We start from the raw sequence: 112,408 nt of genomic DNA on the forward strand, positions 1-112,408 counted from the left end.
GGACACACAAGGGCGTCACGCTCGCCAAGGGAGGCAATGTCTCCCTCTCCAAGGTCGCACCCAACCTCACGCAGGTGCTGGTCGGGCTCGGCTGGGACGCACGCTCCACCACCGGAGCCGATTTCGACCTCGACGCCAGCGCCCTGCTGTGCCAGTCGGGCCGGGTGCTCGGTGACGAGTGGTTCGTCTTCTACAACAACCTCACCAGCCCCGACGGCTCCGTCGAGCACACCGGTGACAACCTGACGGGTGAGGGCGACGGCGACGACGAGTCGGTCATCGTCCGGCTCGACCAGGTCCCCGCCCACTGCGACAAGATCGTCTTTCCGGTCTCCATCCATGAGGCGGAGAACCGGGGCCAGGCGTTCGGGCAGGTCAGCAACGCCTTCATCCGCGTGGTCAACCAGGCCGACGGCCAGGAGCTGGCGCGGTACGACCTCAGTGAGGACGCCTCGACGGAGACCGCGATGATCTTCGGAGAGCTCTACCGCTATCAGGGTGAGTGGAAATTCCGTGCAGTCGGTCAGGGGTACGCGTCGGGCCTGCGCGGCATCGCTCTAGACTTCGGCGTCAACGTTTCGTAACGCCGCGCACGGCGCGGGGGAGCCCCGTACACACCGGGGGAGACCCTTACATAACACGATGGGGTACCAGTGGTTCTGAAAACCTTCGGCTGGTCGTTCGCGGTTACCGCGCTCGGCCTGGTCGCAGCCTTCTTCTACGGGGGGTGGCACGCCTTCGGTATCGTCGCGATCCTGACGATCCTGGAGATCTCGCTGTCCTTCGACAACGCGGTGATCAACGCCGGAATCCTGAAGAAGATGAATGCCTTCTGGCAGAAGATCTTCCTCACCATCGGCATCCTCATCGCCGTGTTCGGTATGCGGCTGGTCTTCCCCGTCGTGATCGTGGCCGTCAGTGCCCAGCTCGGGCCCATCGAGGCCATCGACCTCTCCTTCAACGACCCCGAGAGGTACAAGGAACTGGTCACGGACGCCCATCCGTCGATCGCCGCCTTCGGTGGCATGTTCCTGTTGATGATCTTCCTCGACTTCATCTTCGAGGAGCGTGACATCCAGTGGCTCCGCTGGATCGAGCGCCCGCTCGCCAAGCTCGGCAAGGTCGACATGCTGTCGGTCTGCGTCGCGCTGATCGTGCTGATGATCACCGCCATGACCTTCGCGACCCAGGCCCACCAGCACGGTGGCGGGCACGTGGACAAGGCGTCGACCGTCATGCTCTCGGGTATCGCGGGTCTGATCACCTACCTCGTCGTCGGCGGGCTCTCCGGATTCTTCGAGGACAAGCTCGAAGAGGAGGAGGAGCGCGAGCACGAGGCCGAGGAAGAGGCCAAGAAGAAGGGCAAGCCCGTCACGGGGGTCGCCCTCGCCGGGAAGGCCGCGTTCTTCCTCTTCCTCTACCTGGAAGTCCTGGACGCCTCCTTCTCGTTCGACGGTGTCATCGGCGCCTTCGCCATCACCAACGAGATCGTGCTGATGGCCCTCGGTCTCGGTATCGGCGCCATGTACGTCCGTTCCCTCACCGTCTACCTGGTCCGCCAGGGCACGCTGGACGACTACGTCTTCCTGGAGCACGGCGCGCACTACGCGATCGGCGCGCTCGCAGGCATTCTGCTGATCACCATCCGGTACGAGATCAACGAGATCATCACCGGCCTGATCGGCGTCGTCCTCATCGGCCTCTCCTTCTGGTCCTCGATCCGCCGCAACAAGTCCATCGCCGCGTTGGGCGGAGGCGGCGGGGACACCGGAGGAAGTCCGGATTCCAAGGCCGAAGTCCGCTCCGGGGTGTGACCCGGTAAGGATTGAGGAACGCTCTCTGCGGGGCGGCCCACACGGCGACGGCTCTCCGGGAACTCCCGGACCCGGCCCGGTGGCCGCCCCGCAGCGGTGTGCGGAGCACGCGACGACAGGCGACAGGCCGACAGGCCGACAGGGTGGGGGTTGGGATGGGTTTCTTCGACGGCCTGTGGCCGGCGCGCGCGGCACAGTTCGACTCGGGCAACGGCACATCGAGCGCCATCCAGCTCTCGAAACGCAATGCCACGGTCTCGCTCAGCAAACAGGGCGCCCTCTCGGGCAACCTGCGGGTCAACCTGTCCTGGCGGATGCGCACCTCGGACATCGAGGGCCGCTCACGCCAGAGCGGCCGGCTCCGGCGCCCCCTCCAGCTCTTCCAGCCCGAGGTGGTCCAGGCGCACACCCAGGGCGTCGTCAACGTCGACCTGGACCTCGGCTGCATGTACGAGCTGAAGGACGGCACCAAGGGGGTCGTACAGCCACTGGGCAACCTGATAGGCGATCTGAACAGCCCGCCCTACATCCGGCTCAGCGGGGACGACCGCTTCGGCGCCCCCTCCGGGGAGACGGTCTACGTCAACCTCGACCAGCGCGACCAGTTCAAGCGGCTGCTGTTCTTCGTCTACATCTACGACCGGACGCCCGCGTTCGACCGTACGCACGCCAAGATCACGCTCTACCCGGGCAACGGCCCCCGGATCGAGATCGAACTGGACGAGCGCGCGCCGCAGGCCCGGTCCTGCGCGGTCTTCACCGTGGAGAACGTCAACGACGAGCTGATCGTGCGGCGCGAGGTGAAGTTCGTCTACGGGTTCCAGTCCGAGCTGGACCGGCTCTACGGCTACGGCATGCAGTGGGGGCGGGGCTACAAGTCCCGGACCTGAGCGGCGCCCCGGCCGTACGGCTGCGCCCCGAGCCGGGGCGTTACCTCAGGACCGGATGAACTGCGGCCCTTGCGGCGGCAGGACGAAGTGCGGGTCGGGCGCGTGCGCGGCGGCCGCCGCCGGCTGCGGATAGCCGTACGCGGGCGGCGCACCGGCCCCCTGCGGGTAGCCGTACGCGGGCTGGGCGACGCCCGCGACAGGCTGCGGCGCGGGCACGGGCGGCATGGCCGGGGGCGCGACGGGCTGCGGATAGCCGTAGGCGGGCTGCCGGTGCAGGACCGTGGCCTGGGAGTCCGGGTCCGGCGCGGAGGCCGCGTGCGCGGGGGCGGCGGGATCGGCGGTGGCGTGCGCGGGAGCGGCGGCCGGCTGCGCGGGCGCCTGGGCGGCCCCGGCCGGCTCCTGCGCCCCGCCCTCGCCCGCGGCCTCCGAATCGTCGACCGAGATCCCGAAGGCGGTGGCAAGACCGATCAGCCCGGTCGGATAGCCCTGGCCGACCGCCCGGAACTTCCACCCCTCGCCGCGCCGGTAGAGCTCCCCGCAGATGATCGCGGTCTCCTCCCCGGTCTCCGGCCGCACATCGAAGACGGCCAGCGGATCCCCGTCGGCGAACGCGGCATCGAAGAGGAGTATCCGCAGGTCCGGCACCTGCTCGAAGGCGGCACCGTCGGACGAGGCGGCAATGACCACCTGGTCCACCGACGCGTCGAGCGCGCCGAGATCCGCCTCGATCGTGTCCGTGAGCCCCTCGGAGACACTGCGCTTCGGCAGCCGCCGGACCAGCCCGGAGGGGTGGCGCGGCTGGTTGTAGAAGACGAAGTCCTCGTCGGACCGCACACGACCCGATGCGCCGAGCAGCAGGGCGGAGGCGTCCACATCGGGCACGTCGGCCCCCGGCGTCCAGCGCAGCACGGCCCGTACGGCCACGGCGTCGACCGGGACGTTCGAGCCCTTCAGCATCGTGTGCGTCATGGGCGTCATCCTGCCTGCTGGCGGCACGTGCGGACAACGCGGGGGCGGCAAAGACCGTGCCCTGTCGCGCCGGCACCGGGCTCGGGAGCGCGAAGAAGGGGGCCGGACGGTACCGCGCGGAGAGGCCGGGCGGAGGGTGGATAACCGGCTGTTCATGTACATCGGGAACTGTCGGCACTCGTCCGCACGTACTATTACCGGCCATACGTTGTCAGGCCGGTCAGGCAGTTCGGGGGAAACTCATGCGTCACTTCGGGTATATGTCGCCCGCTGCCCGGGAGGGCCTGTTCTTCCGGGAGCCGTGCGAGTTCGACGCGGCCTCGCCCGCGAGCCTGCTCTCCGTCGCCCTGGGCGCCACGCTCTACTCCCCGGCCACCCGGCCCGCGCTGGCCGACGATGTGATGAAGCAGGCCGGGCGTGGCGTCGTCTCCATGGTGCTGTGCCTGGAGGACTCGATCGACGACGCCGAGGTGGTCGGCGCCGAGGCCAACCTGGTCAGGCAGTTCGCGGACCTCGCCGAACGGGACACCACCGGCGCCGGGCTGCCGCTCCTCTTCGTCCGGGTCCGCGAACCGGGCCAGATCACCGACCTGGTGAACCGGCTCGGCCCCTCGGTCCGGACGTTGTCCGGTTTTGTACTTCCCAAATTCACCGAGGAGCGCGGAACCCTCTTCCTGGAGGCCCTGACGGAAGCCGAAGCGGCCTGCGGGCAGCGGCTGTTCGCCATGCCCGTCCTCGAATCGCCCGAGCTGCTCCACCTGGAGACGCGCGGCGAGGTCCTCCAGGGAATCGCGCGCTCCGTCGACAAGTACCGGGACCGGGTGCTCGCCCTGCGGCTCGGCGTCACCGACTTCTGCTCGGCCTACGGACTGCGCCGCGCGCCCGACATGACGGCGTACGACGTCCAGATCGTCGGCTCCGTGATCGCCGACGTGGTCAACGTGCTGGGCCGGGCCGACGGCACCGGCTTCACGATCACCGGCCCGGTCTGGGAGTACTTCCGCCGCCAGGAGCGCATGTTCAAGCCCCAGCTGCGTCGCAGCCCCTTCCTCGAGGGCAGCGCCGAGGAGCTGCGTACGGCCCTCATCGAGCACGACCTCGACGGCCTGCTGCGGGAGATCGAGCTCGACCGCGCCAACGGGCTGCTCGGCAAGACCTGCATCCACCCGTCGCACGTGGCACCCGTCCACGCGCTCTCCGTGGTCAGCCACGAGGAGTTCACCGACGCGCAGGACATCCTGCGGCCCGAGCGCGGGGGCGGCGGGGTGCTGCGCTCCGCGTACACGAACAAGATGAACGAAGTGAAGCCCCACCGGGCCTGGGCCGAGCGCACCCTCCTGCGGGCCGAGGTCTTCGGGGTGGCGGGCGAGGACGTCGGCTTCGTGGACCTGCTGGCCGCCGGCCTGGCGAAGTGAGCGCGCACCGATGAGCGGGCGCGCGAGGAGAGAAGAGACGGTGGACGTGGTGTGGTCGGGTAACTGGGTGGCCGAGCGGCTGGGCGTGGCCCTGGAGGGCGACGGGGAGCTCCAGGAGCTGCTGGGCCTCGCCCTGCGCCGCAACCCCAAGCGGGCCCACCTGCTCGTCTCCAACGTGCTGGGCAAGCATGTGCCCCAGCACCCCTCCGTCGTGTACGGAGCCGGGTACGGGCTCGGCGAGCGCGTACGGGCCCTCCTCGGCGAGCGGGACGCCCGCCGCGCGGTCGTCCTCGGGTACGCGGAGACGGCCACTGGCCTCGGCCACGCCGTCGCGGACGGCCTGCGGGAGGCCCCGTACCTCCACTCCACCCGGCGGCCGGTCGCGGGCGTTGCGCAGGCGGGCGGCTTCGAGGAGGCCCACTCGCACGCCACCTCGCACCTGCTGCTGCCGGAGGACCCCCAGCTGCTGGCGGGGGGCGCCGACGCCTCGGTGCTGGTGCTGGTCGACGACGAGTTCTCCACCGGCAACACCGTGCTCAACACCATCCGCGCGCTGCACGAGGCGCACCCGCGCGAGCGGTACGTCATCGTCGCGCTGGTCGACATGCGCTCGGCGGGGGACCGGGACCGGCTGACCGCCTTCGCCGCCGAGATCGGCGCCCGCGTCGACCTGGTGACCCGCTCCACGGGCACGGTCACGCTCCCCGAAGGCGTACTGGAACGGGGCCAGGCCCTGGTCGCGGAGCAGGAGGCGGAGCAGGCACAGGAGGCGGCGCAGGCGGGGCCGGCCGAGCAGGCGGGGCCGGGCGGGGAGGCCGTCGCAGGTGCTGCCCCCGCCCCGGCCACCCGGGTCGACGTGGGCTGGCCCGCAGGCGTCCCGGACGGCGGCCGGCACGGCTTCACCCCGGCCCACCGGGCGGCGCTCGAAGCGGCGCTCCCGGGCATGGCGGAGCGGATCGCCGCCGCGCTGGGCGACGAGGCCCGCCGGGGCCGCGTACTCGTCCTCGGCTTCGAGGAGCTGATGTACGCGCCGCTGCGCCTGGGTACCGCGCTGGAGGCCGCGCTCGGGGCCGACGCCGAGGTCCGCTACTCCACCACCACCCGCTCCCCGGTCCTCGCCGTCGACGACCCCGGCTACGCGATACGCACCCGCCTGGTCTTCCCGGCCCACGACGACCCGGCGGACGGCCCCGGCGACCGGTACGCCTACAACGTGGCGGGAGCGGGCTTCGACGCGGTGGTCGCCGTCGTCGACTCCACCGCCGACACCCCCGAACTGCACGCCCCCGACGGCCTGCTGGCCCGCCTGGCGGCCCACACCGGCCACGTCCTCCTCGCCGTCGTCCCCTCGTACGCCCCCGCACCCGCCCCCCACCACGAGCAGGAGCCCGCCGTGCTGCCCGAGCCCCTGAGAGGCCCCGACTTCTCCAGTTACGCGCCCGAGGACGTCGGCTGGCTGCTCCAGGACCTCTCGCACACCGCGCTGGAGGCGCCCACCGAGGAGCGCGAGGAGGCGATCCAGAGCGGTGGCGCGCACTACGCCGAGTCGCTGCCCGTCGAGTACCAGCCGAGCGCCGAGTACCAGGCCCTGTTCACGGCCGCCCTGGACGCCTCCGCCGCGCGCATCGCCCGTGCGGTGGGCACCGTCACCGAGACGGTCCTCGCCGAACGGGGCCCGCGCCCGGTCCTCGTCTCGCTCGCCCGCGCCGGAACGCCGGTCGGGGTGCTGATGCGCCACTGGGCCCGCCACCGGCACGGCCTGGACCTGCCGCACTACGCCATCTCCATCGTCCGGGGCCGGGGCATCGACGCCACCGCCCTGCGCTGGCTGGCCGCCCACCACGACCCGGCCGACGTGGTCTTCGTCGACGGCTGGACCGGCAAGGGCGCGATCACCCGCGAACTGGCGGCGGCCATCGAGGAGTTCGAGGCATCCGGCGGACCCGGCGGCTCGAAGGGGGCGGCCGGCTTCGACCCGGAGATCGCGGTGCTCGCCGACCCGGGCGGCTGCGTGCGGACGTACGGCACCCGCGAGGACTTCCTGATCCCCTCGGCCTGCCTCAACTCCACGGTCTCCGGCCTCATCTCCCGTACGGTGCTCCGCGCCGACCTGGTCGGTCCCGACGACTTCCACGGCGCGAAGTTCTACCGCGAGCTGGCCGAGTCCGACGTCTCCGGCGCCTTCCTGGCGGCGGTGGCCGCGCGGTTCGAGGAGGTGGCGGGGGAAGTCGACGCGGAGACCAAGGAGTTGCTCGCCGCCGACCGGGCCCCGACCTGGGAGGGCTGGGCCGCCGTGGAGCGGATCAGCGAGGAGTACGGCATCGGCGACGTCAACCTGGTCAAGCCGGGCGTCGGCGAGACCACCCGGGTCCTGCTGCGCCGGGTCCCCTGGAAGATCCTCGCCAAGCGCGGCGCGGGCGCGGACCTGACCCACATCCGGCTGCTGGCCGAGCAGCGCGGCGTCCCGGTCGAGGAGGTCGACGACCTCCCGTACAGCTGTGTCGGTCTGATCCACCCCCGGTTCACCCGGGGCGCGACGGGCGCGGACGGCAAGGCGGTGACGGGCGCATGAGCACGACCCCCGCACCGGACGGCGCCGTCACGCTGGTGGCGAGCGACCTGGACCGCACCCTCATCTACTCGGCGGCGGCGCTCGACCTGTCGATGCCGGACGCGGAGGCCCCCCGGCTCCTCTGCGTCGAGGTGTACGGCCACAAGCCCCTCTCGTACATGACGGAGACGGCCGCCGCCCTCCTCACCGACGTGGCCGGCTCCACGGTCTTCGTCCCCACCACCACCCGCACCCGCGAGCAGTACCACCGCATCCACCTCCCCGGCCCCGCCCCCCGGTACGCGATCTGCGCCAACGGCGGGCACATCCTCGTCGACGGGGTCTCCGACCGGGACTGGCAGGCCCAGGTGGAGGCCCGTATCGCCGACGAGTGCGCACCCCTCACCGAGATCCGCGCCCACCTCGCGACCACCGCCGACCCGGCCTGGCTGCTCAAGGAACGGGTGGCCGAGAACCTCTTCGCCTACCTGGTCGTCGAGCGCTCCCTGCTGCCCGAGCAGTGGGTGAAGGAGCTGGCGGTGTGGGCGCGGGAGCGCGGCTGGACGGTCTCCCTCCAGGGCCGCAAGATCTACGCGGTCCCGGTGCCGCTCACCAAGAGCGCCGCCATGAACGAGGTCGCCCGCCGCACCGGCGCCACCCGCACGCTGGCCGCCGGCGACTCCCTCCTCGACGCCGACCTGCTGCTCGCCGCCGACCTGGGCTGGCGCCCCGGCCACGGCGAACTGGCCGAGAGCGACTGGCGCGCGCCGCACGTCGTGGCGTTGCGGGAGCGGGGCGGGGCGGCGGGGGAGGAGATCCTGCGCCGGTTCCTGGCGGCCTCGGCCGCGTGAGTTCCGCTGCCGGCGGGCGCGCGGTGCGCGAAGCTGGGGGCAGAGCGCGGCGGACGGACGCGGCGCCACTTCACGACCACGAGGGAAGCGCACCCGCATGACCAAGGGCAACGAGACCACGATCACCGACGAGCTGTACGCGTACATGCTGGCCCACAACCCGCCGCTGGACCCGGTCCAGCGGGAGCTGGTGGAGACCACGTACACCCGCTTCCCCGACCACGCGGGCATGGTGTCGGCCGAGGAGCAGGCCCCGCTGCTCGCCTTCCTCGTCCGGCTGGTGGGTGCGCGGCATGTGGTGGAGGTCGGCACGTTCACCGGGTTCAGCGCCCTGGCGATGGCCCAGGCGCTGCCCGCCGACGGCACGCTGATCGCCTGCGACGTCTCGGAGGAGTGGACGGCGTACGGCCGTGAGGCCTGGGAGAAGGCGGGCGTCGCGGACCGGATCGACCTGCGCATCGCCCCGGCCCTGGACACCCTGCGCGCGATGCCCGCCGAGCCCCACATCGACTTCGCCTACCTGGACGCGGACAAGGGCGGCTACATCGCGTACTGGGAGGAGCTGGTGCCCCGGATGCGGCAGGGCGGTGTCATCGCCGTGGACAACGTGCTCTTCCACGGCGGTGTCACCGACCCGCAGGCGACCGGGTCGACGGCGGCGATCAAGGAGTTCAACGACCATGTGACCGCCGACGCCCGGATGGACAGCGTGCTGCTGGCGGTCTCGGACGGCCTGACGCTCTCCCGCAAGAGGTAACGCGAGCGCTCGCTCACATGGCTTCGTTCACATGGTTTCGTTCACGTGGCTTGGCTTACGTGGCTTCGCGTGCGTGGCTTCGTTCACGTGGCCGGGCTCAGCCGCAGCAACCGCCGCCGCAGCAGCCTCCGCCGCCACCGCCGCCACCGGACGGTGCGGGTGCGGAGGCGGCGGTGCCGCCCACGGCCACGGTGGAGAGCAGCTTGACGGTGTCGTCGTGGCCTGCGGGGCAGGAGGCCGGGTCCGAGGACCGGGCCATGGGGCGGCTGAGTTCGAACGTGTCGCCGCAGGTGCGGCAGCGGAATTCATAGCGAGGCATGGCCCCAGGCTAGAGCCATCGGGGGCCGACGGCTACGGGCCTGGGGCCGTACGGGATCAGGCCCCGGCGCCGCGTTCGTCGCGGATGTCGGAGACGACCCGGGCGGCGGTCTGCCGCACGGCCTCGGTCTCGGTCAGGAAGTGCCAGTAGTCGGGGTGGCGGCCCTCCAGACCGGCGATGGCCCGGTCCAGCCGGGCCACGGAGTCGTCCAGCGGCCGGGCGTGCCGGGGATCGGGCGTGTGCCGGCCGGCCATGGCGAGGCGCTGCGCGTCCCGTACGGCGAACCGCGTCCGCTCGATCTCCTGCTGTGGGTCCTTCGCCACGGCGTCCAGCCGCTGCAACCGGTCCCCGGCGGCGGAGACCGCCTCGTCGACCGCGTTGAGCAGGGCGCGGACCGTGGACAGCCGGGACGTGGCATCCGCCCAGTGCTGCTCGGCGCGGGCCTTCGCCGCCTCCGCGAGCTTCTCCTCGGCCTGCGCCACGTTGACGGCGGCCTGCTCCGGCACCGACTGGAGGTCCTGCCAGCAGGCGGCCGAGAAGCGCCGCCGCAGCTCGCTGAGGACCGGCTCCACCGAACTCGTCCGGGTCGTCAGGGCCTGGGCGCGGGTCCGCAGCGACACCAGCCGCCGGTCGATCTCGGCGGCCCGCTCCGGCAGCCGCTCCGCCTCGGCCCGCAGGGCCTCCGCGTCCCGCAGCACCACATCGGCCCGCTGGAGCGTCTCGGCGACACCGTGCTTGCCCGCGCCCTGGTTCAGCTTGGTCAGCTCCGGGGCGAGGGCGGCGAGCCGAGCCGCGAGCTCATCGGCGCGCAGCCCCGCCGCCCGTACGGCATCGAGCGCGTTGCTCGCGCCGAGCAGCGCCTGCCGAGCCCGCTCCACGGCGGGGGCGAGCCGGGCGAGCTGGGTCTCGGCACTGCCCAGCAGCGTCCCGAGCCCCTGCCCGAACCGGTCCAGCTCGCCCTTGACCTGGACGAGATCGTCCTTGGCGCGGGTCAGCTCGGCGCGGGCGCGGGAGGCGACGGAGGGCTCCAGGTCGTCCCGGTCCAGGTCGTGGGCGTCGACGGCGGTGATGTAGGCGTGGCTGACGTCGTCGATCCGCCGCCCCAGGGCGGCGAAGTCCTCCGCCGCCTTGCGTCCACGGGGGGAGTTGTCGACGGCGTTGATCGTCTCGATGGAGATCTGGAGATCACGCTGGGCGGTGTCCAGCTCGTAGAAGGCCTCGGCGGCCGCGTCCCTGGCCGCCTGGGCCTCGGCGCGCTGGCTCTCCCCACGCCCGCCGAACCACCGCCGCGTACCGCCCCCGGCGAAGGCGGCGGGCAGCGTGGCGACGAGCAGAGGCACGGGCAGCAGCACGAGGGCCAGAACATCCCGGACCCCCTGACCTGCCGGCTTTTGCTGATTGCGCTGAGCGGCCCCGCCCCGGCTCTCCCGGTCGGGCTGCGCACCCTCGTCCAGGCTCCCTGCGGCTCGCTGCGCGCGCCCGCCCCGGCTTCCCTGATCTCGCCGCACGCCCCCGCCCCGGCTCTCCCGGTCGGGCTGCGCGCTGACGTCCCGGCTCTCCGGGGCTCGCCGCGCGCGGCGTTCATCCCGGGCGCCGGAAACGCTCTCGACGGCGGAACTCCCACCCGCTCCTGCCTCTGGCCGCGTGTGCGTCGCCGTCACATCCCTCTCCCGTATGGTTCCGCCCCTGCCCGATACATTCTCCCATCAGGTAAGGACGAACACACGGGCCCGTTAGTTCGCGGTTCGCACCTTCACTTCCCCGTTGTCGCTGCGGGCCTTCACGACATGGGCGCTGCTGTCGCTGCGCGGCACTCCGATGTTGACCTCGCCGTTGTCAGCGCTCGCGTTCACCGCGTACTTCTCTCCGCCCTGCGGCAGATCGATGACGATGCTCCCGTTGTCGCTCACGGTGTCCACCAGATCGGGCACGCTGCTGAACCCCAGCCGGATCTCCCCGTTGTCCGCACGGGCGACCACGGACTTGGTGCCTATCCGCTCGGCGATGACGGAACCGTTGTCGCTCTTGAGGTCGAGCGGCCCGCCGGAGTCGCGTACGACGATGTCGCCGTTGTCGGCGGAGAGCCGCAGCGGGGTGTCGAACCCGACCGCGGTGACCCGGCCGTTGTCCGCGTCGGCCGCCACGGTCACCCCGCGGGGCACCTTCACCTCGTGGCGCGCGGCACAGTTGTTGATCATGGCGTCGCACTTCACCCGGAGCGTCAGGGTGTCGTCCTTCATGCTCCAGACGGGATCGGGCCCACTGCCCAGGAAGACCCATCCGTCGACCTGCCGCTCCACCTCGACCTCCTTCACATCGGCCGGCACGAGCGTGACGGTCGAGTCCTCGGCGTCGATGGTCAGCGTCTTCCCCGCCAACGCGAACGACTTGCGCTCCACAGGGGCGTCATCGACGTCGGCGCTCCCGCACCCGGTGAGGGCCAGCGCGAACAGCGCGGCCCCGCTCCCCACGGCGATGACCCGGCCGGGGAACCTGCTGCGCTTGCGGGTCGGTGCGCTGGTACGGATGTTCACGGTGATCGGTCCCCCAGGAGGTACAGCCGGACGGTGTCACCGGTCCTCGCTGCCGGTGTACTGCAAACCGTATGCACCGGGGCCCCTGCGGGGGCATCCGGGCGGCTACCGTCTCGGGGGTGGGGTTATCCCCCCCACCCCCGGATCGGTTTATGAGCAGGGGGCCCGGTCCATGTACGCTGTTGCCTCATCCACGGGTGCGTAGCTCAGGGGTAGAGCGCTGCTCTTACAAAGCAGATGTCGGCGGTTCGAAACCGTCCGCGCCCACCAGCACAAAGACCCCCAGCCGATCATGGCTGGGGGTCTTTGACATCCACCTCTGACATCAACGGGCGCGGTCACCCACGGTCGGGCCGCTGCCGCTTCAACATCCGGTCGAGGTGACTCACGGCCTCGCGCTGCGTGTCCTGCACGACGTGGGCATAGATGTTCATCGTGACGGCGATCTGACTGTGCCCGAGGATCTCCATCACGACACGGGGAGCGACCCCGGCGGCGGTGAGCAGGGTCGCGCAGCCGTGGCGGGCATCGTGCAGCCGGATCACACGAAGCCCGGCGGTGCCCGCGACCCGGGTGAACGAGCGGTACAGGTTGCGCGGCTCAATCGGCCGGCCGGAGCGGGTGGTGAACACGTAGCCGGTCTCCTCCCACTGATCACCGGCAGCCTCACGCAGGGCCGCTTGCCTTAGACGTTCCCAGCGGAGCGGGGCCACGCACAGGGCGGGCAGGGGAAGCGTCTGCTTCCTGCGACGCCCCTTGGGATCGTCCTCGTACGCCTCACCGCGGACACGCTGCCGCTGAGTGCGGACCCGGATCTCCCGCTTGTCGAGGTCCACGTTCTCCCACCGAAGGCCCACGATCTCCCCACGACGGAAGCCGAGCGCGATGGCGAGGACGAAAGCCGCGTAGAGCGGGTCCTTCCGGGCGGAGGTGAGGAAGGACAGGGTCTCGTCCAACGACCAGGGGGAAAGATCCCGCGCCACTGCCGAGGGTGGTTCCACGAGGGTCGCCACGTTCCGCATGACAAGTTCCTCCCGGCAAGCCGCCGTCAGCGCCGTACGCAGGACGCGGTGGGACTCCTTGGCGGTCGCCGCGGTGGTCTGCTGCTCCAGCCGTACCAGGAAGCGCCGGACGTCAGCGACGCTCAACGATTCGAGGCGCTTCGAGCCGAGCATGGGCACGAGGTAGAGGCGGATGTGCGTCTCGTACTTCGCGTAGGTCGTGCGCTTGCGGCGCGGCTTGATGATGTTCTCCAGCCAGTAGGGCAGCCACTCGGAGAGCTTGGCCGACCGCGTGGGCACGGGTACTCCCTGGTCCACCTTGGCGAGCAGGTCACGGCGCTTGGCGTCGCATTCGGCCCAGGTCTTGCCGTAGGCGAACTTGCGGGCGCGAGTGCCGTCCGGCTGGAGGACGTAGACCGCTGCTTGATAGCGGCCGTCCTTGCGCTTGGTGATGGTGCCCGCGCCGTTGGGGTTGCGCTTGCGCTGGGGAGGCATCAGGCGGCTTCCTCGATCTCGTTGACGATGAAGTCCCGTACGGCGTCGGCGGGGATACGCCGGGCCCGGCCGATGGTGATGGAGGTCAGTCGGCGGGAGCGGATCAGGTCGTAGACGGTGGAGCGTCCGAGCTTCAGCCGCGCCATGACCTCGGGCACGGTGAGGAGTTCGGCGGTTGCGGTGGTCACGATGCGGCTCCTTCCAGAGCGAGTTGGTCTTGCAGTGCGGCGCGGTGTTCGCGGGCGGTTTCGCGGTTGTGTTGGATGTCGCGGTGGATGTTGGCGGCGAGCCAGGATTCGCCGGGGGTGTGGCCGTTGCCGGCGTAGGCCCAGTGCGCGAGCGTGAGCGTGGTGGCCTCCGGGTGGTCGTCCGGGTCGGGGAGGCCGAGGGCGGCGCGTTGTTCGGCGGCGCGGTAGTCGGCGCGGACCTGTCGGAGGGCGCCGAGGGTGGTGGAGTAGGCGCGGGATTTGGTGGAGAAGTGGCCGCGGAAGCCGAGCATGTGGGCCCAGTCGCGGAGCTTGCGTTCCGGGTAGGCGTGATGCAGGTCCAGGCACGCTTCGATCAGCCGGCGCGGGTGCTCGGGCACGTCGAGGAGAACGAGGGCTTCCTTGTTCCCGACGCGGTGGTCGACGGTCCCGGTGGTCTCGGCGGCTTTGGTGGCGTATTTGGCGACGTAGGAGGCGACGGCCTGTTCGGTGAGGTCTTCGCCGTTGCCGAACGCGCCGATGGGCTGCACGTCGAGTTGCGTGCCCCACCGCAGCGTCCACCCCTTGTGGATTCCGGCTTCCGGGTTGGCCGGCACGTCGACTGCGACGCGGGCGGCGGCGGCGCGGATCGCGTCGTCCAGCAGGTCGAGGGTGGCCCAGGCCGGGGGCGCGGTGTCCGGCCCTTCAGGTCCGTCGAAGCGGATCACAGCATGGAAGTGGACGGCTCCGCGCTTCTGGTACTCCGCGACCTTCCCGAAGGACACCTTGGACTGCTGGCGGGCTTCCTTCTGGGTGAGTCCGGCACGCTTGGCGATTTCGCGGCGGAGGTAGATCGTGAAGTAGCGCCAGAGGTCGGAGGCGTGGTTGTTCCACAGCACCGCTCCCGCGTAGTCGTACGTGCTGGGGTCGAGCGGCGTGCCCAACTCCGGGGCGTTCTCAGCGTGCCGGACACCGCAACGGCAGGACCGGGTGCCGGGCCGGTTGTGGACCGGGCCGAACGAGGGGGCCGTCAGGGTGGCGAAGACCCGGGGGTGATCCCGGATCGTGGTCGGGGTGCCCTTGTCGGGGTCGCCGGTGAGTCCGGCGCGGATGAGGTGGTAGGTGTCGCCGGCGTAGGTCCAGGCGCAGGCGGGGCAGCGGGAGGCGCGGCGGTTGCCGCAGGCGATCCGCAGGCGGCCGCCGGGCTCGGTGTCGGTCGAGTAGTGGTGCAGGACCGTGCCCGTGCTGCGGTCGACGGTTTTGGTGGCTCCGGTGAGGTGGATGGGCTGGGAGCAGCCTCCGGTGCGGCGGAGTTGTTCGGTGAGGCGGTCGAAGCCGGGAGACCCGACCACCCTCAGCAGATCGCCCAGGGTGGCCGGGTCCAGGCCCGCCATGGTGGCGGTGTCACTCACGCGGCCACCTCCAGATCAGCGGTGGCGGTGGTGCCGAGGCCGGTGAGGATGGCGGTGGCCAGGGGCGGGGGTACGGCGTTGCCGATCTGCTCGAACTGCTTGGTCCGCGACCCCTGCCACGGGTAGTCGGCGGGGAAGCCCTGGAGGACGGCCGCTTCTGTTGCGGCGAGCCGGCGGACGGCGGTGCCGTGGTCGTCGTACCAGGAGACGTCGTTGAGGCAGTGGCCGAACAGGAGGGTGGGGGCGGGGCGGTCGAGGGTGCGGCGGGTGGAGCGGGGGCGGTTGCCGACGCGCAGGGTCCAGGAGCGTGCCCTACCGGTGAGAGCCCAGGCGGGGGCGGTGGTGGAGAAGCGGGTACCGCCGGAGGTGTGGTTGCCCCGGGTGATGACGTCTCCCGCGGGGCAGCCGATCGCCTCGCCCATGGACACCCAGGGCAGCCTGCCCGGTCCGAAGAGGGTTTCCGGTTGGGCGGTCTCGGCGTGGGTGGGCTCGGGCGGGGTGGCGGTGCGGGTGCGGGAGGCCATCAGCACGGCACGCCGGCGGGTCTGGGGAACGCCATGGTTGGCGGCGTTGAGGATGCCGACCCACGTTGAGTAGCCACGGGTGCGGAGGATGCGGGCGGTGTGCTCGAAGAGGGGCTGTGCCGCGGGGACTTCTTCCAGGGCGATCCACTCGGGGTGGAGGTCAAGGGCGTAGCGCAGCGGTTCGGCGACCAGGAGGGAGCGGGGGTCGGTGCAGGCGGTGCGCAGGAGGGGGCGGGTGTCGGTGGAGCGGGCGAGGTCGTCCAGGGCCTGGTGGCACAGGTGCATGTCGTCGTGTCCGGCACCGAGGCCGGCGCTGCTGAAGGGCTGGCACGGGGCCGACCCGATCAGCCCGACCACCTTCCCGACCAGGGGCGCGGTGGGGTAGGCGGCGACGTCGGTACGGATCGTGAGGTGACCGGCCGCCCGGCGGGTAGCGCACGCAGCCGTGTCGATCTCCAACCCGATCTCCCGGACACCCAGGGCGCGTAATCCCTGGGACCAGCCACCGGGGCCGGCGAACAGGTCCAGCACACGAGGGGCGTGGGTGGTCATCGACCTGCACCCCCGTCGCGGTGAGCCGCACCGTGGTTCGCGGTGTAGCCCTCGACCAGGGCACGAACCTGGCTGTCCCCGGTGGCGGTTGCGGAGGCTCCGCAGTGGCAGACGGCCGAGCCGGTCGCGGGGGCCTTCGGGGATGGCTTGCTGACGTGGAGACCGGGGCGGTCCGGGGTCGGAGTCAGGTCGGCCACGGCGCTCAGGCCCCGATCCGAGTGTGGGCGCGGGCGGCGGGGGCGGTGGTGTGGCCGGTGCCGCGGCAGGCGGGGCAGTGGGCGGTGATGGTCTGGCGCTGCCCGTCGGGGGTGGTCTGGCCGGTGGTGATGGTGACGGTGGGGAATCCGTCGCAGTGGCCGCAGATCGGCCGGGGCGGGGTGTGCTGGGGCATGATGGGATCTCCCTTTCGGGTCCGTTGGATCTGGAAGTGGTGGGCACCCGGGGCGGCGGAAACTTGGCGGTGGAAGCCGCCCCGGGGGCCGGTTAGCGGTTGTTCGGGCGGTTGAGCAGCGAGCGCAGGACCACGGCGCACACGGCGACCGAGGCGGCGGTGATCGCGGTGGCCAGGAGCATCGAGACCAGGACCGTCCCGACGACCAGGACCACGGCGGTCCCGCCGGCGGCGGCGACGAGCAGCGAGCCCGGGGTGAACCGCACAGCCGGCCGGGCGGGCGCAGCAGCCGGAACCGGTGCCGTGGGTGTGGCGGGGGTGTGGTGGCAGGTGCAGGCCGGGGGGTGCACGAGGCCGGTGAGCGGCGGGACCAGGGACGTGCCGGGGGTGGGCGCGGTGTCCGGGGGCGGGATCTTCGGGGTGAACACGGGTGGGACCTCCTGTCAGGGGTTGCAGCGGTGGGTGCGGGCGGCGAGTTCGGCGGCGGCGCGGCCGTGGTAGTCGGCGGAGAAGTCGCAGCCGGGGGCGGTGCAGGCGGTGACGTGCTTGGTGCGGCCCCGGCCGTCGTAGTGGGTGCCGACCTGAACGGGGCCTATGCGGAGCACGTTCGTGAAGCGGTTCGGACGCGGCATGACGTGAACCTCCTTGTGGGTTAGACGAGTTGGGCGGTGATGGCGTCTGCGAGGGGTGCGGGGACGCCGAGGCGGGCGCGCAGGGTGGCGGCGTCGATCCGGGCACCGGTCGCGGTCTGGTGGGCGTCGGCCAGCTTCCGGGCGTGGTCGAGCAGCGCCGGCGGAACAGCCGCAGGGGCAGGAGCCGGAACAGGCACCGGGGCAGGTTCGGCGGCCGGTGCCGGCGGGAGTTCCGGAGCCGGGTCGGGAGCCCGTTCCACCGTCACGTCCGGGACCGGTTCGGCGGCCGGGGCAGCCGGCGTTGCGGCAGCCGGGACGGGGTCCGGGTCGGCGGGCGCGGTGGTGGGGGCGTGGACGAGGAGGGTTCCGCCGAGGAAGGCGAGGGCGGGCCAGCCGGCGACGAGGATGCGCAGCCAGGCCGGAACGTCGCCCAGGTCGAGGAGTCCGGCGGTGGCAACGTTCGCACCGAGCGATGCGGCCAGGGCGATGACGAACCAGGCCCAAGCGGCGCGGTTGTCGGCGGTCGTGCGCATGCGCCGCCAGGCAGCGACAAGCAGCAGGTCCACGCTGACCGGGTAGGCCCAGGCTTTCCAGCCGTCCTGACCTGCCGCCTCAGCCAGGTCATGCAGGTGAGCGAAGGACAGGGCACCGGCGATCACGGCCTGGACGAGGACCGCGTCGATACGGATGCGGGACACAGGGGTTCACCTCCTTACAGGGGTGGGCCGGTGACGGGCGGGGAACGGGGCCGCCGCCGGGCACCGGAGCGAGGAGGGACGGTCAGGCGTCCGGGGCGAGGCCGGAGCCGAGGCAGTTGAGGCAGAGGCCGTCCTGCTGGCCGACCGGGCGGCGCTTGCGGCCCACGCGGACCGTGGCGGCGACCATCCCGGACCCGTCGCACGGCGAACAGACGACCGGCGCGGGCGGGGTGTTCTTCGGAGGCTTGGTGGTGGTCCGTCGGGTGGCCATGGCAGTGGTGCCTTCCGGTTTCGGGCATGGGCGGGGTAGGGACCTGACGTGAGGCGGTCACGCCGACCGGGCGGAGCAGGGGTTGTTACTCGGTGACCGGGCGCGGCTTCAACAGCGGCATGGCCGGTGCCGGCGCGGCGGGAACGACCGGGCGGAACGGCGCGAGAGCGGCGAGGTGCGGGGTTAGGTGGGCGTACTCCCGGCAGACCGCGACGGCTTGGGCGGGAGTCATGGCGGGGGTGCGGATGCGGGACCAGCCGCCGGAGGAGTCTCCGGCCACGGCGACGCCGGGGCGGTCCGGGGGGATGGTGGTGGCGGCGAAGACGGCTTCGGGGGCGATGTCTCCGAGGGCCATTTCGGCGGTCTGCTTGTCGTTGACTCGGTGTACCACCCGGCCGGTGAGCTGGGCGCGCAGGGCGGTGGCGCCCTTGCCGAGGTCGGAGCCGAAGCGCTGCCCGCACACCTCCAGGAAGATCCCCACCGCGCGGGCCATCTGCGCGAGCCGGATCATGCGCATCACCATCCGGTCCCGCCGTTCCTCGTCCTTCTTCGCGGCGACGAGGAACAGTTCCGCCACCTCATCGACCAGGACCACCAACGGCACCGGCCGCACCGCAGAGGGCAGGTCCCACATGTCCGGGACACCATGAGAGCTGAGGAGGTCGAAGCGCTCTTCCATCTCGCCCACGAGGGCTTCCAGGAGACCGTCAGCCTCATCGGGGGTGATGGCCAGGGCGGAGAGGCGGGGCGCGTAGCCACGCTGTTCGACACCGCGCTTGCAGTCGATCCCGACCAGGCCGACCGGGAGCTTCGCCAGTCCGGAGATGAGGTTGCGCTGATACATCGACTTGCCCGACTGGTTCGCGCCGACCGTCAGGGCGTGCGGGATCTTCTGGTAGTCCCGGACGAACGCGGTGCCGTCCTCCCGCAGAGCGACCGGGACGACCAGCGGGCCGGCGGTGAGCTTGCGGGGCAGGCGGCGGGGCATCTTCACCCGGCGGAGGACGTCATAGCCGGTCATGCGCAGTTCCACGAACCCCGGCTTCACCTCCACCACATGCACCGAGTGGACGCCCCAGGCGTGCCGGAGGCGTTCGCCGGCAGCGGCGACGTCTGCGGGTTCCAGGCCGGCGGGGAGACGTAGGGTCGCCCGCATACCGGTGGACGAGTAGCGGACCCGGCGGACCTGCGGGGGGACCGGCTGGACGTCCTGACGGCGGGCGACGTTGCGGACCATGAATGCCCGCAGGCGGGACGGCTGGACCGTCAGCCCGCACACATCCATCGTCGCCCGATACGTGAGCGTGAACCGGACCCGGGCGACCGGGGCACCGACCAGCGACCAGAAGACCCGAGGAGAGCGGGCCTTCGCGTAACCGAGGCCACCGGCAGCCGATAAAGCCCCCGCAACCTCGATCACCGTGGACACGTCCGACATGATCAGGCCCCCAGCGGGGTCACAGCGACCGCGCGGAAGCTGATCCCGTGCCGGGTCTGGCCGTTGAACGTGTTCTCCCAGTCCCGGGCCTTGAGCCCGACCACCGTGACCGGGGTACCGGGGGCCAGATTCTCCGGGACACCCGTGTTCGGCACGGTCACCTGGTAGAGGTTGCCCTCACCCTCGTCCGCGACCAGCAGACCCACCGTCGCGAGCGGGGCACCGGTCTCCCGGTCGATCGCGATCTCACCGGTCTGCTTGCTCACGAGCTTCGGCGTCGGAGGCGTCGCCACGAACACGACAGCGGTCGAAACATCGATCTTGAAGGACGGCATGGGATTGCTCCTCTGGCAGAGGTGACTGACTTGGCTAGCCTTCTTGGCTGCATGACCAACGTAGGCAACATGGCTAGTCATGTCAACACCTGGCTATCCTGGCTGTCCCAATGTCTGAGCTTCCGCGTACCATCGCTTCATGACTTTCGTCCCCGATCCCCTCGACCCAGACGACGACCGACCGCCCTATGAGCAGGTGGCAAGCAGCCTCGGGGCGGCGATCAGGACACGGAAGATCGCCCCAGGCGAGAAGCTTCCGTCGCAGAAGGAGTTGACGGAGCACTACGGCTTCGCGCGCGCGACTATCCAGCGTGCTCTGCGGGATCTCGAAGACGAGGGGTTGGTGGTCTCCCGCAAGGGCAGCGGAGTCTTCGTCCGCAACCGAACGGAACGGCCGGCGGGGCTCCGTCCCTATGTCGAGCAGGCGTTCGCCGCCGCCGACGTCACCATCGACTTCGCAGGGTTCTCCAGCGAGACCCTGCACGGTGCGCTGCAAGAGCCGTTGGACAAGATCCGTATTGGAAGGCTAACGCCCTCCAGCATCAAGGTCCGCATCCTCGTCCCAGATATGGCGGTTCCCCAAGCTGCCCCGGTCCGCCGCGAGGACTGCGGTGACGACGAACGGCTCCGCTTGCGGATGCACGAGATCATGACCGGCTATGCGCGCAGCATCCGCGACTCAATGGCCGAGCTGAGTCACCTGGGCCTAGTCCCTGACACGAGCGTCGATGTCCGGGTGCACAGCGGCACGCAGTTCTTCAAGCTGTACGTGATCAACGGGGCAGATGCCTTCTTCGGGTATTACCCGATCAAGCCCAACAAGGTCGTGGCCCAGGGTGCGCCCGTCGAAATTTACGACCTCGTCGGGAAGGACACGGTTCTCTTCCATCACTCCGTGAACGACGGTGAATCGTCCAGCGGTACGCAGCAGGTCCAGCAGGCCAGCATGTGGTTCGACAGCGTGTGGAACACCATCGCGAGGGGATTCGATCTTGATGGACACTGAAGACCTGAACGCGGTACTCGCCGGAGCATCGGTGGTGCTGTTCGACTTCGACGGCCCTATCTGCGACGTGTTCGCGGGACGCCCGGCGGACCAGGTTGCAAGGGATCTCGCCAAGCTTGCAGCCGAAGGAAACCCGGAGCTGGAAGAGAAGCTGTCCGGCATCGATGACCCTCTGGAGGTCTTGCGGCTGACGCACGAAGCGGATGATGCCGTTGGACTCGAAATCGAGAGGGCGCTCACTGCAGCCGAGGTGGAGGCCGTAGGGGTGGCCGGCGAACCGGTTTCCGGAGCCGTTGCTTCTCTGGAGGCAGTGCGAGCGTCTGGAAGGGGGGTGGCGGTGGTGAGCAACAACTCTGGCGAGGCCGTCCGGGCATTCCTTGATCGACACGGGTTGTCAGATCAGGTGCTCACGATCGTTGGACGGCCCGAGGGGCATCCGGAGCTGATGAAGCCGAACCCTCACTCGCTGATCGCAGCGGCTGAACATCTGGACGTTGACGTTTCCTTGTGCACCTTGATCGGTGACTCGCTTACGGACATCCAGGCCGCCCATGCGATCGGCAGTGCAGCCGTCGGCTTCGCCAACAAGCCGCATAAGCATCAACTCTTCGTCGAGGCAGGGGCCGAAGCGGTTACCGACTCCATGCACGCCATCGCCCATGTGATCAGCCCCCAGCCGGGCACCTGACTACTGGCGTCGCCTGGAGTTGTTACAGGTTTCTCTACCTCATCAAGGCACCCGGCTGCGCTCCGCTCCGCCGGGCGCGCTTCCCGGCTCTGGCTGCGCCCGCGCTCCTGCCTTCGGCCCGCTCGGCGCTGCCGCCGCCGACGCGCGCCCGCTGTGGATAGGCCCGTGGGGCATGAGTCGAGAACCAAGCCCGCGGCTTCAAGAGGATGCCTCCGGCGGGGGCGCTCAGACTCCGGGATGGACGGGGCACCGTTCGCGAGTGCCGGCCGGAGTAGGGCGAGCGTCGGGGAGCTCCCATCCCGACCACCTTCGACCCAGGCAGAGCCGAGCAGTCGCGGCCCAGGGCGTCAAGGTCGTTCGTACAGTGGCGCGCTCCACCTTGACGCCCTGAACCACGACCGCTCCACGACGTGTGGGTCGAAGGCGGACGGGATGGGAGCTGGTGGGTGGTTGGTGGACAAGGGGCGGCTGACTCACCTTTCTAGCAGGGCGGGGAGATCGCCCAGCTGGCTAACGACCTTTGTTCTGAATTTTTGATCCATCTTTGCAACATGGAAAAGATGGGCCCACTGGCGTTCTGTGACTACAACGTCTGCGTAGGGGATAGAAACTGCCAGCGCGGCCATGTCGACGTGATCGTGCTGCTGCCAACGCCACTGTGAATTTCGGTGCTTAAGGCGACGTGCAGTGTATCTCACAGAAACAGATGGAAGAGATTCGAGCAGTGCCATTGCAGAATTGGGTGCGCCCATTTCAGCGAGGCGTCCATATATGCGCTCGGGGCTTATTCCGATGCCTGAAGCGAAAGAGTGTAGATCTTCGGAAAGGTCTACTAGTTCCTGTGCTGCTATCAATTCATCTAGCTTCGAACGCTTTTGTGGATTCTCCGTGAGGTGCTGAGATAGGGCGCGTTCCTGTTCGGCATAAACGTCACCTATCCTATGCTGTCCTCGCGTATCGAAACCCTCCCGGATCATGGAGTCGTGTCGGTCGCCTGCAAGTGACCACCACTCGTATGCATCATTGGGTAGCGCGCGAACCTGATGCAAAATAGACAGGAGATCGGATGAGGGCTCTACAGTTTCACCCTCCTGTGCATTAGCCGAAGCGACTGAGTCGACTAGCCGAAGCCGACCAGTGGTCGAACCGAAGGCGTGGTTAACGCCGCGCGCCAGAACCCTATCTTTAGGGTTTGGTGTGGGTGGAGCCTTGTGCGAAAGTCCCAAAAAAGGAAGCAGTAAACTTTCTATTTCCCAGCGCTGCACGCATTGTACGGGCGCGAGTGTGGCATAGTTTGAAAGGTCGCGCATGAGGGACGCTAGCCCAAAGCGTGACTCCCATTTCGAGCGATGCCATGTCTCGATGTAATGGCTAGCCGATAGCGGCACTACAGCTTTTCCGTTTGCAACCGCCTCGCGTAAGGAAGTGGCGGCGCGAGTAGCTGGTGTATTTCCTCCGTGCGATTCTGCGCGCAGGATCTCGACCCACTTGTTCTGGTCAAGATAAATAATCTTCGGGGTGCTCATAGGTGTAGTTTGGCAGAATCGAGATGGGTTGGTCGCCTTTTCTGCGAACCTGGACCGACTGCCTGAGTACCAAGCAAGCCGACAGATTGAGTTGCAAGCAATGCGACTCACCCCCCCCGAACCTCTCTGTCGATCAGTACACCCCGGCCTCTGCGATGACCTTGAGGCAGTCAACCCAATGGGAAAATCGGGAAATTCCCGATACCTTTTGCCGGGTGTGGGTGTGAACGTTCAAGACGCCCGGACGGAGGAAGCCCTGCATCTTTCGATATGTAGCGTCGCTCTTGTGAGCGCAGAAGTTGCGCACCGCCCTGATTTCAGAGATCGGATTCTGAACCGACTGGTTGTATGGCAGTGACAGTGTGTGAGATGTCACGGCGGGGAGCAGGGGATGATTGGATGCTACGCCGAGAGTGTGACAAATGTCGTGCAACATCTCCGGGCCTGACCACGTGGGCTCCCCGCCGGAAAGTTTTATTCTATTTGTTTGATAGCGAGATTCGATCGCTAGCTGTCGAATAGCGAGTGTTTCTGTCCGCCTGACTCTCGGAACGTATGAGGTGCCGGAAATTCCCAGCACCTCTCCGCCTGCGCTAGCGATTAAGACTGCCCTGTTGAACCTTCCCCAGGCATCCCACAACGAGGTTATGCATCCCTCGACGGCTGGTATGTAGGGAACTTTATAAGTAGCGATGGGGCTGCAATTGCTGCTCGAATGGAAGGCGGCTTCAATTGCATCCGCTTCTTGAGAGAAATCTACACTGAACGCCTTTAGGGACTGGGGCACCCGGCATCCTTAAAGGTCGTAGAAGGACTTCCCTGCAAGGGCATGGCAGAAGAACTCGAAACGCGGCTGTCGGCTACTCATGCGTTGGCTCGACGAACGAGCCTCAATGAAGGGCAGAGCGCGGGGGTCGAGATCTTCGGCTGGCGTGGCGATAGCAATATTGAGATCTTCAATTGCCTTTATGATCTTGGTTCGATCTTTCAGCATATCCGTGGGTGGCTCGATTTCGCTAAAGTCCAGCCGTCCCGCCGGCAGCTTTCCTTTCGCGTACATGACTGCCGCAGTCAACATCAGGAACTGCGGCCTAGCTACGATTGCTTCTCCCGGGAAATCCTCAAGAAGATCTTCCACCGTAGTCAGAATATCCACGAAGGTCGCCTCGTCGGGGAGTTCTTCGGCGGGAGTAGTCATTTGTTCCTCGTAGAGGCGGGTAATGTTTGAGTCGGCTCCTTCGGTTACGCCATTGATGAGGAAACCAAGCAGCTCTGCAACCGTCGAATGATCTACCATGCGAACGCGGTCCCGTGAAGAGATAGTCCCAAGTCGCCAGACGTGCTGCACTGCATGTGAAAGTTGCTTTACATGAGACGAGAATTCTGTGTCAAACCGCGCATTCCTGAGCTCTGGGCCATTCACCGGGACGGCGTACGAGTTAATTCGGAGGAATACTTCCAGCACGTCATCGTCACTCGCATTGATTAGCTGCTCGCAGGTTAGCTTATATGCGAGAAATGCGTCTTTTTCGTCGTCGCTCAGGTCGGCATATCGGTAGCCCTTGTACTCAGATGCCTTTGAGGTCAAGGCGAACTTTCCCGCCGCAAAATCAATGATTGTCCGCAAGCGCTGCTGTCCATCTACTACATCCCGAATCGTGCGCCTTGTGTCCCTGTCGATGCTCGTTCGGAGGAGGAGTTTAGGGACCGGGTAGCTGCGAATGATTGAATCAATGAGGTAGCTGCGTGCAGGGCTTGCCCAGACGGGTCCCCGTTGAAATATTGGATTTAGATTCAACTCGCCGTCGTCATTCCACTTAAGGAATTCGGCAATCGTGAATGTTTGGGGGGCGCTGCCCTGCACTTTTACTCCTCTGCGTCGTCTCTGGCGTCGGACACCGATGACACCGGTGCAACATTAGCTGTCGCGGCCGTGCGCCGACGAGCTTTCGAGCGGAATCAGGCGGGTGAAGCGGGGTTGGCGCTGACCCACACCGCCGTGCAGAGGCGGATCATCGCAACCAGCGCCGGCCGCACACGTGGTGGCCCCCCGGGGCCCGGCACCGACCTGCATGATCGACCCTTATCGCTGCAGCCAAAGCTGAGAGGCTCCGCACAGCGATCTGTGGGTAGCCAGCAGCGGCTCGGGTCCGTCCCCATGTCTCTTCGCCCCTTCGAAGTTAGCGACCTGAGTACCGTGCCTCCTGAGCTTCGGTCGGCCCCCTTAGCTCAGCGTCGCCCCGTCTGCCCTACCGCTGGCAGTGCGTCAGCCGGGCCAGGCATTGACATCCGTCGCTGACATCAACGGCTGTGGATCGCGGCAGCCGTACACACCTCCACACAGCTCTGGCAGCTCCGAGATTGCGAGCGAGCGAGTCGGTCAGATCGAACTTACAAAGCAGATGTCGGCAGTTCGAAACTGCCCGCGCCCACCAGTGAAACGACGAAGGTCCCGGCCGCTGCGGCCGGGACCTTCGTCGTCCGGCGGCTCCTTCTTCCCGACCGTCCGACCGCCTCTTCTCCTGTCCGCCCGGCTCCGTGGTGAACGGAGCTGCCGGCTGGGGCGCACACTGGGGGTATGGCCCTACCCAGAACGCACCACTGCTCGGCCTGCTCGGACGGCTCCGCAACCGATGTGACCCTGCACGAGGACCTCGTGGTCGGGGCACCGCTGTCCATGGAGGAACTCACCGACGCGCAGCGTCTCGACCGGTTCGCGCTCAAGTACGCCCACGACGGTTGCCAGGTCAGAGAGGTCCGGAAGGTCCCGCACGACACCTTGAGCGGCTACGCCTGGTCCGTCCGCTTCAGTGAGGGTTCGTAGAGGGGTGGAGGGACGGCGGCCCGACGGATCGCGGGTCGGCGGATCCGGGGGCGGCGGATCCGCCGATGGGGGGCGCGGTGGAATGGGCGCTCCCGGTCCGGCGTTGTGGCGTGAGTGACCGAGAACCCACGTGGTGACCCGTCGGCCCTGCCCGAGCACGAAGAGGTACGGCGGCGACTGGTCGCCGAACACGCCGACACGAGCGGGCGGATGGCGGCGCTGAGCCGTGACTTCGAGGCCATCGTCGAGGCGAACGCCCTGGTGGCCGTGGATGACGAGCACGACCCCGAGGGGTCGAGCACCGCGTTCGAGCGGGCGCATGTCGCCGCCCTGCTGGCCCAGGCGCGTGAGCACCTGGCAGAACTGGACCTGGCCGTGGAACGGCTGGAGACCGGCGGCTACGGGCTCTGCGAGGGGTGCGGCGAGCCCATTCCGGCCGCCCGGCTGGAGGTGCGGCCGGCGGCTACGGCCTGTGTCCGCTGTGCCGATGGCCGGGGGGACCGCCGCCGTTGAGCGGGCCGGCCGGGTCCGTGGAGATGTACTCCGGGCCGCTCGGCGTCAGCCCCGTCCCGATCGTTGCACCGCGCCGTGACCTCGACCCCTTGAGTGGTCACCGGCCTTCCCCTCCGTTGTCGGCGGACGCGTCTGCCGTACGCCTTGATCGACCGCCCCGGACCGTGCCGGGGCCCGTACTCCCTGATGGGTGCCGGAAAGAGGCGGGGCGATGGTGGCGGCCCTGCGGGTGCGGGCAGGCAAAGACGGGAACGGAACGGGGAGAGGGACCCCTCCCGGGATGCGCTCGCGCGGCCCCCGGGGCACCGTGGAGACATGGCCGCGCACCCGCCTGTGATCGTCTATCCGCCCTCCGCGACCGGAGGGCGGCGAGTCACGGTGCACGGGCAGATCGTGGGGCTGGCGCACGGGCGGGGCGAGGTGGCCGCGTTGTTGCGGGCCGCGGGGTTCGCGCCGGGGCCGGACGAGATCATCGAGCTGGACCGGCCGGGGCTGATCGAATGGCGCGGCGGCGACCTCGACACCTGGGAGTGATCCCGGACCCTGGGCGCCCAGGGACACGTCGTCCATCAGCGTGCGGTGAGCCTTCACCCGAACGGGTGCGTCCAAGTGGCTGGCCGGACCGGGCCCAGGGAACGTCGAAGCTGACCTGCACGCACCATCAGCGCAGGTCAGGACCGCAGGCGCCTACGCCTGTCCCGGCCGAGGAGTTCCCATGTCCCAACCCGCCACACCGACGCCCGGCACCTCCCGCCCCGCCGCACCCGGCGCCGACTCCGGCAACCCGTGGGCCGGCGGCGGAACGATGTTCGCCGGTTGCCTGCTCCTCGTGGACGGTGTCCTCGGGGTCATCAAGGGCATCGCGGGGATCGCGACGAACGACGTGTACGCGGAGATCAACGACTACGCCTTCAAGTTCAACGTCACCGCCTGGGGCTGGATCCACCTGATCCTCGGCGTGCTCCTGTTCTTCGTCGGCTGGGGCATCCTCAAGGGCGCGGCCTGGGCACGTGCCGTGGGCATCGCCCTGGTCTCCCTGAACCTCATCGCCACGTTCATGTGGCTCCCGTACACGCCGATCTGGGCCGTCATCACCATCGCCATCGACGTCTTCATCATCTGGGCCCTGTGCACCGACCGCTCCGAACCGGCGCTCTGACGTGGCCGACGGCACCGGCACCGGGTGGGCAGCGGTCGCGGCGTGGGCGGGCGCCGGGCCGTTGTCAGTGGCGCGGTCCACACTGGAGTCATGTGCCGCAGCATCAAGACCCTTCGACCGCCGGCCCTCCCCGAAGAGGCCACCGAGGAGGACATGCGGGCCGCCGCCCTCCAGTACGTACGCAAGGTCTCCGGCTTCCGTGCACCCGCCGCGCACAACCGGGAGGTGTTCGACCGGGCCGTCGACGAGATCACCGAGGCCACGATGAAGCTGCTGGACGGCCTGGAGATACGCGGCGCGGCCGCCCGGAGCACCCCCGAGGGCTGAGCCCGCCCGGAGGCCGGCCCGGACGGCGGCCCGGGGAACGGCTCAGGGGGAGACCGGGGCCGGTGACGTGACCGGGGCGGGAGCGTTCGCCTGGCCGGGGATGGCGGCGGGCACGAGGCCCGGGGCGGCCTGGGCGGCGGCGGGGGAGGGGACACCTGCCGGCACCGCGGGCAGGGAGGAGCCCTGGAGCGCCTCCGTGGCGGCTGCCGCCGCGTCCCGCGCGGCGGCCGGGCGCTTCACGACGAACGCGGCCAGCGCGCCCGCCATGAACAGGGCCAGAACCGACACGGCCGTCCCGAACCACGTCGAGCCGAGCCACCGCCCGCCGAAGTAGCCGAGCCCCACGCTGTAGCCCGCCCAGGCCAGGCCCGCCAGCGCGGACCAGGGAAGGAAGTCCCGCTTCCGGCGGTGGGCGGCGCCCGCGCCGAGCGAGACCACGGAGCGGCCCGCGGGGGCGAACCGGGCGATGATCACGAGCGCGCCGCCGCCCCGGCTCAGCGCCGCGCCGAGACGTTCCTGCGCTCGGGTGAGACGGCGTGAGCGGGCGATGGCCCGGTCCAGGCGGTCGCCACCGCGCCAGGCGAGGCGGTACGCGACGAGGTCGCCGAGCACCGACGCGCCGGCGGCGCAGAGGATGAGGGCGACGAGCGAAGGCACCTGACCGGTCCCCTCACCGGAGCCGTTGACACCGGTGGAGCCCGCGGCGGCCGCGGTGGCGGCGGTGATCACGAGGACACCGCTGGGCAGCAGGGGGAGAAAGACGTCCAGGAGCACCGAGACGGCGACCACCACGTAGATCCATGGGCTGCTGGTCAGTGCGCCCACAGTCTCAAGCACCCGTTTACTCCCCGATCGTGTCAACGCCGCGACGTCGCAGGGGAGCGGCATGGGCGGCAGGTTCAGCTGTACAGCGTACGCGTGAGCGTTCCGCGCGGATCGCTCAGGGTCGGGTGATGCTGTGCGGCTTCCTGTACACCTCGCGGGCGGTACGCGCGTTAGGGAGGCGAAGACGACCGACACGAGCGAGGAGCGGCAGTACATGACGGCACAGATGGATCGGGCAGCAGGGCCGGCAGGGGCAGCAGGGGCAGCAGAGGCGGCAGAGGCAGTGGAGGCAGGACAGACGGGGGCAGGAGAGGCGTTCCGGGCGCGGGGGAGGACGGTACGGAGGAGGGTGCTGGTAGGGGCTACCGCCCTGGTGATCCTCGCCGGCGGGGTCTCCCTGGCCCACGGCGCGGCGGACGGCCCGGACGGGACGCCCGTTCCGGACGGAGAAGGGCACGCGGCCCACAGCACCGGCGCCGGTGAGGTGAGCGGCGGCGGAGAGGTGAGCGGCTCCGGGAAGGTGACCGGTTCCGGAGAGGCGAGCGGCACCGGGGCGGCGGCGGGCTCCGGGAAGGCGAGCGGCACCGGAGAGGCGAGCGGCTCCGGGCAGGTGACCGGTTCCGGAGAGGCCGGGCTGGTCGGGGGCGCCTCGCGGAGCGGCGGGTTCTGGATGCGGGCCGACGGGGTGTTCTCCCCGCCCGGCTCCTTCGTCCCGTCCGACGCCCTGACGTACGACACCGGCCTCGTGCCGGCCTCCGCGAGGATCGAGGTCACGCAGTACGCCGATCGGACCACCACCCGTGTCGGCACCCGGCTCCGGGGCCTCGTCCCGAACCGTGCGTACGGGATGCACGTGCACACCTCGCCCTGTGCGGCCGACCCCGCGGCGGCGGGACCGCACTACCAGCACCGCCCCTCGGCCACCGCGGACCCGGTCAACGAGGTGTGGCTGGACTTCCGCACCGACCGGAACGGGGCCGGTGAGGCGGAGGCCCGGCACGACTGGGGGTTCCGGGACGGCGGTGCCCGGTCGGTGATCGTTCACGACGTGCAGGGCGGTGCGGGGGAGCGCGTGGCCTGCTTCACGGTGCCGTTCTCGTCCTAGACGTGCGCGGAGCACGGGAGTAGTACGGTGCCCCGCCCTCGCGACCGTTGCGCGGGGAGCGGGGCACCGTACCGTCCGGAGGCCCGGCCACCGGGTCGGCACCGGTGGGGGTGTGCCGGGGCCCCGGAGTACGGAGTGTCAGACCGAGACGGCGGTGGCGGGCTCGCGCCGGGACTTCTCGGCGGGCGCCCCCGAGGTGCGCGCTGCGAAGAGCCGGTCCAGGGCCACGGCGCCGGGGCCGGTGAAGACCAGCAGCAGGAACGCCCAGCAGAAGAGGGCCGACGTCTCGCCGCCGTTGCCCACCGGGGTGAGCGCGTTGGGCTGGTGGACCACGAAGTACGCGTAGGCCATCGAGCCGGAGGCGAGGAACGCGGCGGCACGGGTGCCGAGGCCGAGGGCGACCAGGCTGCCGCAGACCAGCTGGATCAGGGCGGCGTACCAGCCCGGCCAGGTTCCGAACTCCGGCTCGCGACCGCCGAACAGTCCGAAGAGGCTGGAGGCGCCGTGGATGGCGAAGATCAGGCCGATGACGAAGCGGAAAAGGCCGAGCGCGTAGGGCTGGGCCCCGTTCAGGCGGATGAGCATGGGGGGTGGCTCCTTCGGTCTGGGTGGGGACGTGAACCGACTGAGCGCATCAGGTTAGGGAAACCTCATTAGTGCTTGCAACTTCAACATCCCGACAGGTGTCTGAAAACCGACTACCTTTCACCGGTGAGTGAACGCTCAAGAACACTCACCAACTGGTTCTCGCAGGCAGCGGACTTGGCCTGGACCAATGTAAGCGCAGAGTTCCGGCCATGCAGAGTCAGCGTCATGAGCTGGTTGCCGAACCACGGGCCGCCGGTCCTGCTCCAGGTCACCGGGGAGGGTTCCGTACGCCCGTGCCGGGTCAGCAGCCGGCCGATCCATCGGCCCGCCCTGCTCCAGCCGAGACGGAACCCCAGCCGGACCGGCCGGGGGACCGAGTTGTGCACGGGGGAGCACGTCAGCTGGAAGACGCGGGTCTCCGGGGCGCCGCCGGGGGCGGAGGCGGGCCAGTGCGGCTCGGCGATGTAGGCGTGGTGCACGTCCCCGGACAGCACACATACCGTCGCCGGGGCGTTCGGACCGCTCCCCGCCCGGCGCAGCAACTCCGTGAACGTGTCGAAGGAATCGGGGAACGCGGACCAGTGCTCCAGATCGGCCGCCCGGCGCAGCTTCTCTCCGAAGCGAGCCCAGCGGCCGCCGCGAACTCCCGCGCACAGGGCCGCGTTCCAGGTCTCCACATCGTGGACGAGCGGGGGGAGCAGCAACGGCAGCGAGCTGCCGATCAGGAGATGGTCGTACGCGGCGGGGTCCTCCAGCGCCCTCTCGCGGAGCCAGCGGGCCTCGTCGGCGTCCAGCATCGCCCGGCGTCCCTCGTCCAGGACGCGGGCCGCCCGGGTGTCCACCATCAGCAGTTGTACTCGGCCGAAAATACGCTGGTAGCTCCAGCGGGTCCGGGCCGGATCCGCGTCGGTCTCCGCTGCGAAGCGGCGCAGCGCCTCGGTACCGTCGGGGGACGCCCTGACCGTGGCGTACAGGGGATCGGCCGCCAGTTCGGCGGGGGAGAGGTTCCCCAGGTGCTGGTAGACCCAGTACGACATCAGTCCGCTGACGATCCGCTCGTGCCACCAGGGTGTGGCGCGAATCCGCTCCTGCCAGGCGGCGCTGGTGTTCCAGTCGTCGATGACGTCGTGATCGTCGAAGATCATGCAGCTCGGCACGGTGGAGAGCAGCCAGCGCACCTCGGGGTCGCGCCACGATTCGTCGTAGAGGCAGGTGTACTCGTCGTAGTCCGCGACCTCGGTGCCCGGCGGCTCGCGCAGGTCGCGCCGGGCCGCCAGCCGGCGCCGCGTCGCCCCGGACGTCTCGTCCGCGTACACCTGGTCGCCGAGCAGGAGGAGGACGTCGGGGCGTTCGGCGGCGGGGTCGGCGGCGAGGCGGGCGGCCAGGGTGACCAGCGCGTCCGGGCCCGCCGGGTCGTGCCCGTCGCCGGGGGAGGCCGCCCAGCGGCACGAGCCGAACGAGATCCGGACGCTGCGGCCTTCGCTCGCGGCTGACGCGGCTGACGCGGCTGACCCCGTGTCGGCCGCCGTGTGGGCCCTCGTGCCCGTGTTCGTGACTGTGTTCGTGTCCGCGCTCGCCTCCACCGGAGGTGTGGTGATGGTGCTCGGCGGCAGGCGGAAGTCTGCGGGCGGCCAGACGCGCCGCTCCCCGATCCGTACCTCGTACGCGGTCGTGGTGCCGGGCGTCAGCCCCTCCACGACCACGAGGGCGTAGTGGTGTCCGGCCACCGCGAAGGTCGGGGACGTCCCCGAGGCGCCGTCCGCGCACCGGACCTCCACGGTGCACGGACGGCTCGCCTCGACCCAGACGGTCGCGGTGGAGCCGGACTCCCAGTCGACGTACCGCAGCAGCGGCCCCAGCCGCAGTCCGGCCATGTCGTGCCCTCCTCGTGTCTACGTCACGGATGGGCTCCGTAACGTACAGAACGGCGGGGGAGGGCACAGGGGTTCCGGTGGCCGGTGAGCAGTGGCCCGAGGGTGGCGGCCGGTGGCCGGTGGCCGGTGAGCGGTGGGAGGGCGTCGCTCAGCAGCCGTTCAGTGCCGTTTGCAGTGCGCTCTTCTCGGCCGAGTCCACGTTCAGGCCGTAGTAGTGCTTCACGTGGACCCACGCGCGGGCGTAGGTGCACTTGTACGCCGCGCGCGGCGGCATCCACTTGGCCGGGTCCTTGTCGCCCTTGGACTGGTTGACGTTGTCGGTGACCGCGATGAGCTGGGGGCGGGTCAGGTCGTTGGCGAAGGACTGGCGTCGGGCGTTGGTCCAGCTGCTCGCGCCGGAGCGCCAGGCCTCGGCGAGCGGGATCACGTGGTCGATGTCGACGTCGGAGGCGGCGCTCCAGGTGGCGCCGTCGTACTGCGAGTACCAACTGCCGCTGACCGCCGCGCAGGAGGCGTCCTGCTGGACGTTCGTGCCGTCGCGCTTGAGGACCACCTCGCGGGTGTTGCAGGTCCCCGACTGGGTGATCCAGTGCGGGAACTTGTCGCGGCTGTAACCGCTGGACGAGCCCTCGGCGCTGACGGTGAGCTGGCCGAGGTAGGTGCGTGCGGTCGCCGCGCTGACCGGAGTGGGGAGGGCGGCCTGCGCGGTCGGGGCGGTGAGCAGTATGGAGGTGGCGGCGAGGGTGGCGGTTGCGGCGGCGACGGCTGAGCGACGCGCGTAGATACCGAACATGCGAACTCCCTTGATGTGGGGGGTGCTTGGACGGGCGGCATGTGGAGCCCGGTCAGCGTGGCGGCGCCAGGTTTCCGCGGGGTGGGCACCAGGTAACAGCCTGACGACATGTGCACGTCACATCAAGGGGTGTGACAGGTCGCGTGGGGGCGAACCGACCGCCGGGCGTGCGGGGGGAGTTGTGCGGTCGGCGGGTCCGCCGGGGGCGTGCGGGGGTGAGTCGTGGCGAGTCGGGAGTGTGCCGGGGTGCGTCGGTGTGTGCCGAGAGGTGGCGAGGTGTCAGCCGGGTGGGGGCGGGGTGTCGCACCGTGAGTGACCCGCTCCGATGCCGCGCCGGGAGTGACCCGCTGCGATGCCGCGCCAGGAATGACCCACTCCGAAGTGGGTCAGGGGCTCAGACTCCGAAGTGGGCCAGAGGAGGTCAGGCTCCGAAGTGGGCCAGAGGAGGTCAGGCTCCGAGGTGAGCCGGAGGGGGTCAGGCCGCGCTGATGTGCAGGCGGATCGAGCCGTCCTCGACCGCCTCCACCCGTACCTGCGTCAGGTCCTCGACGTGGGCGTCGGGCGACAGGGCCGCGGCGCGCGGGCCGACGCCCACCACGCGCATCCCGGCCGCCCGGCCTGCCGCGATGCCCGCCTCGGAGTCCTCGAACACGATGCAGTCCGCCGCGGTGAAGCCCAGCTCCACCGCGCCCTTGAGGAAGCCCTCGGGGTCCGGCTTGCTGGCGCCGACGTGTTCGGCGGTGACGCGGACGGCGGGCATCGGCAGTGCGGCCGCGCCCATCCGGGCTGCCGCGAGGGCGCTGTCGGCCGAGGTCACCAGGGCGTGCGGGAGGTCGGCGATGGCGGCCATGAACGCGGCGGCGCCACCGATCGGGATCACGCCGTCGACATCGGCGGTCTCCTCGGCGAGCATCACGCGGTTGTCCGCGTAGTTCTCCTCGACGGGGCGGTCCGGGAGCAGGACGGCCATCGTGGCGTACCCCTGGCGGCCGTGGACCACCTTGAGGGCGGCCTCGGGGTCCAGTCCGTGCTTGAGGGCCCACCGGCGCCAGCAGCGCTCGACGACCGCGTCGGAGTTCACGAGGGTGCCGTCCATGTCCAGCAGGAGGGCGCGTGCGGTGAGGACGGTGGCCGACATGTGCTGGCTCCAGGGCGCGGGGAAGGGTGGTGCGGTACAAGAGCAGCCCCGCCCGCCGGTCAGGGAGTGCGGGCGGGAGCTACTTTGTTCCACGAACATACAAAAACCTGGGCCGGAAAGCCAATCCCGCGGGTCCACCCTCGCGCGCGGGCCCGGCGCGCCAGGTCAGCCACGTCCCTGCCCGGTCGTCTCCGCCTCCAGCGCGCTGCGGGTGTTCGGCCCGTACACACCGGCCGGGTCGCCCTGGATCGCCTTGTACGACTGGTAGACCCGTACGGCGTTCTCCACCCGGTCGTTGAAGTTCGCGTCCGAGGGGCCGTGGTAGAGCCACACCTCCTTGAGCCGGTTCTGGAGAACGGCCACCTGGGGGCCGTGGTCGCCCCGCTGGAGCGAGGAGGGGGCCAGCTCCGCGGGCGGCGCGGCGGACGGCGGGGGCGCGCCGCCGGTCGCCGAGGCGGACGGGGTGCCGGGGGCCGGTGTCGCCGGGGCCGAGGCGGTCGGGCTCGGCGCGGTGCTCTCCGAGGGCGAGGCGGAGGCGGATGCGGACGCGGACGGGGAGGCGGAGGCCGAGGGGGTGGGCGAGGCCGACGCCGTACGGGACGGAGTGGCCGAGGGGGAGGAGGGTGACGGGGCGACGGAGGCGGCCGGTTCGTCCGCGGTGTCCGGGGCGCTCGTGGTCGCCTCCGGCAGCGCCTCGTCCTGGCTCCCGCCCCGGTCGAAGAGCCCCCCGGCGAAGGCCGCCGTGCCGACCACCGCGGCCACGGCCGCCCCCACGGCGAGGGCCGCGAGGGGGCGCCTGCGGCGCGGCTGCACGGGGTCGGAGGTGCCGGGGGCCGCCCCGAAGGCCGGTCCCGCGCCGAAGTCGGGGCCCGCGCCCATGGCCGCGGTACGCCGTCGGCTCTCGTCCGCCGGCGGGGGTGTGCCCGCGCCGGGGCCCGTACCCATGCCCGTACGGAAATCGGCGCCCGCGCCCAGGCCCGTACCGGCTTCCGTGCCCAGGCCCGCGTGGGGGCCCGTGCCCGGCGGCCCCGGAACCGGTCCCGCCCCCGGGGCGCCGCCCAGGTGCAGCGGCATGGTGGTGGCCGCGTCGTCCACCGGGCCCTGCGCCGGCCCACCGACGCCGACCGGCCCACCTGTGCTGGTCGCCCCACCCGCGCCAGCCGGCCCACCGGCACCAGCCGGCCCACCGGCACCAGCCGGCCCACCGGCACCGGTCGTCCCACCGGCACCGGTCGCCCCACCTGCGCCAGCCAGCCCACCGGCACCAGCCGGCTCCGCCGAGTCGCCGTCATCCGCAGAGGTGTTCCCCAGCGTCACGTACGGCCTGATCCGCAGCGGGTCGAAGTCCTCCGCCGCCGCCATCTCCGCCGAGCGGGCGGCGCGCAGCTCGTCCCCCGTGAGCCGCGTCGTGCCCGTATCCGTACCGCACCGGCAGGGCACCCGGTGCTCCGCGCCGGGCTCGCCTGCCGTCCGTCTGCCGCACTCCGGGCATGCGTGTCCGGTCATCGTGGGTCCCCTCCCTTGAGCTGCCTGCGATTATGCAGCCCGCTCCGGCGAAGCCCAATGCCCTCCCCCCGTGCCCCGCCGGAGCCCGGCGGGGGAGGAACGCCGCTCGGCAGGCCATAACGGGGCAGAACGGCCAGGATGGGGGTGTAGTGGATCAACGGATCGAGGAGATGCCCATGGCCCAGCAGCTGAGCCCGCAGCCGATGGCCCCCGGCGAAGGGCAGTCCCGCCGGACCGTCCTGGTGGCGATCGGCGCGCTGCTCCTCGGCATGCTGCTCGCCGCACTCGACCAGACCATCGTCTCCACGGCGCTGCCGACCATCGTCAGCGAACTCGGCGGACTGGACCACCTCTCCTGGGTGGTCACCGCCTACCTGCTGGCGGCGACCGCCGCGACCCCGCTCTGGGGAAAGCTCGGCGACCAGTACGGCCGCAAGAAGCTCTTCCAGACCGCGATCGTCATCTTCCTGATCGGCTCGGCCCTCTGCGGCATGGCCCAGAACATGCCCCAGCTCATCGGCTTCCGCGCCCTCCAGGGGCTCGGCGGCGGCGGGCTCATGGTGCTCTCGATGGCGATCGTCGGAGACATCGTCACACCGCGCGAACGCGGCAAGTACCAGGGCCTGTTCGGTGCCGTCTTCGGGGCGACGAGCGTGCTCGGGCCGCTGCTGGGCGGGTTCTTCACCGAAACCCTCAGCTGGCGCTGGGTGTTCTACATCAACCTGCCGATCGGCGTCGTCGCGCTGCTCGTCATCGCGGCCGTGCTGCACATCCCGGTCCACCGCGAGAAGCACACGATCGACTACCTCGGCACCTTCCTCATCGCCTCCGTCGCCACCTGCCTGATCCTCGTGGCGTCCCTCGGCGGCACCACCTGGGCCTGGGCGTCGGCGCAGATCATCGTGCTCGCGGTGCTCGCCGTCGTGCTGCTGATCGTGTTCGTCGTCATCGAGCGGCGGGCGGCGGAACCGGTGCTGCCGCTGAAGCTCTTCCGGATCAGGACCTTCAGCCTCGTCGCCGTGATCAGCTTCATCGTCGGCTTCGCGATGTTCGGCGCGATGACCTACCTGCCCACGTTCCTCCAGGTGGTCCACGACATCACGCCCACCCTGTCCGGTGTGCACATGCTGCCGATGGTCCTCGGCATGCTGCTCACCTCGACCGGCTCCGGGCAGCTCGTCAGCCGCACCGGCCGCTGGAAGGTCTTCCCCCTCGCGGGCACCGCCCTCACCGCCGTCGGCCTGTTCCTGCTCCACCGGCTCTCCCCGGCCAGCTCCACCTGGGAGATGAGCCTCTCCTTCTTCGTCTTCGGCGCCGGGCTCGGCCTCGTCATGCAGGTCCTCGTCCTCGTCGTGCAGAACGCGGTCTCCTACCAGGACCTGGGCGTCGCCACCTCCGGTGCGACGTTCTTCCGCTCCATCGGAGCCTCGTTCGGCGTGGCCATCTTCGGCACCGTCTTCACCAACCGGCTCACCGGCCAGCTCGACAGCGCGCTCGCGGGCCGGTCCCTGCCACCGGGCGTCGACGCCGACCGGCTGGCGGCCGACCCCCGGTCCATCCAGATGCTCCCGGCCGACCTGCGCCCCTCGATCCTCGACGCGTACTCCACCTCCATCACGGACGTCTTCCTGTACGCGGCCCCGGTCGTCCTCATCGCCTTCGTCCTGGCCTGGTTCCTCAAGGAGGACAAGCTCCGGGGCTCGGTGACCGCCCCCGACACCAGCCAGACACTCGCCTCGAACCCGGTGGAGCGCTCCTCGCGCGACGAGTGCGCCCGCGCCCTGTCGGTGCTCGCCACCCGGGAGGGGCGCCGCGAGATCTACGAGAAGATCACCGCGCGCGCCGGGTACGACCTGCTGCCCGCGGCGAGCTGGCTGCTGCTGCGGATCAAGCGGCACGGCACCGTCGAGCCCGCCCGGCTCGCCGAGGTGGCCCCCGTACCGCTGCGCGTGATCACCGACGCGGCCCGGCAGGTGGAGGAGCGCGGACTGGCCCGCCGTGAGGGGCTCCAGATGATTCTCACCGACGCGGGGGGCGAGGCGGTCGTACGGCTCTCCCAGGCCCGCGAGGACTCCCTCGCGGAGCTGCTGGGGGACTGGTGGGGGCCCGAGCGCCCCACCGACCTGGTCACACTCGTCGCGGAGCTGACCGCCGAGGTCAGCGGGTCGAGCAAGGAGCGCCCGCACATGCCGGCGCCGCCGCGCGACCACGCGGCGGACCGGCACCACGACCTCGACCACCGGGACGGCCCGGACCACCGGTAGCCCCCGGACCGCCGGGGCCGTCCGGGCCGCCGCGACCACCGGGGCCCCCGACCACCGGCGCCGTCCGGACCGCCGAGTTCATCCCGGACCGCCGAGTTCGTCCCGGACCACCGGGACCACCGCGGCCCTTCCGACCACCGGGACCACCGGGGCCCTCCCGCCCACCAGCACTGACAGGCTCGGTCCCCCCAGGCAGGCCCCTCAGACCCCCCTCACAGCTCCTTCGCGAACCAGACCTCCGCGTACGGGTTGCGCCGGTGGAAGGCCGGCACCTCCTCGTAGCCGTGCTTCGCGTACAGGCCGCGCGCCTCGACGAGGTCGAGACGGGTGTCCAGCCGGAGCAGCCGCACCCCGAGCGCCCGCGCCTCCTCCTCGATGGCGGCCAGCAGCAGCCCGCCGCCGCCCGTGGACCGGAACGCCGGGCGTACGTACACCCGCGTCAGCTCCGCCGAACCCGGCACGGCCTCCTCCGTCAGCACCAGCCCGGCACAGCCCGCGGCCTTGCCCTCGTGGCGGCCGACGACGAACTGGCCGGTCGGCGGCAGCAGCAGGTCGGCGCCGTCGTCGGCGAGGCCCTCGGCTATCTCCGCGTCGGTGGCGGGCCGCTGCCAGTAGCGGCTGGCGACCTCGTCGTAGTAGTCGCGGCGCAGCGCGGTGGCGTCGGGGGAGTCGAATCGTTCAGCGGTCATGGTCCAGGTCACGGTCCAGGTCATGGGGGCATTCTTGCTCCCTCGCGGGCCGCAGGGCGATGTGATTTACGTGCAGAGGGCACCCGTGGACCGACCACCGACCCGGCCCGACGCCTCCGGCCGCCCCCCCCATGAACGAACGGCTGATCGTCGTTCCGTACGGACATTCCTCCGGACGGAAGCATGATGACAGTCAGGCAAAGAGGGGGTTGATTGTGTCTACCTCATAGGGCAATGCGAGGCTTCATCCCGCACCGCCCCGAGTCGAAGGGGCGGGGCATGGAACGGTGGGAGGGTCGGCGCAGCGTGGCAAATGCGGATCACAGTGTGCGCGGTGACGCGGTGGCGGACGTGGAGACGAGGACCGGGCTGACCCGGGCCCTGCTCTGGCTGGTCGTGGCCGTGCTGGCGGTACGGCAGATGGCGGTGGTGCTGCGGCAGCCTCCCGGGGAACGGCTCACCGATCTGGAGACCTGGATCGGGGAGAACGGCGTCCTGCACGTGACGGGCTCGCTGTACGACAGCGGCCGGTTCACCGGAACCCCCTTCGCCGGTCTGGTGCTGAAACCCCTCACCGCCTCGGCCGAGGCGTCCCTCGGCATAGCGTGGACCTTCGGCTCCCTGCTCCTGGTGGCCGCTCTCGGCGTCGTCGCCGCCCGCGCCCTGCCCGCACCGGTCGCCCGGCGTACGGCGCTGCTCGCGGTCCCCGTCGCGATCACCCTGCTCATGCTGTCGCTGCCGGTCCGCAACACCCTCCACCTCGGCCAGACCAGCATCCTGCCGGTCCTCCTGGTGCTGCTGGCCTGCCTCGTCGCCCGGGACCACCGCTTGCAGGGCCTTCTCGTCGGCCTCGCGGCCGCCCTCCAGCCGACGCTCCTGCTCTTCGCCGTACTGCTCTGGCTGACGGGGAAGCGGCGGGCCTCGGCGACCTCGGTGGCCGTCTTCGGCTTCTGCACGGCCGCCGCCTGGGCCGTGGTGCCGAAGGACTCGTGGACGTACTGGGTGCACCACGCGGCGGGCGCCGGGCTCGGCGACCGGCCGGACAGCCTGGCCAACCAGTCCCTGCACGGCGCGCTGCTCCGGCTCGGCTTCGAGGGGCCCGCGGAGATCGCCCTGTTCCTCGTGCTCGCCGCCGCGGTCACCGTCATCGGCGTGCGCCGCGCGGTCCGCTACGCCCAGGACGGGCAGCTGCTCCTCGCCGTCGCCGTGACCGGATGCGTCGTCGTGGCCGTCTCACCGACCGCCTGGCAGCACCAGCTCCTGTGGGTGCTCCTCGCCGTCGTCGGCAAGGTCGGCAAGCGCGCCTCCGACCGGCTCGTCTGGCCCGCCGTCGTGGTGCTCGTCGTCACGCTCCCCGCCAAGATGCTGCTCCCGAACATCGGCGTGGTCGTCCTGGTACGGGACAACGCGCTGCTCCTCACGGCGCTCGGCGCGGCCTGCCTCGTCCCGTTCCTGCTGCGCACCTCGCCGTACTGGCAGCGGCCGATCCCCACCGCCCACGCGGAACCGGTCGCCGCGCGCTGGAGACGCGTCCCGCTCCTGCCGTTCTGGCGCCGGGTGCTCCACCGCCCCAACCTGCTGCTGGAGCTCCTGCTCATCCGCGTCGTCTACTCCGCGTACGCACAGGTCCGCCTCGCCGCCACCGCGGGCCGCCCCATCGCGGAGGAGCACGGCCGGCAGATCCACGCCATCGAGCAGTGGCTGCACATCGACATCGAACTCTGGGTCAACCACACCGTCGTACAGATCACCTGGCTGCGGGAGTTCTTCGACTACTACTACGTCACGTTCCACTTCATCGTCCCGCTCACGATCCTCGGTGTGCTGTACGCGCGCCGCCCCGCCGACTACCGCTGGGTCCGCTCCTCCATAGGCTTCGCCACCCTGCTGGCGCTCGTCGGGTTCTGGCTCTACCCGCTGGCGCCGCCCCGGCTCATGCCCGGCCTCGGCTTCACCGACACCATCTACGGGGTGCAGGACTTCGCGAAGCCCGACTACGGGACGCTGACCACCGTCACCAACCAGTACGCGGCGATGCCGTCGTTGCACTTCGGCTGGTCGCTGTGGTGCGGTGTGGTCATCGTGATGCTGGCCCCGAAGCTGTGGATGAAGGCGCTCGGCCTGCTCCACCCGCTCTTCACCATCGCGGCGATCGTGGCGACCGCCAACCACTGGGTGCTGGACGCGGCCGGCGGTGCGCTGGTCGTCGCGCTGGGCTTCGGGCTGACGTATCTCCTGTCGGGGCCCCGGAAGCTGGCGCCCGAGCAGGAGCGGCCGACGGCGGAACCGGCGCGGACGGAGCAACCGAAGCAACCGGCGCAACTGACGCAACCTGCTGAGGCGGCTGAAGCGGTGGAGCCGACGCAACCGGTTGAACAGGCGGGGTCGCCCGCCGCACCCAAGGTCGTCTCCGCGCGCACATCGGCCGAGGTGGCCGAGAAGGTCGGCGGCAAGTAGCGGACCTGCAAGCAGCGGCCCGTAAGCAGTGCACCGCAAGCAGTGGACCGCAAGTAGCGGCCCGCGAGCGGTGGCCCGAAGGGGTGCCGGGACGCCACCGAAGCGCCGTCCCGGCGCCCCTCAGGCGCGGGCGATCCCCATCACGGCCGGTGACCTGCCGAGGCAGAAGTGCCGGCCGCCGCCCCCGCATCCGACGTCTCGAACCCCACCCGCGCGTCGAACGCCGCCCGCCGGGTCGCCCGGCGCAGCGCCTTCAGCAGGGTCGGGCCCACCGTCACCGTCAGGACGACCGTGAGCACCGACCGCCCCAGGTCCCAGCCGAGCGAGGTCGCCGCGCAGTAGGCGAGGAAGCGCACCAGGTTCTCGTGGAGCGGGTCGCCGGCGACGAACGAGATGCCCGAGCCGAGACCGGGGATGATCGTCCACCCGTACAGATTCATGATCGTGCCGTACGCGAACGCCGCCACGGCCCCGTAGGCCGCGAGCATCGCCAGCTCCGCCCGGCCGCGCAGCCGGTCCGGGCCCGGCAGCAGCCCCGCGCCCATCGTGAACCAGCCCATCGACAGCATCTGGAACGGCATCCACGGCCCCACCCCGCCCGTGAGCAGGGCGGACGCGAACATGGTCACCGAGCCGAGTACGAAGCCGAAGCCGGGGCCGAGCACCCGGCCGCTCAGCACCATCAGGAAGAACATCGGCTCCAGGCCCGCCGTGCCCGCCCCCAGCGGGCGCAGCGCCGCCCCGACCGCCGCCAGCACGCCGAGCATGGCGACGGCCTTGGCGTCCATGCCGGACTCCGAGATCGTCGCCACCACCACCGCGACCAGCAGCGGCAGCAGCGCCGCGAACAGCCACGGCGCGTCCTGCGCGTGCGCGAGCCCGGACCCCGCACCGGCCAGCAGCGGCCACCCGAAGGCGACCACGCCGACGGCGCTGACCAGCACCAGCGCGGCCACCGACTTCGGCCCGAGCCGCACGGGCCGGGGGGCCCGCACCTGCTCCCGTACCGCCGTTGTGTCGCTCATCGGCCCGCCTTCCGCCGCGCGACCCGCACCCGTACGTCCACTCCGCTACCGCTACCGCTCACGCCCCCGCCTCCAGCGCCGCGCGCACCTGGGAGACGGTCAGCCACTCCTGCGGGGCCAGGATCTTCGCCGTCTGCGGGGCGAAGGCGGGGGAGGAGACCACCACGCGACCGGTCGGGCCGTCCGCGACGACCTCCCCGTCGGCGAGGATCACCACCCGGTGGGCCAGCTCCGCCGCCAGCTCCACGTCGTGGGTGGCCAGGACGATCGCGTGGCCCTCGGCCGCCAGCGACCGCAGTACGCCGACGAGCCGCCCCTTCGCCGCGTAGTCCAGGCCCCGGGTCGGCTCGTCCAGCAGCAACAGCGGCGGGCGGGACGTCAGGACCAGGGCGAGGGCGAGGGCGAGCCGCTGGCCCTCGGAGAGGTCGCGGGGGTGCGTGGAGTCCTCGACGCCCGGGAGCAGGGTGGAGACCAGCGCCCGGCAGGTGCCCTCGTCCGCGCCCGCGTCCCGGTCGGCGGCGGCGCACTCGGCGGCCACCGTGTCCGCGTACAGCAGATCGCGCGGCTCCTGCGGGACCAGGCCGACCCGGCGGATCATGTCCCGTGGATCGGTACGGGCCGGGGCCAGGCCGCCGACGCGTACGGAACCGGAGGTGGGCTCGACCATGCCGACCAGCGCGCCGAGCAGCGTGGACTTGCCGGCCCCGTTACGGCCCATCAGCGCCACGGTCTCGCCCGGCGCCACGGTGAGCGTCACCCGCCGCAGCGCCTCGATCCGGCCACGCCGCACGCTCAGCGACTCGACCCGGGTGACCGGATCGGCGGCGGGCGCTTCCACGGCCCTCGTACGACCCAGCAGCCGGGCCAGGCGCCCCGGGCGGGGGCCGGGGGAGACGGTCGCGGGCGCGACGGGCACGCTCTCGGACGGCTCCGGGGGCGCGGGCGGCGAGGCCGACGCCAGCCGGGCCCGCAGGTCGCCCGCCCCGCGCCGGGCGTCGCGCACCGAGAGCGGCAGCGGGTCCCAGCCCGCCAGCAGTCCCAGCTCCGCGACCGGCGGCCGGACCGGCGAGATCGCCATGATGCCGGCGGGCGCCCCCATCACGGGGGCGGCGCCCGGCGCGGGCAGCAGGACGACCTGGTCCGCGTACTGCACCACCCGCTCCAGCCGGTGCTCGGCCATCAGGACGGTCGTCCCCAGGTCGTGGACCAGTCGTTGCAGGACCGCGAGGACCTCCTCGGCCGCCGCCGGGTCCAGCGCGGACGTCGGCTCGTCGAGCACCAGCACCTTGGGGTGCGGGGTCAGCACCGAACCGATCGCCACCCGCTGCTGCTGGCCGCCCGACAGCGTCGCGATCGGCCGGTCACGCAGCTCGGCCAGGCCCAGCAGATCGAGCGTCTCCTCCACCCGGCGGCGCATCACATCCGGCGCCAGGCCCAACGACTCCATGCCGTACGCGAGTTCGTCCTCGACCGTGTCCGTGACGAAGTGGGCCAACGGGTCCTGCCCCACCGTGCCCACCAGGTCGGCCAGTTCACGCGGCTTGTGGGTGCGGGTGTCGCGCCCGTCCACCGTGACCCGACCGCTCAGCACCCCGCCCGTGAAGTGCGGGACGAGCCCCGAGACCGTACCGAGCAACGTCGACTTGCCGACCCCCGACGGCCCGACGAGCAGCACCAACTCCCCTTCGGGGACCGCGAGTTCGACGCCGGACAGGGTGGGCCGGTCCGTCCCGTCGTACCGCACGGAGACCTGCTCGAACCTGATCACGCCTGCTCCTTGGTGCGATGCGCCTGGTCGTGGGCGCCCTGGGTGCTTCGGGTGGACGGCGGCAGGGGGGCGACCAGCGCGGGCACCAGCCCGACCAGCACGGCCGCCGCCGGCCACAGCGGCAGCACGGGCGCGGTCAGCGGTACGACCCCGGGGTGCAGCGCCTCCGGATCGGCGGCGCCCGCCCAGATCATCGCGGCCGCCACCACCGCACCCGACCCCGCCACCAGCCAGGCCCGTGGGCCCCACCGGTCGGGGCGGTAGCGGGTGCGCACCGAGCGCCGCCCGCCGAGCCGCAGCCCCGCCATCGCCGCGAGGAGCCCCGCCAGCAGAACCGGCAGCCCGTACACCGCCCCTTGCGCGGCCAGCAGCCCGTACGTGCCGGCGCACACCCCGAGCAGCCCGCCGAGGGTGAGGACGTCGGTGGTGTGGCGGACGGCGGGCGGGACCTGGGCGGTGCGCCCGTACCCCCGCGCGTCCATCGACGCGGCCACCGCCACCGACCGCTCCAACGCCCCCTCCAGCACCGGCAGCCCGATCTGCGCGACGGCCTTGACGCCGCCGGTCGGCCGCCCCCGCAGCCGTCGCGCGGTGCGCAGCCGGACCACATCGGCGACCATGTTGGGCGCGAACGTCATCGCGACGACGACGGCGACCCCGACCTCGTACAGCGCACCGGGCAGCGACTTCAGCAGCCGGGCCGGGTTGGCCAGGGAGTTGGCCGCGCCGACGCAGATCAGCAGGGCGGCCAGCTTCATCCCGTCGTAGAGGGAGAAGACCAGCTGCTCGGCCGTGACCCGGCCGCCGATCCGCACCCCCTGCGCCCAGTCGGGCAGCGGTACTTCGGGGAGCGTCAGCACGGTGTGCGAGCCCGGGATCTGCGAGCCGAGGAAGACGGAGAAGACCAGGCGCAGCGCCACGACGAAGAGCCCGAGCTTGATGAACGCCCCGTAGGAGCGGGCCCACGGCGCGTCCGTGCGCCGGGCCGCCACCACATACCCCGCCACCCCGACCAGCAGGCCGAGCAGCAGCGGGTTGGTGGTCCGGGAGGCGGCGGTGGCCAGCCCCAGCGCCCACAGCCACCACGCCCCGGCGGGCAGCGCGTTGGAGCGGCCCGCCTCGGGCGCGTGCAGGGCACGCCGGAGCAGCCGGGCCGTCCCCGGGGCGTGCGTCATCGGCGTCGGCGGGCCTGGAACACGGCGGCGAAGCCGAGCAGCAGGACGGCGCCGATGCCGACGAGGAGACCGGCGGAGGGGCCACCGCCGCTGCCACTGCTGTCGCTTCCGTCGCCGCCGTCGCCTCCGTCGTCCGAGGCGGTGGCCGTGGCGGTGGCGGACGGCTTCTCGCTCCCGTCGGCATCACCGTCCCCCGACACCTGCTCGCCGCAGCCCGACCTCGGGTAGCCGGAGATCGCGCAGATCATCGCGCTGCTGTCGTACCGCAGCGGCTTCGCGACCGAGGCGAGCGCCTCGGCGCTGCTGGCGTCCGGCGCGACCTGGGCGCAGACGGTGCGCGGTGCGGGCGGCTGCTCCCCGCCCGGGGCATCCTCGGCCGTACCGGGGTCGATCACCAGGGCGACCCGCTTGGAGCCGTCCTTCGCCGGGGTGGACGCGCAGATCGCTTCGAAGTCGGGGGCGTGGCGCGGCCGGTCGGCGTCGCCGGAGTCCTCGCTGACGGAGAACCGGAAGCCCTGGACCGTACCGTCGTCGGGGCGCACCAGGGAGGGGCCCTGGGTGGCGTACGACCAGCTCTTGCCGTCGCCCTCCCAGAAGGACCAGTAACGGTACCCGGCGGCCTGGGCGCCGCCCGCCCCGAGCAGGACCGCCGAGGCGGCGAGCAGGGTGGTGAGGAGAGCGGCGATCGGAGTCCGGAGCAGTGCTCCGGACCGCGTACGCCGCACCGCACCGACAGACCGGGTACGCCGTGCACGGTCCAGCTCCGGACGTCCCACATCGACAGGCCCCGGGCGTCCGGCACCGACAGGCCCCGTACGCGTCACGGCTGCTGCTTCTTCCGGCGCATGCTGAGCAGGAAGCCGATGCCCGCGCCCACCACCAGACCGATACCGATCAGCCACCCCAGGCCGAGCCCGCCGTCGTCGCTGCTGGTGCCGCTGGAGGGCTGCGCACCGCTCGGCGTCTGGGAGGGCGCCGCGGTCGCGGCCGGGGCGGGGCCGGTCGCGTTGAGCTGCTTGACCAGGTCGACCCCGCCGAAGCCGCGGGCGTCGGCGTCGGTGGCGTGCGCCGCGAAGATCAGCTGCGCGGTCGCGGCGGGCCCGCCCTGCTGAGCCCAGGCCTGGGAGTTCTTCTCCAGCCACTCCACCGAGGCGGCGGCCTTGTCCTTGTGCCCGGAGGCGGCGAGGGCGACGACCGCGTCCGCCGTGTTGCCGAAGTCGGGCTGCGGTTCGCTCTCCTCGGCGCCCGGCATCGGGGGCTGCTCCACGTAGGGGGAGGCGGCCAGTGCGGCGGCTAGGTAGTGGGCGCCGTTCTGCGCGCTCTCCTCGGCGGTGAGGTCGTCGCCCTTGCGGCAGACGGGGTCCTTGACCGCGTTGGCGTTGCCCACGGCCATGCCCTTGCCCATCAGCCCGAGCACGGCGGCGGCCGACGCGTCGGTGTTGGCGACGAGCTCGCCCTTCTTGCCGGGCTGGTAGGCGAAGGCGCCGCCGTCCTCCTTGCCGCACGGGATGGCCAGGGCCTGGAGCGCGGTGTACGGGGTCTTGCCGTCGGAGGTGGTGAGCTCGCTGATCGGGACGCCCGTACGGGCGAGGGCGCCGATCACGACGGAGGTGGAGTTGGCGTCGCTGGGGCTGCCCGGGTTGTACCCCCAGCCGCCGTCCTCGTTCTGGACGGACTTCAGCCAGTCGGCCCCGTTGTTCGCGGCGTCGGGGTGCTGGCCCAGCTCGACGAGCGCCTGCACGGCGGCGGCCGTGGCGTTGGTGTCCATCACGGTCGACGCGTCGCACGGCACGGAGGCGTCCCGGAAGGAGGTGAACGCGCCGCTGTCGCACTGCTGCTCCAGCAGCCAGTCCACGGCCTGCTTCGACGGCGTGACGTACTCGATCTTCTGGGCGAGGAAGGCCAGCGACTGCCGCCACACCCCGTCGTACGTGGGGTCCGTCGTCCCGTAGAGCCCGAGCGGCAGCTCGGCCGAAGGGGACGGGCTCGGCGCGGCGACCGCGGCGGGTGCGACCGCGACGGGTGCGGCCGCGCCCAGCAGAACGGCGGTGGTCGCGAGCGCGGCTGCGCTGCGGCGTACGGTCATGGCGGGCTGTGCCTCTCCTGCGGGGGCCGGTCCTCCCGGGCGCACGAGGGCACCGGGCTCCGGCCCCGTATACCTCGACGGTGCCGGCCACCGGGGTTCCGGTGACCCTGGGCCACCGGGCCTCCGGTGACCGTGGGGCCCGTGGTCACACAGCCCCCGGCCGCGCACGCTCCGCGGACAGGGCGTTCCGGCTGCCGTCGGGCGGACGGCTCACGGCTGGGACCGGCGCCGGACGCGCACCGGCTTCCCCCTGTACGGGCATGGTGACGACCTGCCCACTCTACCGGGACGTAGCACCCCTCCCCGGGGCGGCGGACCGCTCGCGTCGTCGCCGAGAACCAGCCGAGGAGCAGGGGTGAGGCTCTTCGTACCGCGGTGTACGGGCCAGGCGGCGGGCGCGGAGCCCCGGGTGCGTCGTGGGCAGGGGCCGGAGGCCACCGCTCATCACATGGGCTCGGTGCGGAGAGTCCTGGGCTCCTGGAGCACCGTGTCGGTGTACTTCTTGTCGGTTACGTGGATCTTCATGTACTGCGCCCCGGAGAACACCCAGTACGTGTTCCGATCACCCGGCAGGGGAATCGCCGCGTCGATCCGCCTGTCGAACCCTGCGGTCGAGCCCATGGAGCCCGACCACCCGGAGGTGATGCTCTGACCCAACTGGGCCGAGCCCCCCGGCTCCCCGTCGGCGTTCAGCCGCGTCCGGACGTATTTGTCGCCTGAGAACACCCAGACCTGGTACGGGTCGTCCGGCACCGGAACGATCGCATCGATGCCGGTGCCCCAAGGAAGCCCCTCGAAGGCATCGGTCCAGTCGCCGATGGGTTCGGGGCCCGCCTTCAGCGTGTCGCCGTACCTCCCCTCGGGAGCTACCTCCATGCGGATGTACTGGTCCCGGGAGAAGACCCAGTACTGACTGGGCTTGTCCGAGTGCCGACCGGACTCGTCCGGAACGCGCAGCACGGCGTCGATTCCCTTCTGGAACCCCGGCAGCCCCCCAAGGGTTTTCGTCCACTCGGCCAGCTCGGTGGGCCCCTTCAGGTTCTCGAGCACGGGGTAGGCCCCGGGGGAGATGCGAACCCGGAGGTAGCGGTCGCCGGCGAACAGCCAGTAGTCGCTCGGCGCGTCCGGGTCCGGGACGTCCGGCAACGGCATCACCGCGTCGATCTTCCGTTGGCCACTCGGCAACTCGAAGGCCGGCTTGGCGGTGCCGGTGGACGCGGGCTTGTCGGAGTCCGTGCCGTCCCGCGTGCCCTTGGGCCACAGGGCCCAGGTGAGCGTCCCGCCTCCGGCCGCGATCCCGGCGAAGGAGAGCGCGGCCAGCACACTGCGCCGGCTCGTCCTCGAAGAGGCCGGTGGGGCCGAAGGGGGCGCTGACCGCACCGGGGCTTGCGGCTCCGGTGCGGGGCCGGAAGGAGCAGGGCCCTTCCCGCCCGTGACGGACGCGCCCTCGGGGGCCTTCAGGCCGTCCGGGACGGCGCGTACCCCTGCGGCCTCGAAGGCGCCGGGAGAAGGACGATCGCTCTCGGTCCGCAGCGCGAACGCGGCCCTGGGGTCGTTCAGCCGCGCGAAGAGCCGGCGTAACTCCGCGTCGAGAGGGCCCGAGAGCCAGTTGTCGAAGTGGGGTGTGCCGAAGTGTGCCATGAGGGCCGTGATCGTGGGTCGCCGATCCGGTGCTTTGCTCAGGCAGGCCCTCGCTGTGCGCGCCAGGTCTTCGGGTACTCCGTCCAACCAGGGGGCGTCGCGCGCGGTGCGGTACATCAGGACCTGCGGATGGGCGGTTCCGAAGGGGCCGTTGCCGGTCGCCGCGTAGACGAGGACGCCGCCGAACGCGAAGACGTCCGCCGCCCCCGTGACCTCCGGGCCCATCGTGAGTTGTTCCGGTGCCATGAATCCGGGTGTGCCGAGAACGGCGCCGTCCGTCGTCAGGACGGTGTCGAGTGCGGAGCGCGCGATCCCGAAGTCGATGACGCGTGGCCCGGTGGAGGTGAGGATGATGTTGGAGGGCTTGAGGTCGCGGTGCACCAGACCCTGCGCGTGGACGGCCGAGAGGGCCTGTAACACGCCGGACGCGAGCGACGCGACGGCGTCCTCGGGCAACGGCCCGTAGCGGGCCACGACGGTGCTCAGAGAGAGGCCCGGCACGTACTCGGTGGCCATCCACGGCACATCGGCGTGGGGAGCGGCGTCGACCACCGGTGCCACGAACGGTCCGCCCACCCGTTGGGCCGCGGCCACCTCGCGGGCGAACCGCTTCCGGAAGCTCCCACCGTCGACGAGTTCGCGGCGCGCGGTCTTCACCGCCACCGTCCGCCCGTCCGCGGCCCGGCCGAGATAGACCCGGCCCATTCCACCCGCACCGAGCAACTCGATGATGCGGAAAGGCCCGACCTGCTGCGGATCGTCGCTCGTCAGTGGCTGCACCGGCTCCCCCTCTGCGTCTGTGATCGCATGTCGCAGAGTATCCCCACGGGGCTGTGGGCGAGGGCTCGTTCAGCCTTTCCCTCACCCCTCATGCGTGAGGAACGAGGCCGGGGCCGCCGGCCCTGTGGCGACGACGTGAGAACCCTGTGGCGCGGGCTTCGGCGGCGTCCGGCGGCGTTCGGCGTGTGTACGCGGAGCCAAGGTTCCGTGGCACGTCGGTAGCTCCGTGCGGGTTCTCGGCCTCGCATCGGCCCCGCCTCAGCCCCGCCCCGGCTCCGTCGTCAGGTCGATCAATCGGCAGACCGTCTCGATGTCGATCCCGACCTGGGCGATCGACGCCCGGCCCGACAGCCACGTGATCAGCGCCGAGTGCCACGTGTGCTCGATGACCCGGACCACCGAGAGCTGCTCCGGGGTCGGGTGCTCCACGCCCATCGCGTCCAGGATGATCGTCGTCATGAGGCGGGAGACCGTGTTCACCTCCGGGCTCACGCTGCGGTCCGCGAAGGTGAGGGCGCGGATCATGGCGTCCGCGAGGTGCGGTTCGCGCTGGAGGGCGCGGAAGGCGCGCATCAGGGTCTCGGCGACCCGCTGGGCCGCGTCGTCCCCGGCCGGCGGGCGTTTGCGGAGGGTGGAGCGCATGTGCTGGAGCTGGTCCTGCATGGTGGCGACCAGCAGGTGGATCTTGGAGGGGAAGTAGCGGTAGAGCGTGCCGAGCGCGACCTCGGCCGCCTCCGCCACCTCCCGCATCTGCACCGCCTCGAACCCGCCGCGGCCGGCGAGCTGGGCGCTGGCGTGCAGGATGCGGCGGCGACGGGCCTCCTGCCGCTCGGTCAGCACAGGCGCTGCCGGTCTGGCGTCCGCGGTCATGCTGCCCCCGTCCACGATCCGCACGATCCGTGTGTGGTCATGCTGTCCCCGTTCACGATCCGTGATGCGCGATCCGTGATGCGTCTCTTGATTCTGGTTCGGCACCCGGGTGGGCGAGGCCCATGCGGCCGGGCGCGCACAGCATGCCAGGGCGTCCGTCGTGGCGCGAATCACCTGATCCGGCGGTCACACCGACGCTACCTGCCGGTAGATTCGGTGCACGTCGACGATCAAGTCTGAAACTTGTTCTAGATTAGCGCTACCGGTTACGCTCCGGCGAACACGCAGTCAGAAGGGGGCCGAGTGTGACCGCTGAGGCCATAGAGACGGGCCCCCGCACGGGCGACAGCAGCTCCTCCGCCGGGGCCGGTGACCGGCCGCTGCGCATCGCGCTCCTCACGTACAAGGGCAACCCGTACTGCGGCGGCCAGGGCGTGTACGTCCGCCACCTCGGGCGGGAGCTCGCGCGGCTGGGCCACAGCGTCGAAGTGATCGGCGCGCAGCCCTACCCGGTGCTCGACGAGGGCGTTCCGCTCACCGAGCTGCCCAGCCTCGACCTCTACCGGCAGCCCGACCCGTTCCGTACGCCGAAGTGGCGCGAGTACCGGGACTGGGTCGACCTCGCCGAGGTCGCCACCATGTGGACCGGCGGCTTCCCCGAACCGCTCACCTTCAGCCTCCGTGCCCGCCGCCACCTGCTGGCCCGGCGCGGTGAGTTCGACGTCGTCCACGACAACCAGACCCTCGGCTACGGGCTCCTCGGCGACCTCGGGGCCCCGCTCGTGACGACGATCCACCACCCCATCACCGTGGACCGCAGGCTCGACCTGGCCGCCGCCACCAGCCGCCGCCGGCGCGCCTCCGTGCGCCGCTGGTACGCCTTCACCCGCATGCAGAAGCGGGTCGCCCGCAAGCTGCCCGCCGTCCTCACCGTCTCCGGCTCCTCCCGCGACGAGATCGTCGAGGACCTGGGCGTACGCGCGGACCGGATCAGCGTCGTCCACATCGGCGCCGACACCGACCTGTGGTCGCCCGACCCCGCCGTCGCCGAGGTGCCCGGCCGCATCGTCACCACCTCCAGCGCCGACGTCCCGCTCAAGGGCCTGGTCCACCTCGTGGACGCGCTCGCCAAACTCCGTACGGAGAACCCCGCCGCCCACCTCGTCGTCGTCGGCAAGCGCGCCGAGGACGGGCCCGTCGCCCGAGCCATAGAGCGGCACGGGCTGACCGACGCCGTCGAGTTCGTCAAGGGCATCAGCGACGCCGAGCTGGTCGACCTCGTGCGCAGCGCCCAGGTCTCCTGTGTGCCCTCCCTGTACGAGGGGTTCTCGCTGCCCGCCGCCGAGGCCATGGCCACCGACACCCCGCTCGTCGCCACCACCGGCGGTGCGATCCCCGAGGTCTCCGGCCGCGACGGGGAGACCTGCCTCGCCGTGGCCCCCGGCGACGCCGACGCGCTGGCCGGGGCGCTGGCCCGGCTGCTGGCCGACCCGGAGCTGCGCGCCCGGCTCGGCGCGGCGGGCCGCGAGCGGGTGCTGGCCAACTTCACCTGGGCCAGGGCGGCCGCCGGAACGGCCGAGCTGTACCGTCAGGCGATCGTCGCCCGCGGAGCCCGCAGGTGACGCTCGCCCCGCTGGTGGGCGCGGGCCCGCGGGTGACGGCGGACCCGCCGACCGGAACCCGTACCGCTGTCCCGCTCTCCTGAACCCGTACCTCCGACCTCGAAGGCAGGCCCTTGTGCTGACCGTCGACTTCACCCGCTTCCCGCTCGCCGCAGGCGACCGAGTGCTCGATCTGGGCTGCGGTGCCGGCCGGCATGCCTTCGAGTGTTACCGGCGCGGCGCGCAGGTGGTGGCCCTCGACCAGAACGGCGAGGAGATCCGCGAGGTCGCCAAGTGGTTCGCCGCGATGAAGGAGGCCGGGGAGGCCCCCGAGGGCGCCACCGCCACCGCGATGGAGGGCGACGCCCTCAACCTGCCCTTCCCCGACGGCTCCTTCGACGTCGTGATCATCTCCGAGGTCATGGAGCACATCCCGGACGACAAGGGCGTCCTCGCCGAGATGGTCCGGGTCCTCAAGCCGGGCGGCCGGATCGCCGTCACCGTCCCGCGCTACGGCCCCGAGAAGGTCTGCTGGACCCTCTCCGACGCCTACCACGAGGTCGAGGGCGGCCACATCCGCATCTACAAGGCCGACCAGCTCCTGGCCCGCATCCGCGAGGCCGGGCTCAAGCCGTACGGGACCCACCACGCCCACGCCCTGCACGCGCCGTACTGGTGGCTGAAGTGCGCGTTCGGCGTCGACAACGACCGCGCGCTGCCGGTGCGGGCTTACCACAAGCTGCTGGTCTGGGACATCATGAAGAAGCCGCTCGCGACCCGGGTCGCCGAGCAGCTCCTCAACCCGGTCGTCGGCAAGAGCTTCGTCGCCTACGCCACCAAGCCCCATCTTCCGAAGGCCGAGGCGTGAGCACTCCCGAACAGACCGAACACCTTGTCCTCCCCGGCGTCCTGACCGCGGCCGAGGCCGCCGAGACGGTCGCCGCGCTCGCCGCCGTCCAGCGCGAGGACGGAGCCCTGCCGTGGTTCCGGGGCCACCACCTCGACCCGTGGGACCACACCGAGGCCGCGATGGCGCTGGACGCGGCGGGCGAGCACGCGGCGGCCGAACGCGCCTACGACTGGCTCGCCCGGCACCAGAACCCGGACGGTTCCTGGTACGCCGCCTACCACGACGGCGACGCCCAGCAGCCCACCGACCGCAGCCGCGAGACCAACTTCTGCGCGTACGTGGCCGTCGGCGTCTGGCACCACTACCTCGCCACCGGGGACGACGCGTTCGTGGACCGGATGTGGCCCACGGTCTTCGCGGCGATCGAGTTCGTCCTGCGGCTCCAGCAGCCCGGCGGGCAGATCGGCTGGAAGCGGGAGGCCGACGGCACGCCGGTCGACGACGCGCTGCTGACCGGCTCCTCCTCCGTCCACCAGGCGCTGCGCTGTGCGCTGGCCATCGCGGAGCGGCGCGAAGAGCCGCAGCCCGACTGGGAGTTGGCGACCGGGGCGCTGGCCCACGCGATCCGCGACCACCCCGAGCGCTTCCTCGACAAGAGCCGCTACTCGATGGACTGGTACTACCCGGTCCTCGGCGGCGCCATCACGGGCCGCGAGGCCACCGCCCGCATCCAGGAGGGCTGGGACCGCTTCGTCGTCCCCGGGCTCGGGGTGCGCTGCGTGCTGCCCAACCCCTGGGTGACCGGCGGCGAGAGCTGCGAACTCGCCCTCACCCTCTGGATGACGGGGGAGTCGGACCGGGCCCTGGAGATCCTCCAGTCGATCCAACACCTGCGCGCCGAGGGCGGGCTGTACTGGACGGGGTACGTCTTCGAGGGCAACCGGGCCTTCTGGCCCGAGGAGCTCACCACCTGGACGGCGGGCTCCCTGCTGCTCGCGGTGGCCGCCCTCGGGGGGGACGAGGCGACCACCGCGGTCTTCGGCGGCGAGCGGCTGCCGGTCGGCCTGGAGCCGGACTGCTGCCGCTGAGCGCGGTCACCGCGTGCTCGGGCCGCTGAGCGCTCCGCGGCCCGAGAGGTGCGGCCGGTCCGGCGTCAGCGGCGGATCCGGCCCGCCACCGCGTGCCCGATGAACAGGTAGACCAAGGCCGCCAGACCGTAGCCGGCCACGACCCGGGCCCAGGCCGCGTCGAACGTGAACAGGTCGTACGACCAGCCGGCCAGCCAGGTGGCGGCGTCGTGCACCCACTGCACGAAATCGTTGCTCCGGTTGGCGTCCAGCAGGTACATCAAGATCCAGAGAATGATGATGAAGGCCAGGATGTCGGCCACGGCCGCGATGATCCGCGCCGCTGTACTGCCGCCTGTACGGGTTCTGGGGGACATGGAGTCCGGGTTACCGCTTTACGCGGAGTGAAACCCGGATGGCCGGACCTGTGCCCGCCCGCGCACGGCCGGTTATTCACGTGATCCGCTTCCGCGCCCCGGCTAGGGTCCCGGGCATGACGCTTCTCTCCCACGACCGCTACTGCGACGAGATCCTGGCCCAGACCGACGCCCTGCGCTCGACGCTGAAGGGCGCGGACCTGACCGCGACCGTCCCCACCTGCCCCGACTGGAACCTGCGGCAGCTCGCCGTGCACGTCGGCGGCGCGCACCGCTGGGTCGGGGAGATCGTCCGGGGGCGGGCCACCGAGGAGGTGGCGGAGGAGAAGGTGCCCGGGTTCGAGGGGCCCGAGGGCGATGATCCGGCCGCGCTGGACGCCTGGCTCGCCGAGGGGGCGGCCGCCACCGTCGCCGCGCTGCGCGAGGCCGGGCCGGACGCCGAGGTGTGGACCTGGGCGTGGGAGCGGCGTACGGCGTTCTGGGCGCGGCGCATGACGCACGAGACGGTGGTGCACCGGGCGGACGCGGCGCTCGCCGCGCGGGTCCCGTACACGCTCGCCCCCGAGGTCGCCGCCGACACCATCGAGGAGTGGCTGCGGATCGTCTCCTTCTCCCAGGAGGACGGCGACCCGGAGGCGGGCGAACTGCGCGGCGGCGGGCGCTCGTTGCACCTGCACGCCACCGACGTGCCCGGGGCGGAGTGGCTGATCGAGTTCGGTGAGGAGCGCTTCACCTGGCGGCACGCGCACGAGAAGGCGACGGTCGCCCTGCGCGGCCCGCTGACCGACCTGATGCTCGTCTTCAACCGCCGCCTGGAGCCGACCGGTCAGCGGGTCGAGGTGCTCGGCGACGCGGAGCTGCTGGACTTCTGGCTGGACCGGTCGTCGTTCGGCTGAGCCCCTGCTCGTCGAGCGACGTACGGCAACGGCCCCCGCCCACAAGGGCGAGGGGCCGCTGTCGTTGCGGGATCGGTACGGGATCAGCCGCGCTGGATGCCCGTCGTGTCCTGGAGCACACCGCGACGGCCGTCCTGGGTCTGGGCGATGAGGCCCTGGCCGCGCTGCTCGACCGCGAGGTACCAGGTGCCCGGCGCCAGCTCGGCGATCGGGTTCGGCGCGCCGTCCTCGCCGTACAGCGGACGGGCCACCGGAACGGCGAACCAGAACGGGGTGAAGTCGCCCGCCGGAGCCGCACCGCCCTGCGGGGCGGCCTGCGCCTGCGCCTGCGCCGGGTCGGCCTGGGCCGGCTGGCCCTGCTGGCCGTCGGGGTAGCCGTACCCCTGGCTCGGCTGGGCACCGTAGGGCGGCTGCTGGGCGCCCGGGTAGCCGTAGCCCTGGCTCGGCTGGGCGCCGTACGGCGGCTGCGCGGCCTGCGGCGGACGCGGGGCACCGGCGAGCGGGGCCTTGAGCGCGGGGATCAGCGGGCCGGCGATCGTGCCCGCGGCGAGCACGATGGCCGACAGCAGGCCGAGGATCAGGCCGGCTCCGGCGTTGTTGACGTCGATGATCGTCCAGAAGGCGGTCCACAGCGCGAAGACGGTGAACGCGGCCCCGAACTGGCCGATGTCGAGCCCCGCGACCTTGCGGCCGGGCGTCAGCCGGCCGACGATCACCAGCGCCGCGCCGATGATGCCGGCGAGGTAGACGCTCATCAGGAGCCCGAGCGAGTCCCACGCGTTCGGGCTGTTGAAACGCGAGCAGTCCACGCCGGAGGGGCAGTCGTAACCGGAGAGGTCGAGGAAAGAGGCGATGAACAGCACGACCGCTGCTCCGATCACCACGCCGTCGCCTCGAGTGAGGGAGCGGATATTCACGTGAAGGTCCTTAGTCGGTCGTCTCGTCGGGGCGGTCGTCGCTGCCGCCTGTACGGCGGGCACGGCATGAAGCTCGGGGGTGGCTCCCCATCGTACGGATGAATCTATCGTCTGACCGGGCGGGTTGCGCCCGTGCCCGTTTCTTGAACAGTTATCCCCCTCGATATCCCCGCAGACCCGCCCTTTCAGGTGGGCAGACCTACCCCTTCAGGTGGGCGGCGATGCCGTCCGCCATCCCTTGGGCCGCCTTCTGCCGCCAACTCGCGTCGGTGAGCAGGGCCGCGTCCTCCGGGTCACGCATATTGCCGCATTCCACGAAGACTTTGGGCACGGTCGACAGATTCAGTCCGCCGAGATCGTCACGCGTGTCCAGACCGGTGCCGCCGCCGATGTAGTTGGAGGGCGCGCTTCTGGTCGTGCGGACCAGGTGCCCGGCGATACGGGCCCCGAGATCGGCCGAACTCCTCACGATCTTCGAGGTGTCCGCCCCGCCGCCCTTCACCGCCGCGGGCAGGATCACATGGAAGCCCCGGTTGCCCACCGCCGATCCGTCCGCGTGCACCGAGACCACCGCGTCGGCCTTCGCCTCGTTGCCGATCCGGGCCCGCTCGTCGATGCAGGGCCCGAACGGCCGGTCCTCGTCGTGCGTCAGCAGGACCCGGGCCCCCTGCGCCCGGAGCAACTCCCGCAGCCGGTGCGAGACATCGAGGGTGAACCGGGCCTCCGCGTAACCGGCGTCCGTGGACGTACCGGTCGTATCGCACTCCTTGCGCCCGGTGCCGATGTCGACCTGTGCGTTGATCTCCTCGGTGTGCTCGTGGTTACGGGGGTTGTGGCCCGGGTCGATCACCACGGTCCGGCCGGTCAGGGGGCCTTGGGGCAGCGGCTCGGCGGCGGACGCGGTCGGTGTCGCGGTGGGGGTCGCGTCGGGCGTCGCGGAGGGGAGCGCGTCGGGCGTCATGGAGGCCGAGGCCTCCGCGCCCGGCCGGGGCGAGGCCGCGCCGGTCTCCTCCGGGTCAGGGGAGCCGCCGCAGCCGGCGACCGCCGTCAGGCAGAGCGCGGCCAGTGCGGCGGCCACGAGGCGGGGCCGGGGGCGGCGGGTGGGGGGAACGCTGTCGTCGTACGGCACGCGGCGATGTTATCCGTACCGCCGGAAGGGCACCGGCGCTCAGACCCCCGCGTCCGTGCGCCGCAGCACCCGCAGCGAGTCCGTCGCGGACACCTCGGTGAACGCCCCCGACGCCAGCGCCCGCCGGTACACCCGGTACGGGGCCTGCCCGCCGTCGGCCGGGTCGGGGAACACGTCGTGGATCACCAGGAGTCCGCCCTGGGCGACGTGCGGGGCCCAGCCCTCGTAGTCGCCGTTCGCGTGCTCGTCGGTGTGCCCGCCGTCGATGAAGACCAGCCCGAGCGGCCCGGCCCAGACGGCGGCGACCTGCGGGGAGCGGCCGACGAGCGCCACCACGTGCTCCTCCAGGCCGGCCCGGTGCAGGGTGCGGCGGAACGTCGGCAGGGTGTCCATCAGCCCGACCTCGGGATCCACCACGCTCGGGTCGTGGTACTCCCAGCCCGGCTGCTGCTCCTCGCTGCCCCGGTGGTGGTCCACGGTCAGGGCGCTCACCCCGGCCGCGCGCGCCGCGTCGGCCAGCAGGACCGTCGAGCGCCCGCAGTACGTGCCCACCTCCAGCAGGGGCAGCCCCAGCGCCCCGGCCTCGGCGGCGGCCGCGTACAGGGCGAGCCCCTCGTGGAGCGGCATGAAGCCCTTGGCGGCCTCGAACGCGGCGACGATCTCCGGCTCGGGCACGGCGGCGAACGCGGCGGCGGTCACGGGGTCCTCCAGGTGGGGCGGGCCCGGCTGACGGGCCGGCTTACGACGGCGCTCCATCGTGCCGTACGCTCCGGCCGGCGCTCTCGGCGGGGGCCGCCGGCACCGGGGCGGACCTGCGGGTGCGCACCCGGTGATCGGCCTGGCGCAGCAGCTCGGCGGCATCGTCGAGCGGCGGGTAGATCCACTGCTCGGTGATGGCGCGCTTGTACTTCTTGGCCTCGTCCCCGGTCAGGTGCACGGCACGTTCCCGGCCGGTGGTGTACAGGGCGCCGGCGTCACCGAGGTCGAGACAGGTGACGTACGGGCCGGGGGCGAACGGCTCGGGCTCCACCCCGAGAAGACCGGCCGCGGCGTTGTGACCCGCGAGCTTGCCCAGGGGGATCGCGTACTGGCAACTGGGCACCGTGCGGTGGCCGTCCCCGGTGGGGGCGGTGGCCGCGTCACCCGCGGCCCACACCCCCGGGACCCCGGTGACCCGGAGGAACGCGTCGACCTCCAGGCGGCCCGTCCCGTCGTGCCGGCCGGGGATCAGCCGGGCCGGCTCCGCGGCCTCGAACCCCGCGGTCCACACCGCCGTACGGGCCAGGAGCCGGGAACCGTCGGACAGCACGACCGCGTCGGCCGCCAGGCCGGTCACGGTGACGCCCGCGCGCGTCTCGATGCCGAGGCCGCGCAGGGCGCCGGCGATCACCGGTGCGGCGGACGGCCCCAGGGCGGCACCGACGGTACCGGCACGCTCGACCAGCACGACCCGGACCCGTCCGGCGGCGCCGTGCGGGGCGGCGACGGCGCGGAGCCGGCGCGTCAGTTCGGTGGCGACCTCCAGCCCGGTCGGACCGCTGCCGACCACCACGGCCGTCCAGCGGCCGGGCCCGGCCGCCGGGAGCTCCGCCAGGGCGTGCAGATGGGCGTCGAGCGCGGTGGCGCCCGCCAGGGTGTCGACATCGTGGAGGTGTTCGGCACCGGTGACCGCGGGCCGTACGAGACGACTGCCGGTGGCCAGCACCAGCCGGCCGTAGGGGATCTCCCGCGAGCGGCCGGCGCGGTCGACGGCGGTCAGCGCACCTTGGCCGGTATCGATCGCGGTGACGGCCGCGGCGGTACGGCGGACACCGGCCGGAGCCAGGATCCGGTCGAGCGGCACCCGCATGGTGTGCGGGTCGGCCTCGTACAGACGCGGGCGTATCACCAGGTCGTCCTCGGGAGTCACGAGACGGACCGTGTGTTCCGTCCCGCCCGGCCGCCTCCCGGCCAGCAGGCGGGCGGCGGCCGCCGCGGCCCACACCCCGGCGAAACCTCCTCCTACGACCACGATGTCCGACATCGGTCCCGCTCCCTTCAACGCACCCCGGTGCTCCTCGTGTCCGCAAGCGTGCCGTACCGGTCGGCGACCCGGTTCAGCACGGCGTGGATATCGGCCATGAGGGCCCCGTCGTGGAGCTCCGGTTCGTCCGCGACGGGCGCCAAGGAGGCCAGCAGACCGGCCAGTCGGCCGTCGTCGACCCGGGTGAGGGCCGCCGAACGCTCCCAGAGGACGCCGCGTATCCGTTGTCCGGTGAACACGCCGTCATCCGCGACGGACCTCAGCAGGAGGCCGGCGGCGCGGACCTCCGGCTCCGACGGCGTCCAGCGCGCGGTGGCCAGGGCCTGGGACAGCTCGGCGGTGAGGTTCCTGAGGCGCACGACGGACGCCGGTTCCCACAGGCGGTGCGCCGGGGCGGTGCTCGATGGCCGGGTCAAGGGGGACCGGTCCTCCTCAGGTCGGTGCGGGGCGGGTGCGGGCCCAGGTTCGGTCATGGGGGCCAAGAACCGGTCAGGGAATGGTCAAGAGGGCGGCCAGCGGCCCCGGGTGGGCGAGAATGGGGCGGCGCCGATCCGCGCGGCCGAGGCGAGTCAGGCGCCCGGCGCGGGCGTCCGAATGGCGGACGATGTTCGCCGCCCTGGCGTGCGAAGGCACCGCCCACCCGCGGAGATACCCCCGTCACCAGCGCGTTTGCCAGCCATTGGCCCTGCCTTGTCCACCCCGTGTGAGCCTCCGTGGCGTGGGGGGTGGCTGGATCACTGCTCCGGTCACCGGCCCGCGCATCACACCGAACAGGTCTCATCCGAGACCGCAAACGGCCGGGGGGACCACGCATGACACACACGATCACGCAGCTCGATCACTCCGTTCGCGCCACCGGGGCAGGCCCACGACCAGCCGTGGCCGGCCACCGACCGTACGGCTGGGCCCACGAGGGGCTGCTTCCGGCCCTGGGAGCGGAACTGTTCGCCTCCATGCCCCGCCGCGACCAGCGCACCAAGGGCATGGCCTACCTACAGGGCCTGCTGGAGGCCGAGGGGCGCAAGTCCATACGTAACATCGCCGCGCTCTTCGGCGGTGACGCCATCGAACAGAGCCTGCACCACTTCATCGTCAGCTCCACCTGGGACTGGGCGCCGGTGCGCCGGGCCCTGGCCCAGTACGTGGAACGGGTCGCCCAGCCCCAGGCGTACGTCGTGCACCCCCTGATCATCCGCAGGGCGGGTGAGGCGTCCGTGGGGGTGGAGCGGCGCTTCGTCCCGGCGCTGGGCCAGGTGGTCAACGCCCAGCAGGCGGTGGGCGTGTGGGCGGCCGCACCGGACTGGAGCAGCCCGGAGAACTGGCGGCTGCAACTGTCCCCCCGGTGGCTGGCCGACCGGGGCCACCGCCGTCAGACCGACATACCCGACACCGAGGTGCCCGAAAGCCTCGGCCGGTGCTCGGTCCAGGCGTACCAGGAGCTGATCAGGAAGCTGCGGCTGCCGGTCAGGCCCGTCGTGATGGACGCCCGGGAGACGGACGTGGCCGCGGTGGCCGGGTGGCTGCGCGCCGCCGGCACCCCGATGGTGCTGCGCATCGGCGGCACCCAGCGGCTGACGGTGGAGGAGCCGGGGTACCAGCACCGGGGCGTCAGCATGACGGCCCAGCAGGTCATGTCGCTCGTATGGCACATGCGGCGGCCGGGGCGGCGGCCCGGTGAAGGGCCCACGTCGCCCCGCCCGGTCGTCACCGTCCGGGTCCGGCTCTCCCCCGCGCCCGCACGGTGCGAGGGACGGCCCGACGACACCCTGGTGCTGATGGGGGTCGCCGAGCGCGGCCACTGGCCCGCCGAGCTGTGGCTCACCGACCTGACGACGTCGGGCGTCGGTGAACTGCTCCAACTGGCCTCCTACGCCCGCCGGGTGGAGCGGGACACCACGGAGGTCGCCGACCGGGTCGGCATCCGGGACTTCTCGGGCCGGTCGTTCGCCGGGTGGCACCGTCACGCCACGCTCGCCTCGGCCGCCCACGTCGTCGCCATGCTGAGCGGCAGGGTGGAACCGAGGCTCCTGGGCGGCACCGGGCGACCGGCGGCCACGGGCGTCGTCACCCGCGGTCGCGTGGGACCGGGGCGACCGGCGGCGGCAGGCGTCGCCGCCCACGGCCTCGCAAGGGTGTCGAACTGACCGCCGAGACCGTCGGCCCGGGGCTCAGCCCGGCCGCCGGCCGAGGCCCCGACGGCCCGGGTGCGCCGTGGGCCCCCGGTCGTCGGGCGGCGGACCGGGCAGGGCCAGGCACAGCGCGTCCAGGGCCGCCGCGAAGGCGTGGTCCGGCGGTGTCCCGTACCCGATGACCAGGCCGTCGCGCGGCTCCACCGCACTGTCGGGGTGGCGGTAGGCGTGCAGCCCCTCCAGGGCCAGCCCCTGCCGCCGCGCCGCCCGCAGGGCCGCCTCCTCGGTGTTCCGGGGCAGTTCGAGGACGGCGTGCAGCCCCGCGGCGATGCCGCTGACCCTGATGTGCGGGGCGCGTTCGGCGATCATGTCCGTCAGCAGGTCGCGGCGGCGCCGGTAGTGCTGCCGCATCCGGCGCAGATGCCGGTCGTAGGCGCCGCGGGTGATGAAGTCGGCCAGGGTGAGCTGGTCGAGGACGCCGGACCACATCTCCCTGGGGCCCTTGACGGCGAGCACGTCGTCGACGAGCCACCCCGGAACCACCATCCAGCCCAGTCGCAGCGCCGGGGACAGGCTCTTGCTGGTCGAGCCGATGTGGACGACCCGGTCGGGGTCCAGCCCCTGGACCGCGCCGACCGGCTGCCGGTCGTAGCGCAACTCCCCGTCGTAGTCGTCCTCCACCAGCACCCCGCCGTGCGCACGGGCCCAGTCGATGACCGCCGTCCGGCGGTCGGGATGCAGCGGGCCCCCGGTGGGGAACTGGTGCGCCGGGGTGAGCAGCACGGCCCCGGCGCCGGTGCCCGGCAGTTCGTCGATCCGGGCGCCGTACGAGTCGACCGTCAGGGGCGCGGTGCGCAGCCCCGCCTCCTCGAGGACGCCACGGTGGAAGGCCAGTCCGTACGACTCCACCGCGACCGTGCCGTCCAGCACGCCGCTCAGCAGCTCCAACGCGTGGGCGAAGCCGGAACAGACGATGATCCGGTCGGGCTCGGTCCGTACGCCCCTGGCCCGCGCCAGGTACTCCGCCAGGGCCTCGCGTAGCTCCACCCTGCCGCGCGGATCCCCCACCCCGAAGGCGTCGTTGGGCGCGGCGGCGACGGCCGCGCGTACGGAGGTGACCCAGGCGGCGCGCGGGAAGGCGGACGCGTCGGGGGAGCTGGGCATCAGGTCGTGCGGGAGGCGCCGGCGCGTCGGGCGCTGCGGGCCGCGCGCCCGGCCGGGGTGGAGCGGCGCGGTCCGCCTGGCGACCCGGGTGCCGGAGCCCTGGCGGGCGGTGAGCCAGCCCTCCTCCACGAGCTCGGCGTAGGCGGCGGCGACGGTGTTGCGGGCGATGCCCAGGTCACCGGCGAGGCTGCGGTAGGGCGGCAGGCGTGTGCCGGGCGCGAGCCGGCCGGAGCGGACGGCCTCCCGCAGGGCGTGCATGAGCTGGGCCCTCAGGCTTCCCGCACCGGAGAGTTCGAGGTGGAAGTCGGCTCCGGCGGACTGCTCGCCCCCGGTCCCCGAGCCTCCGGAGCCCGGAGCATTGACCCACGTTTCTGCCATGGAAATGCACCATACCGGGGGTCGTTTCCACGCCTACGGTCCATGCATGACCACTTTTCAGGTTCCTCAGCGCATGAACTTCTCCGCCGTCGCCCCCAAGGTCTTCAAGGCCGTCCTCGCCCTCGACGCCGCCGCCCGCGAAGGGCTCGACCCCGTCCTGCTGGAGCTGGTGCAGATCCGTTCCTCGCAGCTCAACCGCTGTGCGTACTGCATCGATTACCACACCTCCGACGCCCGCAAGGCCGGCGAGTCGGAGGAGCGGATCTACCAGCTCTCCGCGTGGGAGGAGTCGAGCCTGTTCACCGAGGCGGAGCGGGCCGCCCTGGCGCTGACCGAGGCCGTCACCCTCCTGCCCGAGGGCGTGCCGGACGAGGTGTACGAGGAGGCCGAGCGGCACTTCGAGGAGAAGGAACTCGCCCAGCTCATCGCGCTCATCTTCACCGTCAACACCTGGAACCGGATGAACGTCACCACGCGCAAGACGCCCGGCACCGAGTAACGAGCAGGTCGTCCGCGGACGGTGGCTGCCTGCCTGTCGGCCACCGCCCGCCGCATGCCGCCCGCCGCATGCCGTCAACCGTTCTCCTGCTTCCTGATCCCCGTCCTGATTCCTGATGAAGGGCTGACCCAGCCATGACCACCGTCGAGACCGGGGTCTCCGCCGACACCGGTCGTTCACCTGTCAGGGGCTGGCTCGCCGTGCTGGCGGTGACCCTGGGCATCTTCTCCCTGATGACCTCCGAGCTGCTCCCCGTGGGGCTGCTCACCCCCGTCGGTACCGCCCTGAACGTCTCCGAGGGCACGGCGGGTCTGATGGTGACGGTGCCCGGCCTGGTCGCCGCCGTCTCCGCGCCCCTGGTCACCGTGGCCACCGGTCGTGTCGACCGCCGGATCGTCCTGGTGGTCCTGATCGGCCTGATGGGGGCGGCCAACCTGGCCTCCGCGTTCGCCACCGGCTTCACGGTGGTCCTCGTCGCCCGGTTCCTGATCGGCATCAGCGTCGGCGGCTTCTGGTCCATCGCCGGCGGCATCGCCCTGCGCCTGGTGCCGGCCAGGCACGTCGCCCGCGCCACCGCCGTCATCTTCGGCGGCGTGGAGACCGCGTCCGTCCTGGGCGTGCCCATCGGGACGCTCCTCGGCGACCTCAGCGGCTGGCGTACGGCGTTCGGCGCCGTGGGCGTCCTCGGACTGGTCTCCCTGGGCTGCATGCTCTTCCTCATGCCGAGGATCCCGGCCGAGCGGACCATCTCGTTCGCGGCCCTGCCGCAGGTCTTCAGGACCAACGCCGGTGTCCGCACCGGTATCGCCCTCACCTTCCTGGTCATCACCGGCCACTTCCTGGCCTACACGTTCGTCCGGCCGGTCCTCCAGGGCGACGGGATCGGGTCCGGCTCGATCGGCGTGCTGCTGCTGACCTTCGGAGCCGCCGGCATCTGCGGCAACTTCATCGCCGGGGCCCTCATCACCAAGAGCCTCAGGCGGACCGTCATGGGCATCTCGGTGGTCCTCACCGCCGCCATGTCCCTCCTCGCGCTCGTCGACACCCACGCCCTCTCCGCCGGCGCCGTCCTGGTGCTGTGGGGGCTGGGCTACGGCGCGGTGCCGGTCACCTTCCAGAGCTGGATCATGGACGCCGCACCGGAGGCCACCGAGGCGGCCACCTCGCTGTACGTCTCCGCGTTCAACCTGTCCATCGCGCTGGGCGCGCTCTTCGGCGGCTTCGCCGTCAACGGCATCGGCACCACGAGCGTGCTGTGGATCGGTGGCGCCCTGGCCTTCCTGGCGCTGTTCGTGGCGGGCGGCGCCCGCCGCCCCGCGAACGAGCCCGCCGCCGAGCCCGCTCGGTAGCGGGCGGACCGCGCCGCACGGCGCCCACCGAGCAGAGCCCGTCCTCCGCACGCCCGGGGGACGGGCTTTCCCGTTCCCCGGGAGGGCCGAGGCCGAGGTTGGCGTGACCACGACGAGGAACGTCGCTCTGCGCCACCCGTCTTTCCCTTTTGGACACGCTGCGCACTCAAGATCGGGAAGTCGTTTCCGCGTACGGGGATTTTGTCCGTCCTCGGGGAGGGGAGTGGAAGGGTGGGTTGCCGCCCCTTCCGAAGGACAGAGTGGCCCAGGGGCAGGGCGGCCCGGGGACAGGGTGGCCTGAGGACGGAACGACCTGACGTGGACGTGTGTCCGCGCGGACTGCTCGTCGTGCTACCAGAGCCCGACCACAGGTAAGGACGTCGGAATGCCGCACTTTGCCCTTCTCGGACCGATGGAAATACGCGTGAACGGTGAGCCGCGGACACCCAGCGCGCCGATGGCCCGCCGGGTCCTGGCGTTGCTGCTGTCCCATGCGGACCGCGTCGTTCCCATGGAGCTGCTGATCGACGAGCTGTGGGGCGAACAACCGCCCAAGACGGCACGCAAGACCGTGCAGACCTACGTCTACCAGTTGCGCAAGACCCTGTGCGGTGACGAACCCCCCGTCCAGGGCCAGGAGTTACTGGAGACCCACCCGCACGGCTACCGGCTCCCGCTCCAGGGCTGCCGGCTGGACGTGCAGGAGTTCCAGACCCTGCTGCGCGAGGGGCGGGAGGCGCTCGCGCAGGGCCGGGCGGGCGAAAGCGCCGTACTCCTGCGCCGCAGCCTGGAGTTGTGGCGCGGCGCACCGCTGGAGGGCGTGGAGACCGGGCCCCTCCTGGCCGCCCAGACCGCGAGGCTGGAGCGCCTCAGGATCCAGGCGCTGGAGCAGCGCATCGCCGCCGACCTGGCTCTGGGCGGGGACCAGTCCCTTCTGGAGGAGATCAGGGACCTGACCCACCACTACCCCCTGCACGAGGAGTTCTGCGCCCAGCTCATGACGGCGGCCAGGCGCTGCGGGCAGCGGGGCGAGGCCCTGTCCGCGTACGCCCGGCTGCGCCGGGCCATGGCCGAACAGCTGGGGCTCGAACCCTCCGCCCGTCTGCGCGAGCTCCAGAACGGGGTGCTGACCGGACATGACGAGCCCACCCGCGCGCCGTCCCGGGCCGGAGCCGTCAGCGCCCCGTTCCAACTGCCCCCGGCCATCGGGGACTTCGTCGGTCGCCGGGACGAGCTGGACCGGATCGAACGCGCCCTGCGCGAGACCGGTGCCTTGCCGGGGGTCCGGATCGTGACGGTGACCGGGGCGCCGGGCATGGGCAAGACCCAGATCGCGCTCCAGGTGGCCCACCGGCTGCGGGCGGACTTCCCCGACGGGCAGCTCAAGGCGAGCCTGCACATGGAGGACGGTACGGCGCAGCCCCCGGCCGAGACGCTCAAGGAGCTGCTGGCCGCCGTCGGCCACGACCGGCTCTCCCTGCCGGGGCGGACCGACGACCTGGCCCGGATGTTCCGGAGCTGGGCGGCCGGACGGCGCTTCCTCCTGCTGCTGGACGACGCGGCCGGCCGGGAGGAGGTGCTGCCGCTGCTGCCGGCGGGCGTGGACAACGCGGTCGTCGTCACCTCCCGCTGGCGGATGATCGGCCTGCCGGGGGCGGTGACCTCCCTGGAGGTGGGGCTGATGCCGGCGGCCGACGGGCGCAGGCTGCTGGCCAACATGATCGGTACGGACAGGACGGCGCGGGAGCCCGACGCCGCGGCGGCCATCGTGGCCAGGTGCGAGGGGATGCCGACCGCCATCCGTGCGATCGGCAGCCGGATCACCGCCTGGCCCGGCCGCAGCCTCGCGGACTTCGCCGCCCGGCTGACGGACGAGCGGGGCCGCCTGGAAGAGCTGAGCGGCCCGCACCTGGACGTCCGCCGCTACCTCGTCGGGGCCGCGGACCGGCTGCCGCAGGCTGCCAGGGAGGTGCTGGCGGAGATCAGCAGCGCGGGGGACGCGGACGTCACCGTGCCCTACCTCGCCCACGTCCTGCGCCGGTCGGTGCCCTCGATCGAACACTCGGTGGAGCTGCTGACGGCGTTCCGCGTGCTCACGCCCGTGATGCGCGACGGCCGCCACGTCCTGCGCGTCCCGCCCCTGATGCGCCTGGCCTTCGCCCGCGAAGACCACTCCCGCACCGGTGGGTCCTCGGCCGGGAGCGTGATGATCGGCGACCACGACTGCTCGTACGCCGTGCAGATCTGCTCCTGCCCCCTCGAGTGGGACTCGCTCCGGCCGGAGAACAGGCCGCGGCGGACGGCTCCCGCGTAGAGCACCGGCCGGCCGCTTTCCCGCAGCGGAGGTGCTCTGCTCCGGCCCCGTTCCGGTGGCTGTGGCGGTGGCTGTGGCGGTGGCCGGGCTGCGGCCGGCCGGGGGCCAGGGTCGGGTCCGGGGCAGGGGTCGGGTCCAGGGGCGGGTCCGGGTCCGGCCAGGATCGGGGCCAGGGGACCAGGAGCCAGGGCCAGGGCCAGGGAGCAGGACTTCGGACGTAGGACGGCCCGGACCCGAGATCTCCGACCGATACCCGATGTACGGGGCATCCAGTACCTGCGACCATGACCGTCATGGCAGACGTCCCGATACCCGCGCCCACCCGTACCTCCCGCTCCCGTATACCCACCGGCGCGTGGGCCGTCGTGCTCGCCGCCTGCACGGGACAGTTCCTCGTCGTCCTCGACGTGTCCGTGGTCAACGTGGCGCTGCCCTCCATGCGGGCCGACCTGGGGCTGAGCGCCGGCGCGCTCCAGTGGGTCGTCAACGCCTACTCGATCGCGTTCGCCGGCTTCATGCTGCTGGGCGGCCGGGCCGCCGACATCTACGGGCGCAAGCGGATGTTCCTCGTCGGGCTCGGCGTCTTCACCGCCGCCTCCCTGGCGGGCGGCCTCGCCCAGGAGGGCTGGCAGCTCCTCGCCGCCCGTGCCGCACAAGGCCTCGGGGCCGCCGTCCTGGCCCCCGCCACCCTCACCATCCTCACGGCCGCCGTGCCCGAGGGCCCCGCCCGGACCAAGGCGATAGCGACCTGGATGGCGGTCGGCGCGGGCGGCGGCGCGGCCGGCGGGCTCATCGGCGGGGTCCTCACCGACGCCCTCTCCTGGCGCTGGGTCCTCCTCATCAACGTCCCCATCGGCGCCCTCGTCCTGGTCGCCGCCGCCCTGTGGATCACCGAGGGGCGGGCGGGCGACCGCCGCCGCATCGACCTGCTGGGCGCCGTCCTGGTCACCGCGGGCCTCGCCACCGTGGCCTACGGCATCGTCCAGACCGAGGCCGAGGGCTGGGCGGCCGCCGCCACCCTCGTACCGCTGCTCTCCGGGGCGGTGCTGCTGGCCGCGTTCGTCCTGGTCGAGGCGCGGACGGCGGTTCCGCTGATCCCGCTGCGGGTGTTCGGCGTACGGGCGGTCTCCTCGGCCAACGTGGCGATGTTCCTCATGGGGTCGGCGACCTTCTCCATGTGGTACTTCATGACCGTCTACGCCCAGAACGTGCTGGGCTACACGCCGTTGCAGGCCGGGCTCGCCCTGATGCCGACCTCGGCCGCCGTCATCCTCGGCTCCAAGATCGCGCCCCGCCTCATGGTGCGTACGGGGGCCAAGAGCCTCGCCGCCGCCGGGGTGCTGATCACCGCCGCGGGCTTCGGCTGGCAGTCCACCATGGGCGTCGACGGCTCCTACCTCACCGCGATCTGCCTGCCCGGCGTCCTGATGATGGCCGGTGCCGGTCTCGCCTCCACCCCGCTGGCCACCCTCGCCACCTCCGGCGCGGCCCCCGGGGACGCCGGACTCGTCTCCGGGCTGGTCAACACCTCCCGCACCATGGGCGGCGCGCTCGGCCTCGCGGTGCTCTCCACGGTCGCCGCCGCCCGTACGGCCGGCTCCGTGGACCCGGCCGAGGTCACCGCCGGGTACGCCTCGGCGTTCCGTACGGCGTGCGGGGTGCTGCTGGTCGGGGTCGTGGTGATGCTGGCGTGGCTGCCGAACCACCGGACGCCGCGCGTACGGGAGGAGCGGCCGACGAAGGTGAAGGCGCAGGAACGGGTCTGAGCACCTGGACCCCCAAGGCCGTGCGCCCGGAGAGGGCCAGGCCGGCGATGACCGCATCACGGTCGCGGTCGATTCCCGCGGCGAGCGTGTGCGGGCTGGGGAGGTCGTCCTGTCGGACGGCGTCGCCGGTCCGGTAGTCGCTCGTCCTGGCGTTCGGGTCGAGCGCAGCCGCTCGGTCCGCCGACCGTGCCTTCGGGGCAGGCCGGGTGTTCGCACGGCGGTAACGGACGGGCCCGGTACGGCTGTTCGCCGTACCGGGCCCCTTGCGCAGCGCTGCTCGACGGCTCAGGCCGCCCTGGACTCCTCCGGGGCGGGCCTGCGGTGGCGGCCGTGCGGCTGCACCGACGTGTTCTCCATCGACGCACCCCCTCGGTGCTTTCCGGAGCCGCCGGTCCCGGCCCCTTCCGCGTCGCCCCCCGGCGTACGCGGCGTGGTCGTGTCGGTTCGGGCTTCAGACATGTGGGAAGTCACCCCGTTGTGATCGCTTACCTGTGTCGCACGTACGTGTTCGCAGGCCCCGCCCCCGCCATCCGACGCGGTCACCGTCGGCGCCCGCCCGGTACGGCGGCGTAGCCCAGGCCCCGAGTTTAGTCAGGTCGACGTCGCCCGGTGCAGAGGCGCCTGCCCCAACGGAACCGGCTTACACACGGCAGGCGGGGCGGTGGCGACGGACGGTTCCGTTCCGCTCGTACCGCCGTCCGTCCCGTCGCCTCCGGCGGCCCCCGAGGGCGCTTCCTCGTCCGTGGGGGCGTCGAGGAGGGCCACGCCGCAGGGCGTCGCCGCGTTCGCGTACGGCAGGTGCAGGACGCCGTCCCGGCTCCAGTACCCGGCCCCCGCCGACCAGCCCTCCGGCGCCGCGAGGTGGTGCAGCCGCCGCCCCTGGGGGCGCCAGACGCCCACCCAGCTCCCGGCCGGTCCGTCGACGCGCAGCGCGACGGCGCAGCTCTCCGGCATCAGCATCTGCCCCGGCTGCACGGCGAACGGCGTCACCGCCACGTCCGCCGGCCGTAGGCACTCCGGGAAGCGCACCGGCAGGCAGCTGCCGAGCACGCCCCAGCCGAGGCGGTCGTGGCCCGGCGCGTCGGAGCGGAGCAGCAGCAGCCCGCTGTCCGCGTCGGCCAGCAGCAGCCGGTCATCGCTCTCCGGCGTGATCTGGAGCAGCGGTGTCACCTCGCCGTTCCGCTCCAGGTCCACGGCGACCGCCTTGAGGGGCCCACCGCCCGGAAGCCGCCGGTCCAGGGCCAGCATCCGGCCCGCCCGGTCGAGCCAGACCCCGCCCGAGCAGTGGCCGGGGACCTCCGCGACCAGCTCCGGGCCGAAGGCGCCCCCGGCCACCAGCCACAGCAGCGAGGAGTGGTCGCCCGCGGAGAGGGCGTACACGCTGCCGCCGTCCGGCGAGGGCGGCAGCAGCGTCATCCCGTCGCACTCGACCGCGCCGAGGGCCAGTTCGCCGGTGGCGGGCCCCGTGGGGTAGAGCAGCGAGAACATCTGGCGGTCCGCCACCCGGCGCCGGATCAGCACCCGCCCGTCGGCGAGCGGCACCACCTGCGCGTCCGGCTCCTCGGGCTGGTTGAGCGGCAGCGGTACGGCGTAGGGCTCGGGCCCGTCCAGGGTCCAGCGCTCCGGGTACCAGGCCCGCTGCGCGCCCGGGGGGCCGGGCGCCGCCGTCAGCCGGGCCCCGTACGCACCGTCCGCGGTGAGCGTGAAGGTCCCGGGGCCGCGGGGAGCGCGCGGGACGCCGCACGGGCCGGGCGAGGGCGTCCCCGCACCGGCGGGTTCCTCGGGCTCGCCGGACTTTTCAGGGCCGGGATCCGCCGTCGTGGCGGCCCCGGCGGTTCCGCCCTCGATGGCACAGGCAGTCATGGACTCGTCACCTCCGGCTACGAAAGCTAGTTTTCGCACTTCCTGCCGAACAACACGTGCCACCTCACTTCACACATAAGGGTGGTGATGCCCGGATTCTCCTGAGGTGGAGGGGGCGAGTGTGCTGACGGGGCGGCCGTGGGCGGCCAGGGGCGGCGGACCACGCCGTACAGGTAGCCTTTCCCCCGTGCCCCGTCTGTCTGAAGTCATCGCCGCCCTCGACGCCCTCTGGCCCCCCGAGCGAGCCGAGGGATGGGACGCGGTCGGCACCGTCTGCGGCGACCCGGACGCCGAGGTCGACCGGGTGCTCCTCGCCGTCGACCCCGTCCAGGAGATCGTCGACGAGGCCCTGGGGCTCGGCGCCCAGCTGATCGTCACCCACCACCCGCTCTATCTGCGCGGGACGACGACGGTCGCCGCCGACACCTTCAAGGGCAAGGTCGTCCACACCCTCATCAAGCACGACATCGCGCTCCACGTCGCGCACACCAACGCCGACACCGCCGACCCCGGCGTCTCCGACGCCCTCGCCGGCGCCCTGGACCTGCGCGTCACCGGCCCCCTCGTACCGGACCCCACCGACCCGGCGGGCCGGCGCGGACTCGGCCGGATCTGCGAGCTGGACCACCCCGAGACCCTGGCCGCCTTCGCCGCCCGCGCCGCTGCCCGGCTTCCCGCCACCGCGCAGGGCATCCGGCTGGCCGGCGACCCGGAGGCCCTCGTCCGTACCGTCGCCGTCAGCGGCGGCTCCGGCGACAGCCTCTTCGACGCGGTACGCGCCGCCGGGGTCGACGCCTTCCTCACCGCCGACCTGCGCCACCACCCGGCGTCCGAGGCCGTGCGGCACTCGCCGCTCGGCCTGGTCGACGCCGCCCACTGGGCCACCGAGTGGCCCTGGTGCGAGCAGGCCGCCGCCCAGCTCGACGCGCTTTCCGACCGCCACGGATGGGACCTGCGGGTCCATGTCTCGAAGCGGGTCACCGACCCCTGGACCACCCACCATTCCTCTGGAGCCCCCAACTGAACGCCGCGCCCGCCGACCAGATCCGACTCCTCGACGTCCAGGCCCTCGACGTACGGCTCGCCCAGCTCTCCCACAAGCGCACCTCGCTGCCGGAGCACGCCGAGATCGAGCAGCTCAGCAGCGACCTCGCCCAGCTGCGTGACCTGCTGGTCGCCTCCACCACCGAGGAGAGCGACACCACCCGCGAGCAGACCAAGGCCGAGCAGGACGTCGACCAGGTGCGCCAGCGCTCCGTCCGCGACCAGCAGCGCCTGGACTCCGGCGCGGTCTCCTCGCCCAAGGACCTGGAGAGCCTCCAGCGCGAGATCACCTCGCTCGCCAAGCGCCAGGGAGACCTGGAGGACGTCGTCCTGGAGATCATGGAGCGCCGCGAGGCCGCCCAGGAGCGCGTCGCCGAGCTGACCCAGCGGGTCGCCGCCGTCCAGGCCAAGGTCGACGACGCCACCGCCCGCCGCGATGCCGCCGTCGCCGAGCTGGACGCCGAGGCCGCCACCGTGGCCAAGGACCGCCAGGTCGTCGCCGAGGTCATCCCCGCCGACCTGATGAAGCTGTACGACAAGCTCCGCGCCCAGCAGGGCGGCGTCGGCGCCGCCCGGCTCTACCAGCGCCGCTGCGAGGGCTGCCGGCTGGAGCTGAACATCACCGAGGTCAACGACGTGAAGGCCGCGTCCCCCGACACGGTGCTGCGCTGCGAGAACTGCCACCGCATCCTGGTCCGCACCGCGGAGTCGGGCCTGTAATGAGCGCCGCCCGCCACCTGGTGGTCGAGGCCGACGGCGGCTCCCGGGGCAACCCGGGGCCCGCCGGTTACGGCGCGGTCGTCCTCGACGCGGCCACCGGCGAGACCCTCGCCGAGGCCGCCGAGTACATCGGCGTCGCGACCAACAACGTCGCCGAGTACCGGGGCCTGATCGCCGGTCTGGCGGCCGCCAGGGCGCTGTTCCCGGACGAGGTTCTGGACGTCCACGTCCGGATGGACTCCAAGCTGGTGGTCGAGCAGATGTCGGGGCGCTGGAAGATCAAGCACCCCGACATGAAGCCGCTGGCGGCCCGCGCCGCCGCGCTCCTGCCGCCGTCCTCCGTCACGTACGAGTGGATCCCGCGCGCGCGGAACAAGCACGCGGACCGGCTCGCCAACGAGGCGATGGACGCGGGCCGCGACGGCCGGCAGTGGGAGGCGTCCGCCTCCACGGCCGAACTGGACGCCCCCGCGCGCACCCCGCTGCCCGACCGGGGCCCGCCCGGCGACGCGGCGGCGGGAGCGGCGAAGGCCAGGGCCGCGTTGGCGGCGGCCCGGGGCGGGGCGGAGGAGGGGACGCTGTTCGCGGTCGACGCCGACGCTTCGCCGGGGTCCGGCTCCGACGTTTCGGCGGGGCCCGGCTCCGACGTTTCGGCGGAGCCCGGCCCCACGGACACCACCGCGTCCGCCCCCGCCCCGCAGGTCGGCTGGGCCGCCGCCCCCGACCTCGGGGCACCCGCCACCTTCGTCCTGCTCCGGCACGGCGAGACGCTGCTCACCCCCGAGAAACGGTTCTCCGGCAGCGGCGGCACCGACCCCGCGCTCTCCGCCATCGGCCGCGACCAGGCCGCCCGCGCCGCCGCCCACTTCGCCGCCCTCGGCACGATCCAGGAGATCGTCAGCTCGCCGCTGCGCCGCTGCCGGCAGACCGCGGCGGCCGTCGCCGACCGCCTCGGCCTGGACGTCCGCGTCGAGGACGGCCTGCGCGAGACGGACTTCGGCGCGTGGGAGGGGCTGACCTTCGGGGAGGTACGCGAGCGGTACGGGGACGACCTCACCGCCTGGCTCGCCTCCCCGGAGGCCGTGCCGACGGGCGGCGGCGAGAGCTTCGCCGCGGTCGCCGACCGGGTCGCGGCGGCCCGGGACCGGCTGACCGCCCGCTACGCGGGCCGCACGGTCCTGCTCGTCACCCACGTGACCCCGATCAAGACCCTGGTCCGGCTGGCGTTGGAGGCCCCGGCGCAGTCGATGTTCCGGATGGAGCTGTCGGCGGCCTCGATCTCCACCGTCGCGTACTACGGGGACGGCAACGCCTCCGTACGCCTGCTCAACGACACCTCGCACCTGCGCTAGCGGCGACGGAAGCGGCCGAGCGTGGACGGGTGGACGGGGCTGCTCGGGTTCGCCGCCGGGCTGCTGATCTCGGTGGTGACCGCCCCGGTCGGGGTGTCCGGCGCGGTGTTCCTGCTGCCGGTCCAGGTCAGCGTGCTGGGGGTGCCCAGCCCGGCGGTCACCCCGACCAACCTGCTCTACAACGTGGTGGCCGGCCCCGGGGCCCTGCTGCGGCACCACAGGAGCGGCGGGCTCCGGGGGCCGCTGACCCGGCTGCTGGTCCTGGGCACCGTCCCCGGGGTCGTCGTCGGCGCGGTGATCCGGGTCTTCGCGGTGCCGGGCCCCTCGGTATTCCGGCTCCTGATCGCGGTGCTGCTGCTCCCGCTGGGCGGCTGGCTCTGCCTGCGTACGCTGCACCGCGCCTCGCGCACCGCCCCCGCGCGGGAGCCCTCGGAGGTGTCTCCCCGCGCCATCACCCGGCTGGCCATGGCCGTCGGTGTGGCCGGGGGGATCTACGGGATCGGCGGCGGCTCGATTCTCGGCCCGATCCTCGTCGGGCGCGGGATGCCGGTCGCGAAGGTGGCCCCGGCCGCGCTCGCCGCCACCTTCGTGACCTCGGTCGTGGGCGCGGGGACGTACGCGCTGCTCTCCCTGACCACGACCGGCGACATCGCCCCGTACTGGTCGCTCGGCCTGGCCTGCGGCCTCGGCGGCCTGTGCGGGGGATACCTGGGCGCCCGCCTCCAGCCCCGTCTGCCGGAAACGGCCCTGCGGCTGCTGCTGGGGGTGCTGGCGCTGGGCGTCGGCGGGCTGTACGCGGTACAGATCCTGCGCTGAGGGGAGGCCGCGGGGCTCAGCCGCCGAGCACCGCCGCCCCCACCGCCGGACGCGCGGAGAGGCCTGCGGGCTTCAGCCGCCGAGCCCGGCCGCCTCCGCGGCCAGACGCGCCACCCGGTCCCAGTCCTTCGCCGCGACCGCGTCGCCCGGGACCATCCAACTGCCGCCCACGCACGCCACGTTCGGCAGGGCGAGGTAGGCGGGCGCGGAGGCGAGGGTGATGCCGCCGGTCGGGCAGAAGCGGGCCTGGGGGAGCGGGGCGGAGAGCGCCTTGAGATAGGCGGTGCCGCCCGCCGCCTCGGCCGGGAAGAACTTCATGTCGCTCACCCCGCGCTCCAGCAGGGCCACCACCTCGGAGGTGGTGGAGACGCCGGGCAGGAACGGCACCCCGGACCCCTGCATCGCCTCCAGCAGCGCGTCCGTCCACCCCGGGCTGACCAGGAACCTGGCCCCCGCGTCGATGGTGTCCCGCACGTGCTGCGGCGAGATGACCGTGCCCGCGCCGACCACCGCGCCCGGCACCTCGGCGGCGATGGCCCCGATGGACTCCAGCGCGGCGGGCGTCCGCAGGGTCACCTCGATGGCCGGGAGCCCGCCCGCCACCAGCGCCCGCGCCAGCGGCACCGCGTCGGCCACGTCGTGCAGGACGACGACGGGGACGATGGGCGCGAGATCCAGTACGGAGGTGTCGGAGGGGGCCGGGGGCGGTGAGGAAGAGGTCATGGAGCCATCCTGTCGCGAGTGAAGCGTCATCTGCAACGACCGTTGCGCAGGATGCAACAGGCTCAGTGGATCTCCGTCACCACCACATCGAGCGACCACGGCCGCCCGGCCCGCGCGGGGGCCTCGGCCTCCACCACGTACCCGAGATCCCGCAGCGCATCCACCAGCCGCTCCGGGTCCTTCGGCCGCGCCCCCGCCAGCAGCAGGTCGCGCACCATCCGGCCCTTGGTCGCCTTGTTGAAGTGGCTCACCACGGACCGCTTCTCCACCCCGTCCACCATCTGCGACTGGAGCACCCGCACGCTCGCCGTGCGCGCGGCCACCTCGCCCTTGGGCTTCCACGCCGCCGCGTACGCGGAGGAGCGCAGGTCCAGGACGAGCCCGTCCCCGGCGACCTCGGGCATGACCGCCTCCATGGGCGTACGCCAGTACGCGCCGAGCGCACCGAGGCCGGGCAGCTTCACGCCCATCGAGCAGCGGTACGGCGGAATCCGGTCGCCGATCCGGACCGCGCCCCACAGCCCGGAGAAGACCAGCAGCGACGCCGCCGCCCGCCGCCGGGCGTCCGCGTCCAGGGAGGCCAGGTCGAGGGCGTCGTACAGCACGCCCGTGTACAGCTCCCCGGCCGGACGGGTCCCGGCGGTCCGCAGCTCGGCGTTCTTCCCGACCTCGCCCCGCAGCCCCACGCTGAGGCCGAGCACCTCGCGGGCCTTCTCCTCGTCCGCCCCGCAGAGCTCGACCAGCTCCTCCAGCACCGCCGCCCGAGCCTCGGCGAGCCCCGGCAGCGACAGCGACTCCGGCTTCAGGGGAGCCCCGCGCCCCGAGGCGGCCTTTCCTTCGGAGGGCGGCAACAGCACGAGCACGGTGGTTCTCCTTCGTACGCACGACCAGGCGGGGCCCGGCCGGCGTGCGGGCTCTCCGGGTCCTCGGCAAGGGTACGGCGCCGGGCCCTCACTCCCGCGTCGAGAAGGGCGCTGTGGCCTCCGGCGCGGGCACGGACGACGGGACCCGCCCGGCCCGCCCCCGCGTGAGCGCGGCGACCGCCGCCCGTGGGTCGTCCGCGTGGAAGCGGAGCGTACGGGCGCTCCCGCGCCGCCCGAGCGGCCGTACGAACTCCACCGGCTCGACCAGCTCCACCGCCACCGTCGTCTGGCTCCCCACCACCAGATCGAGGACCCCGTCCCCGTCGACCCGCACGAGCCCCCCGTCCGGATAGCGCCGCTCGACCCGGGCGGAGGCGATACGGGAGGCCGGGACCCGCAGGTCGAACAGGGCGCCGTACCGCACCCGCAGCGAACCGTCGCCCTCCACCACGTGCGGCCGGGTCACACAGGCCGCGTGCAGGGCGAGGACGAGGACCACGCCGTACACGTCCACCACGAGCAGGATCGCGTGGACCAGCGGCCAGGGGATCACCAGGGCCAGCACCACGGTCTCGACGACGCAGACGAAGAGGAACGCGTACATCGTCCCGGTCTGCGGACCGGTGTACGGGACGGTCAGCGCCCCCCGCGGAATCCGGTGCCGACGGCGCAGGACCCACAGCCCGAGACTGTGCAGCGCCCGGAACTCGTGCACCACCAGCCGCCGCACGGCCACCGGCACCAGCACGCCCACCGCCGACCGCCAGGCCTCCCACCACCCGGCCCCCGCCCGCCGCCGGGCCGCGTACAGCCGCCACAGCACGGCGGCCTCCACCACCAGCACGCCCACCACCAGCACCTCGGCCACGAGTTGGACCACGCCCGGTATCCGCACCCCGGCCACCACGCAGACGATCAGCACCACCTCCGTCGGCAGCACCGCCCACACCGCGCCGCGCGCCACCCGCAGGCCCACCGTCATCCCCGCCGCCCCCGCCCCCGTACTCACGAACTCCTCCTCTGTGCGCCGCGCAACCGTTCGGTCATCGCTTCCATGGCCAGGCGCACCACCTCGCGCTGCGCGGGCGGGTAGTCGTCGAGCAGCGCCCGCCCGACCCCCGTCGTCAGCGAGGCCCCCTCCGGGATCACCGCCAGGGCCTCATCCGGTACGGCGGCGGCGAGGTCGGCGGCCAGCGGCGCGATACGGGGATCGTCCGCCCCGGCCCCGGCCAGCTCGTCCAGCCGCTCGTACAGCGCCGCGACCCCGGGGTCCTCGGCCAGCGGCCGCAGCGCCGCGTACACCTCGGCCCCCGACCCGCCGCCCGCAGCGTCCAGCAACGCCAGATGCTCGCGGTCCTTGGCGGCGGCGGGGGACCCGGTGGCGGGCGCACCTTCCAGCAGTGCGGCGAGGCCGGGGGAGAGCGGCCCGTCCGAGGCGGGCGGCGCCTCCAGGAGCGCGGCCAGCACCCGCCGCCGCTCCCGGATCTCCCGCTCCTGCCGGGCCAGGTCCGCGTCCAGCTCACCGAGCACCTCGGCCGGCTCCCGCCCCGCGTCGTCGGCGAGCACGTCCCGCACCTCGTCCAGGGAGAGCCCGATCTCGGTCAGCCGCCGGATGCGGGCCAGCAGCACGGCATCGCGGACGGTGTACGCGCGGTAGCCGTTGGCCCGCCGGGCGGGCTCGGGCAGCAGCCCGATGTGGTGGTAGTGCCGGACGGCCCGGGAGGTGACTCCGACGAGCGCGGCGATCTCTCCGATACGCATGCGGCCAGTAGAAACCCTGACGCTGCGACAAGGTCAAGCGCCGCTTCCGCCGTGTCCGCCGTGTCCGCCGTGTCCGCCGTGTCCGCCGCTTCCGCCGTCTCCGCCGCCCGCGTCGCTTCCACCCGTGATCCCGTACGGAAAGCCGCTCCCGCTCCCCGAGCCCTTCGCCTTCGACCTGGAGACCGACGACCTCGGCTGAGCCGTCCCCAGGGGCCCGGTAGGATGGCGGGTACGGCAGACGAGTCGTGCGGACGGCCGCGTGAGGATCCCTCGGGACCCTCCCGAGGAACGTCCGGGCTCCACAGGGCAGGGTGGTGGCTAACGGCCACCCGGGGTGACCCGCGGGACAGTGCCACAGAAAACAGACCGCCCGGGACTCCGGTCCCGGGTAAGGGTGAAACGGTGGTGTAAGAGACCACCAGCGCTTGAGGTGACTCAGGCGGCTAGGTAAACCCCACCCGGAGCAAGGTCAAGAGGGGTCGTTCCGGAAACGGGACGGCCCTGCGTGAACGTTCGAGGGCTGCTCGCCCGAGTTCACGGGTAGACCGCACGAGGCCGGCAGCAATGCCGGTCCTAGATGGATGGCCGTCTCCCCGGCCGCCGCGAGGCGACCGGGCGACAGAACCCGGCGTACAGCGCGGCTCGTCTGCCTCTCAGGGTTTTTGACCAGTGGAAACGCGGGTCGGAGGTCCTCCCCGGCTGCTCACGGGCCTGGCGAGCATCGCTCGCCGCTGAGAGACGCCCTGCACCGAGCCGGGAATCTCCTCGGTGGCCCGCCCGCCGACATCAGGGCGACGGAGCCGGCGGACGAAGAAACCGGGGCGACCGCCCGTGCTCCCACTGCGCCGATCGCTCAGCCGTCACCACCGGATCACGGCCGGTAGGGTGAGCTGTGACCAGCACCGACGGGTGAGACCCGGCAGGACACGAGGGTGAGGGCGACGAGACGACATGGCCGCGCCGGAGGACAGCAGCCAGGGGCGCACACGGGACCGGAGATCGGTCTACGAGCGGTACCAGGAGACGACGGGGGAGAACGACTCCCTCAGCCTGGATGAGCTCATGCTCACCGCCAGGGAAACTGCCTCCGACGGCCGGTTCACCGATGTCGAGCGGGAGGGCACCGAGGAGGGCGTCGACCAGATCACCTCGCCCTTCGACCCCGAGCACATCGACATCGAGACCCGCAACACGACGGTCGACCTGCTGCTCTCCAGGCTCCGTAACGAGATGATCGACCTTGCCCCCGACTTCCAGCGCCGGGCCGGTATCTGGACCGACGAGAAGCAGAGCCGCCTGATCGAATCGCTGCTCCTGCGTATTCCCATTCCGTCCTTCTACGCCGCTGAACAGAAGGACGGCAGCTGGGCCATCGTGGACGGCATCCAGCGCCTGACCTCGATCGCGCGTTTTCTCGACGCGGAGACGGTCGGCGCCGAGCCCTTGCGGCTCAAGGGGCTGGAGTACCTTCTCAATTTCACGGGGGCCGGCTTCCGCGACCTCTCGGGCAAGTTGCAGATCCGGTTGCGCGAGACGGAGGTCGTCGTCCACGTCATCCGGCGCGGTACCCCCGAGCCGGTCATGTTCAATGTCTTCGCCCGTATCAACACCGGCGGGGAACCCCTCACCCGTCAGGAGATCCGGCACGCGCTGATCCCGGGCCGCGCCAGGACCTTCCTCGCCGAGCTTGCCGAGTCCGAGGAGTTCCGCCGGGCGACCGGCAACAGCGTGGTCGGTGACCGGATGGCCGACCGTGAGATGGCACTGCGCTTTCTGGCCTTCCGGCTCACGCCTCCGGACGGATACCGCACCGGGGACTTCGACAGGTTCCTGGCCGAGGCCATGCACCGCATCAACCGCTGCGAGCCTGCGGACGAGGAGCACCTGCGCACCGAGTTCAGCAAGGCCATGGAAGCCGCCGAAGCGGTCTTCGGTGTCCACGCCTTCCGTAAGTACCGTTCGGGCCAGCAGCGCAAGTCACCCATCAACAAGGCCCTGTTCGAGGCCATCGCGGTGAACCTGGCAGCGCTGGGCCCGGAGCAGCACGACAGGCTGAGTCAGTTGGACACGCTGGACGCGTTCGCGGACCTCATGGAGGACTCCGAGTTCGAGCGGTCCATCTCCGTGGCCACCGGTGACCCCAAGAAGGTACGGAAGCGGTTCGAGGCCGTACAGGAACTCTTCGAGGACCTCCTCGACCAAGGAGACGTCCGACAGTGATCACCCGACTCACCCTGGTCAACTTCAAGGCGTTCCGCCGGCTCGAACTCGCGATGGGGCCGCTGACCCTCCTGACCGGGCTGAACTCCTCAGGCAAGAGCAGTGTTCTCCAGTCCCTCGCACTGCTTCTCCAGTCGTTCGGACGTGGTCGGGCGGCGTCCCCCGAAGAAGGGCTGATGCTCAACGGTGAACTGGTCGAGCTGGGCACGGCGCGCGATCTGCTGCATGACGACTTCGGCCCCGCGGACGACCTGCTCGTCACCGACGCTCCGCTGGTCGGCGTCGTGGTCGAAGCGGGCGGGACAGGCAGGTTCATCGCCCGCTACGACCTTGACGAGCCCGACGAGGACGCGATGGAGGCCTACGACTTCCCTGGAGGCTGGTCGCTCCTCGACGTGCCTTTCCAGTACCTCCACGCAGATCGCATCACCCCTGCCGTCACCTACCCGCGTACCCGTCAGATCGCCCTCGGCCCCGGCTTCCTGGGGGTGCGAGGCGAACACACCGTCAACTACCTCCGCCACCATGCCGAGCATGAGGTTCCCGACGGCCCGCTGCGCCACTCCGCAGCCACGTCCCCGCAGCTCCTGGACCAGACCGTCGCCTGGATGCAGGAACTCTGCCCCGGCGTGAACCTCAATGCCTCCGCCGTCGAGGGCACCGACTTCGTCCGCCTCTCCTACGGCTTCGGCGGCACCGCCGGCATCAACGCCACCCGCCGCCGCCGCCCCACCAACGTCGGCTTCGGACTCACGTACGCGCTGCCGATCGTCGTCGCCTGCCTCACCGCGACACCTGAGAGCCTGATCCTCCTGGAGAACCCGGAGGCCCACCTCCACCCCAAGGGCCAGAGCCGGATGGCCGCGCTGATCGCCGCCGCTGCTGCCACCGGCGCCCAGTTGATCGTCGAGACGCACAGCGATCACGTCCTCAACGGTGTACGCATCGCGGTGAAACAGGAGGCACTCCGGCCCGAGGACGCGGTCATCCACTTCTTCCGCGGCAACGGCTCGGGCGCCGAGGTCATCACCCCTCGCGTCGACAAGGACGGCATGCTCGCCCAGTGGCCCGAAGGGTTCTTCGACGAGTGGGAGAACTCACTCGACCAACTCCTGGACTGACCGGGCCGACGGAATCGAGGGGGAAGCCCGTGCCGCTGCTGTTCCTGAACGAGAAATCCTGGACCACGACGTGTGACCAGGCTCGTGCCGACGAGGCCATGGCCGAGTTCGTCGACGCCGTGCGCGCCGTTGCCAACGAGGACCGGGAGGAGACCGCTCTCGTCAGCGAAACCGGACTCGATGCGCTGGAAATCGCCGAGGGCTATCCGGTCCGGAAGTGGATCGGCAACAGCCCGAAGAACCACGTTCGTTGGCAGCGCCTCCGTGCTCTGCAGAACAGATCCCCGGTCCGCAGTGTCTACCCGGCGCCGGATGCCGACGGCGGCCTGGAATACAGCCACGGTGGCGAGATTGCCCTCGGCCTCGGCGCCGCGCACTTCATGGACGGCATCGCGGTCAGCCTGCCGGTGGCCCCCGAGTGGCAGACACCCACGGTCAGCCTCGACCGCAGCGAACTCGTCGAACTCGATGACGGATCCCTGGAGTTCGAGCAGGAGACAGTCGATGTGCGGCACGTGTCCGCCTTGCCGCACGTCGATGAATACCGCCCCTGGATCCGGAAGTCGAGCCTGGCCAGGGCTGCCACCGGCCGCCAGATCTGGGAGCGCAGAGCTGACCTGTACCCGCACCTCCAGTTTCTGTGCCGTACCGAGGCCCAGCTCAGCGACCTCGACCCGCGCTGGATTGTGCCGGTGCGGCGCGGCCTGGACCGGCTGGAGGCCGCGGCCGAGGCCTGGGACCCTGCGGCGACGCCCGAGCCCGAGTGGCAGAGCAAGGTGACCCCGGAAGGCGAGACGCGCAAGCGCGTGTGCCGGTTCGAGGACTTCGACGGAACGTCGGCGACCTTCCACCTCCATGCTCGCTTCACCCCAGGAGCCGGACGTATCCACTTCCGGCTGATCGGGGTGGAAGGCAAGATCCGTATCGCGCACATCGGCAGCAAGATCCGCCCGGATCTCTGACCCTCGTCAGCACGGGCGTCTCCTGTCCTTCTGGCTCCTGCCGATTCGGGTGGGGCCTCCTGCGGCTGCTGACACTTTCCGTGAGTGACGGCTCTCCCGGCGTGCGGCGCGGCTCGTCAGCCGGTGCGCGGCCAGGGGCTCCAGCCCGGGGTTTCACCCGGCCGTGGGCCCCTTCTCCGTCGGCGGCTCGGCCGGCCAGCGGTCCGTCAGCTCCTCGGCGTACACCTGCGAGAGCGGCTGCGGGCCCACGTACTGCTGGCAGTTGCACTGCCCGGCCTCGTAGCGCAGCGGCTTCTTGTTCTCGTCCCAGGCCGTCGGGGCCTCGACCTGTTCGTGGCACCGGCCCCGCTTGTCGTGCTTGGCGAGGTGGTGGGTGCAGCCGCACACCGGCTCCGGTGCCTTGTGCGCGGCCTCCAGCGCGAGGCGCTCCTGCTTCGCCGCCTCCAGCAGTTCCAGTTTCCGTTCGTGCCGGTGGCGCAGGGCCGTGCGGGCGGTGTCGGCCGCCCAGGCGAATCCGCCGGTCCAGAAAAGGATCAGAATCCACCAGATCCAGTGCATCGCGATCTACCTCCCCCTGTGCCCCCTGGCCTCCCGGCGCACGGTATTTCACCTGCGCCCCGGCCCCTTCGCATGATCTGCTGCGCGGGGTCATTGTTCCCCACCCGCACGGGGGAGGACAGGCGGCACGGAGAGCAGGAGTGATGCGAGTGACGGAGAACGCGGACGACGACGTACGGATACGCCCGGCCGTGCCCCGGGACGCGGAGGCCGTCACCGGGGTCTTCCTGGCGTCCCGCGCCGCCGCCATGCCGTACCTGCCCCGCCTCCACAGCGACGAGGACACCCTCGCCTGGATCACCCATGCCGTGCTGCCCACCAGCACCGCGGTCTGGGTGGCCGAGGAGGCGGGGGAGGGCGGTGCGCTGCTCGGGTTCGCCGTGCTGGCCGGGGATGGCGAGCTGGACCACCTCTACCTGCGGCCCGACGCGCTGCGGCGCGGGATCGGGAGCCGGTTGCTGGCCGAGGTGCGGGAAGCCGCGGACGGGCCGCTGACCCTGTACGTGTTCCAGCGCAACGCCCCCGCCCGCGCCTTCTACGAGCGGCACGGCTTCACCGCCGTCGCGTTCGACGACGGCGGCCGCAACGAGGAGGGGGGGCCGGACGTCCTCTACCGCTGGACCCCGTAGAGCGGGGCGGCGGATCAGATGACCGGGGGCCGGCCCAGCCTCGTCATCCGCCACACCGTCGACCAGCGCATCGGTCGCCGCTCGCCGCACGGGGTGCGGACGCCCTCCGCGAAGCCGCCCGCCCAGGCGCGCAGGCCCTTCGCGTCGCGGGTGCGGGCCAGGGTGAGCAGGGTCCAGGTGGAGAGGTAGGCCGGGACCAGGGGGAGGGGCAGGTTGCGGCGGGCCAGCCAGACGCGGTTGCGGGCCGTCATCCGGTAGTACACCGCGTGCCGGGCCGGGGACGTCTTCGGGTGCTGGAGCAGCAGCTCCGGCTCGTACAGCACCGTCCAGCCCGCGTCCAGCGCGCGCCAGGCGAGGTCCGTCTCCTCGTGGGTGAAGAAGAACTCCGCGGGCCACAGACCCGTCTGGGCCAGCATCTTCATGGAGAAGGCGTGGCCGCCGCCGAGGAACGCGGTGACCGGGCCGCCGCGCATCGGGTCGCCCGCGCGCAGCCGGGGCACGTGCCGGCGCTGGGTCTCGCCGTGCTCGTCGGCGATCCGGAAGCCGACGATGCCGAGCCGGTCGTCGGCGGCGAAGTGGTTCCGGACCCGGCGGAAGACGTCCTTGTCGACCAGGAGCCCGTCGTCGTCCAGCTCGATCACCACGTCCACGTCACCGATCTCGGCGAGCCTGCGCAGCCCCTCGTTCCGGCCACCCGGGCAGCCCAGGTTCTCCGGCAGCTCGATGGTGGTCACCCCGCCGTCGAGGTCCTCCAGGCCGGGGACGGCGGAGAAGTCCGGCAGCGTGGTCCCGTTGCCGATGATCACGAGCCGGGTGGGCCGGACGTCCTGCATGGCGACGGACGCCAGCAGCGCCTCGACCGCCTGCGGGCGGTCACCCATGGTCACGACGGATACGCCGATGCGTGGTGCGGACAAGTTCGGTACTCCTGGAGCTCGGCTGCCGTGCGGCTGCTGGTCGGCAGCGGTGCCCGCGATCGTAACGCCTCGGCGTTCAGTCCACGGTTACCGCCCGGCCATCCACCGGCCCGTCGCCGTTCAGGAGCCCGTACACGGCCATGTCGCGGCGCCGGTCGCCCACCTGCTGCCAGCCGCGCAGCAGCCCCTCGTACCGGTAGCCGACGTCCTCGGCGATCCGGGCGGAGGCGGTGTTCCAGGGCTCGACGAAGAGCTGGAGGCGGGGGACGCCGAGGTCGTGCAGCGCCCAGCCCGTCACCGTACGCAGAGCGGCACGGGTGACCCCCTGGCCGCGCCCGGAGGCGACCATCCAGTACCCGATCGAGGCCCGGCCCTCCGGGAGGTCCCGCAGCCGGAGCCCGATGGCTCCCACCGGGCGTCGGTCCCGGGAGCGGACGATGGCGAAGGGGTATTCGGCGCCCGTGGCCGCCTGCTCCCACTGCCTGCGGACGAACGCCTCGGCGGCCCTGTCCGAGTAGCGGGCCGGGATGGTGCTGATGAGCGGGATGTACGGGTCCTGCGCGGCCTCGCGGACCAGCGGCAGGTCGCTCATCTCCCAGGGGCGCAGGACGAAGTACGGGCCCGCGGACATGCTGGGGACGGTCAGCGGGCGGGGACCGGACCTGGAGTTGGCGTCGGTATCGGTGTTGGTGTTGGTGTTGGTGTCGGGGGTGGGGGCGGGCGTGGGCTCAGGCTTGGCGTCAGCCATGTCCGTATCCTCCCGCGTTCGACCGGGTTCCGCCCATCGGCCGGTGGTGACTTCACCCGTCGGCCGGTGGTCTCCCCCCCCCATGTCTCGGCGGTCGGCCTCCGCCCGGCGGCCTCATCACGCTGTGCCGCCTCAGGATGCGGAGAGGAGGGGGCGGGCCTTCTCCCGGACCGGCTTCGCGGCGCCCGACAGCGCGTCGATAAAGTGCTGGAATGATATTCGGCAAGGCCGGGTTCGGGGGAGCGGTCGCGGACTTCGAGGCCGCGGTGGTGGCCCAGGACGCGAAACGGTCCGGCAAGGCGTTCGTCCGGTTGCAGGAGACCTTCGGGCAGGCCAAGGAGGCGGAGCTGCTGGGCGGCGGGCCGCGCCTCGCCGCCGTACTGGAGCAGGTCCCGCCCAGCCCCCGTGCCGTCGTCGCCGTCCTCGTCGGGGCGTGCGTCGAGCGCGGCGCCGACGCCGAGCGCTGCGCCCCGGGCGTACTGGCCGGGCTGCGGGCGGCGCTCGGGGCGGCTGTAGCGTTCGCCGAGGCGTGGGCGGCCACCGGTGGCGGGGCGTTCCCCGTGCCGGACGCCGGTGAGCCGGGCGAGGAGATCGTCGAGCGGGCGGGGTTCGAGGCGGCGGTCGGCTGGTGGACGCTGCCCCAGTGGGAGATGGCGGCCGTCGCCCTGCTGAACCACCGGACGGTACGCGGCGGAGCCGACGGGAGCCGGGACGGGCTGCTGCGGCTGCTCACCGCCGTGGAGCAGGCGTCCGGCCGGCAGTTCCGGTCCCTCCGCTACGCCCTCCAGGTGCTGGACGACGAACCGCTCGTCGCGCTCCACCGCACGAGCGGCACCGGCTACGCCCTGCGGATCTTCGGTATCGGCGACAACTTCCAGCTGCACACCCTGCTCGCCGACGCGCTCATAGGCGGCGGCCATGTGGCGGGCCGCGCCCCCTCGCCGCAGGAGGCGGCCGTCTGCCGGGTGACTCCGGGGCAGGTGGAGACCGTGGGCTCCTTCGACCTGACCGCCCCGGACGGCGGCCGGCTGTGGAACGAGGGGACGCCCGCGGACATCCCCGTCGTCGACGGCGTACGCCTGCTGGTGCTGGACGAGCCGTCCTCCCGGCGGTCCTGGCCCGCCGGCCGCTTCTTCCCGGGCATGCGCGGTGACGTCATCCTGGAACGTGCCCTCGAACCGGAGGAGACGGAGGGCTGGTTCGCCCGTGTCTCCCCGGCCAAGGAACTCACCGGCTGACCGACCCGGTGCCGGTCAGCGGCTGACCCGGTGCGGCTCAGCGCCTGGCCTGGCACAGCTCAGTGCCTGACCCGGTACAGCTCACGGGCTGATCCGACACAGCCCACCGCTGCCCCGGTCCAGCTCACCGCTGCCCCGGTCCAGCTCACCGGCCGACACCCGGTCCAGCTTCCCGGCCGCCCTCCGCCCCGTACAAGCGGCGTCTCAGCCGATCCGGGTGCCCGTCCCGCTGACCCGGACGCGGTCGTCTCCGGCGCGCAGCTCGACCGTGAGGGTGCCGGGGCGGCCCATGTCCGCGCCCTGGTGCAGGGTCAGCGCGGCCGCCGCCTCCGGGGCGAGCCCCAGCTCGCGTACGTACGCGCCGAAGGCGGCCGCCGCCGCGCCGGTCGCCGGGTCCTCGACCACCCCGCCCACCGGGAACGGGTCCCGCACGTGGAAGACCTCCGGGGCCTCGCGCCACACGAGTTGCAGGGTGGTCAGCTCCAGCCGGTGCATCAGCGCTTCGAGCCGTGCGAAGTCGTACGCGAGGTCCGCGAGCCGCTCGCGGGTCGCGGCGGCCAGCACCAGATGGCGGGCGCCCGCGTAGGCGATCCGGGGCGGCAGGGCGGGGTCGAGGTCGGCGGACGCCCAGTCCAGGGCCGCCAGCGCCTCCGTGAGGTCCGCCGCGTCGACCCCCGTGACGTGCGGGACCACGCTGGTCAGGGTGGCCCGGAGCTCGCCGCCCTCGGGGGTGACGGTGACCGGCACCTGACCCGCGGCCGTGGTGAACTCCAGCGTGCCCGGCCCGTCCCGTTCGGCCAGCGCGATGGCGGTGGCGACCGTGGCGTGACCGCAGAACGGCACCTCGGCCTTCGGGCTGAAGTAGCGGACGGTGTACGCGCCTTCGCCGGTCCGCTCCGTGAGGAACGCCGTCTCGCTGTAGCCCACCTCCGCCGCGACGGCGAGCATCTGCCCCTCGTCGAGCCCCGACGCGTCCAGGACGACCCCTGCGGGGTTTCCGCCCTCGGGGTCGGCGGAGAAGGCGGTGTAGCGCAGGACCTCGGGCGCGGAATCACGTGTCATGGTGCAGTCCAACTCCGCCGCCGCTCCCGGCATTCCCGTCCGCGTACGGCTGCCGCGGTCACCGGACCGCGGCAGCCCTGCGCGCGATGACCGTCAGTGGCAGTTCTTGATGCCCTTGTTCGCCACGGTCGACTTCCCCCAGGAGCAGGAGTCCTGGAGCTTCCCGTTCGGCTTGATCAGCCGGGCCTTGTCACCGGTGTTGTTCCAGACGTACGAGCCCCGGTTCCAGTGCACGGTTCCCGAAACGTTCTTGCCCTTGCCGGTGCGCAGCTTGACGGTCTTGCCGGCGCCGATCGTGTAGCTGCCGAAGGTGTAGGTGAAGCCGTTGTTGTCCTTCACCTTGTAGCCCTTGAGCTGGACCTTCGCCTTGCCGTTGTTGTGGACGTTCACCCACTCGGCGTTCAGCGACTTCGTCGACCGGTCGTCCTTGCCGGGACCGTCGTACTGGATGAGGCCGAAGTGCAGCCCGCCCTGGTGGGCGGCCGCCGAGGCCGGTGCTGCCGTGGCGAGGAGCGAGCCGGCCAGAGCGGTGGCGGCGGCCAGGGCGATCGGCGCAGCGGTGCGTATGCGCATGCGGTGTTCCTTCTGTGGTGTTCTGGTGAAGGTGTAACGAGACGCGATCATACGGTCAGTACGCGCTTGCCTGCCCAGGAGTGCGGAAATCTGCAAACTCTGTCATCTGGCGGCTAGTTCGGACAGAAACGGTCACATCTGAAAGGTGAGATCCCGCCGCCCGCCGCCCGCCGCCCGCCGCCCGCCGCCCGCCGCCCGTCTCTCGCCTCTTGCCTCTCGCCCCCCCCGGCCCCTCAGCCCCGGCCCACGTACGGCATGTCCGTCGCCATGACCGTCAGGAAGGGGATGTTCGCCTCCAGCGGCAGCCCCGCCATGTGCACCACGGTCCGCGCCACGTCGGCCGCCGCCATCACCGGCTCCACCGCCAGCTCCCCGTTGGCCTGGCGGACCCCGGTCCGCATCCGCTCGGTCATCTCGGTCGCCGCGTTGCCGATGTCGATCTGGCCGCAGGCGATCCGGTACGGCCGCCCGTCCAGCGACAGCGACTTCGTCAGCCCGGTGATCGCGTGCTTGGTCGCGGTGTAGGCGACCGAGTCCGGGCGCGGTGCGTGGGCGGAGATCGAGCCGTTGTTGATGATCCGGCCGCCCTGCGGGTCCTGCTCCTTCATCAGCCGGTACGCCGCCTGCGCGCAGAGGAACGCCCCCGTCAGGTTCACGTCCACCACCGCCCGCCAGTCCGCCGCCGCGAGATCCTCCACCGGCACGCCCCCGGGCCCGAACGTGCCCGCGTTGTTGAAGAGCAGGTCCAGCTGGCCGAACCGCTCCCGTACGGCGGTGAACAGCGCGCCCACCTCGTCCTCCTCGGTCACGTCCGTGGTGACGCACAGCGCGTCCGGCGACCCTGAGGCGGCGGCCGTCTCCGCCAGCGGCTCCGCCCGCCGGCCCGCGAGCGCGAGCGACCACCCGGCCTGCGCGAGGGCGAGCGCGACGGCCCGCCCGATCCCCGAACCCGCACCCGTGACGACCGCGACTTTCCGTTCAGTGTCCATGGGCCGGGAGCGTACGGGAGCGTACGGGAGGGGTGCGGGAGAGGCACGGGAGCAGTACCGGAGAGGTCGGTGCATGGGGCACGCGGTGCTCATCGACCCGCCATGCGGATGTTGTGCACGCGACAACGGCGCGTCGCGCGCCGGCGGTGCGCTGGATTCCGACACCATCCGGCAGCATCCGGCAAGCGAGGGGCATATGACAGCCGCACAGACGTTCACGGCGCCCGGCCAGGGTGACCGATCAGCTCAGGGTGACAGATCGGCTCAGGATGGCCGATCGGCCCAGGGTGACCGATCAGCTCAGAGCAGCCGGTCCGGCGAACCCGCCACCGCCACCACCCGGTCGTCCCGGCCCGGCGGCCTCGGCCGCCGCCGGCTGCTCACCGGGGCCGGAGCCGCCGCCGCGCTCGCCTTCACGATGAACCTGCCCGCCGCCGGCACGGCGAGCGCCGCCGAGCTGGACGCCCGCAGAATCACCGAGGACCCCTTCACCCTCGGCGTCGCCTCCGGCGACCCGCTCCCCGGCTCCGTCCTCATCTGGACCCGGCTCGCCCCCCGCCCCTACGAGCCCGGCGGCGGCCTCCCGGCCGGCCGCGTCCAGGTGAGCTGGGAGCTGGCGCACGACGAGGGGTTCCGCCGTATCGCGCGGCGCGGATCGGTCACCGCCCACCCGGAGTTCGCCCACAGTGTCCGCGCCGACGTCCAGGGCCTCGACCCCGGCCGCGCCTACCACTACCGCTTCCGCACCGGCAGCTGGACCAGCCCGGCCGGCCGCACCCGCACCGCGCCCGCCGCCGGAGCCCGTAACAGCTCCCTCACCCTGGCCGCCGTCTCCTGCCAGGCGTACCACGACGGGTACTTCACCGCCTACCGCCACCTGGCCGCCGAGGACGTCGACGTGGTCTTCCACCTCGGGGACTACCTCTACGAGTACGCCGTCAACGCCACCGGCGGCGCCCGCGACTACACCGACCGCCGCCTCCCCGCCCACTTCAACCGGGAGACGGTCACGCTGGAGGACTACCGGCTGCGCTACGCCCTCTACAAGTCCGACCCGGACCTGCGCGCCGCCCACGCCGCCCACCCCTTCGTCGTCACCTGGGACGACCACGAGACCGAGAACAACTACGCGGGCGAGATCCCCGAGAACGACGTGCCGCCCGAGGAGTTCCTGCTGCGGCGGGCCGCCGCGTACCGCGCGTACTGGGAGAACCAGCCCCTGCGCACCCCGCAGCGCCCCACCGGCCCCGACATGCGGCTCTACCGCCGCCTCACCTTCGGCCGGCTCGCGCAGTTCGACATCCTCGACACCCGCCAGTACCGCAGCGACCAGGCGTACGGGGACGGCTGGCGCACCCCGGGCCCGGAGTCCGAGGACCCCGCGCGCACGATGACCGGGGCCGCCCAGGAACGCTGGCTGACCGACGGCTGGCGCGCCTCCGCCGCCACCTGGAACGTCGTGCCGCAGCAGGTCGCCTTCGCCCGGCGGCGGGACGTGCCCACCGACGCCTACAAGCTCTCCATGGACGCCTGGGACGGCTACCCGGCCTCCCGGCAGCGCGTACTGGCCGGGGCCGAGTCGGCCGGGGTGGAGAACCTGATGGTGCTGACCGGCGACGTCCATGTCTCGTACGCCTTCGACCTGAAGAAGGACTTCGACGACCCCGCCTCACGGACCGTCGGCACGGAGATCGTCACCACCTCGATCTCCAGCGGCAAGGACGGCGCCGAGCGGCCCGCCAACTGGGAGAACCAGACCCGCGCCAACCCGCACATGAAGCACTACAACGGGCGGCGCGGCTATGCGCTCGTCACGCTCACGGAGAAGCAGGCCCGCGCCGACTTCCGTACGGTGTCGGCGGTCACGACCCCCGGGGCGCCGCTCTCCACGGCGGCCTCCTTCGTCACCGAGGCGGGGAACCCGGGGCTCAAGCCCGCGTAAGGGCAGGTCAGCGGTCTGCCGGGTAGCGGACGCCGATGCGGTCCCGTACCGCGTCGAGCGTCCGCATCACCGCCAGCGTGCCCTCCAGCGGGACGAGCGGGGACTCGCTCTCACCCGCCCGGACCGCGCGCATCACCTCGGCGGCCTCGTACTGCATGCCGGTCAGGCCCTGCGGCCCCGGGCCCGAGGTGACCGTCTCCGGCTCCTTGCCGGGCCGGTGCAGCACGAAGTGGTCCGGGTGGAAGAAGTCGCGCGGGAGGTCGATCCGCCCGGCGGTGCCGATGACCGTGGCCGCCGTCGGGTGGTGGCCGACGATCGAGCAGGAGAGCAGCGCGGTGGCGCCCGACTCCCAGCCCAGCAGCATCCCCGTGTTCAGGTCGACGCCCTCCGGCGAGAGCAGTGCGTCGGCCCGCACCCGGTCCGGCTCGCCCAGCAGCAGGTGGGCGAAGGAGACCGGGTAGACCCCGAGGTCCAGCAGCGCCCCGCCGCCGAGGTCCGGGTCGCGCAGCCGGTGGCCGGGGGCGACGTCGCCCGCGAAGCCGAAGTCCGCCTGTACGGTACGGATCTCGCCGATCGCCCCGTCCCGGACCAGCTCGGTCAGCCGGCGGACCACCGGGTTGACGTAGGTCCACATGGCCTCCATCAGGAAGAGACCGCGGTCCCGGGCGAGGGCCACCAGCTCCTTCGCCTCCCGGCTGTTGAGCGTGAACGCCTTCTCGCACAGCACATGCTTTCCGGCCCTCAGCGCGAGCCCGGCCGCCGCGTGGTGCGCCGAGTGCGGGGTGGCCACGTACACCACGTCGACCGTGTCGTCGGCGACCAGCTCCGCCCAGCTCCCGTAGGCCCGGGGGATGCCGTGGCGCTCGGCGAAGGCCCGTGCCGAGGTCTCCGTACGCGAGGCGACCGCCACCACCTCGGCGTCCGGCAGCGCCTGGACGTCCGCCGTGAAGGTCGCCGCTATGCCGCCCGTCGCCAGAACACCCCAGCGCACTGTCCCACTCATGCCCGCCCCCACCACCGTAGGAAAAAAAGGTAACGACCACTCCGGCCGAGCTGAGAGCATAGATGCGGATTCAACGATGTGGAGACGAGAATGCCGGACAGCGGCGGCAGCCGGGCCCAGCGAGAGCACATACCCACCTCCGGGACTCGTCCCGGAACCGATGCCGACAGCACGCCGTTCACCCCGCACGGTGACGCGGGCGCCCTCTCGGTCGACCCGGGCGCCCCGCGGGTGACCGCCCCCGCCGGCCTCCCGGGAAGCGCCGGCGCCAAGGGAGGCGCGGGCCGCCCAGGGGCCCCGGGCCTCCCGGCCCCCGAGGTCAAGACGGCCCGGCGCACCGGGTTCCTGGTCACCATGGTCCTCGGCGGGCTCACCGCGGTGCCGCCGCTCTCCATGGACATGTACCTCCCGGCGCTCCCCGCGGTCACCGACTCCCTCAGCGCCCCCGCCGCCACCATCCAGCTCACGCTGACGGCGTGCCTGGCCGGTATGGCGCTCGGCCAGCTCGTCGTCGGACCGATGAGCGACCGCTGGGGCCGGCGCAGGCCGCTGCTGCTCGGCATGGTCGTCTACGTCATCGCCACCGCGATCTGCGCCCTGGCCCCCTCCGTCGAACTCCTCATCGGCTTCCGCCTCCTCCAGGGGCTCGCGGGCGCGGCCGGCATCGTGATCGCCAGGGCGGTGGTGCGCGACCTCTACGACGGCGTGGAGATGGCCCGGTTCTTCTCCACCCTGATGCTGATCTCCGGCGTCGCCCCGATCATCGCCCCGCTGATCGGCGGGCAGGTGATGCGCTTCACCGACTGGCGCGGCATCTTCGTCGTGCTGACCGGCATCGGCATCGTGCTCACGCTCGTCGTCTGGAAGTGGCTGAAGGAGACCCTGCCTCCCGGCAGCCGCCACACCGGCGGGGTCGGCGAGGCCCTGCGCACCATGCGGGGGCTGCTCGCGGACCGGGTCTTCACCGGCTACATGGTCACCGGCGGGCTCGCCTTCGCCGTGCTGTTCGCGTACATCGCCGCCTCGCCGTTCGTCGTGCAGGAGATCTACGGGGCCTCCCCGCAGACCTTCAGCCTGCTGTTCGGCCTCAACTCGATCGGCCTGATCGCCGTCGGGCAGATCAACGGCAAGGTGCTGGTGGGCCGGATCAGCCTGGACAAGGTGCTCGGCTTCGGCCTCGCCGTCATCGTGCTCTCGGCCCTCGCGCTGCTGCTCATGACCACGGGCGTGTTCGGCGAGGTGGGCCTCGTGCCGATCGCCGCCGGACTCTTCGTGCTGATGTCGGCGATGGGTGTCGCGATGCCCAACACCAACGCCCAGGCGCTGATGCGCACCAAGCACGCGGCGGGCTCGGCCTCCGCGCTGCTCGGTACGTCCTCGTTCCTGATCGGGGCCATCGCCTCGCCGCTGGTCGGTATCGCGGGGGAGGCCACGGCCGTCCCGATGGCGGTCGTGCAGCTGGTGTGCGCGCTGGGAGCGGTCGGCTGCTTCCTGGGGCTGTGCCGCCCGTGGCAGCGGGCGGGGCGCGAGGCCGGGGGGCTCTGAGCCCTTGCGGGGGCCGGGGCCGGGGTCCTGAGGTTTGTGAGGCCGGGCCCGAGGTCTGTGGGGCCGGGCCCTGAGCCCTGCGGACCCGTTCGAGGTCTCAGTGGTTACGTCGGTGGGGCGGGCCGCGGTCGGCAGCGGTTGCATGGGCCGGGGCCCGGCCCATGCCCCTGTAGCCGCGCCGGGGCCCGGTGGTCAGGGCCCCGCGGCCGGCCTCAGTCGACGCGCGGGTAGCCGATCAGCCGGGTCCGGTCCTGCCGGTCCGTCCACCGGAACACCCCGACGCCGGTCGTCTCCGTCCCCGGCAGCCGTGCGTTGCGCGACAGCCGGCCCGTGGTCCACGACGTGAGGTCCACCGCGACCGGCAGCCCGCCCCCGGAGAGCGCCTCCGAGGCGTCGCGCGCGTTCTCGGCCCCGTACGCGATGCCGTCGTCCGTCACCGTGGCCAGCGACAGATGGCTGGAGCCGTCCTCGTCCTCGAAGCAGTGGCCCTCGCCGCCCGCCAGGTCGAAGGCCAGGTTCCCGGCGATCAGGTGGTCGCCCGAGGGGGAGAGGGCCGCCTGCGGGTAGCGCCCCGGCTTGATGGCGGGCCGGTGGCACTCCGCCGAGACCAGCGGCTTGCCCGTCGCCGCGTCGTGCACCGCCCACAGCTCGTGGGTGGCCGCCCGCTTCGCCTTCTTCGCCAGGGCCCACTTCGCCAGCACCCGGCCCCCGGCCACGGACGTCACCACGCCGCTGCCCTTGTCGACGCCCTCGGGCGCCACGTCGCGGCTGAACCAGCCGCCGCGCACCCAGAACTCCCGCTCCCCGCCGACCAGCAGCCCCGCGGTGGTCTGCCCGTACACCTCGGTCAGCTCCTTGCAGGCCGGGCAGCCCTTGGGGTACTTCAGCTCGTCCGCGCCCAGTTCGGAGACCGTGCCCGTGACCGGGTCGATCAGGGTGCTGTTGGCCTCCCCGTCGCTGATCACGATCTCCGGGCCGCTGGTGCTGACGTTCGGAGGGCCGGACCACGGCACCTCGACGCGCTTGCGGGAGCCGTCCGTCACGTCGTACAGGTCGAGCGAGACGAAGGTGGCCGCCGGTGTCATCCCGTCGCCGACCTTCCCGTACGACCAGGTCACGAAGAACTGCCGGTCGTTGGCGGTGACCGTGGCGAGCTTCGGGTAGTGCAGCGGGTCCGGCGGCCGCCAGGCCTGGCCCTGCCAGCCCAGGGCGCCGGTGGCGGTGTCGACGGTGCGCAGCCGGTAGCGGTTGCCGCCGGACCGCTCCAGGTAGGCGAGGCGGCCCGTCGCGTGGGAGACGGCGATGTCGGGGGAGGAGCCGACGATCTCCCAGCCCCGGTCGGTCGTGTACTGCGGCGGAACGGTGAGCCGGGTCACCGGACCGGCGCCCGGCAGCACCCGCGTGGCCGGGACCGGGGCGGCGGCGCCGCCGGTGGAGCCCCGGGCCCCGGTGGCGGCCCCGCCGTCCGGACCGCCGCAGGTCGCGAGGAGAAGGAGCAGGGCGAGGAGGACCACCCCGCCGACCAGGGCCAGCCGCACGGCCTTCTGTCTCATGGCTCCCCCGGTGGACCCGAACCCGACCTCGTGGACCTTGTGCCGATCTCGCGCGGGTCAGCGTAGCAACAGGCCCCTGACAGCGTGGAGTTCGCGGAGATCCTGTTCCCTGCCGGTTACGGGCGCCCTGCCGAGGGGCGCCCGTAACCCCTCCGGGCCTGGTGAGCGGAATGCGTCTGCCGGGCCTCCCTCCGCCTACAATTCGGCGGTGAACGTCACCCTCCCCACCGCCCAGTCCCTGCGCGCGGCCCTGGCCGGGCTGCTCGACGGGCTGCCGCCGAAGCAGGCCACGCAGGCCGTCGACCGGCTGATCGCCAGCTACCGCGGGGAGACCCCGACGAACGTCCCGATCCTGCGGGACCGCTCCGACGTCGTCGCGTACGCCGCGTACCGGATGCCCGCCACCTTCGAGGCCGTACGGTCCGCCCTCGACGCCCTCGTCGAGGCCGCGCCCCACTGGGCGCCCGCCACCCACACCGACGTCGGCGGCGGCACGGGCGCGGCGAGCTGGGCGGTGGCCGGGGCCTGGGAGGGGCCGGCGACGACCGTCCTGGACTGGGCCGAGCCCGCCCTCGCGCTCGGCCGTGAACTGGCCGAGGCGTCCGGGGTGCCGTCTCTGCGGGAGGCCCGCTGGGAGCGGGCCCGGATCGGTGCGGCGCTGGAGCTGGCCCCGGCGGACCTGGTCACCGTCAGCTACGTACTCAAGGAGCTGACCGCGCAGGCCAGGACTGAGCTGGTCGACGCGGCGGCGGCGGCCGGGCAGGCGGTGGTCATCGTGGAGCCGGGCACCCCCGACGGGTACGCGCGGATCATCGAGGCCCGCGACCGGCTGATCGCCGCCGGGCTGAGCGTCGCCGCGCCCTGCCCGCACGACGACGCCTGCCCGATCGAGCCGGGCACCGACTGGTGCCATTTCTCGGCCCGGGTCAGCCGCTCCTCGCTGCACCGGCAGGTCAAGGGCGGCTCGCTCAGCCACGAGGACGAGAAGTTCAGTTACGTCGTCGCCACCCGCTTCCCCGCCACCCCGGCGCCCGCCCGGGTCACCCGCAAGCCGCAGCTCCGCAAGGGCCAGGTGCTGCTGGAGCTCTGCACCCGCGACGACGGCCTGGACCGCTCGACGGTCACCAAGCGCCACGGCGCGCTGTACCGGGCGGCCAGGGACATCGCCTGGGGCGACCCCTGGCCGCCGGAGGGCACGGACGGCTAGCCGGGACGGACGGCTGATCGGGGCCGACGCCTGCCGGGACGGGCGGGCGCCGGCAGGGACAGAGGCTGGTCGGTGCGGACGGCCTGCCGCCCTCCGGCCGTCCCGACCAGCCGCCGTTCAGCCGCCGTTCAGCCCCGCAGCTCCTGTGTGCAGCACTTCACGCTGCCGCCGCCCTTGAGCAGCTCGCCCAGGTCCATCGGGACGGGCTCGAAGCCCCGGTCGCGCAGCGGGTCCAGCAGCCCCGTCGCCGCCTGCGGCAGCAGGACGTGGCGGCCGTCGCTGACCGAGTTGAGGCCGAACGCCGCCGCGTCCGCCTCCCGGGCGAGCAGCGCGTCCGGGAAGAGCCGGCGCAGCACGGCCCGGCTGCCGGGGGAGAAGGCCTCCGGGTAGTACATGATCTCGTCGGCCGCCGCGTCCAGCACGCACAGCGCGGTGTCCAGGTGGTAGTAGCGCGGGTCCACCAGATCGAGCCCGATGACCGGCATCCCGAAGAACTCCTGCGCCTCGTCGTGCGAGAGCGGGCTGGAGCGGAAGCCGCGCCCGGCCAGGAGGTAGGAGGCGGTGACCGCGAAGTCCCCCTCGCCCTCGTTGACATGGTCCGGCTCCCGGATGTCGGTGAAGCCGTGCTCCCGGAACCACTCGCGGTGCGCCTCGGCCTCCTCGTACCGCTCCCGGTAGGCGAACAGGGCGCCGAGCACCCGCCCGCCGATCACCGTGGCGCCGTTGGCCGCGAAGACCATGTCCGGCAGGTCGGGGCGGGGCGTGAGCAGTTCGACGGTGTGGCCGAGGGCGCGGTAGCGGTCGCGCAGGTCCTCCCACTGGGTCTGGGCCAGCGGCAGGTCGACGGGTTTGGACGGGTCCATCCACGGGTTGATGGAGTAGGTGACCCGGAAGTGCGTCGGGGCGCACATCAGGTAGCGACGGGGGGTGGCGTCACGGTTCAACTGGGGCTCCTCGCGAACGGCGGCCGGGCCGCGGAACGGTGGGATGCGCACGGTCTGTGCGTGAGCCCATGGTGCGCCGTGCGGGCCGGATCCGCAGTGGACCGATCGGGTGGTTCACCGGATCGTCCTACCGCGGCCATCTTCCGGCCGGATTTCGACCCGGTGGGACAAGACGATACGTATCGGTTCGGTCGGCGTTAGATTGGCCGCATGGCACCCCACAAGACACCCGACGCCAGCCGCCGCAGCGACCGTTCCCGCCGGGCCATCCACGACGCCGCCCTCGCCCTCGTCGGCGAGATCGGCTACCGGCGCACGACGATCGAGGGTATCGCCGCCCGCGCCGGGGTCGGCAAGCAGACGATCTACCGCTGGTGGCCCTCCAAGGCGGCCGTCCTGATGGAGGCCTTCCTGGACCTGGCCACCCGGTCCGCCGAGGCGGCGGGCGCGCAGGCGGACGGCGCCGGGCACGGCATCCCCGACACCGGGGACCTGGCCGCCGACCTCAAGCTCGTCCTGCGCGCCACCGTCGACGAGCTGAACGACCCGCTGATGGAGGCCCCCACCCGGGCGCTGACCGCCGAGGGCATCGTCGACGCGAAGCTGGGCGCCGAGTTCGTCGAGAAGCTGCTCGACCCGCAGCTCGCGTTGTATGTCACACGGCTGCGGGCCGCCCAGGAGGCCGGACAGCTCCGCCCCGACGCCGATCCGCGGATCGCCCTGGAGCTCCTGATCGCGCCACTGACCCACCGCTGGCTGCTCAGGACCCTCCCGCTCACCCATGCGTACGCCGACGCGATCGTCGACCACGCCCTCGGCGGGCTGGCCCCGCGACCTTGATCGATATCCGTTATGTGACGACATCGGGCGTGATGGTGCTCACTCGGTGCAGTGGTACACGGCCCCACTGGTGAACTCTGGCCACCCCAGCCGCCGGATGGTGCGACGATGGAGAGGCAACGCTGAGGTGAAATGCTGAGGTGAGGGGATAGATGGGCGCCGATTCCGGCCGTTTCCGCGGCACAGAGAGCAGGATCTCCCAGTGGCTGCGGCGACGTCCCAAATCACCCGGGGCCGAGGCCGAGGAGACGGCCAGAGTCGCACTGCTCCTGGCGGTCGCCGACGCGGGCATGCCCATCGCCCCCGCCGCCCACCCCCTCGGATACCGATGTTCGTGCGAACGCATCGGCTGTCCCACCCCCGCCCGGCACCCCATCTCCTTCGCCTGGCAGACGCAGTCGACCACCGACCGCGCCCAGATCGAGCGCTGGGCCCACAGCCAGCCGCAGGCCAACTTCATCACCGCGACCGGCATGATCCACGACGTGCTGGACGTGCCCCTCACGGCGGGCCGCAGCGCCCTGGAGCGTCTTCTCGCGGCGGGCATCGACGTCGGCCCGGTCGCCCAGTCCGGCGAGGACCGGATGCTCTTCTTCACCGCCACCCGCGGCACCCCCGAGGACGAGGACGAGTGGTGGCCCTGCGAGCTGGACTGCCACCCCGAGACCATGGACGCCCATCCGGGACTGCGCTGGCACTGCCGAGGCAGCTACGTACTCCTGCCGCCCGCCCGGCTCCCCGGTGAGCTGGACGTCCACTGGGTGCGCGGCCCCGAGCACGAGCTGCCCGACCCGCTGACCCTGCTGGAGACGCTCACCGACGCCTGCGCGCGGTACGCGGGCAGCGCCGAGCAGAGCGAGCTGGACCACGACTCGATCGCCTGGCCGCTGAGCCGCTGAGCCGCTGAGCCGTTGAGCTGCTGAGGGCCGAAAAGATGGGGGCGGAGTCCGGATCCCGGACCCCGCCCCCCACCTCTGTTCGCTCCTGCGCGCCCGTGCATGCCCGTACGCGGCTCCGTCCGCCCTACTCGCCCTTCGCCGAGACCAGCCCCGGCAGCCGGTTCAGCAGCTGCACCCGGCCGCCGGAGCCGGAGCCCTGCTCGCGCGCGGGCACGTGGACCAGCTGGATGGAGATCCGCTCCTTGGTGAGGCTGCTGGTGACCTCACCGGTCATCAGCGCCTTCACATCCGCGTTGACCTCCGGCTTCAGCCCCTCCGCCGCGACCTGCCGCTCGAAGTGCTTGCTGCTGAAGAAGACCAGCGCCCCGCCGTCCTCGGTGCGCAGCGCGAGCGGCCCGAACGTGCTGCCGGACAGCGGCTGGTCGATGTACTGGTAGGAGAACCCGGCCCGCCGGGTGGTGCGGCGCGTCTCGCGCCACTGCGAGGTCGCCACGCCGGGGGCGAAGACGTCCGGGGTGCCCTTCTGCAAGTACTCGGTGTACGCGATGCTCAAGTCGCCCGGGGACACGACCAGTTCATCGCTCCGCGGCTCGACCGGCGTGGCCAGCCCGTCCTCGTCCAGGGTGAACTCCGGTACCTGGGACGGCGGGACGACCGCGAGATAGGACGCCTTCCACAGCGCGCCGGGGCCACTGCGTACGAACGCCACCAGCCAGCGGGTGTCCAGCTTCCCGCCGTCCTCGTCCCGGTTGGAGTCGGTGTCCGCCAGGAACCAGCGCGGCCAGCCGGCCTTCTTCGGGATGATGTAGGTGGCGTCCGTCAACTCCAGCGGCTTGTGCGCCTTGTTGCCGTCGGGGTTGTACGTCTGCCGCGCCTTCAGCCCGGCCTGGTTGATCGCGCCGAGCGCGCCCGTCACCCGGTCCGCGTCGAGCGCCGGATCGTACGCCTTGTCCGCCGCGTTGTAGGCGGTGACGAAGTCCTCCAGGGCCTGGGCGGCCTCGGACTCCGTCGCCCCCGGCAGCACCTCCAGCTCACCGTGGACCGTCACGCAGCCGCTCGCCGTCACGCACAGCACCGTCGCCGCCGCGAGCCCCGCCAGCCGACTCACCCTAGGGCCTCTAGTCATCCGTTGCTTCTGCGCCTTCTGATCCGTCGCCCGCACTGACCGTCGAAACCCTACCGGGGCGGCGAACGGCGTGCGGGCGCGGACCGGATACAGCGTCCGCACCGTGACCTGGGGCCCTGGGCCGCGGAGTTCAGGCCGGGTCGCGTACGGGGACGACCAGCGGGGCCCCCGTACGCGGATGCGGGAACACCTCCACCGGCTGCCGGTACACCTCGCCGAGCAGCTTCCCGTCGAAGATCTCCCGCGGCGGGCCCACCACCGCGATCCGCCCCTCGTGCAGCACGGCGACCCGGTCCGCGTACGCCGCGGCGAGCCCCAGATCGTGCAGGACCACCACCACGGCGTCCCCGGCGGCGGCCCGCTCCCGGCAGATCCGCAGCACCAGCTCCTGGTGGCGCAGGTCCAGGGCGGCCGTCGGCTCGTCCAGCAGCATCAGCGGGGCCCGCTGCGCCAGCACCCGGGCCAGCGCCACCCGGGCCCGCTCACCGCCCGACAGCTCGGAGAACGGGCGGGCGGCGAACCGGGTCACCTCGGTGGCCGCCATCGCCTCGGCCACCGCCGCGTCGTCCTCGTCCTCCAGCTCCGTACCGGCCCAGGGCGCCCGCCCCATCCGTACGACGTCCTCCACCGGGAACGGGAAGGACAGCACGGCGGACTGCGGCAGCACCGAGCGACGCAGGGCCAGTTCGGGCGCGGTCCACTCGGCGGTGGAGCGGCCGCCGATCAGCACCTCGCCGCCGCCGGGGGCCAGGTCGGCGGCGAGCGCGGCCAGCAGCGTCGACTTGCCGGCGCCGTTCGGGCCGACCAGCGCCACCACCTCGCCCGCGTGCGCGGTCAGGTCGACGGACTCCAGCACCTGCCGCTGCCCCAGCCGGACCGAGACCCCGGCGGCCTCGACGGCGGGGGAGCCGGGGGCGATCGGTGAGGGCAGGTCCCGGGTGCGTACCGCGAACAGGTCTCTCAGCGTCCTCATGCCCAACCACCTTGCTTACGACGGGTCCTGCGCAGCAGCCAGAAGAAGAACGGGCTGCCGAAGAGCGCGGTCAGCACCCCGAGCGGCAGCTCGGCGGGGGCGGCCACGGTCCGGGCCGCGAGGTCGCCCGCCACCAGCACCAGGGCACCGCCCAGGGCGCTGCCCGGGATGAGGAAGCGGTGGCCGGGGCCGTTCGCCATCCGCAGCAGGTGCGGCACGAGCAGCCCGACGAACGAGATGATCCCGGCGACCGCGACCGCGGCGGCCGTCAGCAGCGCCACGACCAGCACCAGCAGGATCCGCAGCCGCTCCACGTCCACGCCCAGGTGGCGGGCGGGCCGCTCACCGAGGGCCAGCAGGTCCAGCCTGCGGGCGTAGAAGGGGGCGATGAGCAGCCCGGCCAGGGCGCACGGCAGGACGGCGAGCACCTTGGGCCAGGTCGCCTGGGAGAGCGAACCGAGCTGCCAGAAGGTGATCTGGGTGATCTGCGCGTTGTCCGCGAAGAAGATGAACAGCCCGATCAGCGCGCCCGCGAAGGCGTTGACGGCGATACCGGTGAGGATCAGCGTCACCACCTCGGTCCGGCCGCCCGAGCGCGAGAGCGTGTAGACGAGCAGCACGGTGGCCAGGCCCGCGAGGAACGCGAAGACGGTGATCGTCCAGTTGCCGAAGAAGGTCAGCCCCAGCGCGATCGAGGCGACCGCGCCGACCGCCGCACCCGCCGAGATCCCGATCACACCGGGCTCGGCCAGTGGGTTGCCGAACACGCCCTGCATCAGGGCGCCCGCGCAGCCGAGGGAGGCGCCGACGAGCAGCGCGAGGACGACCCGGGGGAGCCGGACGTTCCACAGGACGCTCTCGCCGACCCGGTCCAGCGGCTGGCCGCCGAGCCCGATCCGGTGCTGGACGGAGGAGAGCACGTCGCCGATGGGGATGGAGTACGCGCCGATCGCGGCGGAGAGCAGACAGCCGGCGAGCAGGGCGAGCGAGAGCCCCACGGTGAGCACGAACGCGTTGCTGCGGGAGGACTTGGGGGCGGCGGCCTTCGGGTCGGCCGCGCCGCCGGGGGCCTCCCCGGAGAGCGGCGCCTCGGCGGCCGGGGCCTTGGACAGGTCGGCCTCGGACAGGTCGGCCTTGGCCCCCGGGCTCTTGGACAGGTCGGCCTCGGCCCCCGAGCTCTTGGACAGGGCGGCCTTGGCCCCCGAGCTCTTGGACAGGGCGGCCTCGGCCGCCGAGCCGCCGGTCGCCGGGGCCGTGGGCTCCGGCTCCCCGGTGCGTTCCTCGTACGACGTCGTCACTGGCCCTTGCCGCCCTTCGCGTACAGCTGCTCGACGATCTCGGCGAGCACCCGGTCGGTGCGCGGGCCGTAGTTCAGCAGCACGCCGTCGTCGATCGAGACGACCCGCCGGTCCATCCCGGCGGGCGTCTCCGCGATGCCGGGGATCTTCACCAGACCGTCCATGCCGCCCACCGAGTCGAGCCCCTTGCTCATCAGCAGGATCGCGTCGGGCGCGGCCTTGGCGAGCGCCTCGCTGGTGATGGCGGTGAAGTCCTTCTTCAGCCCGGACGTCTTGCCGGCGTCGACCGCGCCCGCCGCCTCCAGCAGCGAACTCGCCCCCGACTCCGAGCCGCCCAGCAGATAGACGGAGGCCGAACCGCGCAGGTAGAGGAAGGCCACCCGGGGCTTCTCGCCCTCCGCGTGGTCCGGGATGGTCTTCTGCACGTCCGCGATACGCGCCTCGGTGCGCTCCTTCAGCTCGGTACCGGCGGCCGGTACGCCGAGTGCTCGGGCGACCGTGTCGATCCGGCGGCCGACATCGGCGAGCTCCTTGGCGGGCTCGACGACGACCAGCGGGATGCCCGCGTCGCGGATCTGGTCGATGGCCTCGCTCGGTCCGGTCGTGGTGTCCGCGAGGACGACGGTCGGCTTCAGCGAGAGCACGCTCTCCGCCGAGACGTCGTGGGCGCGGGTCACCACCGGGAGCTTCTCGGCCTGTTCGAAGGTGGCGGTGATGTCCCGGGCGACGACCTGCTTGCTGAAGCCGAGGGTGAAGACGATCTCGCTCAGCGACCCGGTCAGCGGCACGATCCGGTCGGTGGAGTCGACCGTGACCTTCTCGCCGTCGGCCGAGTCCACCGTCACCGGCAGCTTCGGCACGGGCGCGGAGGCCAGCGGCTCGACCCGGTCCACGTCGGCGGAGCCCTTGGCCGCCGTCGATACGGAATCGTTGCCTCCACCACAGCCCGTCAGGACGAGGGCCAGGGCCACCGCGGCAGTGAGGGCGGCGCCCGCCCGGCCACGGGCCGGCCGACGGCCGAAGGCCCGCCCGGTGTCCGGGCCCTGAGGGGCGAAGTCCTGTGTGATGCGCACTGGGCACCGTCCTGTCGTTCTGCGGCGTGCGGTGGGTGGTGGGTGGTTCGGTGTGACGCGTGTCAGTGTGCCGGTGGTGTGAAGGTGACGGAGGGGTTCCGGCTCGGGCTTGGCATACCTTAGGTTAGCCTTACCTGCACATCCAGCCCTCGGAGGGGTCTCTCATGCTGTCGTCCAGATCCGTTCGCGCGCTCGCCGTCGCGCTCCTCGCGGTGTTGCTGGGAGCGATGCTCCCCGCCGCCACCGCGCAAGCGGCCGGCCGCACGGTGCAGGGCGGCCGGCTGGACTGGGGCATCAAGTCCTCGTTCCAGAGCTACGTCACCGGTCCCATCGCCCAGGGCAGTTGGAGCCTGACCGGCGGCGCCGCCACGATCGGCGGCAGCCAGTTCCGCTTCCACTCCGCCAACGGTTCCTACGACCCGGCGAGTGGCTCCTTCAACTCCGCCTTCTCCGGCGGGGTTCACTTCACCGGCCACAAGAAGGCCGACGGAAGCAACGAGCTGGACCTCACCATCAGCCGCCCCACCGTCCGGATCAACGGTGGCAGCGGCACCCTCTTCGCCGACATGGTCAGCAAGGAGCGGGGGACCGGCAAGGTCACCCACCGCTCCCAGGTGCCGCTCGCCACGCTCGGCCTCGGCGGTATCGACATGAGGGGAGGCTCCACCCCCATCGCCCTCAACAACGTCCCCGCGACGCTGACCACGCAGGGCGCGGCCTCCTTCGCCGGCTACTACACCGCCGGCACCCCGCTCGACCCGATCAGCCTCTCCGTGGACACGCAGGGCGCCCCCGCCGAGCCGAAGCCGGCCCCGTCCGAGAAGAAGGACGAGGCGGCGAACGACGAGGCCGCGAAGAAGGCCGAGGAGCAGGCCGAGAAGGAGAAGGCGGCGAAGGAGAAGGCCTCGAAGGAGAAGGCGGGCCGCTTCGAGGACGCCGCCGTCGACTGGGGCGTGCGCCGCACCTTCCGTGAGTACGTCACCGGCTCCATCGGCCAGGGCAAGTGGACGCTCGCCGACGGCGCCCAGGACGGCGGCGCGCTCTTCCGCTTCCCGCAGGGCAAGGGCACCTACGACGCGAAGAAGCAGACGCTGGACGCCGACTTCGACGGCAGCATCCACTTCACCGGCGCCCACGACCTCGACCTGAAGTTCGCCGGCGTCACGGTCGCCGTGGCCAAGGGCGAGGGCACCCTGTCGGCGGACGTCACGAGCGCGGGCACCACCCGCAAGTCCGTCCCCCTGATCACCTTCGACGCCAAGGACTTCGCGCCCGAGGAGGGCCTCGCCGTCCTGACGGAGACCCCCGCCACCCTCACCGAGGACGGCGCCAAGGCGTTCGGCTCCATGTACAAGGCGGGCACCGAGATGGACCCGGTCTCGCTCGCCGTCACCGTCGACGACAAGGCCCAGCTGCCGCCGCTGCCCGACCTCGGCAGCGAGCCGACGGCCGCCGCCGAGCCCACCGGGAAGGCCTCGGCCGAGCCCTCCGCCGAACCGGTCGCCGCCGCCTCCGACTCCGGGCCGGGCGCCGGCACGTACGCCGCGATCGGCGGCGGTGTGCTGCTGCTCGCCGCGGCCGGGGCGTTCTTCGCGCTGCGCCGCCGCGGTGCGGGCCAGGCCGACGCCACCCCGGCCGGCTCCTCGGACGCCACCTCCACGGGCCCCGAAGCCCCCCAGACCTCCTGACCGCCCCCCATGCGCGCTTTATGGTTCCTCATCCCCTCCCCCCACGCCTCCCTTCCTCCCCCGTTTGGCTAGGAGACCCACCGACATGGCAGCAACTCGCCGCCCCATAGCCCTCGCAGCAGCCGTCGCCACGGCTGCCGCGCTGGGCGCGACCTTCGCCCTCCCGGCCTTCGCGGCCGACGGCGCCCCCGCCAAGGCCACCGCCGCGGTCGGCGCCCCCGCGGTGGTCTACCCGCTGGAGTCGGGCACGCTGGACTGGGGCCTCAAGGCCTCCTTCCGCTCGATGATCGACCGCCTCGGCGGCACCGCCACCCTCGCGGACGGCGCCACCAGGAACGAGGACGGCGCGTACAAGTTCCCGCTGGTCAAGGGCGAGTACGCACTCGGCACCCACGCCGTGACGTCCTCCTTCAAGGGCAGCGTCCACTACGAGGCGCACGGCGGCGCCCTGGACATCAAGCTGTCCGACGTCAAGGTCCTCACGGTCGGCAAGAGCGGCAAGATCACTGTCGACGTGACCACCAAGACGCCGGGTGAGGACGCCGTCACCACCGACGACCTGACGATGGCCAACCTCGACCTCACCGACGTCGCCGCCTCGAACGGCGCCGAGGGCATGAAGTTCGCGGACATCCCCGCCACCTTCACCAAGGAGGGCGCGGCGGTCTTCGGCTCCGCGTACAAGGAGGGCGACCCGCTCGACCCGGCCACGCTGTCGGTCAAGCCGGGCGATCCGGTCCAGCCTCCCGTCGACCCGCCGATCGACCCGGTCGACCCGCCGGTCGACCCCCCGGTGGACCCGCCCGTCGACCCGCCGGTGGACCCCCCGGTCGACCCGGTCGACCCGCCCGTGGACCCGCCGGTCGACCCCCCGGTCAAGCCGACCCCCACCGAGACCGCCAAGCCGGTCACCGGCCCGGTCGTCGACGGCACCCTGGACTGGGGCGTCAAGAAGTCCTTCCGCTCGTACGTCGTCGGCCCGATCGCGCACGGCAAGGTCGAGACGAGCGACGGCGCCACCGCCAACGCCGACGGCTACCGCTTCAACAAGGCCACCGGCCGGCTCGACGCCGAGAAGAACACGCTCAACGCCCAGTTCAAGGGCAAGGTGCGCTTCCTCGGCCACGAGACCGGCGGTGAGTACGAGCTCGACCTCTCCCTCAGCAACCTGAAGGTCGACGTCAAGGGCACCACCGGCAAGCTCCTCGCCGACGTCTCCTCCAAGGACCGCGCCTCCGGCAAGGTCAACACCTACACCGGTCTGGCCTTCGCCGACCTGAAGGTGCCCGCCGGCGCGCTCACCGCCAAGGACGGCGTCGTGAACCTCAAGAGCGTCCCGGCGACGCTCACCGAGGACGGCTCCAAGGCGTTCAGCGGCATGTACCAGAAGGGTGAGGAGCTCGACGCCCTGACCGCCGCGGTCTCGCTCGACAAGGACGCCACGCTGCCTCCGGGCGGTTCGACCGACTACGAGAACTGCGCCGCGGCCGAGGCGGCCGGCGTGACGCCCATCAAGAAGGGCGAGCCGGGCTACGCGGCCCACCTGGACCGTGACGGCGACGGCATCGCCTGCGAGTCCGGCGAGTCGGCGGGCGGCTCCACGACCGGCGGTTCCACCGCGGGCGGCTCCACGGCCGGTGGCTCCACCATCGGTGGCGGCACGGTCGGCGGCGGCTCCACCATCGGCGGTTCGGCCGGCGGCTCCGGCGCCCTGGCCTCCACCGGCTCCGACGCCCCGACCGGCGCCCTGATCGCCGCCTCCGGCGTCGTCGTGGCGGCCGGTGCCGGCATCGTGATCGCGGCGCGCCGTCGCCGTAACGCCACCGCCTGACCCCCCCCCGGCACCACACGCACCACCCGCACCACTTGAATCACCAGCACCACCCGCGTTACCAGCACCACCCGCAGGGCCGTACCGGCAGCGCCAGCGCTCGCCCGTACGGCCCTGCGGCCGTCCCCGGGCTCCCTCAACCCCCGCCCCCTGGCCGGGTGATGCTTGAATGCGCACGTGAACCACTGCGACGTACCCCGGGGCATCGACGTCCTGCGGGTGTTCTGCGGACCCGACGGACGCCACGGCAACGCCCTCGGCGTCGTACGCGACGGCCGCAGCCACCCCGACGACGCCTCCCGGCAGCAGCTGGCCCGTCAACTGGGCTTCAGTGAGACCGTGTTCGTCGACGACCCGGAGCGCGGCCGGGTGGACATCCACGCCCCCGGCCTCCGGCTGCCCTTCGCCGGGCACCCGCTCGTCGGTGCCGCCTGGCTGCTGGACCTGGAGATCCTGGAACTGGCCGTCGGGGACGTCTTCGCCCGTCAGGACGGGGAGTTCACCTGGATCACCGCCCGCCCCGAGTGGGCCCCGCCGCGCACGCTCCAGCAGTACGCGAGCGCCGAGGAGGTGGAGGCGCTGCCGGGGCCGCCGCCCGGAGAGGGCTGGCTCTACGCCTGGGCCTGGGAGGACGAGGCGGCCGGGCGGGTGCGGGCGCGGGCCTTCCCCCGGCGTGTCGATGAGCGCGGTGACGGCCGCTCCGGTGGTACCGGGGCCCGCGCCGGGGGCATCGTCGAGGACGAGGCGACGGGCGCGGCGGCCATGCTGCTGAGCGCACATCTCGGCCGGGCCCTGAACATCAGGCAAGGACGCGGCTCCCAGATCCTCACAGCTCCCGCGCCGGACGGCACGGTGGAGGTGGGGGGCCGCGTCCTGATGGCCGCCCGGGGCTGAACCACGGGCGGCCGCACACGATATGACCGGTACTACGCGCTGAGCGGGAACACCTCGCCCAGCTCCCGGAAGACCGCGGTGTTCAGCGCGAAGGCGCGCTTGCACTCCTCGACGATCCGCTGCTTCTCCAGGTCGTCCGCGTTCACCGAGTCCAGCAGCTCGCGGTAGCCCCGCTTGAAGGCGGCCGGGTTGGTGATCTCTTCGAAGACGTAGAACCGCACGCCGTCGCCCTTGCGCTCGAAGCCCCAGGTCTTCTCCGCCTTGTCGCGGATGATCTGGCCGCCCGAGAGGTCGCCGAGGTAACGGGTGTAGTGGTGCGCGATGTAACCGGCGGGCCAGGTGCGCGCGCACTCGGTGACCCGGGCGGCGTAGGCGGCGGTGGCGGGCAGCGGCTCCAGCCCCTCGCGCCAGTTCTCCCCGCGCAGGTGCGCCAGGTCGCGCTCCAGCTCGGTGGAGCGCATCAGCTCGGACTGTATGAAGGGGCCCGCGACCGGGTCGTCGCGCAGCGCCTCCGCGCCCTCCTCCAGTGCCCGGTAGACGAACCACAGCTGCTCGGTGTAGCGCGTGTACGCGTCCACGCCCAGCCGCCCGCCGAGCAGGTCACCCATGAAGGTCGAGGTCTCGGCCTCGGTGTGCTGCTCGTGCGACGCGGTGCGGATGAGCGTCGAGAAGGGAGTGACGGTGGCGGTTGCGTCCAAGGCGGGCCTCCGGGGCCGAGGGGACGGGAAGTCCAGAAAGAGACGGAAATATCGGCAGGCGACCGCCGCGGCGTTGCGGCGGCGCGTGCCGTAGCCCGATCCTCCTGCTTAGGCTTACCTAAGTCAACTGGTTCCCGACTGTCTGTCGGTAAAAAAATACACGCCGAGGGCCCGGAGTGGTCACTTAAGGGTATTTTGTGACGATTGGGGGAGGGTGAGGGGCGCTTACGGGAGGGTGAGAATCTCCGCCCCGGTCTCCGTGACCACCAGCGTGTGCTCGAACTGCGCGGTCCGCTTGCGGTCCTTCGTCACCACGGTCCAGCCGTCCTCCCACAGGTCGTACTCGTGGGTGCCCAGCGTCAGCATCGGCTCGATGGTGAACGTCATGCCTGGCTGCATCACGGTGGTCGCGTGCGGGCTGTCGTAGTGCGGGATGATCAGGCCGGAGTGGAACGAGGAGTTGATCCCGTGCCCGGTGAAGTCGCGCACGACCCCGTAGCCGAACCGCTTCGCGTACGACTCGATGACCCGGCCGATGACGTTGATCTGCCGGCCGGGCCTCACCGCCTTGATGGCCCGGTTCAGCGACTCCCGGGTGCGCTCCACCAGCAGCCGGGACTCCTCGTCCACGTCACCGCAGAGGTAGGTGGCGTTGTTGTCGCCGTGCACCCCGTTGATGTACGCGGTGACATCCAGGTTCACGATGTCCCCGTCGCGCAGCACGGTGGAGTCGGGGATGCCGTGGCAGATGACCTCGTTGAGCGAGCTGCACAGCGACTTCGGGAAGCCCCGGTAGCCGAGCGTGGAGGGGTAGGCGCCGTGGTCGATCATGAACTCGTGCGCGACCCGGTCGAGTTCGTCCGTGGTGACGCCCGGGGCGATGTGCTTGGCGGCCTCCTCCATCGCGCGGGCCGCGATGCGGCCCGCGATCCGCATCCGCTCGATGGTGTCGGAGTCCTGGATCTCCGGGCCGGTGTACGGCGTAGGAGCCGGCTTGCCCACGTACTCGGGGCGCCGGATGTTTCCGGGTACGGAACGGACGGGAGTGATCTCCCCTGGTACGAGAAGCGACTGGCCAGACATGGCAGCGAGTCTAACCAGCGACCCCGGGGCACCATGGCGGTAAGGAAAGGAGCCTTCGATGGCCCTGTTCAAGAAGCGCACGGTCGGCAAACCGGGCGAGTGGTACTACTGCCTGGTGCACAAGACGGTCGAGGAGGGCCCGGAGTGCCCTGCCCAGAACCGGTTCGGCCCCTACACCTCCCGCGAGGCCGCCCAGCACGCGATGGACACCGCCCGCGAACGGAACCTGGAGTGGGAGACGGACCCGAAGTGGCACGACGAGGACAAGGACGACCGGTCGAGCCCGTCCGGAGATTGAGGACGTCCGGCGGTTGATGAGGTCCTTCAGCCGCTCCGGAGCTTGAGGAGCGGAGTACGGGCGGAGCCCCGGGTCACCCCTCCACCCGGGCCTCCCGCCTGCGCACCGCGTCCTCGTCCGTCTCCGAGTCGTACCGCACCAGCTTCGGCAGCGCGGCCGTCAGCAGCGCCACCGACGCCACGCACGCCACCCCGCCCGTCCAGATCGCCGACCGGGTCCCCGTCCAGCCCGCCATCGCCCCGGCCCGCACCTGGCCCAGCTGCGGCCCCACGCTGTACGAGAGCACCTCGATGCCCGCGAGCCGGCCCCGCAGCTCATCCGGGATGGTCTGGTTCCAGATGGTCGAGCGCCCCAGCCCGCTCAGCATGTCGCCCGCCCCGGCCACACCCAGGCAGACCAGCACCACCCACACGCTGGAGAACCAGCCCGCCGCGGCGATGGCCAGCCCCCAGACCGCCGCCCCGAACACCACGAACAGCCCGTGCCGGCGCACCCGGGTCGTCCAGCCGCTGGTCAGCCCCAGCGCCAGCGAGCCCACCGAGCCCGCCGCGTACATCAGCCCCAGCGACCACTCCGCGTCCAGCTCGTCCGCCAGGAACGGGAAGATCGTGTTCGGGAAGGCGAAGAACATCGCCGCCATATCGATCGCGTACGTCCCCAGCAGCACCGGCCGGCTCCACGCGTACCGGGCCCCCTCCACGATCCCGCGCAGCGACGGCTTCTGCGCGTCGCGGGCCGGCGGCGCCGGGGCCAGCCGCAGACAGAGCACCACGGAGACGGCGAACGTGCACACCGTCACCGCGTACGCCGTGCCGTGACCGGCGTACGCCACCACCAGACCGGCCAGCGCCGGGCCGGCGATGGCCCCGATCTGCCAGCGCAGCGAGTTCAGGGCGGCCGCCGCCGTCTGCTGGGCGTGCGGCACGATCCGGGCCATCAAGGAGTCCAGCGCGGGCCGCTGGAGCCCGGCCAGCGCGGCGACCCCGCCGGCCACCACGTACAGCGGCCACAGCAGCGGCTCCGGGAGCAGCGCGTTCACCAGCAGGATGGCGGCGAGGACGCCGAGCCCGGCCTCGGTGAGCAGGATGACCCGGCGCCGGTCGACGGAGTCGGCGAGCGCCCCGCCGTACAGCCCGAAGATCACCAGCGGCACCAGCTCCACCGCCCCCATCGCCCCGACCGCGAGCGGCGAGCCGGTGAGGTGCTTGATCTGGAGCGGCAGCGCGATGAGCGCCATGAAGCTGCCGAAGTACGTGATCAGCCCCTGGATCCACAGCAGCCGGAAGTCGGGCGAGGAACGCCACGGCGAGAGGTCCGGCAGCAGGGCGCGGAGCCGGGACGGGGGAGGGGAGGCAGGGGGAGCTTCGGTCACGATGGGCCATGATCGGTACTGCGGCCGCTCCGGGCAAACCGGTTTTTCACAGGACCGCGCCACCACCGGGGTCAGGGATGGGGCACGGCCGCCCCGCCCAGCCCTACCACCGCCCCGGCGGCGGCTCCGTCAGGCGGTCGGCCAGGCGTGAGAGCCGGTCGCGGAACGTGCGGCCGCCGCGCGCCACCGGCCTGCTGTTCTCCCCGGCCGCCGCGCTCACCAGGTGCTGCACGGTGTCCAGGTCCACCTCGTCGTCCCCGCCGACCACCAGCGACTCGTGCGCCAGCCCGCCGACCTCCGGGTCACCGCCGCCCAGGGCGAGCACCCGCGCCCCGGCCCGCCGGGCGTCGTGCACCCGCTCCAGCAGCCCGCCGTCCGGCCGCTCCGGCGCGACCAGCAGCACGGTCTCGCCCCGCCCCGCCGCCTCGATCCGGCCCAGCCCGACCGCCAGATGCGCCGGATCGCCCCGCTCCACCCGGTGCCGCACCAGCGTGGGCGTCAGCTCCGGCAGCCCGGACCAGGTGGACTCGTCGGCCAGGTGGGCCGCCAGGTGCCACGGTTCGTACGTCTCGGTCCCCACCAGCAGCAGCCCGCCGCCCCCCGGTACGAGGGACGAGCGCAGCGCCAGGGCGAACCGGCGGGCGGAGGCCGGCCACCGGGTCCCGGCCAGCACGTCACGGAGCAGGGCGACACGTACGGCATCCATGGCCCGGCATCCTGCCCCCGCGTCCCGCCCGGCGACCCCCGCACGCCTCCCCGTCACCCGAACGGAGGACCGCGTGTCCGGCCGTACGACGAGGGGGCCGCGGGGCCTCCGGGCGGGGCCCCGGCCCCTACCTGGCAGTAGGGTCGGCCCATGACC

The 112,408-nt window shown here is 72.2% G+C and carries 107 protein-coding genes, 1 tRNA gene and 1 other RNA gene (1 of these 109 cut by a window edge); 47 read left to right on the forward strand and 62 right to left on the reverse strand.

The features are described 5' to 3' along the window. The 3 genes from AB0917_RS02730 to AB0917_RS02740 all read left to right on the forward strand — a co-directional run. Positions 1-584, forward strand: a 584-nt coding sequence (locus AB0917_RS02730; RefSeq protein WP_366817634.1) for a TerD family protein, incomplete at its 5' end; no start/stop codon positions are given. A 69-nt stretch (positions 585-653) separates the two neighbouring features. Then, entirely contained in the window at positions 654-1,814 is a 1,161-nt protein-coding gene (locus AB0917_RS02735; protein ID WP_366817635.1) for a DUF475 domain-containing protein, read from the forward strand. Between the two features lie 155 nt (positions 1,815-1,969). Further along, positions 1,970-2,704 (forward strand): Tellurium resistance, encoded by a 735-nt coding sequence (locus AB0917_RS02740; RefSeq protein ID WP_366817636.1) that lies wholly within the window; start codon positions 1,970-1,972, stop codon positions 2,702-2,704. 45 nt (positions 2,705-2,749) lie between these two features. Here the strand turns inward: AB0917_RS02740 and AB0917_RS02745 are convergent, their stop codons facing one another. Continuing rightward, entirely contained in the window at positions 2,750-3,682 is a 933-nt protein-coding gene (locus tag AB0917_RS02745; RefSeq protein ID WP_366817637.1) for a TerD family protein, read from the reverse strand. A gap of 233 nt (positions 3,683-3,915) precedes the next feature. Here AB0917_RS02745 and AB0917_RS02750 point away from each other — a divergent pair, with 233 nt between their 5' ends. The 4 genes from AB0917_RS02750 to AB0917_RS02765 all read left to right on the forward strand — a co-directional run bounded on the left by AB0917_RS02750 (position 3,916) and on the right by AB0917_RS02765 (position 9,247). Continuing rightward, positions 3,916-5,088 (forward strand): HpcH/HpaI aldolase/citrate lyase family protein, encoded by a 1,173-nt coding sequence (locus AB0917_RS02750; RefSeq protein WP_366817638.1) that lies wholly within the window; start codon positions 3,916-3,918, stop codon positions 5,086-5,088. A gap of 10 nt (positions 5,089-5,098) precedes the next feature. Further along, the gene (locus AB0917_RS02755; protein ID WP_366817639.1) at positions 5,099-7,660 is read left to right on the forward strand and encodes a phosphoribosyltransferase; all 2,562 of its coding nucleotides are present in this window, start codon (positions 5,099-5,101) and stop codon (positions 7,658-7,660) included. After that, positions 7,657-8,490, forward strand: a complete 834-nt coding sequence (locus tag AB0917_RS02760) for an HAD family hydrolase (RefSeq protein ID WP_366817640.1) — start codon at positions 7,657-7,659, stop codon at positions 8,488-8,490. The genes AB0917_RS02755 and AB0917_RS02760 overlap by 4 nt, the downstream gene beginning before the upstream one ends. Positions 8,491-8,587: 97 nt before the next feature. Further along, entirely contained in the window at positions 8,588-9,247 is a 660-nt protein-coding gene (locus tag AB0917_RS02765; protein ID WP_366817641.1) for a class I SAM-dependent methyltransferase, read from the forward strand. Positions 9,248-9,344: 97 nt separating this feature from the next. On the opposite strand, the gene AB0917_RS02770 is transcribed toward AB0917_RS02765, so the two are convergent. The 3 genes from AB0917_RS02770 to AB0917_RS02780 all read right to left on the reverse strand — a co-directional run bounded on the left by AB0917_RS02770 (position 9,345) and on the right by AB0917_RS02780 (position 12,100). Beyond that, positions 9,345-9,566, reverse strand: coding sequence for a zinc ribbon domain-containing protein (locus AB0917_RS02770; RefSeq protein WP_366817642.1), 222 nt, complete (start codon positions 9,564-9,566; stop codon positions 9,345-9,347). 56 nt (positions 9,567-9,622) lie between these two features. Further along, positions 9,623-11,020, reverse strand: coding sequence for a hypothetical protein (locus AB0917_RS02775; RefSeq protein ID WP_366817736.1), 1,398 nt, complete (start codon positions 11,018-11,020; stop codon positions 9,623-9,625). A 279-nt stretch (positions 11,021-11,299) separates the two neighbouring features. Continuing rightward, positions 11,300-12,100 carry a DUF4097 family beta strand repeat-containing protein gene (locus AB0917_RS02780; RefSeq protein ID WP_366817643.1) on the reverse strand — a complete coding sequence of 267 codons (801 nt, stop codon included), beginning with the start codon at positions 12,098-12,100 and terminating at the stop codon, positions 11,300-11,302. 195 nt (positions 12,101-12,295) lie between these two features. On the opposite strand from AB0917_RS02780, the gene AB0917_RS02785 reads away from it, so the two are divergent. Then, positions 12,296-12,370 (forward strand) — tRNA-Val (locus AB0917_RS02785). Between the two features lie 68 nt (positions 12,371-12,438). On the opposite strand, the gene AB0917_RS02790 is transcribed toward AB0917_RS02785, so the two are convergent. From AB0917_RS02790 to AB0917_RS02845, 12 genes are all read right to left on the reverse strand, one after another. Continuing rightward, positions 12,439-13,596: a site-specific integrase gene (locus AB0917_RS02790; protein WP_366817644.1), complete on the reverse strand. Its 1,158-nt coding sequence runs from the start codon at positions 13,594-13,596 to the stop codon at positions 12,439-12,441. After that, the gene (locus AB0917_RS02795) at positions 13,596-13,784 is read right to left on the reverse strand and encodes a helix-turn-helix domain-containing protein (RefSeq protein WP_093693932.1); all 189 of its coding nucleotides are present in this window, start codon (positions 13,782-13,784) and stop codon (positions 13,596-13,598) included. Before AB0917_RS02795 ends, AB0917_RS02790 begins: the two co-directional genes overlap by 1 nt. Beyond that, positions 13,781-15,193 carry a replication initiator protein RepSA gene (repSA, locus tag AB0917_RS02800; RefSeq protein ID WP_366817645.1) on the reverse strand — a complete coding sequence of 471 codons (1,413 nt, stop codon included), beginning with the start codon at positions 15,191-15,193 and terminating at the stop codon, positions 13,781-13,783. The genes AB0917_RS02795 and repSA overlap by 4 nt, the downstream gene beginning before the upstream one ends. Then, a complete protein-coding gene (locus AB0917_RS02805) occupies positions 15,190-16,269 on the reverse strand; it encodes a DNA cytosine methyltransferase (protein ID WP_366817646.1) in 1,080 nt (359 codons plus the stop codon). The genes repSA and AB0917_RS02805 overlap by 4 nt, the downstream gene beginning before the upstream one ends. Then, entirely contained in the window at positions 16,266-16,466 is a 201-nt protein-coding gene (locus AB0917_RS02810) for a hypothetical protein (protein WP_366817647.1), read from the reverse strand. Before AB0917_RS02810 ends, AB0917_RS02805 begins: the two co-directional genes overlap by 4 nt. A 5-nt stretch (positions 16,467-16,471) precedes the next feature. After that, positions 16,472-16,660 carry a hypothetical protein gene (locus AB0917_RS02815; protein ID WP_366817648.1) on the reverse strand — a complete coding sequence of 63 codons (189 nt, stop codon included), beginning with the start codon at positions 16,658-16,660 and terminating at the stop codon, positions 16,472-16,474. Positions 16,661-16,752: 92 nt separating this feature from the next. Beyond that, positions 16,753-17,088: a SpdD protein gene (locus AB0917_RS02820; RefSeq protein ID WP_366817649.1), complete on the reverse strand. Its 336-nt coding sequence runs from the start codon at positions 17,086-17,088 to the stop codon at positions 16,753-16,755. 15 nt (positions 17,089-17,103) lie between these two features. Next, positions 17,104-17,292, reverse strand: a complete 189-nt coding sequence (locus AB0917_RS02825) for a mobile element transfer protein (protein WP_032784819.1) — start codon at positions 17,290-17,292, stop codon at positions 17,104-17,106. 20 nt (positions 17,293-17,312) lie between these two features. Next, positions 17,313-17,990: a DUF2637 domain-containing protein gene (locus AB0917_RS02830; RefSeq protein WP_366817650.1), complete on the reverse strand. Its 678-nt coding sequence runs from the start codon at positions 17,988-17,990 to the stop codon at positions 17,313-17,315. An 82-nt stretch (positions 17,991-18,072) separates the two neighbouring features. Next, complete coding sequence (locus AB0917_RS02835) at positions 18,073-18,261, reverse strand: hypothetical protein (RefSeq protein WP_086777995.1); 189 nt, start codon at positions 18,259-18,261, stop codon at positions 18,073-18,075. Between the two features lie 85 nt (positions 18,262-18,346). Further along, on the reverse strand, positions 18,347-19,699 hold the full coding sequence (locus AB0917_RS02840; protein ID WP_366817651.1) for an FtsK/SpoIIIE domain-containing protein: 1,353 nt from the start codon (positions 19,697-19,699) through the stop codon (positions 18,347-18,349). Between the two features lie 2 nt (positions 19,700-19,701). Further along, the gene (locus AB0917_RS02845) at positions 19,702-20,034 is read right to left on the reverse strand and encodes a hypothetical protein (protein WP_007452857.1); all 333 of its coding nucleotides are present in this window, start codon (positions 20,032-20,034) and stop codon (positions 19,702-19,704) included. Positions 20,035-20,173: 139 nt separating this feature from the next. Here AB0917_RS02845 and AB0917_RS02850 point away from each other — a divergent pair, with 139 nt between their 5' ends. Beyond that, the gene (locus tag AB0917_RS02850; protein WP_136015596.1) at positions 20,174-21,040 is read left to right on the forward strand and encodes a GntR family transcriptional regulator; all 867 of its coding nucleotides are present in this window, start codon (positions 20,174-20,176) and stop codon (positions 21,038-21,040) included. Further along, a complete protein-coding gene (locus tag AB0917_RS02855; RefSeq protein ID WP_366817652.1) occupies positions 21,030-21,728 on the forward strand; it encodes an HAD-IA family hydrolase in 699 nt (232 codons plus the stop codon). The genes AB0917_RS02850 and AB0917_RS02855 overlap by 11 nt, the downstream gene beginning before the upstream one ends. A 473-nt stretch (positions 21,729-22,201) precedes the next feature. Here the strand turns inward: AB0917_RS02855 and AB0917_RS02860 are convergent, their stop codons facing one another. Together AB0917_RS02860 and AB0917_RS02865 are read right to left on the reverse strand one after the other, a co-directional pair. Further along, positions 22,202-23,254, reverse strand: a complete 1,053-nt coding sequence (locus AB0917_RS02860) for a hypothetical protein (protein ID WP_366817653.1) — start codon at positions 23,252-23,254, stop codon at positions 22,202-22,204. A 796-nt stretch (positions 23,255-24,050) separates the two neighbouring features. Further along, positions 24,051-25,118: a DUF262 domain-containing protein gene (locus tag AB0917_RS02865; RefSeq protein WP_366817654.1), complete on the reverse strand. Its 1,068-nt coding sequence runs from the start codon at positions 25,116-25,118 to the stop codon at positions 24,051-24,053. 714 nt (positions 25,119-25,832) lie between these two features. Here AB0917_RS02865 and AB0917_RS02870 point away from each other — a divergent pair. The 5 genes from AB0917_RS02870 (at position 25,833) to AB0917_RS02890 (ending at position 28,077) form a co-directional block, all read left to right on the forward strand. Next, complete coding sequence (locus AB0917_RS02870) at positions 25,833-26,078, forward strand: hypothetical protein (protein WP_366817655.1); 246 nt, start codon at positions 25,833-25,835, stop codon at positions 26,076-26,078. A gap of 114 nt (positions 26,079-26,192) precedes the next feature. Next, the gene (locus tag AB0917_RS02875) at positions 26,193-26,591 is read left to right on the forward strand and encodes a TraR/DksA C4-type zinc finger protein (protein WP_366817656.1); all 399 of its coding nucleotides are present in this window, start codon (positions 26,193-26,195) and stop codon (positions 26,589-26,591) included. A 315-nt stretch (positions 26,592-26,906) separates the two neighbouring features. Further along, on the forward strand, positions 26,907-27,125 hold the full coding sequence (locus tag AB0917_RS02880; protein WP_366817657.1) for a hypothetical protein: 219 nt from the start codon (positions 26,907-26,909) through the stop codon (positions 27,123-27,125). Positions 27,126-27,306: 181 nt separating this feature from the next. Beyond that, positions 27,307-27,750: a hypothetical protein gene (locus AB0917_RS02885; protein ID WP_366817658.1), complete on the forward strand. Its 444-nt coding sequence runs from the start codon at positions 27,307-27,309 to the stop codon at positions 27,748-27,750. A gap of 90 nt (positions 27,751-27,840) precedes the next feature. Beyond that, the gene (locus AB0917_RS02890; protein WP_366817659.1) at positions 27,841-28,077 is read left to right on the forward strand and encodes a DUF2277 domain-containing protein; all 237 of its coding nucleotides are present in this window, start codon (positions 27,841-27,843) and stop codon (positions 28,075-28,077) included. Positions 28,078-28,119: 42 nt separating this feature from the next. Here AB0917_RS02890 and AB0917_RS02895 read toward each other — a convergent pair whose 3' ends face one another. Further along, positions 28,120-28,914, reverse strand: coding sequence for a VTT domain-containing protein (locus AB0917_RS02895; protein WP_366817660.1), 795 nt, complete (start codon positions 28,912-28,914; stop codon positions 28,120-28,122). 202 nt (positions 28,915-29,116) lie between these two features. Here AB0917_RS02895 and AB0917_RS02900 point away from each other — a divergent pair, with 202 nt between their 5' ends. Next, positions 29,117-30,007, forward strand: coding sequence for a superoxide dismutase family protein (locus AB0917_RS02900; RefSeq protein ID WP_366817661.1), 891 nt, complete (start codon positions 29,117-29,119; stop codon positions 30,005-30,007). A 138-nt stretch (positions 30,008-30,145) separates the two neighbouring features. Here the strand turns inward: AB0917_RS02900 and AB0917_RS02905 are convergent, their stop codons facing one another. From AB0917_RS02905 to AB0917_RS02925, 5 genes are all read right to left on the reverse strand, one after another. After that, positions 30,146-30,592 (reverse strand): DoxX family protein, encoded by a 447-nt coding sequence (locus tag AB0917_RS02905; protein WP_366817662.1) that lies wholly within the window; start codon positions 30,590-30,592, stop codon positions 30,146-30,148. A gap of 113 nt (positions 30,593-30,705) precedes the next feature. After that, entirely contained in the window at positions 30,706-32,469 is a 1,764-nt protein-coding gene (locus AB0917_RS02910; protein ID WP_366817663.1) for an alkaline phosphatase D family protein, read from the reverse strand. Positions 32,470-32,617: 148 nt separating this feature from the next. Continuing rightward, a complete protein-coding gene (locus AB0917_RS02915; protein WP_366817664.1) occupies positions 32,618-33,262 on the reverse strand; it encodes an HNH endonuclease family protein in 645 nt (214 codons plus the stop codon). Between the two features lie 475 nt (positions 33,263-33,737). Further along, on the reverse strand, positions 33,738-34,400 hold the full coding sequence (locus AB0917_RS02920; RefSeq protein WP_366817665.1) for an HAD-IA family hydrolase: 663 nt from the start codon (positions 34,398-34,400) through the stop codon (positions 33,738-33,740). A gap of 165 nt (positions 34,401-34,565) precedes the next feature. Next, positions 34,566-35,906 (reverse strand): peptidoglycan-binding domain-containing protein, encoded by a 1,341-nt coding sequence (locus AB0917_RS02925; RefSeq protein ID WP_366817666.1) that lies wholly within the window; start codon positions 35,904-35,906, stop codon positions 34,566-34,568. 176 nt (positions 35,907-36,082) lie between these two features. On the opposite strand from AB0917_RS02925, the gene AB0917_RS02930 reads away from it, so the two are divergent. Beyond that, positions 36,083-38,170 (forward strand): MFS transporter, encoded by a 2,088-nt coding sequence (locus tag AB0917_RS02930; RefSeq protein ID WP_366817667.1) that lies wholly within the window; start codon positions 36,083-36,085, stop codon positions 38,168-38,170. 212 nt (positions 38,171-38,382) lie between these two features. Here AB0917_RS02930 and AB0917_RS02935 read toward each other — a convergent pair whose 3' ends face one another. Further along, positions 38,383-38,871, reverse strand: coding sequence for a GNAT family N-acetyltransferase (locus tag AB0917_RS02935; protein WP_366817737.1), 489 nt, complete (start codon positions 38,869-38,871; stop codon positions 38,383-38,385). A gap of 267 nt (positions 38,872-39,138) precedes the next feature. On the opposite strand from AB0917_RS02935, the gene AB0917_RS02940 reads away from it, so the two are divergent. Further along, a complete protein-coding gene (locus tag AB0917_RS02940) occupies positions 39,139-41,316 on the forward strand; it encodes a phosphatase PAP2 family protein (RefSeq protein WP_366817668.1) in 2,178 nt (725 codons plus the stop codon). A gap of 140 nt (positions 41,317-41,456) precedes the next feature. On the opposite strand, the gene AB0917_RS02945 is transcribed toward AB0917_RS02940, so the two are convergent. The 7 genes from AB0917_RS02945 to AB0917_RS02975 form a co-directional block, all read right to left on the reverse strand. Further along, the gene (locus AB0917_RS02945) at positions 41,457-42,341 is read right to left on the reverse strand and encodes an ECF transporter S component (protein WP_366817669.1); all 885 of its coding nucleotides are present in this window, start codon (positions 42,339-42,341) and stop codon (positions 41,457-41,459) included. A gap of 58 nt (positions 42,342-42,399) precedes the next feature. Next, complete coding sequence (locus AB0917_RS02950; protein WP_366817670.1) at positions 42,400-44,109, reverse strand: ATP-binding cassette domain-containing protein; 1,710 nt, start codon at positions 44,107-44,109, stop codon at positions 42,400-42,402. Beyond that, on the reverse strand, positions 44,106-45,284 hold the full coding sequence (locus AB0917_RS02955) for an energy-coupling factor transporter transmembrane component T (RefSeq protein ID WP_366817671.1): 1,179 nt from the start codon (positions 45,282-45,284) through the stop codon (positions 44,106-44,108). Before AB0917_RS02955 ends, AB0917_RS02950 begins: the two co-directional genes overlap by 4 nt. Then, complete coding sequence (locus AB0917_RS02960; protein WP_366817672.1) at positions 45,281-46,009, reverse strand: SCO2322 family protein; 729 nt, start codon at positions 46,007-46,009, stop codon at positions 45,281-45,283. The genes AB0917_RS02955 and AB0917_RS02960 overlap by 4 nt, the downstream gene beginning before the upstream one ends. 95 nt (positions 46,010-46,104) lie before the next feature. Next, positions 46,105-47,370, reverse strand: a complete 1,266-nt coding sequence (locus tag AB0917_RS02965) for a prenyltransferase/squalene oxidase repeat-containing protein (RefSeq protein ID WP_366817673.1) — start codon at positions 47,368-47,370, stop codon at positions 46,105-46,107. 444 nt (positions 47,371-47,814) lie between these two features. After that, positions 47,815-49,791 (reverse strand): protein kinase, encoded by a 1,977-nt coding sequence (locus tag AB0917_RS02970; protein ID WP_366817674.1) that lies wholly within the window; start codon positions 49,789-49,791, stop codon positions 47,815-47,817. Between the two features lie 258 nt (positions 49,792-50,049). Beyond that, positions 50,050-50,661, reverse strand: coding sequence for a TetR family transcriptional regulator (locus AB0917_RS02975; protein WP_366817675.1), 612 nt, complete (start codon positions 50,659-50,661; stop codon positions 50,050-50,052). Positions 50,662-50,966: 305 nt separating this feature from the next. On the opposite strand from AB0917_RS02975, the gene AB0917_RS02980 reads away from it, so the two are divergent. From AB0917_RS02980 to AB0917_RS02990, 3 genes are all read left to right on the forward strand, one after another. Further along, positions 50,967-52,283, forward strand: a complete 1,317-nt coding sequence (locus tag AB0917_RS02980) for a glycosyltransferase family 4 protein (RefSeq protein WP_366817676.1) — start codon at positions 50,967-50,969, stop codon at positions 52,281-52,283. 115 nt (positions 52,284-52,398) lie between these two features. After that, entirely contained in the window at positions 52,399-53,130 is a 732-nt protein-coding gene (locus AB0917_RS02985) for a class I SAM-dependent methyltransferase (RefSeq protein ID WP_366817677.1), read from the forward strand. Then, complete coding sequence (locus AB0917_RS02990; protein WP_366817678.1) at positions 53,127-54,200, forward strand: prenyltransferase; 1,074 nt, start codon at positions 53,127-53,129, stop codon at positions 54,198-54,200. The genes AB0917_RS02985 and AB0917_RS02990 overlap by 4 nt, the downstream gene beginning before the upstream one ends. 65 nt (positions 54,201-54,265) lie before the next feature. On the opposite strand, the gene AB0917_RS02995 is transcribed toward AB0917_RS02990, so the two are convergent. Then, positions 54,266-54,556, reverse strand: coding sequence for a hypothetical protein (locus tag AB0917_RS02995; protein WP_366817679.1), 291 nt, complete (start codon positions 54,554-54,556; stop codon positions 54,266-54,268). Positions 54,557-54,672: 116 nt separating this feature from the next. Between AB0917_RS02995 and AB0917_RS03000 the strand changes: the two genes are divergently transcribed. Further along, positions 54,673-55,452: a maleylpyruvate isomerase family mycothiol-dependent enzyme gene (locus tag AB0917_RS03000; RefSeq protein ID WP_366817680.1), complete on the forward strand. Its 780-nt coding sequence runs from the start codon at positions 54,673-54,675 to the stop codon at positions 55,450-55,452. Between the two features lie 83 nt (positions 55,453-55,535). Here AB0917_RS03000 and AB0917_RS03005 read toward each other — a convergent pair whose 3' ends face one another. From AB0917_RS03005 to AB0917_RS03025, 5 genes are all read right to left on the reverse strand, one after another. Further along, entirely contained in the window at positions 55,536-56,369 is an 834-nt protein-coding gene (locus tag AB0917_RS03005) for a hypothetical protein (RefSeq protein ID WP_366817681.1), read from the reverse strand. 199 nt (positions 56,370-56,568) lie between these two features. Next, on the reverse strand, positions 56,569-57,498 hold the full coding sequence (locus AB0917_RS03010) for an N-acetylmuramoyl-L-alanine amidase (RefSeq protein WP_366817682.1): 930 nt from the start codon (positions 57,496-57,498) through the stop codon (positions 56,569-56,571). Between the two features lie 39 nt (positions 57,499-57,537). Further along, on the reverse strand, positions 57,538-58,125 hold the full coding sequence (locus AB0917_RS03015; RefSeq protein ID WP_366817738.1) for a class I SAM-dependent methyltransferase: 588 nt from the start codon (positions 58,123-58,125) through the stop codon (positions 57,538-57,540). Between the two features lie 112 nt (positions 58,126-58,237). Continuing rightward, on the reverse strand, positions 58,238-59,521 hold the full coding sequence (locus AB0917_RS03020) for an FAD-dependent oxidoreductase (RefSeq protein WP_366817683.1): 1,284 nt from the start codon (positions 59,519-59,521) through the stop codon (positions 58,238-58,240). 14 nt (positions 59,522-59,535) lie between these two features. Further along, on the reverse strand, positions 59,536-59,937 hold the full coding sequence (locus AB0917_RS03025; RefSeq protein WP_366817684.1) for a hypothetical protein: 402 nt from the start codon (positions 59,935-59,937) through the stop codon (positions 59,536-59,538). 462 nt (positions 59,938-60,399) lie between these two features. Between AB0917_RS03025 and AB0917_RS03030 the strand changes: the two genes are divergently transcribed. Further along, on the forward strand, positions 60,400-61,665 hold the full coding sequence (locus AB0917_RS03030) for a transposase (RefSeq protein ID WP_366817685.1): 1,266 nt from the start codon (positions 60,400-60,402) through the stop codon (positions 61,663-61,665). A 24-nt stretch (positions 61,666-61,689) separates the two neighbouring features. Here AB0917_RS03030 and AB0917_RS03035 read toward each other — a convergent pair whose 3' ends face one another. Further along, positions 61,690-63,192 (reverse strand): PLP-dependent aminotransferase family protein, encoded by a 1,503-nt coding sequence (locus tag AB0917_RS03035; protein WP_366817686.1) that lies wholly within the window; start codon positions 63,190-63,192, stop codon positions 61,690-61,692. Between the two features lie 46 nt (positions 63,193-63,238). Here AB0917_RS03035 and AB0917_RS03040 point away from each other — a divergent pair, with 46 nt between their 5' ends. The 4 genes from AB0917_RS03040 to AB0917_RS03055 all read left to right on the forward strand — a co-directional run bounded on the left by AB0917_RS03040 (position 63,239) and on the right by AB0917_RS03055 (position 69,120). Continuing rightward, a complete protein-coding gene (locus tag AB0917_RS03040; RefSeq protein WP_366817687.1) occupies positions 63,239-63,691 on the forward strand; it encodes a carboxymuconolactone decarboxylase family protein in 453 nt (150 codons plus the stop codon). Positions 63,692-63,825: 134 nt separating this feature from the next. Further along, a complete protein-coding gene (locus AB0917_RS03045; protein ID WP_366817688.1) occupies positions 63,826-65,040 on the forward strand; it encodes an MFS transporter in 1,215 nt (404 codons plus the stop codon). 424 nt (positions 65,041-65,464) lie between these two features. Next, positions 65,465-67,354, forward strand: coding sequence for a BTAD domain-containing putative transcriptional regulator (locus AB0917_RS03050; protein ID WP_366817689.1), 1,890 nt, complete (start codon positions 65,465-65,467; stop codon positions 67,352-67,354). Between the two features lie 284 nt (positions 67,355-67,638). Further along, a complete protein-coding gene (locus AB0917_RS03055; RefSeq protein WP_366817690.1) occupies positions 67,639-69,120 on the forward strand; it encodes an MFS transporter in 1,482 nt (493 codons plus the stop codon). A 285-nt stretch (positions 69,121-69,405) separates the two neighbouring features. Here the strand turns inward: AB0917_RS03055 and AB0917_RS03060 are convergent, their stop codons facing one another. Then, positions 69,406-69,579 carry a hypothetical protein gene (locus tag AB0917_RS03060; protein ID WP_366817691.1) on the reverse strand — a complete coding sequence of 58 codons (174 nt, stop codon included), beginning with the start codon at positions 69,577-69,579 and terminating at the stop codon, positions 69,406-69,408. 132 nt (positions 69,580-69,711) lie between these two features. Continuing rightward, positions 69,712-70,983: a hypothetical protein gene (locus tag AB0917_RS03065; RefSeq protein ID WP_366817692.1), complete on the reverse strand. Its 1,272-nt coding sequence runs from the start codon at positions 70,981-70,983 to the stop codon at positions 69,712-69,714. Positions 70,984-71,170: 187 nt separating this feature from the next. Here AB0917_RS03065 and AB0917_RS03070 point away from each other — a divergent pair, with 187 nt between their 5' ends. Genes AB0917_RS03070 through AB0917_RS03085 form a run of 4 tightly spaced genes read left to right on the forward strand, consistent with a single transcriptional unit; the run spans position 71,171 to position 74,915 of the window. Then, the gene (locus AB0917_RS03070) at positions 71,171-72,007 is read left to right on the forward strand and encodes a Nif3-like dinuclear metal center hexameric protein (protein WP_366817693.1); all 837 of its coding nucleotides are present in this window, start codon (positions 71,171-71,173) and stop codon (positions 72,005-72,007) included. Next, the gene (locus AB0917_RS03075; RefSeq protein ID WP_366817739.1) at positions 72,004-72,747 is read left to right on the forward strand and encodes a C4-type zinc ribbon domain-containing protein; all 744 of its coding nucleotides are present in this window, start codon (positions 72,004-72,006) and stop codon (positions 72,745-72,747) included. Before AB0917_RS03070 ends, AB0917_RS03075 begins: the two co-directional genes overlap by 4 nt. After that, a complete protein-coding gene (locus tag AB0917_RS03080; protein WP_366817694.1) occupies positions 72,747-74,099 on the forward strand; it encodes a bifunctional RNase H/acid phosphatase in 1,353 nt (450 codons plus the stop codon). The genes AB0917_RS03075 and AB0917_RS03080 overlap by 1 nt, the downstream gene beginning before the upstream one ends. A 21-nt stretch (positions 74,100-74,120) precedes the next feature. Further along, positions 74,121-74,915, forward strand: a complete 795-nt coding sequence (locus AB0917_RS03085) for a sulfite exporter TauE/SafE family protein (protein WP_366817695.1) — start codon at positions 74,121-74,123, stop codon at positions 74,913-74,915. A gap of 72 nt (positions 74,916-74,987) precedes the next feature. Here AB0917_RS03085 and AB0917_RS03090 read toward each other — a convergent pair whose 3' ends face one another. The 4 genes from AB0917_RS03090 to AB0917_RS03105 form a co-directional block, all read right to left on the reverse strand. Then, positions 74,988-75,638 (reverse strand): bifunctional 4-hydroxy-2-oxoglutarate aldolase/2-dehydro-3-deoxy-phosphogluconate aldolase, encoded by a 651-nt coding sequence (locus tag AB0917_RS03090; RefSeq protein ID WP_366817696.1) that lies wholly within the window; start codon positions 75,636-75,638, stop codon positions 74,988-74,990. A gap of 62 nt (positions 75,639-75,700) precedes the next feature. Beyond that, entirely contained in the window at positions 75,701-76,501 is an 801-nt protein-coding gene (yaaA, locus tag AB0917_RS03095; protein WP_366817697.1) for a peroxide stress protein YaaA, read from the reverse strand. An 88-nt stretch (positions 76,502-76,589) separates the two neighbouring features. Continuing rightward, the gene (locus AB0917_RS03100) at positions 76,590-77,483 is read right to left on the reverse strand and encodes a hypothetical protein (RefSeq protein ID WP_366817740.1); all 894 of its coding nucleotides are present in this window, start codon (positions 77,481-77,483) and stop codon (positions 76,590-76,592) included. 23 nt (positions 77,484-77,506) lie between these two features. Beyond that, positions 77,507-78,262 (reverse strand): MerR family transcriptional regulator, encoded by a 756-nt coding sequence (locus tag AB0917_RS03105; RefSeq protein WP_366817698.1) that lies wholly within the window; start codon positions 78,260-78,262, stop codon positions 77,507-77,509. 239 nt (positions 78,263-78,501) lie between these two features. Between AB0917_RS03105 and rnpB the strand changes: the two genes are divergently transcribed. The 4 genes from rnpB to AB0917_RS03125 all read left to right on the forward strand — a co-directional run bounded on the left by rnpB (position 78,502) and on the right by AB0917_RS03125 (position 82,565). After that, positions 78,502-78,911: RNase P RNA component class A (gene rnpB / locus AB0917_RS03110), an RNA gene on the forward strand. 302 nt (positions 78,912-79,213) lie between these two features. Beyond that, positions 79,214-80,482 (forward strand): DUF262 domain-containing protein, encoded by a 1,269-nt coding sequence (locus AB0917_RS03115; RefSeq protein ID WP_366817699.1) that lies wholly within the window; start codon positions 79,214-79,216, stop codon positions 80,480-80,482. Further along, positions 80,479-81,603 carry a DUF3696 domain-containing protein gene (locus AB0917_RS03120; RefSeq protein ID WP_366817700.1) on the forward strand — a complete coding sequence of 375 codons (1,125 nt, stop codon included), beginning with the start codon at positions 80,479-80,481 and terminating at the stop codon, positions 81,601-81,603. The genes AB0917_RS03115 and AB0917_RS03120 overlap by 4 nt, the downstream gene beginning before the upstream one ends. A gap of 29 nt (positions 81,604-81,632) precedes the next feature. After that, positions 81,633-82,565: a hypothetical protein gene (locus AB0917_RS03125; protein WP_366817701.1), complete on the forward strand. Its 933-nt coding sequence runs from the start codon at positions 81,633-81,635 to the stop codon at positions 82,563-82,565. A gap of 153 nt (positions 82,566-82,718) precedes the next feature. On the opposite strand, the gene AB0917_RS03130 is transcribed toward AB0917_RS03125, so the two are convergent. Beyond that, positions 82,719-83,123: a hypothetical protein gene (locus AB0917_RS03130; RefSeq protein WP_366817702.1), complete on the reverse strand. Its 405-nt coding sequence runs from the start codon at positions 83,121-83,123 to the stop codon at positions 82,719-82,721. Positions 83,124-83,266: 143 nt separating this feature from the next. On the opposite strand from AB0917_RS03130, the gene AB0917_RS03135 reads away from it, so the two are divergent. Further along, the gene (locus AB0917_RS03135) at positions 83,267-83,752 is read left to right on the forward strand and encodes a GNAT family N-acetyltransferase (RefSeq protein WP_366817703.1); all 486 of its coding nucleotides are present in this window, start codon (positions 83,267-83,269) and stop codon (positions 83,750-83,752) included. A gap of 14 nt (positions 83,753-83,766) precedes the next feature. On the opposite strand, the gene AB0917_RS03140 is transcribed toward AB0917_RS03135, so the two are convergent. Next, complete coding sequence (locus AB0917_RS03140; protein WP_366817704.1) at positions 83,767-84,669, reverse strand: glycosyltransferase; 903 nt, start codon at positions 84,667-84,669, stop codon at positions 83,767-83,769. 76 nt (positions 84,670-84,745) lie between these two features. Further along, positions 84,746-85,417, reverse strand: a complete 672-nt coding sequence (locus AB0917_RS03145) for a GNAT family protein (protein WP_366817705.1) — start codon at positions 85,415-85,417, stop codon at positions 84,746-84,748. Between the two features lie 212 nt (positions 85,418-85,629). Here AB0917_RS03145 and AB0917_RS03150 point away from each other — a divergent pair, with 212 nt between their 5' ends. Next, the gene (locus tag AB0917_RS03150) at positions 85,630-86,655 is read left to right on the forward strand and encodes a hypothetical protein (protein WP_366817706.1); all 1,026 of its coding nucleotides are present in this window, start codon (positions 85,630-85,632) and stop codon (positions 86,653-86,655) included. 204 nt (positions 86,656-86,859) lie between these two features. Here the strand turns inward: AB0917_RS03150 and AB0917_RS03155 are convergent, their stop codons facing one another. The 3 genes from AB0917_RS03155 to AB0917_RS03165 all read right to left on the reverse strand — a co-directional run bounded on the left by AB0917_RS03155 (position 86,860) and on the right by AB0917_RS03165 (position 89,279). After that, entirely contained in the window at positions 86,860-87,717 is an 858-nt protein-coding gene (locus AB0917_RS03155; protein ID WP_366817707.1) for a PhzF family phenazine biosynthesis isomerase, read from the reverse strand. A 93-nt stretch (positions 87,718-87,810) separates the two neighbouring features. After that, positions 87,811-88,290: a lamin tail domain-containing protein gene (locus AB0917_RS03160; protein WP_366817708.1), complete on the reverse strand. Its 480-nt coding sequence runs from the start codon at positions 88,288-88,290 to the stop codon at positions 87,811-87,813. Between the two features lie 233 nt (positions 88,291-88,523). After that, on the reverse strand, positions 88,524-89,279 hold the full coding sequence (locus tag AB0917_RS03165; RefSeq protein WP_366817709.1) for an SDR family oxidoreductase: 756 nt from the start codon (positions 89,277-89,279) through the stop codon (positions 88,524-88,526). 418 nt (positions 89,280-89,697) lie between these two features. Between AB0917_RS03165 and AB0917_RS03170 the strand changes: the two genes are divergently transcribed. Beyond that, on the forward strand, positions 89,698-91,221 hold the full coding sequence (locus AB0917_RS03170) for an alkaline phosphatase D family protein (RefSeq protein ID WP_366817741.1): 1,524 nt from the start codon (positions 89,698-89,700) through the stop codon (positions 91,219-91,221). Positions 91,222-91,228: 7 nt separating this feature from the next. Here AB0917_RS03170 and AB0917_RS03175 read toward each other — a convergent pair whose 3' ends face one another. Next, on the reverse strand, positions 91,229-92,224 hold the full coding sequence (locus AB0917_RS03175) for a Gfo/Idh/MocA family oxidoreductase (RefSeq protein ID WP_366817710.1): 996 nt from the start codon (positions 92,222-92,224) through the stop codon (positions 91,229-91,231). A 90-nt stretch (positions 92,225-92,314) separates the two neighbouring features. On the opposite strand from AB0917_RS03175, the gene AB0917_RS03180 reads away from it, so the two are divergent. Beyond that, positions 92,315-93,769, forward strand: a complete 1,455-nt coding sequence (locus tag AB0917_RS03180) for a multidrug effflux MFS transporter (RefSeq protein ID WP_366817711.1) — start codon at positions 92,315-92,317, stop codon at positions 93,767-93,769. Positions 93,770-93,981: 212 nt separating this feature from the next. On the opposite strand, the gene AB0917_RS03185 is transcribed toward AB0917_RS03180, so the two are convergent. Next, the gene (locus AB0917_RS03185; RefSeq protein WP_366817712.1) at positions 93,982-95,322 is read right to left on the reverse strand and encodes a hypothetical protein; all 1,341 of its coding nucleotides are present in this window, start codon (positions 95,320-95,322) and stop codon (positions 93,982-93,984) included. Positions 95,323-95,530: 208 nt separating this feature from the next. On the opposite strand from AB0917_RS03185, the gene AB0917_RS03190 reads away from it, so the two are divergent. After that, positions 95,531-96,529 carry a small ribosomal subunit Rsm22 family protein gene (locus tag AB0917_RS03190; RefSeq protein ID WP_366817713.1) on the forward strand — a complete coding sequence of 333 codons (999 nt, stop codon included), beginning with the start codon at positions 95,531-95,533 and terminating at the stop codon, positions 96,527-96,529. A gap of 128 nt (positions 96,530-96,657) precedes the next feature. Here the strand turns inward: AB0917_RS03190 and ddaH are convergent, their stop codons facing one another. Continuing rightward, positions 96,658-97,473 (reverse strand): dimethylargininase, encoded by an 816-nt coding sequence (gene ddaH / locus AB0917_RS03195; protein WP_366817714.1) that lies wholly within the window; start codon positions 97,471-97,473, stop codon positions 96,658-96,660. 210 nt (positions 97,474-97,683) lie between these two features. On the opposite strand from ddaH, the gene AB0917_RS03200 reads away from it, so the two are divergent. Together AB0917_RS03200 and AB0917_RS03205 are read left to right on the forward strand one after the other, a co-directional pair. After that, positions 97,684-98,313, forward strand: coding sequence for a TetR/AcrR family transcriptional regulator (locus tag AB0917_RS03200; protein WP_366817715.1), 630 nt, complete (start codon positions 97,684-97,686; stop codon positions 98,311-98,313). A 152-nt stretch (positions 98,314-98,465) separates the two neighbouring features. Beyond that, the gene (locus AB0917_RS03205; protein WP_366817716.1) at positions 98,466-99,212 is read left to right on the forward strand and encodes a bifunctional DNA primase/polymerase; all 747 of its coding nucleotides are present in this window, start codon (positions 98,466-98,468) and stop codon (positions 99,210-99,212) included. 124 nt (positions 99,213-99,336) lie between these two features. On the opposite strand, the gene AB0917_RS03210 is transcribed toward AB0917_RS03205, so the two are convergent. The 4 genes from AB0917_RS03210 to AB0917_RS03225 all read right to left on the reverse strand — a co-directional run bounded on the left by AB0917_RS03210 (position 99,337) and on the right by AB0917_RS03225 (position 103,682). Then, positions 99,337-100,338 (reverse strand): hypothetical protein, encoded by a 1,002-nt coding sequence (locus AB0917_RS03210; RefSeq protein ID WP_366817717.1) that lies wholly within the window; start codon positions 100,336-100,338, stop codon positions 99,337-99,339. Positions 100,339-100,468: 130 nt separating this feature from the next. Continuing rightward, entirely contained in the window at positions 100,469-101,311 is an 843-nt protein-coding gene (locus AB0917_RS03215; RefSeq protein ID WP_366817718.1) for a heme ABC transporter ATP-binding protein, read from the reverse strand. Further along, positions 101,308-102,423 (reverse strand): iron ABC transporter permease, encoded by a 1,116-nt coding sequence (locus AB0917_RS03220; RefSeq protein ID WP_366817742.1) that lies wholly within the window; start codon positions 102,421-102,423, stop codon positions 101,308-101,310. The genes AB0917_RS03215 and AB0917_RS03220 overlap by 4 nt, the downstream gene beginning before the upstream one ends. A 182-nt stretch (positions 102,424-102,605) precedes the next feature. Further along, positions 102,606-103,682, reverse strand: coding sequence for an ABC transporter substrate-binding protein (locus tag AB0917_RS03225; protein ID WP_366817719.1), 1,077 nt, complete (start codon positions 103,680-103,682; stop codon positions 102,606-102,608). A gap of 164 nt (positions 103,683-103,846) precedes the next feature. On the opposite strand from AB0917_RS03225, the gene AB0917_RS03230 reads away from it, so the two are divergent. From AB0917_RS03230 to AB0917_RS03240, 3 genes are all read left to right on the forward strand, one after another. Continuing rightward, positions 103,847-105,370 carry an HtaA domain-containing protein gene (locus AB0917_RS03230; RefSeq protein WP_366817720.1) on the forward strand — a complete coding sequence of 508 codons (1,524 nt, stop codon included), beginning with the start codon at positions 103,847-103,849 and terminating at the stop codon, positions 105,368-105,370. Between the two features lie 85 nt (positions 105,371-105,455). Continuing rightward, on the forward strand, positions 105,456-107,201 hold the full coding sequence (locus tag AB0917_RS03235; RefSeq protein WP_366817721.1) for an HtaA domain-containing protein: 1,746 nt from the start codon (positions 105,456-105,458) through the stop codon (positions 107,199-107,201). Positions 107,202-107,378: 177 nt separating this feature from the next. Then, complete coding sequence (locus tag AB0917_RS03240; protein WP_366817722.1) at positions 107,379-108,095, forward strand: PhzF family phenazine biosynthesis protein; 717 nt, start codon at positions 107,379-107,381, stop codon at positions 108,093-108,095. Positions 108,096-108,127: 32 nt separating this feature from the next. Here AB0917_RS03240 and AB0917_RS03245 read toward each other — a convergent pair whose 3' ends face one another. Together AB0917_RS03245 and map are read right to left on the reverse strand one after the other, a co-directional pair. Further along, positions 108,128-108,793, reverse strand: coding sequence for a biliverdin-producing heme oxygenase (locus tag AB0917_RS03245; RefSeq protein WP_366817723.1), 666 nt, complete (start codon positions 108,791-108,793; stop codon positions 108,128-108,130). Between the two features lie 225 nt (positions 108,794-109,018). Continuing rightward, the gene (map, locus tag AB0917_RS03250; protein WP_366817724.1) at positions 109,019-109,876 is read right to left on the reverse strand and encodes a type I methionyl aminopeptidase; all 858 of its coding nucleotides are present in this window, start codon (positions 109,874-109,876) and stop codon (positions 109,019-109,021) included. A gap of 58 nt (positions 109,877-109,934) precedes the next feature. Here map and AB0917_RS03255 point away from each other — a divergent pair, with 58 nt between their 5' ends. Further along, a complete protein-coding gene (locus AB0917_RS03255) occupies positions 109,935-110,174 on the forward strand; it encodes a hypothetical protein (RefSeq protein WP_366817725.1) in 240 nt (79 codons plus the stop codon). Positions 110,175-110,247: 73 nt separating this feature from the next. On the opposite strand, the gene AB0917_RS03260 is transcribed toward AB0917_RS03255, so the two are convergent. Both AB0917_RS03260 and AB0917_RS03265 read right to left on the reverse strand, forming a co-directional pair. Next, positions 110,248-111,546, reverse strand: coding sequence for an MFS transporter (locus AB0917_RS03260; protein WP_366817726.1), 1,299 nt, complete (start codon positions 111,544-111,546; stop codon positions 110,248-110,250). Between the two features lie 103 nt (positions 111,547-111,649). After that, on the reverse strand, positions 111,650-112,252 hold the full coding sequence (locus tag AB0917_RS03265) for a hypothetical protein (protein ID WP_366817727.1): 603 nt from the start codon (positions 112,250-112,252) through the stop codon (positions 111,650-111,652). 150 nt (positions 112,253-112,402) lie between these two features. On the opposite strand from AB0917_RS03265, the gene npdG reads away from it, so the two are divergent. Next, positions 112,403-112,408, forward strand: partial view of an NADPH-dependent F420 reductase gene (npdG, locus tag AB0917_RS03270; RefSeq protein ID WP_366817728.1) — the start only. It continues 705 nt past the right edge of the window; the window shows 6 of its 711 coding nt (coding positions 1-6); its start codon is at positions 112,403-112,405; its stop codon lies beyond the right edge, outside the window.

The sequence above is a fragment of the Streptomyces sp. NPDC007346 genome (assembly GCF_040703535.1).
Taxonomy (GTDB): domain Bacteria; phylum Actinomycetota; class Actinomycetes; order Streptomycetales; family Streptomycetaceae; genus Streptomyces.

What these genes read in the sequence shown, in the direction of transcription:
- AB0917_RS03055 (WP_366817690.1), top strand. Translation starts at nt 67,639, where the DNA reads ATGACCGTCATGGCAGACGTCCCGATACCCGCGCCCACCCGTACCTCC.
- AB0917_RS03180 (WP_366817711.1), top strand. Translation starts at nt 92,315, where the DNA reads ATGCCGGACAGCGGCGGCAGCCGGGCCCAGCGAGAGCACATACCCACC.
- AB0917_RS02900 (WP_366817661.1), top strand. Translation starts at nt 29,117, where the DNA reads ATGACGGCACAGATGGATCGGGCAGCAGGGCCGGCAGGGGCAGCAGGG.
- AB0917_RS03015 (WP_366817738.1), bottom strand. Translation starts at nt 58,125, where the DNA reads ATGCCGCTCCACGAGGGGCTCGCCCTGTACGCGGCCGCCGCCGAGGCC.
- AB0917_RS03105 (WP_366817698.1), bottom strand. Translation starts at nt 78,262, where the DNA reads ATGCGTATCGGAGAGATCGCCGCGCTCGTCGGAGTCACCTCCCGGGCC.
- AB0917_RS03150 (WP_366817706.1), top strand. Translation starts at nt 85,630, where the DNA reads ATGATATTCGGCAAGGCCGGGTTCGGGGGAGCGGTCGCGGACTTCGAG.
- AB0917_RS02995 (WP_366817679.1), bottom strand. Translation starts at nt 54,556, where the DNA reads ATGTCCCCCAGAACCCGTACAGGCGGCAGTACAGCGGCGCGGATCATC.
- AB0917_RS02945 (WP_366817669.1), bottom strand. Translation starts at nt 42,341, where the DNA reads ATGAGCGACACAACGGCGGTACGGGAGCAGGTGCGGGCCCCCCGGCCC.
- AB0917_RS03130 (WP_366817702.1), bottom strand. Translation starts at nt 83,123, where the DNA reads ATGCACTGGATCTGGTGGATTCTGATCCTTTTCTGGACCGGCGGATTC.
- AB0917_RS02940 (WP_366817668.1), top strand. Translation starts at nt 39,139, where the DNA reads ATGGAACGGTGGGAGGGTCGGCGCAGCGTGGCAAATGCGGATCACAGT.
- AB0917_RS02955 (WP_366817671.1), bottom strand. Translation starts at nt 45,284, where the DNA reads ATGACGCACGCCCCGGGGACGGCCCGGCTGCTCCGGCGTGCCCTGCAC.
- AB0917_RS03040 (WP_366817687.1), top strand. Translation starts at nt 63,239, where the DNA reads ATGACCACTTTTCAGGTTCCTCAGCGCATGAACTTCTCCGCCGTCGCC.
- AB0917_RS03090 (WP_366817696.1), bottom strand. Translation starts at nt 75,638, where the DNA reads ATGACCTCTTCCTCACCGCCCCCGGCCCCCTCCGACACCTCCGTACTG.
- AB0917_RS03135 (WP_366817703.1), top strand. Translation starts at nt 83,267, where the DNA reads ATGCGAGTGACGGAGAACGCGGACGACGACGTACGGATACGCCCGGCC.
- AB0917_RS02745 (WP_366817637.1), bottom strand. Translation starts at nt 3,682, where the DNA reads ATGACGCCCATGACGCACACGATGCTGAAGGGCTCGAACGTCCCGGTC.
- AB0917_RS03230 (WP_366817720.1), top strand. Translation starts at nt 103,847, where the DNA reads ATGCTGTCGTCCAGATCCGTTCGCGCGCTCGCCGTCGCGCTCCTCGCG.
- AB0917_RS03255 (WP_366817725.1), top strand. Translation starts at nt 109,935, where the DNA reads ATGGCCCTGTTCAAGAAGCGCACGGTCGGCAAACCGGGCGAGTGGTAC.
- AB0917_RS02920 (WP_366817665.1), bottom strand. Translation starts at nt 34,400, where the DNA reads ATGTCGGCCACCGTCCTCACCGCACGCGCCCTCCTGCTGGACATGGAC.
- AB0917_RS02905 (WP_366817662.1), bottom strand. Translation starts at nt 30,592, where the DNA reads ATGCTCATCCGCCTGAACGGGGCCCAGCCCTACGCGCTCGGCCTTTTC.
- AB0917_RS03185 (WP_366817712.1), bottom strand. Translation starts at nt 95,322, where the DNA reads ATGAGACAGAAGGCCGTGCGGCTGGCCCTGGTCGGCGGGGTGGTCCTC.
- AB0917_RS03235 (WP_366817721.1), top strand. Translation starts at nt 105,456, where the DNA reads ATGGCAGCAACTCGCCGCCCCATAGCCCTCGCAGCAGCCGTCGCCACG.
- AB0917_RS02765 (WP_366817641.1), top strand. Translation starts at nt 8,588, where the DNA reads ATGACCAAGGGCAACGAGACCACGATCACCGACGAGCTGTACGCGTAC.
- AB0917_RS02790 (WP_366817644.1), bottom strand. Translation starts at nt 13,596, where the DNA reads ATGCCTCCCCAGCGCAAGCGCAACCCCAACGGCGCGGGCACCATCACC.
- AB0917_RS02815 (WP_366817648.1), bottom strand. Translation starts at nt 16,660, where the DNA reads ATGCCCCAGCACACCCCGCCCCGGCCGATCTGCGGCCACTGCGACGGA.
- AB0917_RS03035 (WP_366817686.1), bottom strand. Translation starts at nt 63,192, where the DNA reads ATGGCAGAAACGTGGGTCAATGCTCCGGGCTCCGGAGGCTCGGGGACC.
- AB0917_RS02760 (WP_366817640.1), top strand. Translation starts at nt 7,657, where the DNA reads ATGAGCACGACCCCCGCACCGGACGGCGCCGTCACGCTGGTGGCGAGC.
- AB0917_RS02805 (WP_366817646.1), bottom strand. Translation starts at nt 16,269, where the DNA reads ATGACCACCCACGCCCCTCGTGTGCTGGACCTGTTCGCCGGCCCCGGT.
- AB0917_RS02845 (WP_007452857.1), bottom strand. Translation starts at nt 20,034, where the DNA reads ATGCCGTCCTTCAAGATCGATGTTTCGACCGCTGTCGTGTTCGTGGCG.
- AB0917_RS03200 (WP_366817715.1), top strand. Translation starts at nt 97,684, where the DNA reads ATGGCACCCCACAAGACACCCGACGCCAGCCGCCGCAGCGACCGTTCC.
- AB0917_RS02930 (WP_366817667.1), top strand. Translation starts at nt 36,083, where the DNA reads ATGGCCCAGCAGCTGAGCCCGCAGCCGATGGCCCCCGGCGAAGGGCAG.
- AB0917_RS02850 (WP_136015596.1), top strand. Translation starts at nt 20,174, where the DNA reads ATGACTTTCGTCCCCGATCCCCTCGACCCAGACGACGACCGACCGCCC.
- AB0917_RS03045 (WP_366817688.1), top strand. Translation starts at nt 63,826, where the DNA reads ATGACCACCGTCGAGACCGGGGTCTCCGCCGACACCGGTCGTTCACCT.
- AB0917_RS02870 (WP_366817655.1), top strand. Translation starts at nt 25,833, where the DNA reads ATGGCCCTACCCAGAACGCACCACTGCTCGGCCTGCTCGGACGGCTCC.
- AB0917_RS02835 (WP_086777995.1), bottom strand. Translation starts at nt 18,261, where the DNA reads ATGGCCACCCGACGGACCACCACCAAGCCTCCGAAGAACACCCCGCCC.
- AB0917_RS03145 (WP_366817705.1), bottom strand. Translation starts at nt 85,417, where the DNA reads ATGGCTGACGCCAAGCCTGAGCCCACGCCCGCCCCCACCCCCGACACC.
- AB0917_RS03100 (WP_366817740.1), bottom strand. Translation starts at nt 77,483, where the DNA reads ATGACGGTGGGCCTGCGGGTGGCGCGCGGCGCGGTGTGGGCGGTGCTG.
- AB0917_RS02825 (WP_032784819.1), bottom strand. Translation starts at nt 17,292, where the DNA reads ATGCCGCGTCCGAACCGCTTCACGAACGTGCTCCGCATAGGCCCCGTT.
- AB0917_RS02880 (WP_366817657.1), top strand. Translation starts at nt 26,907, where the DNA reads ATGGCCGCGCACCCGCCTGTGATCGTCTATCCGCCCTCCGCGACCGGA.
- AB0917_RS03115 (WP_366817699.1), top strand. Translation starts at nt 79,214, where the DNA reads ATGGCCGCGCCGGAGGACAGCAGCCAGGGGCGCACACGGGACCGGAGA.
- AB0917_RS02915 (WP_366817664.1), bottom strand. Translation starts at nt 33,262, where the DNA reads ATGTTCGGTATCTACGCGCGTCGCTCAGCCGTCGCCGCCGCAACCGCC.
- map (WP_366817724.1), bottom strand. Translation starts at nt 109,876, where the DNA reads ATGTCTGGCCAGTCGCTTCTCGTACCAGGGGAGATCACTCCCGTCCGT.
- AB0917_RS03175 (WP_366817710.1), bottom strand. Translation starts at nt 92,224, where the DNA reads ATGAGTGGGACAGTGCGCTGGGGTGTTCTGGCGACGGGCGGCATAGCG.
- AB0917_RS02965 (WP_366817673.1), bottom strand. Translation starts at nt 47,370, where the DNA reads ATGACCGTACGCCGCAGCGCAGCCGCGCTCGCGACCACCGCCGTTCTG.
- AB0917_RS03210 (WP_366817717.1), bottom strand. Translation starts at nt 100,338, where the DNA reads ATGACTAGAGGCCCTAGGGTGAGTCGGCTGGCGGGGCTCGCGGCGGCG.
- AB0917_RS02885 (WP_366817658.1), top strand. Translation starts at nt 27,307, where the DNA reads ATGTCCCAACCCGCCACACCGACGCCCGGCACCTCCCGCCCCGCCGCA.
- AB0917_RS03215 (WP_366817718.1), bottom strand. Translation starts at nt 101,311, where the DNA reads ATGAGGACGCTGAGAGACCTGTTCGCGGTACGCACCCGGGACCTGCCC.
- AB0917_RS03155 (WP_366817707.1), bottom strand. Translation starts at nt 87,717, where the DNA reads ATGACACGTGATTCCGCGCCCGAGGTCCTGCGCTACACCGCCTTCTCC.
- AB0917_RS03020 (WP_366817683.1), bottom strand. Translation starts at nt 59,521, where the DNA reads ATGTCGGACATCGTGGTCGTAGGAGGAGGTTTCGCCGGGGTGTGGGCC.
- AB0917_RS02740 (WP_366817636.1), top strand. Translation starts at nt 1,970, where the DNA reads ATGGGTTTCTTCGACGGCCTGTGGCCGGCGCGCGCGGCACAGTTCGAC.
- AB0917_RS02855 (WP_366817652.1), top strand. Translation starts at nt 21,030, where the DNA reads ATGGACACTGAAGACCTGAACGCGGTACTCGCCGGAGCATCGGTGGTG.
- AB0917_RS03065 (WP_366817692.1), bottom strand. Translation starts at nt 70,983, where the DNA reads ATGACTGCCTGTGCCATCGAGGGCGGAACCGCCGGGGCCGCCACGACG.
- AB0917_RS03000 (WP_366817680.1), top strand. Translation starts at nt 54,673, where the DNA reads ATGACGCTTCTCTCCCACGACCGCTACTGCGACGAGATCCTGGCCCAG.
- AB0917_RS02750 (WP_366817638.1), top strand. Translation starts at nt 3,916, where the DNA reads ATGCGTCACTTCGGGTATATGTCGCCCGCTGCCCGGGAGGGCCTGTTC.
- AB0917_RS02860 (WP_366817653.1), bottom strand. Translation starts at nt 23,254, where the DNA reads ATGAGCACCCCGAAGATTATTTATCTTGACCAGAACAAGTGGGTCGAG.
- AB0917_RS02840 (WP_366817651.1), bottom strand. Translation starts at nt 19,699, where the DNA reads ATGTCGGACGTGTCCACGGTGATCGAGGTTGCGGGGGCTTTATCGGCT.
- AB0917_RS02975 (WP_366817675.1), bottom strand. Translation starts at nt 50,661, where the DNA reads ATGACCGCGGACGCCAGACCGGCAGCGCCTGTGCTGACCGAGCGGCAG.
- AB0917_RS03160 (WP_366817708.1), bottom strand. Translation starts at nt 88,290, where the DNA reads ATGCGCATACGCACCGCTGCGCCGATCGCCCTGGCCGCCGCCACCGCT.
- AB0917_RS03165 (WP_366817709.1), bottom strand. Translation starts at nt 89,279, where the DNA reads ATGGACACTGAACGGAAAGTCGCGGTCGTCACGGGTGCGGGTTCGGGG.
- AB0917_RS02755 (WP_366817639.1), top strand. Translation starts at nt 5,099, where the DNA reads ATGAGCGGGCGCGCGAGGAGAGAAGAGACGGTGGACGTGGTGTGGTCG.
- AB0917_RS03060 (WP_366817691.1), bottom strand. Translation starts at nt 69,579, where the DNA reads ATGTCTGAAGCCCGAACCGACACGACCACGCCGCGTACGCCGGGGGGC.
- AB0917_RS02925 (WP_366817666.1), bottom strand. Translation starts at nt 35,906, where the DNA reads ATGACCGGACACGCATGCCCGGAGTGCGGCAGACGGACGGCAGGCGAG.
- AB0917_RS02770 (WP_366817642.1), bottom strand. Translation starts at nt 9,566, where the DNA reads ATGCCTCGCTATGAATTCCGCTGCCGCACCTGCGGCGACACGTTCGAA.
- AB0917_RS03265 (WP_366817727.1), bottom strand. Translation starts at nt 112,252, where the DNA reads ATGGATGCCGTACGTGTCGCCCTGCTCCGTGACGTGCTGGCCGGGACC.
- AB0917_RS03205 (WP_366817716.1), top strand. Translation starts at nt 98,466, where the DNA reads ATGGGCGCCGATTCCGGCCGTTTCCGCGGCACAGAGAGCAGGATCTCC.
- AB0917_RS02910 (WP_366817663.1), bottom strand. Translation starts at nt 32,469, where the DNA reads ATGGCCGGACTGCGGCTGGGGCCGCTGCTGCGGTACGTCGACTGGGAG.
- AB0917_RS03080 (WP_366817694.1), top strand. Translation starts at nt 72,747, where the DNA reads ATGAGCGCCGCCCGCCACCTGGTGGTCGAGGCCGACGGCGGCTCCCGG.
- AB0917_RS02890 (WP_366817659.1), top strand. Translation starts at nt 27,841, where the DNA reads ATGTGCCGCAGCATCAAGACCCTTCGACCGCCGGCCCTCCCCGAAGAG.
- AB0917_RS03170 (WP_366817741.1), top strand. Translation starts at nt 89,698, where the DNA reads ATGAACCTGCCCGCCGCCGGCACGGCGAGCGCCGCCGAGCTGGACGCC.